The 108,978-nt window shown below is 67.0% G+C and carries 119 protein-coding genes and 3 tRNA genes (2 of these 122 cut by a window edge); 67 read left to right on the top strand and 55 right to left on the bottom strand.

All coding sequences use genetic code 11. The annotated features are described in order from the left end of the window. The 4 genes in view from tldD to DF286_RS06460 are tightly spaced (at most 2 nt apart) and all read left to right on the top strand, a layout consistent with a single transcriptional unit that may run on beyond the window. Positions 1-552, top strand: partial view of a metalloprotease TldD gene (gene tldD, locus DF286_RS06475; protein WP_109270689.1) — the 3' end only. Its footprint begins 879 nt before the window's first position; 552 of the gene's 1,431 nt are visible here — the last part of the coding sequence; its start codon lies off the left edge, out of view; the stop codon is at positions 550-552. Further along, positions 549-1,505: a PLP-dependent cysteine synthase family protein gene (locus DF286_RS06470; RefSeq protein ID WP_109270688.1), complete on the top strand. Its 957-nt coding sequence runs from the start codon at positions 549-551 to the stop codon at positions 1,503-1,505. Before tldD ends, DF286_RS06470 begins: the two co-directional genes overlap by 4 nt. A gap of 2 nt (positions 1,506-1,507) precedes the next feature. Further along, the gene (locus tag DF286_RS06465) at positions 1,508-2,041 is read left to right on the top strand and encodes a DUF924 family protein (protein WP_109270687.1); all 534 of its coding nucleotides are present in this window, start codon (positions 1,508-1,510) and stop codon (positions 2,039-2,041) included. Continuing rightward, on the top strand, positions 2,041-2,250 hold the full coding sequence (locus DF286_RS06460) for a putative signal transducing protein (protein ID WP_109270686.1): 210 nt from the start codon (positions 2,041-2,043) through the stop codon (positions 2,248-2,250). The genes DF286_RS06465 and DF286_RS06460 overlap by 1 nt, the downstream gene beginning before the upstream one ends. On the opposite strand, the gene DF286_RS06455 is transcribed toward DF286_RS06460, so the two are convergent. The 3 genes from DF286_RS06455 to DF286_RS06440 all read right to left on the bottom strand — a co-directional run bounded on the left by DF286_RS06455 (position 2,222) and on the right by DF286_RS06440 (position 6,439). Then, positions 2,222-2,635, bottom strand: coding sequence for a protein tyrosine phosphatase family protein (locus DF286_RS06455; protein ID WP_109270685.1), 414 nt, complete (start codon positions 2,633-2,635; stop codon positions 2,222-2,224). The two genes, DF286_RS06460 and DF286_RS06455, sit on opposite strands and share 29 nt — an antisense overlap. 15 nt (positions 2,636-2,650) lie before the next feature. Beyond that, positions 2,651-4,417, bottom strand: coding sequence for a DNA helicase RecQ (gene recQ / locus DF286_RS06450; protein WP_109270684.1), 1,767 nt, complete (start codon positions 4,415-4,417; stop codon positions 2,651-2,653). A gap of 204 nt (positions 4,418-4,621) precedes the next feature. Continuing rightward, positions 4,622-6,439 (bottom strand): ABCB family ABC transporter ATP-binding protein/permease, encoded by a 1,818-nt coding sequence (locus DF286_RS06440; RefSeq protein WP_109270682.1) that lies wholly within the window; start codon positions 6,437-6,439, stop codon positions 4,622-4,624. Between the two features lie 65 nt (positions 6,440-6,504). Between DF286_RS06440 and DF286_RS06435 the strand changes: the two genes are divergently transcribed. Beyond that, a complete protein-coding gene (locus tag DF286_RS06435; protein WP_146193572.1) occupies positions 6,505-6,843 on the top strand; it encodes a hypothetical protein in 339 nt (112 codons plus the stop codon). A gap of 27 nt (positions 6,844-6,870) precedes the next feature. Here DF286_RS06435 and DF286_RS06430 read toward each other — a convergent pair whose 3' ends face one another. Next, entirely contained in the window at positions 6,871-8,913 is a 2,043-nt protein-coding gene (locus DF286_RS06430; protein ID WP_109270680.1) for a TonB-dependent receptor plug domain-containing protein, read from the bottom strand. Positions 8,914-9,151: 238 nt separating this feature from the next. Here DF286_RS06430 and DF286_RS06425 point away from each other — a divergent pair, with 238 nt between their 5' ends. From DF286_RS06425 to DF286_RS06410, 4 genes are all read left to right on the top strand, one after another. Further along, positions 9,152-10,009: an SDR family oxidoreductase gene (locus DF286_RS06425; RefSeq protein ID WP_109270679.1), complete on the top strand. Its 858-nt coding sequence runs from the start codon at positions 9,152-9,154 to the stop codon at positions 10,007-10,009. Between the two features lie 61 nt (positions 10,010-10,070). Further along, complete coding sequence (locus DF286_RS06420; RefSeq protein ID WP_109270678.1) at positions 10,071-10,487, top strand: hypothetical protein; 417 nt, start codon at positions 10,071-10,073, stop codon at positions 10,485-10,487. After that, complete coding sequence (locus DF286_RS06415) at positions 10,474-10,824, top strand: Mpo1-like protein (RefSeq protein WP_109270677.1); 351 nt, start codon at positions 10,474-10,476, stop codon at positions 10,822-10,824. The genes DF286_RS06420 and DF286_RS06415 overlap by 14 nt, the downstream gene beginning before the upstream one ends. 65 nt (positions 10,825-10,889) lie before the next feature. Next, entirely contained in the window at positions 10,890-11,567 is a 678-nt protein-coding gene (locus tag DF286_RS06410) for a Crp/Fnr family transcriptional regulator (protein ID WP_109270676.1), read from the top strand. Positions 11,568-11,571: 4 nt separating this feature from the next. Here DF286_RS06410 and DF286_RS06405 read toward each other — a convergent pair whose 3' ends face one another. Further along, positions 11,572-12,012, bottom strand: a complete 441-nt coding sequence (locus DF286_RS06405) for a DUF488 domain-containing protein (protein WP_109270675.1) — start codon at positions 12,010-12,012, stop codon at positions 11,572-11,574. A 55-nt stretch (positions 12,013-12,067) separates the two neighbouring features. Continuing rightward, the gene (locus DF286_RS06400) at positions 12,068-12,355 is read right to left on the bottom strand and encodes a TFIIB-type zinc ribbon-containing protein (protein WP_243444745.1); all 288 of its coding nucleotides are present in this window, start codon (positions 12,353-12,355) and stop codon (positions 12,068-12,070) included. A gap of 444 nt (positions 12,356-12,799) precedes the next feature. On the opposite strand from DF286_RS06400, the gene DF286_RS06395 reads away from it, so the two are divergent. Beyond that, entirely contained in the window at positions 12,800-12,985 is a 186-nt protein-coding gene (locus tag DF286_RS06395; protein ID WP_109270674.1) for a PspC domain-containing protein, read from the top strand. Positions 12,986-12,991: 6 nt separating this feature from the next. Here DF286_RS06395 and gltX read toward each other — a convergent pair whose 3' ends face one another. Continuing rightward, complete coding sequence (gene gltX / locus DF286_RS06390) at positions 12,992-14,326, bottom strand: glutamate--tRNA ligase (protein WP_109270673.1); 1,335 nt, start codon at positions 14,324-14,326, stop codon at positions 12,992-12,994. Positions 14,327-14,430: 104 nt separating this feature from the next. Here gltX and DF286_RS06385 point away from each other — a divergent pair, with 104 nt between their 5' ends. From DF286_RS06385 to rplT, 4 genes are all read left to right on the top strand, one after another. Then, complete coding sequence (locus DF286_RS06385; protein WP_109270672.1) at positions 14,431-15,369, top strand: ribose-phosphate pyrophosphokinase; 939 nt, start codon at positions 14,431-14,433, stop codon at positions 15,367-15,369. Between the two features lie 13 nt (positions 15,370-15,382). After that, the gene (locus tag DF286_RS06380; RefSeq protein WP_109270671.1) at positions 15,383-16,045 is read left to right on the top strand and encodes an SDR family oxidoreductase; all 663 of its coding nucleotides are present in this window, start codon (positions 15,383-15,385) and stop codon (positions 16,043-16,045) included. A 151-nt stretch (positions 16,046-16,196) separates the two neighbouring features. After that, a complete protein-coding gene (gene rpmI, locus DF286_RS06375; RefSeq protein ID WP_109270670.1) occupies positions 16,197-16,400 on the top strand; it encodes a 50S ribosomal protein L35 in 204 nt (67 codons plus the stop codon). Between the two features lie 14 nt (positions 16,401-16,414). Further along, positions 16,415-16,780 carry a 50S ribosomal protein L20 gene (gene rplT, locus DF286_RS06370; RefSeq protein WP_109270669.1) on the top strand — a complete coding sequence of 122 codons (366 nt, stop codon included), beginning with the start codon at positions 16,415-16,417 and terminating at the stop codon, positions 16,778-16,780. Between the two features lie 204 nt (positions 16,781-16,984). On the opposite strand, the gene DF286_RS06365 is transcribed toward rplT, so the two are convergent. Both DF286_RS06365 and aceA read right to left on the bottom strand, forming a co-directional pair. Then, positions 16,985-17,185, bottom strand: a complete 201-nt coding sequence (locus tag DF286_RS06365) for a DUF4170 domain-containing protein (RefSeq protein WP_109270668.1) — start codon at positions 17,183-17,185, stop codon at positions 16,985-16,987. An 11-nt stretch (positions 17,186-17,196) separates the two neighbouring features. Next, positions 17,197-18,483: an isocitrate lyase gene (gene aceA / locus DF286_RS06360; RefSeq protein WP_109270667.1), complete on the bottom strand. Its 1,287-nt coding sequence runs from the start codon at positions 18,481-18,483 to the stop codon at positions 17,197-17,199. 131 nt (positions 18,484-18,614) lie between these two features. Between aceA and DF286_RS06355 the strand changes: the two genes are divergently transcribed. Continuing rightward, positions 18,615-20,018: a helix-turn-helix domain-containing protein gene (locus DF286_RS06355; RefSeq protein ID WP_109270666.1), complete on the top strand. Its 1,404-nt coding sequence runs from the start codon at positions 18,615-18,617 to the stop codon at positions 20,016-20,018. On the opposite strand, the gene DF286_RS06350 is transcribed toward DF286_RS06355, so the two are convergent. Further along, complete coding sequence (locus DF286_RS06350; RefSeq protein WP_109270665.1) at positions 19,997-20,950, bottom strand: DUF5996 family protein; 954 nt, start codon at positions 20,948-20,950, stop codon at positions 19,997-19,999. The genes DF286_RS06355 and DF286_RS06350 overlap by 22 nt on opposite strands. An 83-nt stretch (positions 20,951-21,033) precedes the next feature. On the opposite strand from DF286_RS06350, the gene pheS reads away from it, so the two are divergent. Continuing rightward, the gene (gene pheS / locus DF286_RS06345) at positions 21,034-22,116 is read left to right on the top strand and encodes a phenylalanine--tRNA ligase subunit alpha (RefSeq protein WP_109270664.1); all 1,083 of its coding nucleotides are present in this window, start codon (positions 21,034-21,036) and stop codon (positions 22,114-22,116) included. A gap of 115 nt (positions 22,117-22,231) precedes the next feature. Next, entirely contained in the window at positions 22,232-24,610 is a 2,379-nt protein-coding gene (gene pheT / locus DF286_RS06340) for a phenylalanine--tRNA ligase subunit beta (RefSeq protein WP_109270663.1), read from the top strand. On the opposite strand, the gene DF286_RS06335 is transcribed toward pheT, so the two are convergent. The 4 genes from DF286_RS06335 to ftsE are packed head-to-tail and all read right to left on the bottom strand — an operon-like array spanning position 24,607 to position 27,468. Then, positions 24,607-25,293, bottom strand: coding sequence for a lysophospholipid acyltransferase family protein (locus DF286_RS06335; RefSeq protein WP_109270662.1), 687 nt, complete (start codon positions 25,291-25,293; stop codon positions 24,607-24,609). The two genes, pheT and DF286_RS06335, sit on opposite strands and share 4 nt — an antisense overlap. Then, a complete protein-coding gene (locus DF286_RS06330) occupies positions 25,293-25,823 on the bottom strand; it encodes a YdcF family protein (protein ID WP_109270661.1) in 531 nt (176 codons plus the stop codon). The genes DF286_RS06335 and DF286_RS06330 overlap by 1 nt, the downstream gene beginning before the upstream one ends. Further along, positions 25,820-26,716, bottom strand: a complete 897-nt coding sequence (locus DF286_RS06325; protein WP_109270660.1) for a cell division protein FtsX — start codon at positions 26,714-26,716, stop codon at positions 25,820-25,822. Before DF286_RS06325 ends, DF286_RS06330 begins: the two co-directional genes overlap by 4 nt. After that, entirely contained in the window at positions 26,713-27,468 is a 756-nt protein-coding gene (ftsE, locus tag DF286_RS06320; RefSeq protein WP_109270659.1) for a cell division ATP-binding protein FtsE, read from the bottom strand. The genes DF286_RS06325 and ftsE overlap by 4 nt, the downstream gene beginning before the upstream one ends. Positions 27,469-27,573: 105 nt before the next feature. On the opposite strand from ftsE, the gene DF286_RS06315 reads away from it, so the two are divergent. From DF286_RS06315 to DF286_RS06290, 6 genes are all read left to right on the top strand, one after another. Then, on the top strand, positions 27,574-28,254 hold the full coding sequence (locus DF286_RS06315) for a zinc-ribbon domain-containing protein (protein ID WP_109270658.1): 681 nt from the start codon (positions 27,574-27,576) through the stop codon (positions 28,252-28,254). A 67-nt stretch (positions 28,255-28,321) separates the two neighbouring features. Next, entirely contained in the window at positions 28,322-29,422 is a 1,101-nt protein-coding gene (locus tag DF286_RS06310; protein ID WP_109270657.1) for a 6-phosphofructokinase, read from the top strand. 82 nt (positions 29,423-29,504) lie between these two features. Then, positions 29,505-29,591, top strand: a tRNA-Leu gene (locus tag DF286_RS06305). A 126-nt stretch (positions 29,592-29,717) separates the two neighbouring features. Further along, complete coding sequence (locus DF286_RS15380; protein WP_243444744.1) at positions 29,718-30,563, top strand: DNA/RNA non-specific endonuclease; 846 nt, start codon at positions 29,718-29,720, stop codon at positions 30,561-30,563. Further along, positions 30,553-30,969 carry a hypothetical protein gene (locus DF286_RS06295; RefSeq protein WP_109270656.1) on the top strand — a complete coding sequence of 139 codons (417 nt, stop codon included), beginning with the start codon at positions 30,553-30,555 and terminating at the stop codon, positions 30,967-30,969. The genes DF286_RS15380 and DF286_RS06295 overlap by 11 nt, the downstream gene beginning before the upstream one ends. Before the next feature lie 91 nt (positions 30,970-31,060). Next, positions 31,061-33,196 (top strand): transglycosylase domain-containing protein, encoded by a 2,136-nt coding sequence (locus tag DF286_RS06290; protein ID WP_109270655.1) that lies wholly within the window; start codon positions 31,061-31,063, stop codon positions 33,194-33,196. Here the strand turns inward: DF286_RS06290 and DF286_RS06285 are convergent. The 3 genes from DF286_RS06285 to DF286_RS06275 are packed head-to-tail and all read right to left on the bottom strand — an operon-like array spanning position 33,143 to position 34,870. Then, the gene (locus DF286_RS06285; RefSeq protein WP_243444743.1) at positions 33,143-33,850 is read right to left on the bottom strand and encodes a M48 family metallopeptidase; all 708 of its coding nucleotides are present in this window, start codon (positions 33,848-33,850) and stop codon (positions 33,143-33,145) included. The two genes, DF286_RS06290 and DF286_RS06285, sit on opposite strands and share 54 nt — an antisense overlap. After that, the gene (locus DF286_RS06280; protein ID WP_109270654.1) at positions 33,840-34,271 is read right to left on the bottom strand and encodes a YcgN family cysteine cluster protein; all 432 of its coding nucleotides are present in this window, start codon (positions 34,269-34,271) and stop codon (positions 33,840-33,842) included. The genes DF286_RS06285 and DF286_RS06280 overlap by 11 nt, the downstream gene beginning before the upstream one ends. Next, positions 34,268-34,870 (bottom strand): SCO family protein, encoded by a 603-nt coding sequence (locus tag DF286_RS06275; protein ID WP_109270653.1) that lies wholly within the window; start codon positions 34,868-34,870, stop codon positions 34,268-34,270. The genes DF286_RS06280 and DF286_RS06275 overlap by 4 nt, the downstream gene beginning before the upstream one ends. 66 nt (positions 34,871-34,936) lie before the next feature. Here DF286_RS06275 and DF286_RS06270 point away from each other — a divergent pair, with 66 nt between their 5' ends. Next, on the top strand, positions 34,937-35,539 hold the full coding sequence (locus DF286_RS06270; RefSeq protein ID WP_243444742.1) for an ankyrin repeat domain-containing protein: 603 nt from the start codon (positions 34,937-34,939) through the stop codon (positions 35,537-35,539). Here DF286_RS06270 and DF286_RS06265 read toward each other — a convergent pair. From DF286_RS06265 to DF286_RS06215, 11 genes are all read right to left on the bottom strand, one after another. Next, a complete protein-coding gene (locus DF286_RS06265) occupies positions 35,536-36,027 on the bottom strand; it encodes an MmcB family DNA repair protein (protein WP_109270652.1) in 492 nt (163 codons plus the stop codon). The two genes, DF286_RS06270 and DF286_RS06265, sit on opposite strands and share 4 nt — an antisense overlap. Positions 36,028-36,175: 148 nt before the next feature. Beyond that, the gene (locus tag DF286_RS06260; protein WP_109270651.1) at positions 36,176-36,874 is read right to left on the bottom strand and encodes a cell wall hydrolase; all 699 of its coding nucleotides are present in this window, start codon (positions 36,872-36,874) and stop codon (positions 36,176-36,178) included. A gap of 168 nt (positions 36,875-37,042) precedes the next feature. Then, a complete protein-coding gene (locus DF286_RS06255) occupies positions 37,043-37,381 on the bottom strand; it encodes a DUF1491 family protein (RefSeq protein WP_109270650.1) in 339 nt (112 codons plus the stop codon). Further along, the gene (locus tag DF286_RS06250) at positions 37,381-37,851 is read right to left on the bottom strand and encodes a PaaI family thioesterase (RefSeq protein WP_109270649.1); all 471 of its coding nucleotides are present in this window, start codon (positions 37,849-37,851) and stop codon (positions 37,381-37,383) included. Before DF286_RS06250 ends, DF286_RS06255 begins: the two co-directional genes overlap by 1 nt. Further along, positions 37,838-38,305 (bottom strand): PTS sugar transporter subunit IIA, encoded by a 468-nt coding sequence (locus DF286_RS06245; protein WP_109272050.1) that lies wholly within the window; start codon positions 38,303-38,305, stop codon positions 37,838-37,840. The genes DF286_RS06250 and DF286_RS06245 overlap by 14 nt, the downstream gene beginning before the upstream one ends. A 78-nt stretch (positions 38,306-38,383) precedes the next feature. Further along, positions 38,384-38,962, bottom strand: coding sequence for a ribosome hibernation-promoting factor, HPF/YfiA family (gene hpf, locus DF286_RS06240; protein WP_109270648.1), 579 nt, complete (start codon positions 38,960-38,962; stop codon positions 38,384-38,386). Positions 38,963-39,017: 55 nt separating this feature from the next. Next, positions 39,018-39,731, bottom strand: coding sequence for a DNA polymerase III subunit epsilon (gene dnaQ, locus DF286_RS06235; protein ID WP_109270647.1), 714 nt, complete (start codon positions 39,729-39,731; stop codon positions 39,018-39,020). A 7-nt stretch (positions 39,732-39,738) separates the two neighbouring features. Next, a complete protein-coding gene (gene coaE / locus DF286_RS06230) occupies positions 39,739-40,332 on the bottom strand; it encodes a dephospho-CoA kinase (protein ID WP_109270646.1) in 594 nt (197 codons plus the stop codon). Beyond that, a complete protein-coding gene (locus DF286_RS06225) occupies positions 40,329-41,162 on the bottom strand; it encodes a shikimate dehydrogenase family protein (RefSeq protein ID WP_109270645.1) in 834 nt (277 codons plus the stop codon). Before DF286_RS06225 ends, coaE begins: the two co-directional genes overlap by 4 nt. A gap of 22 nt (positions 41,163-41,184) precedes the next feature. Beyond that, positions 41,185-41,775 carry a Maf family protein gene (locus DF286_RS06220; protein WP_109270644.1) on the bottom strand — a complete coding sequence of 197 codons (591 nt, stop codon included), beginning with the start codon at positions 41,773-41,775 and terminating at the stop codon, positions 41,185-41,187. Continuing rightward, positions 41,772-42,590 (bottom strand): pyruvate, water dikinase regulatory protein, encoded by an 819-nt coding sequence (locus DF286_RS06215; RefSeq protein ID WP_109270643.1) that lies wholly within the window; start codon positions 42,588-42,590, stop codon positions 41,772-41,774. The genes DF286_RS06220 and DF286_RS06215 overlap by 4 nt, the downstream gene beginning before the upstream one ends. Positions 42,591-42,937: 347 nt before the next feature. On the opposite strand from DF286_RS06215, the gene hemE reads away from it, so the two are divergent. The 4 genes from hemE to DF286_RS06195 all read left to right on the top strand — a co-directional run bounded on the left by hemE (position 42,938) and on the right by DF286_RS06195 (position 46,589). Beyond that, positions 42,938-43,963 (top strand): uroporphyrinogen decarboxylase, encoded by a 1,026-nt coding sequence (gene hemE / locus DF286_RS06210; RefSeq protein WP_109270642.1) that lies wholly within the window; start codon positions 42,938-42,940, stop codon positions 43,961-43,963. Continuing rightward, positions 43,960-44,421, top strand: a complete 462-nt coding sequence (locus DF286_RS06205) for a CopD family protein (RefSeq protein ID WP_109270641.1) — start codon at positions 43,960-43,962, stop codon at positions 44,419-44,421. Before hemE ends, DF286_RS06205 begins: the two co-directional genes overlap by 4 nt. Positions 44,422-44,588: 167 nt before the next feature. Beyond that, positions 44,589-45,845: a transcription termination factor Rho gene (rho, locus tag DF286_RS06200; RefSeq protein ID WP_109270640.1), complete on the top strand. Its 1,257-nt coding sequence runs from the start codon at positions 44,589-44,591 to the stop codon at positions 45,843-45,845. Between the two features lie 24 nt (positions 45,846-45,869). After that, positions 45,870-46,589 (top strand): TerC family protein, encoded by a 720-nt coding sequence (locus DF286_RS06195; protein WP_109270639.1) that lies wholly within the window; start codon positions 45,870-45,872, stop codon positions 46,587-46,589. A 1-nt stretch (position 46,590) separates the two neighbouring features. On the opposite strand, the gene DF286_RS06190 is transcribed toward DF286_RS06195, so the two are convergent. From DF286_RS06190 to DF286_RS06180, 3 genes are all read right to left on the bottom strand, one after another. Continuing rightward, entirely contained in the window at positions 46,591-46,863 is a 273-nt protein-coding gene (locus tag DF286_RS06190) for a hypothetical protein (RefSeq protein WP_109270638.1), read from the bottom strand. 93 nt (positions 46,864-46,956) lie between these two features. Continuing rightward, a complete protein-coding gene (locus tag DF286_RS06185) occupies positions 46,957-47,937 on the bottom strand; it encodes a quinone oxidoreductase family protein (protein WP_109270637.1) in 981 nt (326 codons plus the stop codon). After that, positions 47,934-48,632: a dienelactone hydrolase family protein gene (locus tag DF286_RS06180; protein WP_109270636.1), complete on the bottom strand. Its 699-nt coding sequence runs from the start codon at positions 48,630-48,632 to the stop codon at positions 47,934-47,936. The genes DF286_RS06185 and DF286_RS06180 overlap by 4 nt, the downstream gene beginning before the upstream one ends. An 82-nt stretch (positions 48,633-48,714) precedes the next feature. On the opposite strand from DF286_RS06180, the gene DF286_RS06175 reads away from it, so the two are divergent. From DF286_RS06175 to DF286_RS06150, 6 genes are all read left to right on the top strand, one after another. Further along, complete coding sequence (locus DF286_RS06175) at positions 48,715-48,945, top strand: DUF6489 family protein (RefSeq protein WP_109270635.1); 231 nt, start codon at positions 48,715-48,717, stop codon at positions 48,943-48,945. Continuing rightward, on the top strand, positions 48,942-50,234 hold the full coding sequence (gene mnmE / locus DF286_RS06170; RefSeq protein WP_109270634.1) for a tRNA uridine-5-carboxymethylaminomethyl(34) synthesis GTPase MnmE: 1,293 nt from the start codon (positions 48,942-48,944) through the stop codon (positions 50,232-50,234). The genes DF286_RS06175 and mnmE overlap by 4 nt, the downstream gene beginning before the upstream one ends. 64 nt (positions 50,235-50,298) lie before the next feature. Continuing rightward, complete coding sequence (mnmG, locus tag DF286_RS06165; RefSeq protein WP_109270633.1) at positions 50,299-52,164, top strand: tRNA uridine-5-carboxymethylaminomethyl(34) synthesis enzyme MnmG; 1,866 nt, start codon at positions 50,299-50,301, stop codon at positions 52,162-52,164. Beyond that, entirely contained in the window at positions 52,164-52,811 is a 648-nt protein-coding gene (rsmG, locus tag DF286_RS06160) for a 16S rRNA (guanine(527)-N(7))-methyltransferase RsmG (protein ID WP_109270632.1), read from the top strand. Before mnmG ends, rsmG begins: the two co-directional genes overlap by 1 nt. Continuing rightward, positions 52,808-53,590: a ParA family protein gene (locus DF286_RS06155; protein ID WP_109270631.1), complete on the top strand. Its 783-nt coding sequence runs from the start codon at positions 52,808-52,810 to the stop codon at positions 53,588-53,590. Before rsmG ends, DF286_RS06155 begins: the two co-directional genes overlap by 4 nt. Continuing rightward, positions 53,587-54,477: a ParB/RepB/Spo0J family partition protein gene (locus DF286_RS06150; protein ID WP_109270630.1), complete on the top strand. Its 891-nt coding sequence runs from the start codon at positions 53,587-53,589 to the stop codon at positions 54,475-54,477. Before DF286_RS06155 ends, DF286_RS06150 begins: the two co-directional genes overlap by 4 nt. Positions 54,478-54,490: 13 nt before the next feature. On the opposite strand, the gene holA is transcribed toward DF286_RS06150, so the two are convergent. From holA to DF286_RS06130, 4 genes are read right to left on the bottom strand one after another with little or no spacing between them, the layout of a single operon-like run. Further along, positions 54,491-55,516, bottom strand: coding sequence for a DNA polymerase III subunit delta (gene holA / locus DF286_RS06145; protein ID WP_109270629.1), 1,026 nt, complete (start codon positions 55,514-55,516; stop codon positions 54,491-54,493). Next, a complete protein-coding gene (gene lptE / locus DF286_RS06140; protein WP_109270628.1) occupies positions 55,513-56,004 on the bottom strand; it encodes an LPS assembly lipoprotein LptE in 492 nt (163 codons plus the stop codon). The genes holA and lptE overlap by 4 nt, the downstream gene beginning before the upstream one ends. Continuing rightward, a complete protein-coding gene (gene leuS / locus DF286_RS06135) occupies positions 56,001-58,535 on the bottom strand; it encodes a leucine--tRNA ligase (protein WP_109270627.1) in 2,535 nt (844 codons plus the stop codon). The genes lptE and leuS overlap by 4 nt, the downstream gene beginning before the upstream one ends. 22 nt (positions 58,536-58,557) lie before the next feature. Next, the gene (locus tag DF286_RS06130; protein WP_109270626.1) at positions 58,558-58,992 is read right to left on the bottom strand and encodes a DUF3576 domain-containing protein; all 435 of its coding nucleotides are present in this window, start codon (positions 58,990-58,992) and stop codon (positions 58,558-58,560) included. A 223-nt stretch (positions 58,993-59,215) separates the two neighbouring features. Between DF286_RS06130 and DF286_RS06125 the strand changes: the two genes are divergently transcribed. After that, positions 59,216-59,926, top strand: a complete 711-nt coding sequence (locus DF286_RS06125) for a hypothetical protein (RefSeq protein WP_341533231.1) — start codon at positions 59,216-59,218, stop codon at positions 59,924-59,926. A gap of 8 nt (positions 59,927-59,934) precedes the next feature. Here the strand turns inward: DF286_RS06125 and DF286_RS06120 are convergent, their stop codons facing one another. Then, positions 59,935-60,477 (bottom strand): thiamine phosphate synthase, encoded by a 543-nt coding sequence (locus DF286_RS06120; RefSeq protein ID WP_109270625.1) that lies wholly within the window; start codon positions 60,475-60,477, stop codon positions 59,935-59,937. A gap of 22 nt (positions 60,478-60,499) precedes the next feature. On the opposite strand from DF286_RS06120, the gene DF286_RS06115 reads away from it, so the two are divergent. Both DF286_RS06115 and DF286_RS06110 read left to right on the top strand, forming a co-directional pair. Next, positions 60,500-61,168 carry a YggS family pyridoxal phosphate-dependent enzyme gene (locus DF286_RS06115; protein ID WP_109270624.1) on the top strand — a complete coding sequence of 223 codons (669 nt, stop codon included), beginning with the start codon at positions 60,500-60,502 and terminating at the stop codon, positions 61,166-61,168. Beyond that, the gene (locus tag DF286_RS06110) at positions 61,165-61,860 is read left to right on the top strand and encodes an HAD family hydrolase (RefSeq protein ID WP_109270623.1); all 696 of its coding nucleotides are present in this window, start codon (positions 61,165-61,167) and stop codon (positions 61,858-61,860) included. Before DF286_RS06115 ends, DF286_RS06110 begins: the two co-directional genes overlap by 4 nt. Positions 61,861-61,882: 22 nt before the next feature. On the opposite strand, the gene ribA is transcribed toward DF286_RS06110, so the two are convergent. From ribA to DF286_RS06090, 4 genes are all read right to left on the bottom strand, one after another. Next, positions 61,883-62,941, bottom strand: a complete 1,059-nt coding sequence (gene ribA, locus DF286_RS15375) for a GTP cyclohydrolase II (protein WP_243444741.1) — start codon at positions 62,939-62,941, stop codon at positions 61,883-61,885. Further along, positions 62,938-63,732, bottom strand: a complete 795-nt coding sequence (locus DF286_RS06100; protein WP_109270621.1) for an exodeoxyribonuclease III — start codon at positions 63,730-63,732, stop codon at positions 62,938-62,940. The genes ribA and DF286_RS06100 overlap by 4 nt, the downstream gene beginning before the upstream one ends. 241 nt (positions 63,733-63,973) lie before the next feature. After that, positions 63,974-64,591 carry a LolA family protein gene (locus DF286_RS06095; protein ID WP_109272048.1) on the bottom strand — a complete coding sequence of 206 codons (618 nt, stop codon included), beginning with the start codon at positions 64,589-64,591 and terminating at the stop codon, positions 63,974-63,976. A 91-nt stretch (positions 64,592-64,682) separates the two neighbouring features. Further along, positions 64,683-67,007: an FtsK/SpoIIIE family DNA translocase gene (locus tag DF286_RS06090; protein ID WP_279379318.1), complete on the bottom strand. Its 2,325-nt coding sequence runs from the start codon at positions 67,005-67,007 to the stop codon at positions 64,683-64,685. 97 nt (positions 67,008-67,104) lie between these two features. Here DF286_RS06090 and DF286_RS06085 point away from each other — a divergent pair, with 97 nt between their 5' ends. Further along, entirely contained in the window at positions 67,105-68,313 is a 1,209-nt protein-coding gene (locus DF286_RS06085) for an FAD-dependent monooxygenase (protein WP_109270620.1), read from the top strand. Here DF286_RS06085 and DF286_RS06080 read toward each other — a convergent pair. From DF286_RS06080 to DF286_RS06070, 3 genes are read right to left on the bottom strand one after another with little or no spacing between them, the layout of a single operon-like run. After that, positions 68,293-68,475 carry a Trm112 family protein gene (locus DF286_RS06080; RefSeq protein WP_109270619.1) on the bottom strand — a complete coding sequence of 61 codons (183 nt, stop codon included), beginning with the start codon at positions 68,473-68,475 and terminating at the stop codon, positions 68,293-68,295. The two genes, DF286_RS06085 and DF286_RS06080, sit on opposite strands and share 21 nt — an antisense overlap. Then, on the bottom strand, positions 68,472-69,107 hold the full coding sequence (locus tag DF286_RS06075; RefSeq protein WP_109270618.1) for an LON peptidase substrate-binding domain-containing protein: 636 nt from the start codon (positions 69,105-69,107) through the stop codon (positions 68,472-68,474). Before DF286_RS06075 ends, DF286_RS06080 begins: the two co-directional genes overlap by 4 nt. Beyond that, a complete protein-coding gene (locus DF286_RS06070; protein ID WP_243444740.1) occupies positions 69,107-70,015 on the bottom strand; it encodes a tetratricopeptide repeat protein in 909 nt (302 codons plus the stop codon). The genes DF286_RS06075 and DF286_RS06070 overlap by 1 nt, the downstream gene beginning before the upstream one ends. Before the next feature lie 154 nt (positions 70,016-70,169). Between DF286_RS06070 and DF286_RS06065 the strand changes: the two genes are divergently transcribed. Then, a tRNA-Gly gene (locus tag DF286_RS06065) sits at positions 70,170-70,244 on the top strand. 4 nt (positions 70,245-70,248) lie between these two features. Here DF286_RS06065 and DF286_RS06060 read toward each other — a convergent pair. From DF286_RS06060 to hemC, 3 genes are read right to left on the bottom strand one after another with little or no spacing between them, the layout of a single operon-like run. Then, positions 70,249-71,154, bottom strand: a complete 906-nt coding sequence (locus DF286_RS06060; protein WP_109270616.1) for a hypothetical protein — start codon at positions 71,152-71,154, stop codon at positions 70,249-70,251. Positions 71,155-71,157: 3 nt separating this feature from the next. Beyond that, positions 71,158-71,859: a uroporphyrinogen-III synthase gene (locus DF286_RS06055; RefSeq protein ID WP_109270615.1), complete on the bottom strand. Its 702-nt coding sequence runs from the start codon at positions 71,857-71,859 to the stop codon at positions 71,158-71,160. Beyond that, positions 71,856-72,767, bottom strand: a complete 912-nt coding sequence (hemC, locus tag DF286_RS06050) for a hydroxymethylbilane synthase (RefSeq protein WP_109270614.1) — start codon at positions 72,765-72,767, stop codon at positions 71,856-71,858. The genes DF286_RS06055 and hemC overlap by 4 nt, the downstream gene beginning before the upstream one ends. A gap of 42 nt (positions 72,768-72,809) precedes the next feature. On the opposite strand from hemC, the gene tsaD reads away from it, so the two are divergent. Both tsaD and DF286_RS06040 read left to right on the top strand, forming a co-directional pair. Beyond that, on the top strand, positions 72,810-73,844 hold the full coding sequence (gene tsaD / locus DF286_RS06045; protein WP_109270613.1) for a tRNA (adenosine(37)-N6)-threonylcarbamoyltransferase complex transferase subunit TsaD: 1,035 nt from the start codon (positions 72,810-72,812) through the stop codon (positions 73,842-73,844). Beyond that, entirely contained in the window at positions 73,841-74,827 is a 987-nt protein-coding gene (locus DF286_RS06040) for an NAD(P)H-dependent glycerol-3-phosphate dehydrogenase (RefSeq protein WP_109270612.1), read from the top strand. The genes tsaD and DF286_RS06040 overlap by 4 nt, the downstream gene beginning before the upstream one ends. Here DF286_RS06040 and DF286_RS15565 read toward each other — a convergent pair. Further along, a complete protein-coding gene (locus tag DF286_RS15565) occupies positions 74,824-74,934 on the bottom strand; it encodes a DUF1674 domain-containing protein (protein WP_424141238.1) in 111 nt (36 codons plus the stop codon). The two genes, DF286_RS06040 and DF286_RS15565, sit on opposite strands and share 4 nt — an antisense overlap. A 126-nt stretch (positions 74,935-75,060) precedes the next feature. On the opposite strand from DF286_RS15565, the gene htpX reads away from it, so the two are divergent. From htpX to DF286_RS05995, 8 genes are all read left to right on the top strand, one after another. Beyond that, the gene (gene htpX / locus DF286_RS06030; protein WP_109270610.1) at positions 75,061-76,005 is read left to right on the top strand and encodes a zinc metalloprotease HtpX; all 945 of its coding nucleotides are present in this window, start codon (positions 75,061-75,063) and stop codon (positions 76,003-76,005) included. Then, complete coding sequence (locus DF286_RS06025; protein ID WP_109270609.1) at positions 76,002-77,258, top strand: RsmB/NOP family class I SAM-dependent RNA methyltransferase; 1,257 nt, start codon at positions 76,002-76,004, stop codon at positions 77,256-77,258. Before htpX ends, DF286_RS06025 begins: the two co-directional genes overlap by 4 nt. Positions 77,259-77,317: 59 nt before the next feature. Next, a complete protein-coding gene (rpe, locus tag DF286_RS06020; protein WP_109270608.1) occupies positions 77,318-77,980 on the top strand; it encodes a ribulose-phosphate 3-epimerase in 663 nt (220 codons plus the stop codon). Continuing rightward, the gene (locus DF286_RS06015) at positions 77,977-79,719 is read left to right on the top strand and encodes a heparinase II/III family protein (protein ID WP_243444738.1); all 1,743 of its coding nucleotides are present in this window, start codon (positions 77,977-77,979) and stop codon (positions 79,717-79,719) included. The genes rpe and DF286_RS06015 overlap by 4 nt, the downstream gene beginning before the upstream one ends. An 85-nt stretch (positions 79,720-79,804) precedes the next feature. Further along, entirely contained in the window at positions 79,805-81,394 is a 1,590-nt protein-coding gene (purH, locus tag DF286_RS06010; RefSeq protein WP_109270607.1) for a bifunctional phosphoribosylaminoimidazolecarboxamide formyltransferase/IMP cyclohydrolase, read from the top strand. Between the two features lie 60 nt (positions 81,395-81,454). After that, entirely contained in the window at positions 81,455-82,729 is a 1,275-nt protein-coding gene (gene nhaA, locus DF286_RS06005) for a Na+/H+ antiporter NhaA (RefSeq protein ID WP_279379317.1), read from the top strand. Then, positions 82,726-84,012: a hypothetical protein gene (locus DF286_RS06000; RefSeq protein ID WP_109270606.1), complete on the top strand. Its 1,287-nt coding sequence runs from the start codon at positions 82,726-82,728 to the stop codon at positions 84,010-84,012. The genes nhaA and DF286_RS06000 overlap by 4 nt, the downstream gene beginning before the upstream one ends. A 62-nt stretch (positions 84,013-84,074) precedes the next feature. Beyond that, positions 84,075-85,079: a histone deacetylase family protein gene (locus tag DF286_RS05995; protein WP_109270605.1), complete on the top strand. Its 1,005-nt coding sequence runs from the start codon at positions 84,075-84,077 to the stop codon at positions 85,077-85,079. Between the two features lie 2 nt (positions 85,080-85,081). Here DF286_RS05995 and DF286_RS05990 read toward each other — a convergent pair whose 3' ends face one another. Then, positions 85,082-85,396 carry an ArsR/SmtB family transcription factor gene (locus DF286_RS05990; protein ID WP_109270604.1) on the bottom strand — a complete coding sequence of 105 codons (315 nt, stop codon included), beginning with the start codon at positions 85,394-85,396 and terminating at the stop codon, positions 85,082-85,084. 116 nt (positions 85,397-85,512) lie between these two features. Here DF286_RS05990 and DF286_RS05985 point away from each other — a divergent pair, with 116 nt between their 5' ends. Then, the gene (locus tag DF286_RS05985) at positions 85,513-86,607 is read left to right on the top strand and encodes an alkene reductase (protein ID WP_109270603.1); all 1,095 of its coding nucleotides are present in this window, start codon (positions 85,513-85,515) and stop codon (positions 86,605-86,607) included. A 4-nt stretch (positions 86,608-86,611) separates the two neighbouring features. Here the strand turns inward: DF286_RS05985 and DF286_RS05980 are convergent, their stop codons facing one another. The 3 genes from DF286_RS05980 to sucC form a co-directional block, all read right to left on the bottom strand. Next, on the bottom strand, positions 86,612-87,541 hold the full coding sequence (locus tag DF286_RS05980) for an electron transfer flavoprotein subunit alpha/FixB family protein (protein WP_109270602.1): 930 nt from the start codon (positions 87,539-87,541) through the stop codon (positions 86,612-86,614). Further along, positions 87,538-88,287, bottom strand: a complete 750-nt coding sequence (locus DF286_RS05975; RefSeq protein ID WP_109270601.1) for an electron transfer flavoprotein subunit beta/FixA family protein — start codon at positions 88,285-88,287, stop codon at positions 87,538-87,540. The genes DF286_RS05980 and DF286_RS05975 overlap by 4 nt, the downstream gene beginning before the upstream one ends. A gap of 106 nt (positions 88,288-88,393) precedes the next feature. Next, positions 88,394-89,599 (bottom strand): ADP-forming succinate--CoA ligase subunit beta, encoded by a 1,206-nt coding sequence (sucC, locus tag DF286_RS05970; protein ID WP_109270600.1) that lies wholly within the window; start codon positions 89,597-89,599, stop codon positions 88,394-88,396. Positions 89,600-89,725: 126 nt separating this feature from the next. Here sucC and DF286_RS05965 point away from each other — a divergent pair, with 126 nt between their 5' ends. Continuing rightward, complete coding sequence (locus tag DF286_RS05965) at positions 89,726-90,148, top strand: hypothetical protein (protein ID WP_109270599.1); 423 nt, start codon at positions 89,726-89,728, stop codon at positions 90,146-90,148. On the opposite strand, the gene crtY is transcribed toward DF286_RS05965, so the two are convergent. Continuing rightward, complete coding sequence (gene crtY, locus DF286_RS05960) at positions 90,149-91,252, bottom strand: lycopene beta-cyclase CrtY (RefSeq protein WP_109270598.1); 1,104 nt, start codon at positions 91,250-91,252, stop codon at positions 90,149-90,151. Positions 91,253-91,444: 192 nt separating this feature from the next. On the opposite strand from crtY, the gene DF286_RS05955 reads away from it, so the two are divergent. The 14 genes from DF286_RS05955 to DF286_RS05890 all read left to right on the top strand — a co-directional run bounded on the left by DF286_RS05955 (position 91,445) and on the right by DF286_RS05890 (position 104,213). Next, positions 91,445-91,849, top strand: coding sequence for a hypothetical protein (locus DF286_RS05955; RefSeq protein ID WP_109270597.1), 405 nt, complete (start codon positions 91,445-91,447; stop codon positions 91,847-91,849). 60 nt (positions 91,850-91,909) lie between these two features. Beyond that, a complete protein-coding gene (locus DF286_RS05950) occupies positions 91,910-93,385 on the top strand; it encodes an ArnT family glycosyltransferase (RefSeq protein WP_109270596.1) in 1,476 nt (491 codons plus the stop codon). 45 nt (positions 93,386-93,430) lie between these two features. Further along, the gene (dinB, locus tag DF286_RS05945; RefSeq protein WP_279379316.1) at positions 93,431-94,510 is read left to right on the top strand and encodes a DNA polymerase IV; all 1,080 of its coding nucleotides are present in this window, start codon (positions 93,431-93,433) and stop codon (positions 94,508-94,510) included. A 149-nt stretch (positions 94,511-94,659) separates the two neighbouring features. Then, positions 94,660-95,307 carry an energy transducer TonB gene (locus tag DF286_RS15470; protein WP_109270595.1) on the top strand — a complete coding sequence of 216 codons (648 nt, stop codon included), beginning with the start codon at positions 94,660-94,662 and terminating at the stop codon, positions 95,305-95,307. A 73-nt stretch (positions 95,308-95,380) separates the two neighbouring features. After that, a complete protein-coding gene (locus DF286_RS05935) occupies positions 95,381-95,698 on the top strand; it encodes a hypothetical protein (RefSeq protein ID WP_146193571.1) in 318 nt (105 codons plus the stop codon). 13 nt (positions 95,699-95,711) lie between these two features. Beyond that, entirely contained in the window at positions 95,712-96,662 is a 951-nt protein-coding gene (gene ribD, locus DF286_RS05930; RefSeq protein WP_109270593.1) for a bifunctional diaminohydroxyphosphoribosylaminopyrimidine deaminase/5-amino-6-(5-phosphoribosylamino)uracil reductase RibD, read from the top strand. Further along, entirely contained in the window at positions 96,662-97,273 is a 612-nt protein-coding gene (locus DF286_RS05925; RefSeq protein WP_109270592.1) for a riboflavin synthase, read from the top strand. Before ribD ends, DF286_RS05925 begins: the two co-directional genes overlap by 1 nt. A gap of 43 nt (positions 97,274-97,316) precedes the next feature. Continuing rightward, positions 97,317-98,603 carry a 3,4-dihydroxy-2-butanone-4-phosphate synthase gene (ribB, locus tag DF286_RS05920; RefSeq protein ID WP_109270591.1) on the top strand — a complete coding sequence of 429 codons (1,287 nt, stop codon included), beginning with the start codon at positions 97,317-97,319 and terminating at the stop codon, positions 98,601-98,603. A 2-nt stretch (positions 98,604-98,605) separates the two neighbouring features. Next, the gene (gene ribH / locus DF286_RS05915) at positions 98,606-99,028 is read left to right on the top strand and encodes a 6,7-dimethyl-8-ribityllumazine synthase (protein ID WP_109270590.1); all 423 of its coding nucleotides are present in this window, start codon (positions 98,606-98,608) and stop codon (positions 99,026-99,028) included. Between the two features lie 38 nt (positions 99,029-99,066). Then, positions 99,067-99,963: a DMT family transporter gene (locus tag DF286_RS05910; protein ID WP_109270589.1), complete on the top strand. Its 897-nt coding sequence runs from the start codon at positions 99,067-99,069 to the stop codon at positions 99,961-99,963. 52 nt (positions 99,964-100,015) lie between these two features. Then, positions 100,016-100,687, top strand: coding sequence for a COQ9 family protein (locus DF286_RS05905; protein ID WP_109270588.1), 672 nt, complete (start codon positions 100,016-100,018; stop codon positions 100,685-100,687). A gap of 76 nt (positions 100,688-100,763) precedes the next feature. After that, positions 100,764-100,840 (top strand) — tRNA-Pro (locus tag DF286_RS05900). A 170-nt stretch (positions 100,841-101,010) separates the two neighbouring features. Then, positions 101,011-101,946 carry a right-handed parallel beta-helix repeat-containing protein gene (locus tag DF286_RS05895; RefSeq protein WP_109270587.1) on the top strand — a complete coding sequence of 312 codons (936 nt, stop codon included), beginning with the start codon at positions 101,011-101,013 and terminating at the stop codon, positions 101,944-101,946. 200 nt (positions 101,947-102,146) lie between these two features. Beyond that, entirely contained in the window at positions 102,147-104,213 is a 2,067-nt protein-coding gene (locus DF286_RS05890) for a protein-disulfide reductase DsbD family protein (protein WP_243444737.1), read from the top strand. A 16-nt stretch (positions 104,214-104,229) separates the two neighbouring features. Here DF286_RS05890 and DF286_RS05885 read toward each other — a convergent pair whose 3' ends face one another. After that, positions 104,230-105,873, bottom strand: coding sequence for an amidohydrolase (locus DF286_RS05885; protein ID WP_109270586.1), 1,644 nt, complete (start codon positions 105,871-105,873; stop codon positions 104,230-104,232). After that, the gene (locus DF286_RS05880) at positions 105,870-106,736 is read right to left on the bottom strand and encodes an NAD(P)-dependent oxidoreductase (protein ID WP_109270585.1); all 867 of its coding nucleotides are present in this window, start codon (positions 106,734-106,736) and stop codon (positions 105,870-105,872) included. The genes DF286_RS05885 and DF286_RS05880 overlap by 4 nt, the downstream gene beginning before the upstream one ends. A gap of 56 nt (positions 106,737-106,792) precedes the next feature. On the opposite strand from DF286_RS05880, the gene DF286_RS05875 reads away from it, so the two are divergent. Then, positions 106,793-108,031, top strand: coding sequence for a threonine ammonia-lyase (locus DF286_RS05875; protein WP_109270584.1), 1,239 nt, complete (start codon positions 106,793-106,795; stop codon positions 108,029-108,031). A 127-nt stretch (positions 108,032-108,158) separates the two neighbouring features. Beyond that, positions 108,159-108,920, top strand: coding sequence for an arginyltransferase (locus tag DF286_RS05870; RefSeq protein ID WP_109270583.1), 762 nt, complete (start codon positions 108,159-108,161; stop codon positions 108,918-108,920). Between the two features lie 12 nt (positions 108,921-108,932). Here DF286_RS05870 and DF286_RS05865 read toward each other — a convergent pair whose 3' ends face one another. Next, positions 108,933-108,978 carry the 3' end of a proteasome-type protease gene (locus tag DF286_RS05865; protein WP_109270582.1) on the bottom strand. The gene runs 740 nt beyond the window's last position, so 46 of the gene's 786 nt are visible here — the last part of the coding sequence; its start codon lies off the right edge, out of view; the stop codon is at positions 108,933-108,935.

The following is a 108,978-nucleotide window of genomic DNA, read 5'->3' as shown; positions in this document are numbered from 1 at the left end:
GGCTCGATCGGCCAGCGCCGCGGCTCCCTCACGATCGACGACGAGGGCACGCCCACCCAGTGCAACACGCTCATCGAGGACGGCATCCTCAAGGGCTACATCCATGATCGCCTGAACGCGCGCCTGATGGGCGTAGACCCGACCGGCAACGGCCGCCGCGAGAGCTTCGCTCACGCGCCGATGCCGCGCATGACCAACACCTTCATGCTCGGCGGTCGGGACGATCCTGCCGAGATTCTCGCCCGCGCGAAGAACGGCATCTACGCCAAGAGCTTCGGCGGCGGGCAGGTCGATATCACCAGCGGCAAGTTCGTCTTCTCCTGCACCGAAGCCTACCGAATCGAGAACGGCAAGCTCGGCGCGCCGATCAAGGGCGCGACCCTGATCGGCGACGGCCCGTCGGTCCTCACCAAGGTCAAGGCGATCGGCAACGACATGGCGCTGGACGAAGGCATCGGCATCTGCGGCAAGGGCGGCCAGTCCGTTCCCGCCGGCGTCGGCCAGCCGACCCTGCTGATCGACGGCCTCACCGTCGGCGGCACGGCGGCGTGAGCCAACCGGCCGCGACTATTCTCGGCCGGATCGGCAACACTTCCCTTCTGCCACTTCGTAACGTCGTCCCGACGAACGGCGCGCGCATCCTGCTGAAGCTTGAAAGCGAGAACCCTACCGGAAGCATGAAGGACCGCCAGGCGCTCGCCATGATCGAGGCGGCACAAGCCGACGGTCGGCTGCGGCCCGGTGGATCGGTCGTCGAATATACGGGCGGCAGCACGGGCGTGTCGCTGGCGCTGGTCTGCGCGGTGAAAGGCTATCCGCTCCACATCGTCACCTCCGATGCCTTTGCGCGCGAGAAGCTGGATCATATGCGGCTGCTGGGCGCGAAGCTCACCGTCATCCCCAGCGAGGGCGGAGGCATGACCGGCAAGCTGACGCACGACATGATCGCGGCCGCGCGCGCGCTTGCGCAGGAGACCGGCGCCTATTGGACCGACCAGCTCAACAATGAGGACCAGATCTCCGCCTATCGCCGCATGGGCGAGGAGATATGGACCCAGACGGGCGGCCGCATCGACGGCTTCGTCCAGAGCGTCGGCACCGCTGCCTCCCTGCGCGGCATCGCCGAGACGCTGCGGCGCCATGATGACGGCATCATCATCGTCGCCGTGGAACCCTCGGAGTCACCGGTCCTCTCCGGCGGAGATTCGGGGGCGCACAAGATCGATGGCGTCGGCGCCGGATTCGTCGTGCCGCTGTGGCGCGACGACGTGGCCGACCGGATCGAGCGCGTCTCGACCGACGAAGCCATCGCCATGGCATTCCGCCTGGCCCGGGAAGAGGGGCTGTTCGCGGGCACATCGACCGGCGCCAATGTCGCCGGGGCCCTGAGGTTGGCCGAGACCCTGGCGCCGGACGCGACGGTCGTCACCATCATGTGCGACACGGGGATGAAGTATCTGCAGGGCTATGGGGCTCGGCTGGAGCAAGGAGGCGCGGCGGCGTGACGATGCAAAGCTGGACGGACGAAGTCCTCGATTTCTGGTTCGGCCTGACGCCGGAGCAATGGTGGCGCGACGACGACCTCGATTCGGTGATCCGCGAGAGGTTCGGCGAGCTATGGGAGGAGCAGCGGACGCAGCCCGCGTCGAGCTTCCTCGGCTCGCCGCGCGAGGCGCTGGCGGCGGTGATCCTGTTCGACCAGTTCCCGCGCAACATGTTTCGCGATCATGCCGACAGCTTCGCGACCGATCATCTGGGCCTGGCGATCGCCAAGGCGGCGATCGAGCGGGGTTATGACGAGGCGATGAGCGAGGCGGAGCGGGGATTACTCTACATGCCGTTCCAGCATAGCGAAGACCTGGACGACCAGCGGCGCTCGTTGGGCCTGTTCACCGCCTTGGGGGATGAGGATCAGCTTCGCTACGCCAAGCTGCACCATGACGTCATCGAGCGGTTCGGCCGCTTCCCCCACCGCAATGCCACACTCGGCCGGGCGCCGAGGCCCGCCGAGGTCGCGGCGGGCGAGGTCGTGCCCTGGTAATGGCGCTGGTCGAGGTCGCCCGATTCCATAGCGACATCGAGGCCGATCTTGCCCGCGCTTGGCTCGCGGCCGAAGGTGTCGACAGCGTGCTGTTCGACACCGGCATGTCCTGGGTGGGCGCGGCGATTCCGGTCCGCCTGATGGTCGACGAAGCGGACGAGGATGAGGCGCGCCGGCTGCTCAGCCGAGATAGGGGCGAATGGGCGTAAGGTCGTAGCCGGCCTCGGCCGCCTTCCCGACGATCTCGCCCGGATCGTCTCCCTTGCGCACGCGCGCCAGCGCCCAGAGATAGGTAGAGCGCGTGCCGGAGCGGCAGAAAGCGAGCATTTTCCCCGGGGCCTCGTCGACCGCCTCGACCATCGCCTGGACCTGATTGGCGGACAGGCCGGAGCTTCCCACCGGAATGTGGCGATAAGCGATACCGGCGGCCCGCGCAGCCGCCTCGATCTCCGCGGCGGACGGCTGGCCCGGCTCCTCGTCGTCCGGCCGGTTGTTGACGATCATCGTCACGCCTTCGGCCTTCACTTCCTCAAGATTGGAGGGGTGGATCTGGCCGCTGACCAGCATGCGTTCGTCAAGGGTGCGCAGTAGCATCCCTCCTTTTTACGTTCAGGTTTCGTGCGCGGCAATGACGTCCACGAAGGCTTGTCCATAACGCTCCAGCTTGGCCGCGCCGACGCCGGAGACGTTGGCGAGGGCGCCGAGCGTGGTCGGCTTCAGCCCCGCCATGTCGCGCAGCGTGCTGTCGTGGAAGACGACATAGGGCGGCACGCCGGCTTCCCGGGCAATATCGCGCCGGCAGGCGCGCAGCGCCTCGAACAGCGGATCGCCGTCGGGATTGACCGCCCGCTCGCCCCGTCGGCGGCGCTGACGCTTCGGCGGGAGAACCAGCTCGACCGATTCCTCGCCCTTGAGGATGGGCCGAGCCGCGGGGCCGAATGACAGGCCGCCATATTCGTCCGCCCGCAGCGCGTCGCGCGCGAGCAGCGCCCGCGCCACCGGCTTCATCAGCGCCAGCTCCGCCTCGTCGGCGATGCCGAACACCGACAGGCGGTGATGGCCGAAACCGTGGATCTTGTCGGTTTCCTTTCCCGCCAGCACGTCGACGAGATGCGTGATCCCGAACCGCATCTCGGTCCGGAAAGCGGCCGAGAGCAGCTTGCGCGCCGCCTCGGTCGCATCGACCGTGGCCGGCGGCGACAGGCAATTGTCGCAATTGCCGCAGCGCTCCGGCGGCGCCTCGCCGAAGTGGCGGAGGAGGAGCGCGCGGCGGCAGCTCGCGGTCTCGACGACGGCGGCAAGCGCGTTCAGCCGATCCCGCTCCCCCTGCCTGCGCTCCTCCGGCACTTCCGTCTCGATCCGGCGGCGGGCGCGGGAAAAATCCTCCGCGCCCCAGAAGAGATGCGCCTCGGCCGGATCGCCGTCACGGCCGGCGCGGCCGGTCTCCTGATAATAGGCCTCAATCGACTTCGGGATGCCGGCATGGGCGACGAAGCGCACGTCCGGCTTGTCGATGCCCATGCCGAAGGCGATGGTGGCGACGATCACCATGTCTTCGGACCCGACGAACGCCGCCTGGTTGCGGGCGCGAACGCGGGGATCGAGACCGGCGTGATAGGGAAGCACCTTGCGCCCCGCGGAACCAAGCTGCTCCGCCAGCTTCTCCGTCTTGTCGCGGCTAGTCGTGTAGATGATGCCCGGACCCGGCTGTTCGTCGAGCAGCGCCTTGAGCTGTTTCGCGACGCCGTCACGCGGGCGGACATGATAGCGGATGTTGGGCCGATCGAAGCCGGCGACGATCAGCCCGTCGTTCGGAATGCCGAGCTGGACGAGTATGTCCTCGCGCGTCTGCTTGTCCGCCGTCGCGGTGAGGGCGAGGCGCGGCACGTCCGGGAAGCCGTCGAGCAGCGGCCGCAACAGCCTGTAGTCCGGCCGAAAGTCATGGCCCCACTCGGAGACGCAATGCGCCTCGTCGATGGCAATGAGGGACAGCGGGATGCGGCTGAGGAGGTTGCGGAAGCCCTCGCCGGACGCGCGCTCGGGCGCGACATAGAGCAGGTCGAGGTCGCCCTGGCGGAGGCGCGCCACCGTCTCCTGCCGATTGTCGTCGGCCGAGGTCAGCGCCGCCGCACTGATGCCGAACCCGTCCGCCGAACGGATCTGATCGTGCATCAGCGCGATCAGCGGCGAGATGACGAGCGCCGTCCCCTCCCGCGCCAACGCCGGCACTTGGTAGCAGAGCGACTTCCCCGCCCCCGTCGGCATGACGGCGAGCGTGTGCTTCCCCGCCATCACCCGCCCGATCACATCGGCTTGCACGCCGCGAAAGTCGGTGAAGCCAAAGGTACCGCGCAGTATGGAAAGGGGAGACGTCACCCCCGAACCCTAGTCGTTCGTCCCGAGCGAAGTCGAGGGGCGCGTGTGATGAGTCGGTGCCGACGCCCCTCGACTTCGCTCGGGACGAACGGATGCCGCAGCTGCTCCGCACCAGCCGTCATTGCGAGGGGCGAAAGCGACGAAGCAATCCAGCTGCGGCGGAGCTGGATTGCTTCGCTCCGCTCGCAATAACGAACCGGGGCGCTACTCCGCCGCCTCGGCCTGTTCCTCGCGCTCGCTCTGCTGCCTCAGCCACATCTCCGTGTAGAGGCCGCGCTTGACGAGGAGTTGGCGGTGGGTGCCGCGTTCGACGATGCGGCCCTGGTCCAGCACGACGATCTGGTCGGCGTCCACGACCGTCGAAAGCCGGTGGGCGATGACGATGCTGGTGCGGCCGTGCTCGATGCTTCTGAGCGTCTCCTGGATCGCGGCTTCCGTGCGGCTGTCGAGGGCGCTGGTCGCCTCGTCGAGGATCAGGATGGGCGGGTCCTTCAAAAGCGTGCGGGCGATGGCGACGCGCTGCTTCTCGCCGCCGGAGAGCTTGAGGCCGCGCTCGCCGACCTTGCTGTCATAGCCCTCCGGCAGGCCCATGATGAAATCATGGATGGCGGCGCCGCGCGCCGCCTCCTCGATCGCCGCCTGGCTCGCGCCCTCACGGCCGTAGCCGATATTGTAGCCGACCGTATCGTTGAAGAGCACGCTGTCCTGCGGGACGATGCCGATGGCGGCGCGAAGGCTCGTTTGCGTGACCCCGGTGATGTCGTGCCCGTCGATGGTGATGCGGCCGCCGGTCGGCTCATAGAAGCGGAAAAGGAGGCGCGACAGAGTCGACTTGCCCGCGCCGGAGGGGCCGACCACCGCGACCATGCTCCCCGGTCGTATGTCGAGGTCGATGCCCTTCAGGATCGGCCGCTCGGGATCGTAGCCGAACTCAACATTTTCAAAGCGAACGTGGCCGGCCGAGACATGGAGAGCGGGCGCGGCGTCACGATCCTTCACTTCGGCCCTTGTGTCGATGATGCCGAACATCTGCTCCATATCGATGAGGCCCTGGCGAATGTTGCGATAGACCCAGCCGAGCATGTCCAGGGGCCGGAAGAGCTGGGCGAGCAAAGTGTTCACCAGCACCACATCGCCGGTGGTGAAGCGGCCGGTGGACCAGCCCCAGACTGTGTAGCCCATCGCACCGGCCATCATCAGGTTGGTGATCAGCGACTGGCCGATATTGAGCCAGGCGAGCGAGCTCTCATTCTTGACCGCGCTGTCGGCATAGGCCTGCATCGCCTTGCCGTAGCGCCGCGCCTCCCGCTCCTCGGCGTTGAAATATTTGACCGTCTCATAGTTGAGGAGGGAATCGACGGCGCGGGCGATCGCCTGGTTGTCGATCTCGTTCATCTCGCGCCGGAGCTTGGTCCGCCACTCGGTCACCACCCGCGTGAAGACGATGTAGAGGGCGACCATGACCAGAGTCGCGATCACCAGGCCGGAGCCGAACTTGACGCCGAAGATGATGCAGATGGCGCCGAGCTCGATGATGGTCGGGGCGATGTTGAAGAGGAGGAAATAGAGCATCATGTCGATGCTCTTCGTCCCCCGCTCGACGATCTTGGTGAGCGCCCCCGTCCGCCGCTCGAGGTGGAAGCGGAGCGAGAGGGCGTGGACGTGGCGGAACACATTTTCCGACAGCTGCCGCGCCGCCTGCTGCCCGACGCGTTCGAAAATGGCGTTGCGGAGGTTGTCGAAGAGGACGCCGGCGAAGCGGGCGCCAGCGTAGGCGACGACTAGCGCGACGGCGAGCGCGACCGCCGCTTCCATGCCCGCCGCCATGCGGTCGATCGCCGCCTTGTAGGCGAAGGGCATGGTCAAGGTCGCGCCCTTGGCGAGCAGCACCAGGATCACGGCCAGGATGACGCGGGACTTCAGCGCCCGGTCGCCGGCGGGCCACAAATAGGGAAGGAAGCGCCGCATCGCCGCCCAGCCCGCCTGCGGGCGCTCAGTCTCGTTCGTCGTCTCGGGCGGCATGTTCGTCTAAATAGGCATGCCCCACGCGCCGACCAAGTTATGGAGGCGAAACATCAGGAACCGCGATGTCCTCCAAAGGTTGGTCAGCCGATGGAGCGGAGGCGATGATGGGCCCGGCATTTTACGTGATGGCGATACTTGGCTGCGGCGAAGCCGACGCCGCCTGCGAGCCCGTCGGCGTGACCGAGCAGATGTATGAGAGCATCGAGGCCTGCACCGAAGCCACCCCGGATGCCGTCAACCACCACAGCGATCTGGCCTATCCGGTCGTCGTCGCCCAGTGCCAGCCGGGCGACCAGGCGGTCTCCTACAAGATTCTGCCCCAAGAGGTGGACCTGCCCGAACCGCAGCGCGAGCCCGATTTCCGGCGCGCCACGCTCCGCAAAGGCCCCGTGCAAATCTAACGCACGCGGTGCCGTTACGATGCGCCGCTAAATATTCCCGCTGATCGCGACGGTGAAGACGGGACCATAGAAGCGGTCGCGGCTTTCTGTGAACAACAGCCCATTGGTCCGCCGACCGTCGTAGAAGCTGCGATCGAATGCCTCGTTGGTGCCGAGGATGTTGTCGACGCTGCCCCGCACCGTCAGGCCCATCACGTCCTTATTCTCGACGAAGACGCCCACATTGCCGGGCGTATTGGAGAACTGGAACTTCTGGTCGAGCCGGAAGCCGGGCGTCTGCGCGAAATGATCGATGCCCCAGCCATAGGCCCAATCGGTCTGCGGCACGTCGTGGCGGAAATTGATCGCGATCTGGCGATAGGCGTTCTCGTTGATCTGGCGGAAGAGGCCGGTCAGCGGGTCCTCCAGCCGGGTCTTCTCGAACTGAAGGTCGAGATCGATCTTCGCGCCCTTCCAGCCGATCGGGTCGAAATTGAACGTGCTTGTCCACTGCACGCCGTATCGAGTGGCGCTGTCGAGATTGCCCGGCGCCTGTCCGGTCTCGCCGATCGGAACGATGTCGACGATATCGGTGATGCGGCTGCCGTAGAGCCTTGCCGTCGCCGTTCCCCAGGCCGCGAGGTTGCGCGTCGCCTCCAGCTCCACGGTCCAGCTCTGCTGCGGGACCAGGTTGACGTTGCCGGCATTGGTGGTGCCGCCGCTGACATTGGCCGAAGCGACGAAGTCGAAGAAGTTGAGCTGCCCCACCTCGCGCTCCAGCTTGGCGCTGACATCGAGCAGCGGAGACGCCTTCCAGGCCAGGGAGACGAAGCCCTTGGGGCGGACGAACTTGCGGGTAAGGCCCGCCTCGCCCGACTGGCTGAGGATCGAATATTCGGCTCCAACCGATGTCTGGAGCGTAAGGTTCGGGCTCAGCGGACGGCCGTAGCTGAGCGCCGCCTCGGCCCGCTTCTCCTTCACCGTGGCGACGGAGTTGGGGAAAGCCACGGCAACCCAGTCCCCCGCCGGGTTCAGGGCGAAGAGCCTGTTCTCGATGTCGAGGATGTTGAGTGCGCCCTCGCCGGAGACCTGCCAGTCGGCGCCGCCAGCATTCCAGCGATATTCGCCGCGTCCGATCGTCTCGGCCTCGTCGGCGATCTGCTCGAACCGGTCGCCCTGGCGCGGGCGTCCGTCGGCGAAGTCGATCAGCAGCTCCTGCTCGAAGGGGCTATGCTCGAAGCGGCGAAGGCCGATCAGCTTCAGGCGGCCGTCGCCGAGATCGAACTCATAATCGCCGCCCAGCTCGTAATTCCACTCCCGCTCCTGCTCGTGCAGGCGCCGGTCGCGGTCGGGTTGGCCGAGGCCGCTGCGCAGCGATTTCTCGTCGATATCCTGGTAGAAGAGCCCGGCGGCGGCATTGAGGTTCAGGATCGAGCCGCCATCCGTCTCGCGCTTGAGACTGCCGCTGATCCGCGGCTGCTCGCCATAGGCGTAGAGCACCTCGTCGCGCCGGTCGATGATCGTGCGGTCCGGGGTGAACACGATCTCGGGACCGGCATTGCCGTTGCGGAAGCTGTCGTTGGCGAAGCTTGCCGTATAGTCCCAGCCGCCCGCTTTGCCGCTGACCGAGAACTCGCCATTGGTGAGGCGCGCCTCCGTCCGGCGCGCGCGGATCTGCGGCCGCCAGGCGAACGAACCGCTGACGCCCGTCGAGGCGGTGATGATGTTGGCGACCTGGCCGGAGAGGCCGGGAACGCTCAAGGTGGCGCCGTCGACGATGTCGATCCGGGTGACGTTCGCCGCCGAGATGCGGCCGAGTTCCGTCACCACGTCGTTCGATTTGCCCGAAAAACGCTGGCCGTTGATCAGCACGTTCCCCGTCGCCTGGCCGAGGCCGCGGCGCTCCTGGTCCTGCGCCTGGATGGTAAAGCCCGGCACCTGGCGCAGCATGTCGAGCGCGGTCCGCGGCGAGAAGCGGGCGAAGTCCTGGGGCGTATAGCTCCGCGCGCCCTGGGTCGTAGCGGGCGCGCTGGCGACTGGCGGAGGCGCATCGCCGCTTTCCTGCTGCGCGAGTGCAGGCGCTGCGGCCATCGCAACGCTCGTGACGAGCCAAGTCCCCCGATGCCGCACGCGTCACCCCCACTCCTGAACATGCTGTGTTAGGGCTGCAAAGCACGCAAGGCCCCGGATGTCTACCGCCACACCGGATTTTTCGACAAATGATCGGGGCCGTTAGACGAAGGACGGCACGACTCCGCCGCCATGTGAGGAACCACCGCCGAACGCGCCTGTTTCTCTCCCGAGCGCCCATTCGCGAAGGAGCAGCACCATGTCCGACGGCAACACGATCGACATGATCCACGAAGACCAGCTTCCGGGCCACGAAAGCGAGCTGGAGCCGAAGCCGGATTGGGAGCCGCGCTATCCCGGCTCGGGGCGCCTTCAGGACAAGGTCGCCCTCATCACCGGCGCCGATAGCGGCATTGGCCGCGCCGTGGCGGCGCTCTTCGCGCGAGAAGGGGCGGACATCGCCATCCTTTACCTGTGCGAACATGACGATGCGGCCAAGACGAAGGAGATCGTCGAGAAGGAAGGCAGAAAGGCCATCACTATCGCCGGCGATATCGGCGAAAAGGATTTTTGCGACCGCGCCGTCGCCGAGGCGGTAGAGACGCTCGGCGGCCTCGACATCCTCGTCAACAATGCCGGCGAGCAGCATCCGGACGATGACATCACCGACATCACCGAGCAGCAGCTGCGCCGCACCTTCCAGACCAACATCTTCGGCATGTTCTTCATGACGCAGGCGGCGCGGCCGCATCTCAAGAAAGGCGCGGCGATCATCAACTGCACGTCGATCACCATGTATCAGGGCTCGAAGCAGCTGCTCGACTATTCGAGCACCAAGGGCGCGATCACCGCCTTCACCCGCTCGCTGTCGGAGAATCTCGTCGGCGACGGCATTCGCGTGAACGCGGTCGCGCCGGGGCCGATCTGGACTCCGCTCAACCCGTTCGGCGGCCAGAAGCCGGAGAAGATGAAGGATTTCGGCAAGAACACGCCGATGGGCCGCCCCGGCCAGCCCAACGAGGTCGCGCCGAGCTTCCTGTTCCTGGCCTGCGAGGATGCGAGCTATATGTCGGGCCAGGTGCTCCACCCGAACGGCGGCACCGTCGTCGGCGGCTGAAGGTTCGTTCCGGCCTCGATTGTGCTATAGGGCTCCGGTCGCAACAGCGCAGGGGCGTTTAATGGTGCGGATCATCGGCGGCATCGTCGCGGGCGCTGCGGCCGCCGTTGCCGTCATCATGCTGATCGAGACGGTCGGCCATCTGGCCTTCGCTCTTCCCGACGACCTCGCCTTGCGGGATCCGGAGAGCGTCGGCCAGCCGGTCCAGGTCATGCCCGTCGCCGCCAAGCTCATCGTCGTGTTCGCCTGGTTTAGCGGGGCGCTGGCCGGCGGCTACGTCGCCAAGCGCATCTGCGGCCGCTGGTGGGCGGCCTGGCTGATTGCCGCGCTGGTCGCCGTTGCCGGAATCGTCAACGTCATGATGATCCCGCATCCGGTGTGGATGCAGATCGCGGCCGTGATCGCACCCCTCGTCGGCGGGCTGCTCGCCGGGCATCTCATTCCCGCTCGCACGGAGAGGATCAATGCGCGTTCATAAGAGCTTCGCCGAATTCTGGCCCTTCTACCTGCAGGAGCATTCGAAGCCCCGCACGCGCGCCTTTCATTATGTGGGAACATCCCTGGTCGTCCTGCTGGCGATCGCGGCGCTGCTGACTGGCCGATGGTGGCTGCTCCTGGCCATGCCCCTCGCCGGCTATGCCTTCGCCTGGGCCAGCCACGCCGCGATCGAGCGGAACCGGCCGGCGACGTTCACCTACCCGCTCTGGTCGCTGCGAGCGGATTTCAGGATGTGGTGGCTTTGGCTTACCGGGCGGATCGGAGCAGAGCTGGCGGCTGCCGGCATAGCGACGGCCCGCACCGGTGAGAGGCGGTGAGCATCCCGACCGACCCCAAAGACGCTATCCAAGGTCTGGTTCGAAAGCTCCGCGCGAGGGACGTTATGTCCGACGAGGAGACAGAGACGCTCGCCGGCACGGTCGCAGAGGTGAAGGAGGTCGGTGCCGGCCAGATCATCGTCCGCCAGGGCGTGTCGCTCAGCGAGTGCAACCTTCTCGTGGCCGGCATGGTCTGCCGCTACAAGGACCTGCATGGCGGGCAGCGGCAGATACTGGAGCTGCATCTTGCCGGCGACTTCGTCGACCTGCACAGCTTCCCATTGAAGCGCCTCGAACATAATATCCGATCCTTGACGCGGGTCCGCATCGCGATCGTTCCGCACGACCGGCTGAAGCGGGTGACGGAGGAGCATCCGCATCTGGCGCGCCTGCTCTGGTTCTCGACCCTGCTGGACGCCGCCATCCACCGGGAATGGATATTGTCGATCGGGCGGCGATCGGCGCTCGGCCGCGTCGCCCATCTTCTATGCGAGCTGTTCGTGCGGATGGACGTCATCGGAGCCGTCCATGACGGCCGCTATCCGCTGCCCATCACCCAGATGGACCTCGCCGATGCGACGGGCCTCACCGCCGTTCACGTCAATCGAATGCTGAAGAAGCTCCGCGACGACAAGCTGCTGACCTTCAGGAACGGCGAGGTATCGGTCCACGACTGGGACGGGCTGAGCCGGGTGGCCGATTTCGATCCGGCCTATCTCTATCTCGAACGGCGCCCTCGCTGAAGCGTCAGAGGTTTCGTACCTCGAAGCCGCCTCGCTCCACCAGCCGCTCGGCGACCAGGGTGCGATGGCAGCCGGCGGCGTCCGCCTCGTAGCACAGCAGCGCCGCGCGGCGCGCTTCCGCCTCGCCAAGCGCCTGCTCCATGGCCAGCGCCGCCTCAGGCGTCGCCAGCTGCTCTTCGTAGATGGCGCGCATCTCGGCGATACGCCCCTTGCGGGCCGCCTCCCGCCCCGCCCTCGGGGTGCCGAGCGGGCGAAGATGCAGATAGTCGATGCCCTGTTCGCGCAGCCCGGCGGCGAGCGCGGTCTTGGAAAAGCCCGGCCGCCTGGATGCCGCCACCGCGCGGACGTCGATCACCAGCTCCACGTCCGCGGATCGCAAGGCATCCATGAATTCGGCGATCGTCCTGCCTTCATAGCCGATCGTCGAGAGCGCGGGCTTTGTCATCGCTCCAAGCTATGGCATGGCGGCCGCCCATCCGCATCGGCGGCGGCGAGCACCATCAATCGAAAAGCTCTTCGAGGAAGCTCTTCTTGCGCTTGCGGTAGGGCTGATCGTAGCCGGAGCCATAGCCCCCGCCGAAGCCCGGCCGCGGCGCCTGGCCGTGATGCGGCGGGTCAGAGGCGCGGGGCGGAGCGCTGCTTGCGGCGCTTCGTTCGATGATCTTGTCGAGTTCGCCCCGGTCCAGCCAGACGCCACGGCAGGTGGGACAATAGTCGATCTCGATATTCTGCCGCTCGCTCATCACCAGCGGCGTGCGATCGACAGGGCACAGCATGGGTTCGGCCATCGGGTCGTCCTTTCTTTTGGCTGAAAGCTAAGCAGGCCCTGGCCGCGCCGCAACCCACGAGCGGACAATCGCCGCGCCCATCGTCCGGAAACGAACAGCCCTGCGCAGAGCCTCCATTTTGAATTCTGCTAATGATTGGCGAAAAATGCCGAACTTAAGGGCTCAAGCGCGACTGCAGCGGTAGCTTTAAAAGGAATTTTCCAGCCATTCCGCAGAAAATAGCGTTTGGCACGCTCCATGCACTTGAGTTGGCATGATCGCCGGATGGTCCGGGATCAGGTTCAGGAGACACGAAATGACCCACGCCAACCTTCAGCAGTTCGCCGCTTCCATCATCGGCGCGCTCTTCGCCACCACCCTTTTCGTCACCGCCGCCGTCGGCCCGGTCGGTCAGTTCATCTGACCGACCGACCGCCTCGAAAAAAGGATTTAAAGGACCCTCGCATGAACAGCCGCTATGCCCTCGACAAAAGCAATGCGACGTGGCTGGGCGTCTGCGCCGGCTTCGCAAAGTGGGTGGATGTCGATCCGCTTCTCGTCCGTGTGACGCTGGTCCTCATCACCCTTTTGCTCGGGCCGATGGCGATCCTCGCCTATCTGCTGACGGCCCTGCTCGCCGCCCCGCGCTAAGGCGCCTCAGGCGGCCGCCGCCCGCAAACGGGCGACGCTCTGCTCCTTGCCGATCAGCGCCAGCAGAGGCGCCATCTCCGGTCCGCTGTCGCGCCCCGTCAGAGCCTGGCGCAACGGCAGGAACAGCGCCTTTCCGGAACGGCCGCTGCGCTGCTTGAGGGCGCCGGTCAGGGCCTTCCAGGGCGCCTCGCTCCAGTCGATTCCCCCGGCGATCTCCGCCGCGAGGGCCAGAAACGCCCGGTCGTCCTCCGCGGCACGATGGGTCACCGGGCCCTCGACGATATGCCACCAGTCGGCCGCCTCGGCGAGGCGCTGGAGATTGGGGCGGATGACCGCCCACGCCTCCTCGCCCATGCCCGGCGGGATGCGATCCTTCACCGCGCCATGATCGAGCTGATGGACGATGCGCGCGTTGAGCGCGGCGAGCTCCTCCATGTCGAACCGGGCCGGCGCACGGCCGAAACTTGCGAAGTCGAAGCTCTCGATCAGCGGCGCGATCGTGGTCACCGGCTCGACCGGGAGGCTGGTGCCGATCCGCGCCAGCTTGGAGACCAGCGCCGCGGGCTCGATCCCCGCCTCGCGCATCGCCTCCACGCCGAGCGAGCCCAGCCGCTTGGAAAGCTTGCCCTCCGAGCCGACCAGCAGCGCCTCATGCGCGAAGGCGGGCGGCGCGGCGCCCAGCGCCTCGAACATCTGGATCTGCAGCGCCGTGTTGGTGACATGGTCCTCGCCGCGCACGACATGGGTCACGCCCATCTCGATATCGTCGACGGTGCTCGGCAGCATGTAGAGCCAGCGTCCGTCCTCGCGCCGGATGACGGGGTCGGAGAGCAGCGCCGGATCGAACTGCTGCGGGCCCCGGATGAGGTCGTGCCATTCGATGGCGGCGTCATGATCGAGCTTGAAGCGCCAATGCGGCCGCCGCCCTTCCGCCTCGAGCTTTGCGACATGATCGGCCGTCAGGCTTAGCGCCGCGCGATCGTAGACCGGCGGCTTGCCCCGTCCCAACAGCACCTTGCGCTTGAGATCCAGTTCCTGCGCTGTCTCGTAGGCCGGATAGACGCGCCCGGCGGACAGCAGCCGCTCCAGCGCCGCGTCATAGCGGTCGAACCGATCCGACTGTCGAAACGTCTCGTCGGGCGCGAGGCCGAGCCAGGCCAGATCCGCGACGATGGCCTCGGCATTTTCCACCGTGGACCGCTCGGCATCCGTGTCGTCGAGGCGAAGGATGAACCGGCCGCCATTCTTCCGCGCCCAGAGCCAATTGTGGAGCGCCGTCCGGATATTGCCGACATGAAGGCGGCCGGTCGGAGCCGGGGCAAAGCGGGTGGTGACGGTCATGGTTCCGCCTCTATTGAAGGCGGTCCTGCGCGGCAACGCCCCTTGCCATCAAGGCATCCCGCTTTATGGGGAGGGTCGGCGGCTGCTTACGGGGAACCTTCGCAATGAAATTGATGTCGGGCAATTCGAACCTTCCGCTGGTGAAGGACATCGCCTCCTATCTCGAACTGCCGATCACCGACGCGGCCGTGCGCCGCTTCGCCGACGAGGAAGTGTTCGTCGAAATCCATGAGAATGTGCGCGGCGAGGACGTGTTCGTCGTCCAGTCGACCTCGTATCCGGCGAACGATAATCTGATGGAGCTCCTGATCTGCATCGACGCGCTGAAGCGTGCGTCGGCGAAGCGGATCACGGCCGTCATTCCCTATTTCGGCTACGCGCGGCAGGACCGGAAGCCCGGCCCGCGCACCCCGATCTCGGCCAAGCTGGTTGCCAACCTCATCGCCAAGGCCGGGGCGGACCGAGTCCTGTCGATCGATCTCCATGCCGGGCAGATCCAGGGCTTCTTCGATATCCCGACCGACAATCTCTACGCGGCGCCGGTCATGTCGGCCGACATACAGGCGCGCTTCGCCGGCAAGCCGATCACGGTCGTGTCGCCGGACGTCGGCGGCGTGGTTCGCGCCCGGGCGCTGGCCAAGCGCCTCGACAATGCTCCGCTCGCCATCGTCGACAAGCGCCGCGAGCGGCCCGGCGAATCGGAAGTCATGAACATCATCGGCGAGGTTTCCGGACGTTTCTGCATCCTGGTCGACGACATCGTCGATTCGGCTGGCACCCTCTGCAACGCCGCCGGCGCCCTGAAGGAAGCGGGTGCGGAGGACGTCGTCGCCTATTGCACCCACGGCGTCCTTTCGGGCGCCGCGGTGCCGCGGGTCGAGAAATCGGCGCTGAAGGAGCTGGTCATCACCGACTCCATCGGCGCGACTCAGGAAGCCGCCCAGGCGACGGACAAGATCCGCGTCCTCACCATAGCCCCGCTGCTGGCCGAAGCGATTCGCCGCATCGCCGACGAGAGCTCGGTCTCCAGCCTCTTCGACTAGGAGGAGACCTGCCATGCCGACCGTCCTGCTGACCGGCGCCAATCGCGGCCTCGGTCTCGAATTCGCGCGCCAATATGCCGGCGATGGTTGGAGTGTGATCGCCACCTGTCGCAACCCGGACGCCGCCCGGGAACTCGCCGCCATCGAGGGAGACGTCCGCATCCAGCGGCTTGACGTCACCGACTGGAAGGCGGTCGAGGCGTTCGCCGATGGGCTGGGTGCGGAGACGCTCGACCTCCTCATCTGCAACGCCGGCGTGGGCGACTGGGGAGAGCCGGACCCGCAGCGATGGCTCCACAGCTTCGCGGTGAACTGCATAGCGCCGACCTGGCTGGCCCGGATCCTGGTCGACCGCGTCGAGCGCGCGGGCGGCAAGATCGTCGCCCTCACCAGCAAGATGGGAAGCATCGCCGACAACACGTCCGGCGGCTCTATCGTCTATCGATCGTCCAAGGCGGCGCTGAATGCCGCGTGGCGGAGCCTTGCCATCGACTGGAAGGGCCGCGTCCCCGTCGCCGTGCTCCACCCGGGCTGGGTGCAGACCGACATGGGCGGACCCAACGCGCTGATCACGCCGGAGGAAAGCGTGGCGGGCCTGCGCCAAGTGATCGAGGCGCTGGGGCCCGACCGGAGCGGCGCCTTCCTCGACTATCGGGGCGAGACGATTCCGTGGTAAGTCGCGGTCGCCGGCCTCCGACCTGCTTGCCTTGGGCGCGCTGCCGCTCTATAGGCCGCGCTCTTTCCAGCTTTGGAAGAAACGAACTGCCCGGCTGATCAAGGGCTGCCGTGGCCGTTCTTAAACGTCGCGAAAGCGCAAAGGAGACAAAATGCCCAAGCTCAAGACCAAGAGCGGTGTGAAGAAGCGCTTCAAGCTCACCGCCACCGGCAAGGTGAAGCACGGCGTCGCCGGCAAGCGTCACCGCCTCATCAGCCACAACGCCAAATATATCCGCCAGAACCGCGGCACCACCGTGCTCAGCGACGCCGACTCCAAGACGGTGAAACTCTGGGCGCCGTACGGCCTGAACTAAGGAGTATTTGAGCCATGGCACGCATCAAGCGCGGCACGACCACGCGCACCAAGCATAAGAGGCTTCTGGATCAGGCGAAGGGCTATTACGGCCGTCGCAAGAACACGATCCGCATCGCCCGCCAGGCCGTCGAGAAGGCTGGCCAGTACGCCTATCGCGACCGCAAGGTGAAGAAGCGGAGCTTCCGCGCCCTTTGGATCCAGCGCATCAATGCCGCGGTCCGCGCCGAGGGTCTCACCTACGGCCAGTTCATGCACGGCCTCAAGCTCGCCGGCGTCGATCTCGACCGCAAGGTCCTGGCCGACATCGCGATGCACGAGGGCGAGGCCTTCAAGGGCATCGTCGCCCAGGCCCGCAAGGCGCTTCCGGCCCAGGCCTGATCGCGCCTGCGACCGATATCAGAAAGGCGCGGAGGGGAAACTCTCCGCGCCTTTTTTTGTAGAGTCACCAACCGCTCATCCTGAGGGGCGCTGAGCCTGTCGAAGCGGTGTCTCGAAGGATTTGGTGTGCTTCGAGACGGGTCCTCGACAAGCTCGGCCCCTCCTCAGCATGAGCGGGGATCATCCGGCGGCCGAGGTGACGGATCAGTGCAGCGTCTCGGCCGCGATCGAATAGCGGATCGTGGCGCAGCGGCTCTTTTCCGGGCAGCAGCTGAGGCGGGTCCATTCGGTGCGGGCCTTGTGCTCGTCGTCGAACGGGCCGGACATCGTCTCCGTGCCTGGGATGAGATGGCCGAAGGCCGCATCCTCATATTCGCCCCCGATCACCCAATAGCGTTTGATCATGGCGGGTCTCCTCATTCGGCCGCGACGGCGGTGATGAACTGTTCGGCCTCGGTCGATTCGGCGAGCGCGGTGGTCGAGGCGGTGCCGCCCGCCACCGTCTGGGCGACGAGATCGAAATAGCCGGTGCCGACCTCGCGCTGGTGGCGGGTCGCGGTATAGCCCGCCGCCTCGCTGGCGAATTCCGCCTGCTGGAGTTCTGAGTAAGCGGCCATGCCGCGGTCCTTGTAGCCGCGCGCCAACTCGAACATGCCGTGATTGAGCTGATGGAAACCGGCGAGGGTCACGAACTGGAACTTGTAGCCCATCGCACCGAGCTCCCGCTGGAACCTGGCGATTGTATCCTTGTCGAGCTTCGCTTCCCAGTTGAAACTCGGCGAGCAATTATAGGCCATCATCTTGCCGGGATGCGCCTTCTGGACGGCCTCGGCGAAGCGCCTGGCGTCCTCGAGATTCGGGTGGCTGGTCTCCCACCAGAGGAGATCGGCATAGGGCGCGAAGGCGATGCCGCGCTTGATGCAATGATCGACGCCGGTCCCTTCCTTGAGGCGGAAGAAGCCTTCCGGCGTGCGCTCCCCGGTCAGGAACTCGTGATCGCGCGCGTCGACGTCGGACGTGATGAGCTTCGCGCTCTCGGCGTCGGTGCGGGCGATAAGAACGGTGGGGACTCCGCAGACGTCGGCGGCGAGGCGGGCGGCGCTCAAGTTGCGGATATGGGCCTGGGTCGGGATCAGCACCTTGCCGCCCAGATGGCCGCACTTCTTCTCGCTGGCGAGCTGGTCCTCGAAATGAACGCCCGCGGCGCCGGCTTCGATATAGGCCTTCATGATCTCGAAGCAGTTCAAGGGCCCGCCGAAGCCGGCCTCGGCGTCCGCGACGATCGGGGCGAACCAGTCGTGCTTGGTGCCGCCTTCCATATGTTCGATCTGGTCGGCGCGCTGCAGGGTGCGGTTGATGCGGCGGCAGAGCTCGGGCCCGGCATTGGCGGGATAGAGCGACTGATCGGGATACATGGCGCCGGCGGTGTTGGCGTCGGCGGCGACCTGCCAGCCCGAGAGATAAATGGCCTTGAGACCCGCGCGGACCATCTGCATCGCTTGGTTGCCGGAGAGGGCGCCCAGCGCCTGCACATAATCCTCGGTCTTCAGCAGCTGCCAGAGGCGGATCGCGCCGAGGCGGGCGAGCGTGTGCTCGATCGGCAGCGACCCGCGGAGGCGTTCGACATCGGCAGTCGTGTAGGGCCTTTCGATGCCAGCGAATCGGCCGGCGGGGGCGGGGACGAAGTCGGCGAAGTCGGTCATCGGCGCTTCCAAGAGTCAGGATAAGGTCAGGCCAAGGAACACCAGAACGCCGCCGGCTGCAGCAGGAAAAGGGTCGCTCTGTCACGATGCGTCTTGCGACTGCTGTATAGATTTGACAATGTTTCTACCGAATGGCGACGCAGGGCAAACTCTATCTCGGAGGACGACTCCGCCGCCTGCGACGGGAGCTGGGGCTCAACCAGAGCGCGATGGCGGCCGAGCTCTCGATCAGCCCGAGCTACCTCAATCATCTGGAACGCAACCAGCGGCCGCTGACCGCCGGCGTGCTGCTGAAGCTGGCCGAAGCCTATGACGTCGACCTCAAGGGCTTCACCGCCGAGGGCGAAGGCACCAGCGTGGACGCGCTGGCCGAGATCTTCGCCGACCCGATGTTCGCCGACATCGGCATTCCGCGCTACGAATTGCTCGAAGTCGCCGACAACGCACCTTCGGTCGCCGACGCCATCGCCCGCCTTTACGCCGCCCTCGCGCAGCGGCGGCAGGCGCCGCGGGAGGATGAGGAGCGAGCGCCGCTGATCGCGCCTGAGGGCTGGGTGCGCGACTATATCCAGGCCCAGCGCAACTATTTTCCCTATCTGGAGGAAGCGGCGGAGACGCTGGCCGGCGCGCTCGGCGGCCCGGCCGACATCTTCGACGGCCTTCGCCGGCGACTCCGCGAGGGGTTCGGCATCGACAGCCGCATCGTTCCGCCCGAACTGCTCGACGCCGCCAGCCAGCATTATGACCATCACCGCAAGCGCCTGATGCTCTCGGCGCTGCTGAGGCCGGAGAGCCGGACCTTCGGCATCGCCTATCAGGTGGCGCTGTTCGAGTTCAGGCCGCTGCTGGCGAAGATGCTCGACAGCGCCGCGCCCCCGGACGCGCCGACGCGGCGCCTGCTCCACATGAGCCTCGCCAATTATGCGGCGGGCGCGATCATGATGCCCTACGAGCCCTTCCTCGCCGCCGCCGAACGGCACCGCTACGACGTCGACAGGCTCTGCGCCGAGTTCGGCGCCAGCGTCGAGCAGGTCGCCCACCGCCTCACTACCCTCGGCCACAGCGGCGCGCGGGGGGTTCCTTTCTTCATGCTCAGGGTCGATGCCGCCGGCAACATCTCCAAGCGCTTCGCCGGCGAGAGTTTCCCCTTCTCCCGCTTCGGCGGCACCTGCCCGCGCTGGAACCTCCACGCCGTCTTCCAGACGCCGGGCCGCGTCGCAACCCAGGTGGTGGAGACGCCGGACGGGCAGCGATTCTTCACCATCAGCCGTACGGTGGACCGGGCCGTGCGGCTGGACCCGCGGGAATCGAGCCAGCTCGCGATCGGCCTCGGCTGCGACCTCAAATATGCGCGGCGGATCGCCTATTCGGACGGCCTCGACCTTGGCGCCCCCTGCGTGACGCCGATTGGCCCCGCCTGCGCGATCTGCCCTCGCATCCGCTGCCCCCAGCGCGCCGCCGCGCCGGCGGGGCGGACCCTGGCGGTGAGCGAAATGCAGAAGACGATCTCTCCCTATCCGTTCCTCGGCGGCTGAACGGCGCGGGGAATGCCGGGCTGACCCTGCTCGCACTCCAGCGCCTCCCTGTCCCAGGCGCCGAGATCCGCAGCGGCGGCATAGCTGCTTTCAAGAAAGGCCAGCAGCACCTCATCGGGCTCCCTGCCGGTCCGAACCGCTTCATAAGGGAGGACGAATTCGCCCAGCGCCTTGTCGTAATGAGCCGCTTCAGGCCGAATCCGCGCCTCGGCGAAGCCGTCGGGTGCCGGATAGGCATAGGAATAGAAGAAGGGACCGCCCGCCGCGCCGGCACCGCCCGGCCAGAAGCCGGCGCTCGACACTTCATGGCTGTAGGCCTCGCGAGTCACGTCGTCGGGAAGGTTCGGTATGCCGCCAGGGTGAAGCGGCGCTCGCCGGCCCGAGAAGCGCGTGACGGCGAGATCGAAGCTGCCCCAGAAGAGGTGCACCGGGCTGACCTTGCCGAGGAAAGCCGACCGGAACAGCCGCAGCACCCGATCCGCCGAGACCAGCGCCCGCCGCAACCGATCGACGCTGTCGCGGTCGTAGGGGCGGGCCGCACGATCGGCCATGAAGGGAGTGGCGGGGTCCACTTCGTTGGGCGCGGCATGGATGGGGATGATATGGCCGGCCTCGCTCAGCAGGCTGAGAACGCGTTCGTAGAAGGCGGCCACCGTCATCGGCTCCAGCGCGAAGCCGGCCCGATCCCGGTCCGGCATGTTCATTAGGAAACGGTGGCCGACGAGGTCGAATTCCAGCTCGAACGGGCCGGCGGCGGCGTGGATCGGCTCGGTGCGATATCCACGCGGGCCGACGTGGAGGGTGACGTGCCAGCCATGATTGCGCCAGGGCAGCACGGCCGTTGCGACCTTGCCCGCAATCTGGGCGTAGAGGTGGAGGGCCTTGATCGTCGGTCCGTCCCGTTCCTCGCTCAGCTCCGGCCAGTCGCTCATGCTTACCCTCACCTCATGGTCGGGAGACGCGGAGATAGCGCCGGGGGTTCCATTTCGGCTTCATTCTCCTCTAAGGGCGGCGCATGTCCGACTTTGACTCCCTGACCGGCGAATGGCGGGCCCGAATCGCGGCCGCGCCCGACCTAGCGAGCCTTGAGGCTGAGCGCGTCGCGGCGCTCGGCAAGCAGGGGGCGGTGACCGGGCTCCTCAAGACTCTGGGCGGCATGACGCCCGAGGAACGGCAGAGCGAGGGTCCGCGCATCCACGCGCTGCGCGAAGCGGTGACCGAGGCGATCGGCGCGCGCAAGGCGGCGCTGGAGGCGGCGGAGCTGGAGCGCAAGCTCGCCACCGAGACGCTCGACATGACCTTGCCTATGCCGACGGGCGAACAGGGCAGCGTCCATCCGGTCAGTCAGGTGATGGACGAGCTGGCCGAAATCTTCGCCGATCTCGGCTTCTCGGTCGCCACCGGGCCGGAGATCGAGGACGACTGGCACAATTTCACTGCGCTCAACATCCCCGAGAGCCATCCGGCTCGGGCGATGCACGACACCTTCTACTTCGGCGCCGACAAGGACCGGGACGGCAAGCGGATGCTGCTCCGGACCCACACCTCGCCCGTCCAGATCAGGACGATGCAGGCGGAAAAGCCACCGCTGCGCATCATCGCGCCCGGGCGCACCTATCGCTCCGACAGCGATGCCACACACACGCCGATGTTCCACCAAGTGGAGGGACTCGTCATCGACCGGGGCACTCACCTCGGCCATCTCAAATGGACGTTGGAGACCTTCCTCAAGGCTTTTTTCGAACGCGACGACATCGTGCTCCGCCTACGTCCCAGCTATTTCCCCTTCACCGAGCCGTCGGCCGAGGTCGATGTCGGCTACACCGTCCAGAATGGACGGCGCGTCGTCGGAGGGTCCGACGGCTGGATGGAAGTGCTGGGGTCCGGCATGGTCCATCCGCGCGTGATCGCGGCCTGCGGGCTCGACCCCGATGAGTGGCAGGGCTTCGCCTTCGGCTGCGGCATCGACCGGCTCGCCATGCTCAAATATGGCATGGACGACCTTCGCGCCTTCTTCGACGGCGACCTCAGATGGCTCCGGCACTACGGCTTTTCGAGCCTCGACGTGCCCACCTTGAGCGGAGGCGTAGGGGCGTGAGCGCGATCTCATACCTGAACCACTCCGGCGTTCGTCTCGCGCGTAGTCGAGGGGCGCTGGCACGGACTCATCACACACGCCCCTCGACTTCGCTCGGGACGAACGGGTTCGGATTATGAAATTTACCTTAAGCTGGCTGAAGGAGCATCTTGAGACGGATGCGAGCCTCGCGGATATCGTCGAGACGCTGACCCGTATCGGTCTCGAGGTCGAGGGGGTGGAGAATCCGGCCGAAAAGCTGGCGCCGTTCGTCGTCGCCGAAGTGCTGACGGCGGAGCGCCATCCGCAGGCGGACAAGCTGCAGGTGCTGACCGTCAACACGGGCAGCGGCGAGCCGGTGCAGGTCGTCTGCGGCGCGCCCAATGCGCGCGCGGGCCTGAAGGGTGTGTTCGGCGGCCCCGGCGCCTATGTGCCGGGGAGCGACCTCACCTTGAAGGTCGCCGCCATTCGCGGCGTCGAATCGCGCGGCATGATGTGCTCGGTGCGCGAGCTGGAGCTGGGCGAGGAGCATGACGGCATCATCGAGCTGCCGGCCGACGCGCCGGTCGGCGCCGGCTTCGCCGAGTGGCGCGGGCTCGACGATCCGGTGATCGACGTCGCGATCACGCCCAACCGCCAGGACTGCATGGGCGTCCATGGCATCGCCCGCGACCTCGCCGCCGCCGGCCTCGGCACGCTGAAACCCGTCGAGGCGAAGGCGATCGCGGGGAGTTTCCCCTGCCCGATCGAAATCCGCACCGACGATCCCGAGGGCTGCCCCGCCTTCTACGGACGCGTCATTCGGGGCGTCAAAAACGGCCCCTCGCCCGAGTGGCTGCAGCAAAGGCTGAAGGCGGTCGGCCAGCGACCGATCAGCGGGCTGGTCGACATGACCAACTATATCATGCTGAGCTACGGCCGCCCCCTGCACGTCTACGATCTCGCCAAGCTCAAAGGGCCGATCGTCGCCCGCAAGGCGAAGGACGGCGAGACCATGCTGGCGCTCAACGGCAAGACCTATCGGCTCGACAGCTCGATGACGGTGATCGCCGACGATGCCGGCGTCCACGATATCGGCGGCATCATGGGCGGCGAGGATACCGGCGCGACCGACGACACCACCGACGTCGTCATCGAATGCGCCTATTTCGACCCGGAGGGCATCGCCCGCACCGGCCAGCAGCTCGCGCTCACCTCGGACGCCCGCACCCGCTTCGAACGGGGAGTCGATCCAGCCTTCCTCGATGCGGGGCTCGAGCTCGCGACGCGGATGGCGCTCGACCTGGTCGGGGGCGAGGCGTCGGACGTCGTCCGCGCCGGTTCGCCGCCGACCGAGCAGCGGGTCGTCGAATATCGCCCCGAACATTGCGGGGAACTGGGCGGCCTCGACGTGCCCCAGGAGCGCCAGAAGGACATTCTGCTCGGCCTCGGCTTCACGTTCGAGCATGGCGATCCGTGGGAGATCGACGTGCCGTCATGGCGTCGTGACGTCATCGGATCGGCCGATATCGTCGAGGAGATCATCCGCATCGAAGGCATCGACCGGGTGCCGTCGACGCCGCTGCCGCGCGTGCCGGGCGTGGCCAGGCCGACCGCCACGCCCGAGCAGCTGGTCGAGCGCCGCGTCCGCCGCGCCGCGGCCGCGCGCGGGCTCAACGAGGCCGTCACCTGGAGCTTCGTCAGCGAAGCGGAGGCCGAGCCGTTCGGCGGCAGCGCCTGCATCCTCGACAATCCGATCAGCGAGGAGCTGAAGGCGATGCGGCCGTCGCTGCTCCCTGGCCTGCTCGCCGCCGCGCGGCGCAATCTCGACCGGGGACAGACGAGCGTGCGCCTGTTCGAGGTCGGTCGTCGCTATCTGGGCAATCGTGAGCACCCGACCGTCGGCGTCGTTCTCGCCGGAGAGCGGGCGCCGCGTCACTGGAGCCGCGGCAAGGCGGAGCCTTTCACCGCCTATGACGCCAAGGCCGAGGCGCTGGCCCTGCTCGCCGCCGCGGGAGCGCCCGTCGACAATCTCCAGGCACTGGACGGCGCCGCCGCCGTCTATCACCCGGGCCGCTCCGCCCGCCTCTGCCTTGGGCCGAAGACTGCGCTGGCCGAGTTTGGCGAGCTGCATCCGGCGACGCTCAAGGCGTTCGATCTCGACGGTCCGATCGTCGCCGCGGAAATCTACCTTGACGCCATCCCACAAAGGCGCGGCGGCAGCGGCCGCATGCGGCCAGCCTATGCGCCGCCGCCGCTCCAGGCGGTGAAGCGCGACTTCGCCTTCCTGGTGCCGTCGGAGACCAAGGCGGATGCGCTGCTCCGCGCGATTCGCGGCGCCGACAAGGCGACGATCACCGATGTCAGCCTTTTCGACGTCTTCACCGGGCAAGGCGTGCCGGATGGACAGAAGTCGCTCGCCGTCGAGGTCGTGCTCCAGCCGGGCGACAAGAGCTTCAGTCATGAAGAGCTGGAGGCAATCTCCGGCCGCATCGTCGCGGCGGCGGAGAAAGCGGGGGCTCGGCTCCGCGACTAGCGGTCGAGCTCGTTGATCGCGGCGTGGACCGCCCCTTCTATTTCCGGACGCGATAGGCCGGGCGAGATGGGCTTGAGGAAACGGACGGTGACCGTCCCCGATCGCTTGATGAAGCGATGCTTCGGCCAGATGCGGCCGCTGTCGAGGGCCACCGGCACGACCGGCAAGCCGAGCGAGCGGTAGAGGCCGGCGAATCCCGGCTGGAGCGGCGGTTGCTCGCCAGGGGCGACGCGCGTGCCCTCGGGGAAGATCAGGATCGGGCGGCCTTCGGCGATCGCCGCCTGGGCCGCCTTTAGCATGCGCCTCAGCGCCGCCGCGCCGCCCGCGCGGTCGACGGGGATGACGCCATAGCGCCGTGCCACCCAGCCCCAGCCGGGCAGGTCGGCGAGCTCGCGCTTCAGCACGACGGCGGGCCGGTCCAGCCAGAGCAGCATCTCGATGGTCTCGAACATCGACTGGTGCTTGGCCGCGACGAGAGCGGCGCCGCGCGGCGGCCTGCCCTCGATACGGACGCGGACGCCGAGCAGCCAGGCGGCGCACCAGCGATGCCACCGCGCCCAGCCATAGGTGACGCGAATAACCGCCTCGCGTCCGAGCAGGGCGGCTGGGAAAGCCAGGAACACGGCGCCGGCCGTCCCCGGATAGAAGAAGAGCGCGAACAGCGCCGACCGCAGCGCGCTCATCAGAGCCCGACGAACACCGCCGCGCGGCGCAGCAGATATTTGTTATATTCGGTGAAGAGCTGGTGGAAGCTGGGGTTGCTCTCCACAGCGTCGCCGATCAGGTCGACGCCGTCCGGCACCTGCCGCGACAGCTCGAACCCGGCGCGCGGCAAGTGCCAGTCGGTCGTCACCAGCCGCACCGTCTTGAAGCCGTGCTTTTCGAGCCAGCGGCCGGTTTCCGAGGCGTTGGACCGGGTGTCGACGGATTCGCGGCCGAGATCGATGCAGCAATCGAACAGCGCCTCGTCGGCTTCATATTGGACGGCGAGCTCGATCGGCCGCACCGTGCGGGCGACGCCGGAGATCAGCATCCGTTTCGCACGGCCCCGCTCCAGCAGGTCGAGGCCACGCTCGATGCGCTTGGGCCCGCCGGTCAGGACGACGATGGCGTCGGTCTGCCGGTCGTCCGCTGGACGCGGCAGCAGCACGACGAACAGCGCATAACCCAAAAGATAGAGCAGCAGGGCGGCGGAAAAGAGACGGCTGATCATAGAAGCCGGCCCAATGCCCGCAAGATCGTGGCCCGCGCAACCAACATGGCGAGAAAAACCCCGGCGACCGGGAGTGCCGCGAGGATAAGCCAGCTGACCAGCGGCAGGCCGGCCGAGCCGAGCAGCTCCGAGCCGATCGCGCCCACCTTGCGGCCAATGGCGAGCAACACCGCCGCCGCCGCCGCCAGGCCGACCAGCCCTCCGAACAGCGCATCGAGCGCGATCCGCCGCTGGAACAGGCGGGCGACCTGCACGTCGGTCGCGCCCATCAGGTGAAGCACCTCGATCGTGCTCCGGTGGGTATCGAGCGAGGCCCTCGCCGCCAGCACGACCGTCGCTGCCGTTGCGCCGACCATCAGAAGCACCAGCGCCGCCGCCAGCAGCCTCAAGGCGTCGATCAGCTGGGCGAGCGGCGCGAGCCATTGGGCGTTGTCGTCGACGCGGGCCGAGGGCGCGACCTCGGCTATCGCCGCGCGGAGATCGGCGAGACGCGGGCCACCGCCGGGAGCCAGCGCGACGTCGATCATCGCCGGGACCGGCAGGTCCGCATCGAGCCCGCCTTCGCCGAGCCAAGGTTCGAGCAGCGCCTCCATCTCCTCCTGGCCGAGACGGCGAACAGAGGCGATGCCGGGGAAACGCTCAAGGAGCGCCGTTACACGCGCCGCCTCTTCCTCGCGCCGTTCGGGATTGGCCTCGACGATCTGGACAGTGAGCCGGCTGCCGGCATTCTCCCCCAAGGTCTCCGCGGCGTGGCGGAGGCCCAGCCCGGCGGCGGCGGCGAGCACCGTCAGGAACATCATGATCGCGATCACCCAGGGCATCGGCCCCGACAGCCGGCCCTCGGGCAGCAGGCGCCGGTCCGCCGTGCCGAACTGGCGCACGCCCCCCTTCATGCGTCCACCGCCCGCGGCGGGTGTCGCAGCGCGCCGGTCGGGTCGGCGATCTGGCCGCGATCGATGCGCAAAATCTCGGCGCGGGCGACGCGCGAGATGAGATGCACGTCGTGGGTTGCAACCACGACGGTCGTGCCGAGCTTGTTGAGCGCGTCGAACAGATGGAGCAGCCGATTCGCCATATCGGGATCGACGTTGCCGGTCGGCTCGTCGGCGACCAGCAGCTCGGGTCGGGCAATGACAGCGCGGGCGATGGCAACGCGCTGCTGCTCCCCGCCCGAAAGGGTCGCAGGCCGGGCCGTGGCGCGGTGGCCGAGGCCCACCCAAGCGAGCATCTCGCTCACCGGATTTTGCAGGTCGCCTTCCTCGACCCCCGCCACCCTCAGCGGCAGCGCGACATTGTCGAAGGCGGAAAGGTGCGGGACGAGGCGGAAATCCTGGAACACGACGCCGATCCGTCGGCGAAAGCCCGGCAGGCGCTTCCTCGCCATGGTGACGATGTCCTCGCCGAACAGCCTGATCAGGCCCCGGCTTGGCCGCTGCGCGAGGTAGAGGAGCTTCAGCAGCGAGGTCTTGCCGGCGCCCGAAGGTCCGGTGAGAAAATAGAAGCCGCCCGGCTTCAAGGTGAAGCTGAGATCGGACAGCGTCTCGGCGCCCGTGCCGTAACGCAGGCCGACATTTTCGAACTGGACGATGGTCCCCGCCGCGCTCAGACCCGCCTCCGCTGTTCCGCGCCTCTCTTCCCGAGCCATCGCATGTCGGATAGGGGCCCGTAAACACGGCATTTACTTGCGCGAAGCCGGGCGAACGTGCTTAGAATCGACGGCGCATCAGAGCCGGGGGCCTTAGACGAGACGATGATCCTTACCTGTCCCGCCTGCGATACCCGCTATGTCGTCCCGGACAGCGCGGTCGGGCCCACGGGTCGGCAGGTTCGCTGTGCCGCCTGCAAGCATAGCTGGTTCCAGGAACCCGCCTCCCCGCCGCCCGAACCGCTGACGGCGGCCGCGCCGCCGCCCGTCGCTCGCGCCGCCGCGCCCGCCCCCTCTCCGGCCGTGACGCCTCCGCCCGACTTTATCGGCGAACCCATCGAGCAGCCGGTCGAGGCTCCCCCGCGGCGCAACCCGGCGCGGATGTGGACTGTGGTTGCCATCATTGCGGCGATCCTGATGCTCTCGGCGGTCGCCGCCATATCCTATTTCGGCCTCCCCGGCATCGGCGGCAGCCAGGCCAGCGCCCGGGCAGGCGGAACGCCGCTGCGGCTGGAAGTCACCGGAAAGCCCGAGAGACGGCTGCTGGATAGCGGCAATGAGCTGCTCGCCGTCTCCGGCCGCATCGTCAACCCGACCGACGCGGTCCAACCGGTGCCGCGCATCCAGGCCGAGCTGCGGGACGACCAAGGCCGCGTCGTCTACAGCTGGGCGATTTCGGCGCCGGTGCCGGAGCTTCAGCCCCGGCAGAGCGCCACCTTCAATAGCGCCGAGGTCGACGTGCCGCGCGGCGCCAAGGCGCTGAACCTCAGCTTCCAGCCCCGCTGAAGCCCCGCTCCTTGCGGTTGTCGACCGCGCCGGCCGCCGATAGACGGTCCGGAGCAAGGAGGCGTGCATGCGGATCGGAATATTGACCGGAGGCGGCGATGTGCCGGGGCTCAATCCCTGCATCCGTTCGATCACTCTCAACGCCGACGATCTCGGCTGGGACGTGGTCGGCTTCCGGCGCGGCTGGGAAGGCGTGCTCGCCATCGATCCCGCCGATCCCGCGTCGGTCGCCGCCAACAGCTTCGCCCTGACCCGCGAAGGCGTGCGGGGCATCGACCGGATGGGCGGCACCATCCTCCACACGTCTCGCGTCGACCCTCGCACCGTCTCCCAGGGCGACAGCACCGCCCATGTCCTCGATGTGCTGGATGCGCTGGGAATCGACGCCATGGTGACTTTGGGCGGCGACGGGACCTTGCGCTTCTCCGCCCATCTTGCCGCACAGGGCATGTCGGTCATCTCGGTTCCGAAGACGATGGACAATGACGTGTTCGGCACCGACTATTGCATCGGCTTTTCCACCGCCGTCAGCCGCTCGGTCGAGGCGATCAACGCACTTCGCACCACCGTGGAGAGCCATGAGCGGATCGGCATCGTCGAGCTGTTCGGGCGGCGCAGCGGCGAGACCGCCTTGCTGGCCGGCTTCCTCGCCCAGGTGGATCGGACGGTCATCGCCGAAGTTCCGGCCGATCTCGACATCCTCATCCCTCTCCTCGCTGAGGACAAGGCGTCGAACCCTGCCCATTATGCGATGTGCGTGATCTCTGAAGGCGCCTCGATCAAGGGTGAGGAAGATGACGATGGCGCGCTTTCCAAATCGGCGATCGAGCGGGACGATGTCGGTGTCGGCCACCGCCTCGGTCGCGCCGTGACCGCCCGCCTCGGCAGCGGCGTCGTCAACCAGGAGCTCGCCTATCTGATGCGCGCCGGCGAGCCCGACGCGATGGACCGGATGGTCGGATTCGCCTTCGGTGGCCTCGCCGTCCAGCTTCTTGCCAAGGGGGAGAAGGCGCGCATGGTGGCTTTAAAAGACGGCAATTACTGCCATGTGCCCGTCGATACCCTGCTCCACGGGACCAAATCCGTGGACGTCTCGGGCCTCTACGATCGCGAAACCTACCGCGCCAAGCTGATGCGGGTCGAAGGCATGCCGATGTTCCTCTACTGACGCATTGCGTCGGGCGAACGGCTTTGCTAGAGGCGCGGGCCTACCGGCCGCCGGGCACGATTCCGGCGGGTTTTTCAAATGTGCGGTCGTGGCGGAACTGGTAGACGCGCAACGTTGAGGTCGTTGTGTCCGAAAGGACGTGGAAGTTCGAGTCTTCTCGACCGCACCATTTGCCTGAAATCGAACGAGCTGCAGATGCACGCTTGCTCCGAGGAGCGGGCCCGGGGGCGGAGCCGCTTGACTTGTAGGAGAATGTTGCTGATATGTTCTCACCGCTGATAGCGGGAGCGGCAATATGGACACCTCTGCGGAAGAGCAGCGACGGGCTTTCTCCGTTTGGCTTCGCACAGGGCGTTGGCCTTCGCCTCTGAGAAGCGTCGAACTTAAGTTCAACCCTTGGCATGATCCAGAAAACGGGCGGTTTACCTTTGCCGGGACGGGCCGCTATTTCGGCCGCGGAGATCATCACCCTTCCAATAGCAGTGACGGACGTCCAGGACCTGACGACAGGCGCTTTCGTGGAGGTGGCGGAAGCTTCGGCGGCGGCGGTGCAACCGGAAGCTGGGCCGTCCCTGCGGAGCGCCGGCCGCAGCCGCCGCGCGGTGCGATTCGCCAACCTGTTCGCCAATCCGCGCATCCGGGCAGACCGGCCGCCGCCACTCCGGTCAAACGGGAGACAGGTGACGGAGCGCCCGAGCTCCCGCCGGGTTGGCGGCGCGTCGTTCGTAATGGATATGAATATCTGATCGACGCCCAGCAGCGCACCCGGCGTGTCTCCGGCGCTCTGACGCTCAATGACGAGCAGCGGCGGTCGCGGACGGCGCAGGCGCAAGCGGGGGGACAGGATCGCCGGTCAAGCGACGACGGCGGACACTATATCGCGCGCCGCTTCGATGGCCCAACCGAAGCGTTCAATCACTTCGCCCAAGACTCGAGATTCAATCGCGGTCGATATCGCGCAGTCGAAGAGCAATGGGCGCGGGCGAAGCGAGCTGGCAAGCATGTCACGGTGAAGATAGTGCCGGTTTATAATGGACGATCTCTGCGGCCGGCAGCCATCAACGTCTGGTTTTGGATCGATGGTGAACAACGAAGTTTGAAGTTCCCCAACGAACGTCAGGAGGCGGACCGTGCCGAGTGATAAGACCGAGCGTCTGCTGAACAAGATCGGCCAATTGCTTGCGGAAGATACAGAATATCCGCTCGACGGGACACTGCTATACGCGGAACTGGACAGGAACTTTGTTGCACCGTCCATCTTCAAGGACCGGGGGAACCATGTCTTGTACCGAGACCCCGATTTGGACCGTCTCAGCGATGCCCTGCTCGACCTGTGGGAAGCGGAGACGCCGGACAAGCGTTGGGCGGAGATCGAATATGTGATCCGCGACGGCAGGTTCGATGTCGCGTTCACCTATCCGGAAGAGATCGACCCGGGCGAGGAGCCGATGGATCGCCGCAAGCGGGTCGTGGCGCGACATTTTGGCGATAAGCCGATCGTCTACCCTCCCCCGCCCGAGGACGACGACCAGCTCTTCGATCTTTGAGATGGTGGTTCGGCGGGCCTCCGGCCCTCGCCGCCGCTCCGTCGCCTTTTGCTTGTGAGGCTGCGGCTGCCGGCCTATCTCCTGCAAACCAATGGCCAGTAAAGCTTCCTCGCCGCTCAAGCGGACCTTCGTCACCATCGTCAAAATCGGTCTTTACGCGGGCGTAATGGCGCTCGTCGCGTTGCTCGTCGCCGTGGGCATCGCGATGAGCCAGCTGCCGAGCTACAGCGAACTGGTTCGCCGCGACGATCTCGGCCAGATGATCCGCGTCCGCGCCAATGACGGCACCGTCATCGTCTCGCTGGGGCCGAGCTTCGGCGAATGGCTGAGCTACGATGAAATTCCGCCGATCATGCGCCAGGCGATGATCGCAGTGGAAGACCGCCGCTTCGGCTCCCACCCCGGCGTCGATCCGATCGGCATCGCCCGCGCCCTCAAGGTGCGGCTCGACCGGGGCAGCTGGGTGCAGGGCGGCTCGACCATCACCCAGCAGCTCGCCCGCAACATCTTCCTCACCAACAACCGCACCTTTGGCCGCAAGGTGAAAGAGGCCATATTGGCGCTGGCGCTCGAGCAGCGCTTCACCAAGGACCAGATTCTCGAGCTCTACCTCAACCGCGTCTATTTCGGCGGCGGCGCCTACGGCATCGACGCGGCCTCCCGCCGCTTCTTCGGCCACAGCGCGACCGACCTCAGCCTCTCCGAGGCCGCGATCATCGCCGGTCTCGTCAAGGCGCCGTCCAACTATTCGCCGACCGCCGACGCCGAAGCCGCACGCGATCGCGCCGGCGTCGTCCTCGACCTGATGCTGGAGACCGGCGACATCACCCCCGCCCAGGCGGCCAGCGCCGAGCCGGCCGAGGTCAAGATCGTGCCGACCCCCAAATCCAACAGCGTCCGCTACTTCAGCGACTGGGCGCTGCCCCAGCTCGACATGATGATCGACGAGACGGTGGAGCCGATCGACGTCTGGACGACGCTCGATCTCGACATGCAGCGCGCCGCCGACGCCGCGATCAACGCCAACACGCCCGCCGGTGCGCAGGGCGCGCTGGTGGCGCTGGACCGGGGCGGCGCCGTGCGCGCCATGATCGGCGGCCGCGACTATGTCGATTCGCTCTACAACCGCGCCACCCAGGCGGTCCGCCAGCCGGGCTCCTCCTTCAAGCTGTTCGTCTATCTCACCGCGCTCGAGTCCGGCTATTCGCCCACCAGCGTGGTCGTCGACGAGCCCGTCAACATTAACGGCTGGCAGCCGCGCAACAGCAGCCGCAATTATTCGGGCCCGGTCACCCTGCGCGAGGCCTTCGCCCGGTCGATCAACACTATCGCCGCCAAGATCGGCCAGGAAGTAGGCGTGCGCAACATCGCCGACATGGCGCAGCGATTCGGCATCACCACCGACATCAACACCCATCCTTCGATGGTGCTCGGCACGTCCGACGTCCGCCTGCTCGACATGACGCGGGCTTTCGCCTCGGTGGGGCAGAAGGGGGTCGCCGTGGTGCCCTACGGCATCCGCCGCGTCACCACCGCCGACGGCGAGTTGCTCTATGAGCATCGGGTCGACGAATCGCGGGTGCTGGTGGCGCCGTGGGTCGCGGCGCAGATGACCGACCTGCTACAGGCGGCGGTGATGACCGGCACCGGCCGCGCCGCCCAGATCGGCCGGCCCGTCGCCGGCAAGACCGGCACGACCAGCTCCAACAAGGACGGTTGGTTCATCGGCTTTTCGAGCGGGATCACCACCGGTGTCTGGATGGGCAGGGACGATGCCAAGGCCCTGCCCGGCCTCCAGGGCGGCCGCGCACCCGCCCGCGCCTTCCACGATTTCATGGTGAAGGCGGTCGCGGACCGGCCGGTCCAGCCCTTCGACGTCGAGGTGACGCTCCCCGACTGGCAGGTCGAGCCGGACCAGGAGGTCTGGTTCGAGGAACCCGACGATTTCATGATGGTCGACCCCGACGGCAATCCGATCGACCCGGCGACGGGCCTGCCGCCTCTGCCGGGCCAAGGGCTGCCCGGCGGCGCCCCTGTCCCCGGGCAGCCATTGCCGCCGCCCGGCGAGCAGCTCGACCAGGATTGGTTGGACCGGGCGATAGGCCGGGACCAGACGCCGCGCGAGGCACCGCCCGCGCGTAGGCCGGACACCGCCCCGCCCAATCAGCGACCCTTACAGCCTCCGCCCGATCCGGTGGAGCCCCGCACCGTGCCGCCTCAGCCATAGCCGCGCCGGAGTCGGATCGGCCTCGAACAGCCGTTCCACCAGGGCATGGAAGTCCGGCCCATGGTTCATGTGGACGCGATGGGCGACTTCGTGCGCGACCGTCGCGCGGCGGACCCAGTCGGGCGCGAGGATTAGCCGCCAGCTGTAGCGGATCGTCCCCGATTCGGAGCAGCTTCCCCAGCGCGAGAGCGGGTCGCCGACGCCGACCCGGCTGACGGTCACGCCGGCCTTGGCGGCATAATGCCGCGTTTCGTCATCCAGAATGGCGCGCGCGTGCTGCCTCAGCCAGCGCAGCAGCCGCGGCTCGACCATATCGGCCGGCCCGCCGGTCAGGATCCGCCCATCCTCGACCCCCACGGCACGGGGATGATCCGGCTGCCAGTCGATGCGGTGGGGCACGCCGTACAGCGATAGCTCGCCTCCGGGTGCAATGGCGACGGTCGGGGGTATGTCGGCAAGGGCTGTCTCGATCCATTCCCGCTGTCCCGAAGCCCAGGCGAGCGCCCGGCGGCGGGAGACGCCGCGCGGCACGGTCAGCACCACGCCTCCGGTTCTCGGATCGACGCGCAGTCGCAGCACGCGGGCGCGCGGCGACGGCTTGACGACCAGCGTGACGCTGAGCTTGCCGGCCTCGAAGCTCAGTTCAGAGGTCACGGTCGACGAGATGATGCTCGATATCGCCCGCCTCGTCCTCGGCCACGGTCCAGCCGCGCACCGACATGCCTGCCGCGTGGACAGATTCGCGGTCGCCGCTGATCAGATAATGCCAGTCGGGGAGCGGCTTGCCCGCCGCACGAAGACGGTAGGCACAGGTCGAAGGCAGCCAGGACAACGCCCCGACTTTGTCAGCCGTCAGCCTCACGCAATCCGGCACGAAGGCCTTGCGGCCGCGATAATGGGAGCAGCGGCAGCTATGCCGGTCGAGCAGCTTGCAGGCGATATTGGTGGGATAGATCTCGCCGCTGTCGGCATCCTCGACCTTGTGCAGGCAGCATTTGCCGCAGCCGTCGCACAGTGCCTCCCACTCAGCGCGGGTGAGCGCCGCCAGCGGCTTCTCCCAGAAACGATCGCTCATTTCACCCAGCGTTTTAGCTCCTCGGCGATGGCGGCGGCTCCCTGGTCGTGCGGGATGATGGCGATCGGCTCGCCCTTGGGCCCGAACAGCATCGCGATCCGCGAATGGTTGACCAGATACTCGCTGGCGCCTTCCGTCTGCTCCTTCATATAGTAGACGCCGAAGTTCTTGGCGACGGCAGCGATCTCCTCCGGGGTGCCGGTGAGGCCGATCAGGCGGGGATGGAAGGCGGCGACATATTCCTTCAGCACCGCCGGCGTGTCGCGCTCCGGATCGACGCTGATGAAGATCGGCTGCACCTTGGCGGCGACCTCCGGATCGCTCGCCTCCAGCTGACGCAGACCCTGCCCGATCAGCTGCAGGTCGACCGGGCAGACGTCGGGGCAGTATGTGAACCCGAAATAGACGAGGCGGTAACGGCCCGCGAAATCGCTGTCGCTCACCCGCTCGCCATCCTGATTGGTGAGGGTGAAGGGGCCGCCGATCGAGGCTCCCGCGAGCGGAGGGGCTTCGCTCGCTTCGTTTGCTCCGGGGGAGCAGCCCGCGATAAGCAGCGAAAGGAGCAGCGCGAAAAGGGTCAGATAATTGCGTTCGTTCATGGCGGGAGCAGCCTTGCTTTGCTATGGCCCTGCAATCAAGCCGGGATAAGAGCAGGGAAGACAATCGTGATCCGCAGAACCATCGTCCTATTCGGGGCCGTCGCTCTCGGCCTCATGGCCGCGCCCGCCGCGGCGCAGTTCAACACGGAGAGCCATAAGTTCCTGGAAGCGGTGAAGAAGCGCGACGGCGCGACGGTGACGCAACTCGTCTCGGTCCCGGGTTCGATCGTGATCAATGCCACGGGCGGCGAATTTGGCGACGGGGCGCTGCACACCGTGGTCCGCCGCCGCGATTATGCCTGGCTGAGCTTCCTGCTCGGCAAGGGCGCCGACGCCAATATCCGCAACGATGAGGGCAACACGCCACTGGCGCTTGCCTCCCAGGTCGGCTGGGTCGAGGGCGCGCGGCTGCTGGCGAGTATCGGCGCGAAGGTCGATGCGCCCAACAGCCGGGGCGAGACCCCGCTGATCCTCGCGGTCCATCGGCGCAACCTGCCGATGGTGCGGCTGCTGCTCGAAAGCGGCGCCAATCCGAAGCACACCGACAGCATCGCCGGCTATTCCGCCCTCGATTATGCCAAGCGTGACCAACGGGCGGCCAACATTCTCCACGCGCTGGAGCAAGGTCCTTCCAAGCCGACCAAGGCAGTCGCTGGGCCGGTTCTCTAATCGAGTCCCGCCAGTCCGGGATCGAGCTGGCCGGCTAAGCGCTGGGCGGCGCGGCGCGCGAATCGCAGCGTCTCCGCCTTGCGCCGCGCACCGGCGAGCCGGCGCAGAGGCGCGTCCCTGAGCACGGCGGCGTCGTAGCGATCGGCGACGATCAGGCCCGCCACGTCGGGACCCAGCGCCTCCGCCTCGAATGGATCGAGACTGAAGCCCGGCGGCACCGCCCAGAAGAAGCGGTCGCAATAGTCGAGATAGTCCGGCCATTTCTGATCGCCGAGCAGATCCGCGCGCGATACCTTGATCTCGACGATGGTGAGCAGCCCTTTGGGACAGAGCGCCATCATGTCGGCCCGCCGCCCGTTAGGCAGCGGCACCTCGCAGATTCCGAACAGGTCCTGGCGAAAGAAGAGCCGAGCGATGCCGCGCGCAACATCCTGCGCCGCCAGCGGCTCGTCGGCTAAGCAGCGCCCGGGACTCGGAAGGGTGGCCATGCCCGACCCTAGAATGAAAAGGGAACGGATGAAAGGCGGGCAGGGTCGCGCTGTCGCTACGAGCAGGGCGAAGCAATCCAGAACGTCGCCTGCATTGCTTCGTCACTCCACTCCTCGCAATGAGGAGGCAGCGAACTAGCTTGGTTCCTTATCGATAGAAGATGTGGTTGCCGACCGAAGCGACCCTGGTGAGCCCCCGCCAGGATGGCCGGACATAGTTGGCGTGGAAGAACATCGCCGTCGAAACGGCGCTATCGGCGAGGTCCTGCTTGGCGATGTGGGCGATCGCCACCGCCTTGCGCCAGGCGCTGCTGGACGTGGGCACGGATGGGATCCGCCCGCCGCGAACGAAGGAGAATTGGTTCCTCTGCTTCACCACGCCGCAAATCGTGTCGGGGAATTTGGGTGACTCCACGCGATTGAGGATCACCTCGGCGACGGCGAGCTGGCCCTCGAGCGGCTCACCCTTGGATTCGAAATAGACAGCGCTGGCGAGGCATTCGAGCTCTTCGTTGGCGGCCTCGGCGGCGGCGTAATCGTCGACCAGCTCGTGGAGCGGCTGCGCATCGCCCATCTCGGCAACGTCGATACCGCCCCCGGCAACGGCGGCGACGGCATGAGTGGCGACAGGAGTGGAGAAATCGACGTCGTGCGCAAGACGGGCCGGGCCCTGCGGATTGGTAGCCAGCGCGCTGCCGTCAAGATCGGCCGACGCGTGATCGATATAACGTGAAGTTATCGGCGCCGATTCAATGTCCCAAGCCATGGAGGGATCGGCGAAGGCCACCGACGCGGCCAAGCTGACAAAGGCCACCGCATAAGCGGCGGCGCGAGTGATGGAGAACATTCAGCATCTGACAATGGCGGTTGGTCGATCGCCGCAATGCCTTAAACACTGGCAATGCTGATCTTCCCCCCGACTTGCGTGGCTGCCGCTTGAACTTCCAAGCGTTTGCGCAGCCCCCCGCTCCCGAGAAAAAATGCTCGGGCGGTCTGATTGTGCAGCGCAGCGCGGTCAACGAAAATCGTTCATTCCGTCGGCGAACCGTTCGCTGGATGCGATATCCAGTTCCAGAACCCACAGATCGGGATCGAATTTCCGCCGACGATCGAGGAACCTTTGAAGCTCCTCTTCGTTGCCGGCCGCCTCGCGTGCCGGATGCCAGGCATAGCGTCCGTCGGGTTGGAGGATGCGCTCCAAAATCTGCCGTTTTCTGCCGCGTTCCGCCAATATCACCAGCAGCGCGCCGGCGGTGGCGTCGCCCCTGGCCAGCACCGAGGCGAACCCGCCTTGCGATTCCGAGAGTCGGATCAGCGCCGTGACAAGGACAGAGGTCGAGAGGCGCGGCTCCATCAGCCCTGGTAGCCGGCGAGGCTGGTGAGCGGGATGTGGGAGCGCATGAAGGTGCCCGTCCCCCTCGCAGCTTCCTCTCCCGTCCCGTCGATCAATCGCGCTTCGGCGACGAAGACCCGCCGCCGCCCGCTCACCCAGCGTCCCTCGGCAACCACTTCCCCGGCCTTCAGCGGTCGGGTGAAGTTGAGGTTGAAGGCGGTGGTGAGGAGGAAACGATCCGTCACCAGGCTGTTGCACGCGTAGAAGGCCGCATCGTCCATCATCTTGAAGTAGAGCGTGCCATGGGCGGCGCCGGCGGCGTGATAGTGGCACTCGTCGACCTGGAAGCGAATGCGCGCGAAGCCTTCCTCGACTATCTCCAGCGAGGAGTCGAACAGGCCGTTGACGGGCGCCTGCCTGTAAAGGGATTCGAGCGCCCGATAATGGGCATCGGCACCGGCATGCTTCGGCTCGGCCTTAGGCCGCGTCACGGGTTTCCGCCCCCGCCAGGAGCGCGAACAGAGCGTCGCGCGACCGCGCCCCCCTTAGCTTGGCCGCCGTCGTCCGGTCCCGCAGAGTCCGGCTGACGCTGGCCAGTGCCTTCAGATGGTCGGCGCCGGCATCGACCGGTGAAAGCAGCAGGAAGACGAGGTCGACCGGCAGTTCGTCCACCGCCTGGAACTCGATCGGTGTGCTGAGGCGGGCGAAGTAGCCGAACATCCGGTCCAGCCCCTCGATCTTGCTGTGCGGGATGGCGGTTCCGCCGCCGAAGCCGGTGCTGCCGAGCCGCTCACGATCGTTCAAGGCGGCGACGATCGTCTTGGTGGGAAGGCCGGTCTGGCGGGCAGCCGCCGCCCCCAGTTGCTGGAACAGCCCCTTCTTGTTGCTTACGGTCATCGCCGCGTCGACACTGTCCGCAGCCAGAAATTGTGAGAGATCGTTCATCATGCACCGCTAGGAGCCGCCGGGGCTCCCATTTTCGATTTGGTTTGGCACGGGCGCCCCCACCCGCGGGACACTGGTCTAGTCGTGTTTCGGTTCGACCCAGCCGATCGTCCCGTCGCCGCGGCGGTAGACCATGTTGAATTTGCCGGTGCCGCTGTTGCGGAAGAGGAGGGCATTGGTGTTGCGAAGATCGAGCAGCATCACGGCGTCCGAAACACTAGCATCGGGGATGTCGACCTTGGTCTCGGCGACCACGGGTGGACTGCCGATTGGCTCCGCTTCCTCGTCCGCCGCGGCGAAGACCGTGTAGGCCGCGTCGGCCGAAATCTCGGCCAGCGCCTCGGCAACGGTCGCGCCCTGTCGGTCCTTGAGGCGGCGCGTGTAGCGACGCAACTGCTTGTCGATCCGCTCCGCGGCCTGGTCGAAGGCGGGATGCGCGGCGGCCGCCTGGCCGGAGCCCTTGAGGATCACGCCCTGCATCACATGCGCGACGATGTCGCAGGTAAAGGCATTGTCGTGCGGGCCCTTGCCGAACGTCACGGTGGCTGACATCGCCCGTTCGAAATATTTGTCGACCATGGCGCTCAGCCGTTCGCGGACATGCTGCTTGAGAGCCTCGCCGGTATCGACCTGATGACCAGAGACCCGGATTTCCATCATACTCTCCAGTTCTAATTTTGGGCTGCCGGATAGGCCGCCCGTCGGCTTCCCGTCAACCGCGCCCCTCCACCCGATTCCATATGGGGTCGACGAGCCCGGCTACAAATGCGGCATGCCGCGCGAGCTCCTCATCCGACGGCGCGTGCGGCCGCGGCGGGCGGATCTTGACGATGATTGGAGCGAGGCCGCCCTGCGCCGCCGGCGCGTCCGCGCGGGAGGCGGTTTCGGTTTCGACCGGAAGGGTGAAGCCGATCTGCCGCCCGCCGGTGAGTTCGACATAGACTTGAGCCAGAAGCTGGGCATCGATGAGCGCGCCGTGCTTGATGCGAAGGCTGCGATCGACACCGTAGCGGGTGCAGAGCGCGTCGAGACTGTGCTTGGCGCCCGGATGCCGCTGCCGTGCCAACACCAGCGTATCGACCATCCGCGTCATGCAGATGAGCGAGCGGCCGCAGACACCGAGCTCATGATTCAGGAAGCCGAAATCGAAGCTGGCGTTATGGGCCACCAGCGGACTGTCGCCGACAAATTCGAGCAGATCCTCGCACAGGTCGGAAAAGCCAGGCTTGTCGGCGAGGAAGGCGTCGCTGAGGCCGTGGACCGCCTGCGCTTCGCTCGGCATTGAGCGGCCTGGATTAAAGTAGGCGTGGAAGGTGCGGCCGGTCTCGACCCGGTTCACGAGCTCCACACAGCCGATCTCGACCATGCGGTCGCCAGCGAGCGGGTTGAGGCCCGTCGTCTCGGTATCAAACACGATTTCGCGCATGGCTTCCTTATCCGACGGACGGGCGTGTGAGACAAGCGATGATCGCGCGCACCTGAGTGCGAGTCTCGTCGAACGAGCCGCCGGTCTCGATCACGAAGTCGGCCCGCGCGCGCTTTTCCGCGTCCGGCGTCTGCAGGGCTAGAATCGCGTCCAGTCTCTCTTCGGTCATGCCGGGGCGGGCGAGCACGCGGACCCGTTGGATTTCGGCGGGAGCGGACACGACGACGATTTTGTCGACGGACCTCCAGCCGCCCTTTTCGAACAGCAGAGGGATATCGAGGACGACAAGCGGCGCCTCGGCATGGGCAGCGAGGAATGCCTCCTTTTCCTGGGCGACCGCCGGGTGAACCAGCGCCTCCAGGCGCCTGAGCTGCGCCGGCTCCCCCAGCACCGCTTCGGCCAGTGCCGTGCGATTGACCCCGCCACTGCCGGTTGTGCCGGGGAAATGCGCCTCGACCTCGGCCACCAGCGCCCCTTCCGGACCCTGTAGCCGATGCACCACGGCGTCCGCATCGAACAGCGGCACGCCCTCTTCGGCGAACATCGCGCCGACCGTCGACTTGCCCATGCCGATAGAGCCGGTGAGACCAAGGACGATCATCGCGTCAGCCGCTCGCGAAGCTCGGCGTCGTGCTCGCGCGGGGCGGGCGCGCCGAAGAACAGCTCGAAGGCTGGCGCCGCCTGGCCGATCAGCATCGGGAGCCCGTTGACGGTGTGCAGTCCGATATTCCTCGCCTTGGACAGCAGCTCGGTCTCCGGCGGCGCATAAAGAGTGTCGAATATAGTCGCATCAGGATCAGCCCCAGCGAGCCCATTGATGACGTCTGCCACCATGGGCGGCTTGCCAGTCATTCCGAGGGGCGTCGCGTTGACGATGATCGACGCGTTGCCGAAAGCGGCCCGGGCGTCGTCCATGCCGATCACTTCGAACACACCATCGAATCCCTCGACAAGCTTTGCCGCCTTTTCGACGTTACGCGCCAGGATGCGCACCCGCGCCACCGGCTTTCCTTGAAAATGGCAGAGAACAGACCGCGCCGCCCCGCCCGATCCGATCAGGCAAACGATCGCTCCGTCGAGCTTGGTATTCCGCAGCGCTTCCGCCACGCCCAACATGTCGGTGTTGGTGCCGTACAGGCAGGCCATCGGTGTCCGCACGATGCAGTTGACGGCGCCGACGAAGCGGCAGAGCCCGGCCGGCGAACCCACAAGATCGGCCGCGACCTCCTTGAGGGGTGCCGTGACGTTGCAACCGCGCCACCAAATGTCGGTGCGCCTTCCCTCGAGATAGTCGGATAGCTCAGTCGGACGAATGCGGGTCGCGCGATACTCGCCTTCAATCCCGAGCTTCTCGAGCCAGAAATTGTGGATCAGCGGTGACAGGCTGTGATCGATCGGATCACCGATCACCTCGGCATAGGGGACGCCCATCAGCCTTCCCCTTTTAGTCCGATCATGACCCCAGGATACCCCGACTCCTCAGATAATCGAGCAGCGGCAGCAGTGGCATGCCCAGGATGGTGAAATAATTGCCTTCCATCCACTCGAACAGCTGCACGCCGCGCCCTTCGATCTGGTACCCGCCGACGCTGTTGCGGATATTGTCGAACTCGAGATCGAGATAATCGTCGATGAATTCGTCGCTGAGCGGGCGCATCGTCAGGCGCGCCGTATCGACCTGCCGCCAGACGATCTTGCCATTTTCCGCCGCCACCACGGCCGAGTGAAGGAAGTGGCTCTTGCCGCGAAGCATCTTCAGCTGCGAACGCGCATCCGCCCGGGACGCCGGCTTGTCGAGCATACCAAAATCGCCGAACTCGAGCGTCTGGTCGGAGCCGAGGACCAGCGCCTTGGGCGCCTCGATGCTGAGCGCTTTCATCTCGGCCAGCCCCTTGGCGATGGCATGAGCGGCGAGCCCGTCGCTCTTCAGCTCGGCCTTGGCCCTTTCCTCATTGACGAGCGCCGAGCGCGCTTCGAACCGCACACCGGCGGATTCCAGCATGTTCCGGCGCGTCTCGCTCAAGGAGGCGAGGATCACTTTCATGTCTGACTATACTCCCGCTGCTCGCACAGTTTCACAATCGCAAAGGCGGTTTCCTCGATGGACCGGCGCGTGACGTCTATTACCGGCCAACCACTATCCGCGAAAATCCGCCGCGCAAAGGCGAGCTCTGCATTGACCGCGTCGAGATCGACATAATCCGTCTCGGCCGCCTGGTTCAACGAAAGCAGCCGGTTGCGGCGGATCTGGATCAGCCGGTCCGTGCCGGCCGTCAAACCCACGATCAGCGGGTGCTTGAGCCCGAAGAGCGACGGCGGCGGCGGCGATTCCGGCACGAGCGGTATGTTGGCGACCTTGTAGCCGCGATTGGCGAGATAGATTGAGGTCGGCGTCTTCGACGTACGGGAGACGCCTGCCAGGACGATGTCGGCCTCCTCCCAATTCTCGACGCCGAGCCCGTCGTCATGGGCGATGCTGAACTGAATGGCGTCGACGCGGGCGAAATAGGCGGCGTCGAGCGCGTGCTGCCGACCAGGCCTCGCCTTGGCCTGCTGCCCCAGGACCGCCGATAGCGCGTCGATCACCGGGTCCAGCGCCGAGACGGCATGAATCCCCCGCCGCCGGCACTGGCGTTCGAGCTCGCGGCGGATGTTGCTGTTGACCAGAGTATAAAGGACGAGCCCCGGCCGCCGCTCGACATCGTCGAGCACCCGGTCGAGATGGCCTTCGGATCGAACCATCGGCCAGAAATGGCGAAGCACGTCGACGCCGTCGAACTGAGCGAGGCAGGCCTTCGCGACTACCTCGAGCGTTTCGCCGGTCGAATCCGACAGAAGATGGAGATGGAGCTGACTCATGTCGGAATGCCTTCAGCCACCAACCGTTTAGAAACGACCCTATAGCCCTGTGGAAAAACTTGGGGAAAGCGCTAGCGGAAGCCTTGGGATGCTTTCAAGAAATGCTTTGATCCCCATCATCCGGATTCCGCCCACAGTTTTACGAAGAGCGGAAAAGTTCCGTGATTTCCCTGTGGATAGCGGGGATAAGGAACGCGAATCCGCGAGGGTCGGCGGGGCGACAGGAGTCAAGCTGTTTGCAAAATCGGTGGGAAGCAATAAACCCCAGCTTCCCTCGCCCAACAACCTTCATCAGACTCTTCTATTAGAGTCTCTATAGATTAAGAGCGGGAGCCGATCGCCTTCTCATGTCCGGTTCGACCAAACCCCTCCTCACGGTCCTAAATGGCAGAAATACTGGGAAAAAGCCGATTTGGCTGATGCGCCAGGCCGGCCGGTACCTCCCTGAGTACCGCGCGCTTAGAGCCGAGAAGGGTGGGTTCCTGGAACTCGTCTACGACAGCGACGCCGCGGCCGAGGTGACGCTTCAGCCGATCCGCCGGTTCGGCTTCGACGGGGCCATTTTATTCTCCGATATCCTGATCGTGCCCTATGCGTTGGGCCAGGACCTGCGTTTCGAGGCCGGCGAGGGGCCGCGCCTGTCGCCGCCGTTGGTCGACGCCTCGCTTGCCGCGTTCGAGGCCGTGCCGGGCCGCCTGGAGCCGGTTTACAGGACTGTGGAGAAAGTGAAGGCGGTCCTCCCCGCCGAGACCACATTCCTGGGCTTTGCGGGCAGCCCCTGGACCGTGGCGACCTATATGGTGGCCGGTCAGGGCAGCCGGGAACAGGCCGAAGCCAGGCGCTATGCTTATCGTGACCCCGAAGCCTTCGCCGCCATCATTGACGCGGTGGCGGATATGACGGTCGATTATCTGTCGGGACAGGTGAATGCCGGCGTCGAAGCCGTGCAGCTTTTCGACAGCTGGGCCGGCAGCCTCTCGCCCGACCAGTTCGAGCAATGGGTGATCGCGCCCACCGCCCGCATCGTGTCGGATTTCAAGAAACGCCACCCTGAGGTGCCGGTGATCGGCTTTCCGAAGGGCGCGGGCGGAAAGATCGCGGGCTATGCGCGCGAGACCGGCGTGGATGTGATCGGCCTCGACGAGACGGTGGATCCCGAATGGGCGGCGCGGAGCCTGCCCGCCGGTCTTCCGGTCCAGGGCAACCTTGATCCGCTGGCGCTGATCGCCGGCGGCAAATCGCTTGAAAAGGCGGTGCGGCGTATCATATCAGCGTTCGAAGACCGTCCGCACATCTTCAACCTGGGGCATGGCATCCTGCCGGACACACCGATCGCGCACGTGGAAAAGCTGCTCGAATTGGTCCGCCAATGAACGGCTCCCTCGATCTTGGGACAGCTCTCGATTTGACCTATCTCTGGATCAAGGCCGCTCACATCATCTTCGTGATCTTCTGGATCGCGGGCATGTTCATGCTGCCGCGCTTCTATATCTACCATCAGGAATCGACGCCCGGCTCGGTTGAGGAGCAGCGCTGGATCGAGCGCGAGAAGAAGCTCAGGAACATCATCATCACGCCGTCGATCGTCCTGGTGTGGGTGCTCGGCCTTACCCTCGCCTACATCACCGAGGCTTGGACGCAGGGCTGGTTCCACGCCAAGTTCGCGCTGGTCTTCCTGCTGTCGGGCTATCATGGCTACATGGTCGGCTACGGCAAGAAGCTGGCGAAGGGCGAGCGCAAGGCCAGCGGCAAGGCGTTGCGCATCATGAACGAAGTGCCCGGCATCGCCACCGCGATTATCGTCATCCTCGTCGTCGTGCGGCCGTTTTGATCGTTGCCGTGCAGCGAACCAAAAGCTGCTTTTCCGTCCGCTTGACTTGATTTAGGGTGGAGCCTAACGCCGCCCCAAGTCGTTGGCCTGCCGTCCGCGCAGACACTCCCACCTAAAGCCGTTCCTCCGAGCTTTGAACGACCGACTCTAGATTTTCCGAGAAACCTATGCATCTCAAAGACTTGAAGCAAAAGACCCCGGCCGAGCTGGTCGCCATGGCCGAAGAGCTCGGCGTCGAGGGCGCGTCCACGCTCCGCAAGCAGGAGCTCATGTTCTCCATTTTGAAGGTCCAGGCCGAGAAGGGCCAGGAAATCATGGGCATGGGCACGATCGAGGTGCTGCCAGACGGCTTCGGCTTCCTGCGCAGCCCTGACGCCAACTATCTGGCCGGTCCGGACGACATCTATGTGTCGCCGAACCAGGTCCGCAAATTCGGCCTTCGCACCGGCGACACCGTGGAAGGCGAGATCCGCGGCCCCAAGGACGGGGAGCGTTATTTCGCGCTCGTCCGCCTCACTCAGGTCAATTACGATGACCCGGAGGCAGTTCGCCACCGCGTCAATTTCGACAATCTGACGCCGCTCTATCCCGACGAGAAGCTGACGCTCGACAGCGCCGACCCCACGGTTAAGGACAAGTCCGCCCGCGTCATCGACATCGTCTCGCCCCAAGGCAAGGGCCAGCGCGCGCTGATCGTCGCGCCGCCGCGCGTCGGCAAGACGGTGCTCCTGCAGAATATCGCCAAGGCGATCACCGACAACCATCCGGAAGTCTATCTCCTGGTCCTGCTTATCGACGAGCGGCCGGAAGAAGTGACCGACATGCAGCGCTCGGTGCAGGGCGAGGTCATCTCCTCGACATTCGACGAGCCCGCCAGCCGCCACGTCCAGGTCGCCGAGATGGTGATCGAGAAGGCCAAGCGCCTCGTCGAGCACAAGAAGGACGTCGTCATCCTCCTCGACTCGATCACTCGCCTCGGCCGCGCCTACAATACGGTGGTGCCGAGCTCCGGCAAGGTGCTGACCGGCGGCGTCGACGCCAATGCCCTGCAGCGGCCGAAGCGCTTCTTCGGCGCCGCGCGCAATATCGAGGAAGGCGGTTCGCTCTCGATCATCGCGACCGCGCTCATCGATACCGGCTCCAAGATGGACGAGGTCATCTTCGAGGAGTTCAAGGGTACCGGCAACTCCGAGATCGTGCTCGACCGCAAGGTCGCCGACAAGCGCATCTTCCCGGCACTCGACGTCGGTAAGTCCGGCACCCGCAAGGAAGAGCTGCTGGTCGATCCGGCCACTCTCTCCAAGATGTGGGTCCTGCGCCGCATCCTCATGCAGATGGGCACGGTCGATGCGATGCAGTTCCTGCTCGACAAGATGAAGGACGCGAAGTCCAACGAGGATTTCTTTGCTTCAATGAACCAGTAAGCGGCCGGGGGCGTTCGCCAAGACATGCTCGATATTCTTCTGAACCTCTCAGCCCTTTCGGGGGTCGATGGCCTCGGCGGCCTCTGGAACGCGATCGTCACCGATTTCTCGAATCTCGACCAGGCATCCGCCTGGGTCGCGTTCGGCCAGGTGTTGATGATCGACATCATGCTGGCCGGCGACAATGCCATCATCGTCGGCGCGCTCGCGGCTGGCCTTCCGGCGGACCAGCGCCGCAAGGTGATCCTGATCGGCATCGGCGCGGCCCTGGTGCTGCGCATCCTGTTCGCGCTGATCGTCACGCAGCTCATGCAGATCGTCGGCCTGATCTTCGCCGGCGGTATCCTGCTGCTTTGGGTCGCCTGGAAGATGTATCGCGAGCTGCACCATAGCGGCGAATCCGCCGGCTCCCCGGAGATCTCGGGCGATGAGCATGCCGGGCTGAGGCCCGCCAAGAGCTTCGCCGGCGCAGCCTGGGCCGTGGCGGTCGCCGACGTGTCGATGAGCCTCGACAATGTGCTGGCCGTGGCCGGCGCGGCGCGCGAGCACCCGGGTATCCTGGTGATCGGCCTCATCCTGTCGGTTGCCCTGATGGGCGTCGCGGCGAACATCCTCGCCAAATATATCGAGCGCTACCGCTGGATCGCCTGGATCGGCCTCGTCATCATCCTCTGGGTGGCCGGCAAGATGATCTACGACGGCTATGTCGATCCGCAGGTGGGGCTCACCACCCTGTTCGGCTGAGCTAGGAGCGGCCTCGGGTCAGGAAGAGCGAGCTCTCTTCCATCCCGCTGCGCCGCCCCGCCTCCCGAGCGGAATCCTGGATGGTGAGCTGAAAGCCGGTCACGATCACGTCGCCCTTTTCGACGTGAAAGGCGGTTTTCATCTGCACGCTGCGGTCGAAGCCGGGCTCCGGCGGGCCCAGCGCCTCTTCGGCATTCTCCGCCAGGAGCGCCCGAACATCCTCCAGGTCATAGTCGACCGTGGTCACCTTGCTGGTCCTGACGGAACGAGTCATCAGCCAAATCCTTCGCCTGCCGAGACGAAACGACAAGGATAACGCTCGGGAAGGCAAATAGGGAGTCCCGCCGGCGTCGCGGCGATCCGGACATCAGGGGATGAGGATGGTAGAGCCCGTTGTCCGGCGAGCCTCGAGGTCGCGATGCGCCGCGGCGGCCTCACTCAAGGGATAGCGGGCGCCGATCCTGACGGGCACATGACCGGCGGCGATCATCTCGAACAGGCGCCGCGCCGAGGCCCGCATCTCTTCCGGTGTGGAGACATAGTCGGCGAGGGTCGGACGCGTGACGAATATCGAGCCGGCCCGGGTGAGATCCAGCGCGCGGAACGGCGGGACCGGCCCCGATGCATTGCCATAAGTGACGAGCAGGCCCCGCCTCGTGACCGAGGCCAGCGAGGCGGGCCAGCTTGCTGCGCCGACGCCGTCGAACACGACGGCCACGCCCTCGCCGTTCGTCAGCGACCGCACCTCGGAAGCCAGCGTGTCCATCGGGCCGGACAGCGCATGATCGGCGCCAAGCTCGCGCGCCGTCTCCGCCTTCTCGGCGCTGCCGGCATGGGCGATGACCAAGGCGCCGATTGCCTTCAGCCAGGGAACGAGGATCGATCCGACACCGCCCGCCGCGGCGTGGACGAGGACGGCATCGCCGGCCTTTACCCTGGCGCAGCGTTCGATGAGGAATTCGGCCGTGCAGCCTTTCAGCATGATGGCGGCGGCCGTGTCGCAGCTGATCGACTCCGGCAGTTTGATCGCCCGATCGGCGCGAATGACGCGGTGCGTCGCATAGGCGCCCAAGGGACCGGAGAAACTGCCGACCCGATCGCCTATGCTGAAATCTCGAACCCCCTCGCCGACAGCCTCGACGATGCCCGCGCCTTCATTGCCGAGGCCGGACGGCAGCGGCACTTCGTAGAGGCCGGAGCGGTGATAGGTGTCGATGAAGTTGAGGCCGATCGCCTCCTGCCGAACCAGTATCTCACCGGACGCTGGGCTGAGGTCCCCAAGCGGTTCGCGGACGATGACGTCAGGTCCGCCGGTCTCGCGGATGAGGAGCCGATAGCGGTCGCTCATGCGAGATGCCGGGCGAAGAATTCCTCCGTCCTCTGGTCCGCCAGCCTGGCGGCTTCCTCACTGCGACGCTTGCCCATCTCGGCGGCGAAGCCGTGATCCTCGCCCGGATAGTCGTGCAGCGTGACTTTCGGGTGGTCGTCGAGCCCCTCGTGCATCTTACGCTGGGTGGCCTGATCGACGAAATGGTCGGCCCCGGCGATGTGGAGCATCAGCGGACGCGAGATCGCGTTCTTCTCGCGGAGGAGATTGTCGATGCCGACGCCATAATAGCCGACGCTGGCGTCGATGTCGGTGCGGGCTGACGTCATGAAGGCAAGCCGGCCGCCCAGGCAGTAGCCGACGCAGCCCACTTTTCCGTTTTCTGGCAAGTGCTTACGGGATTCTCGGATGGTGGCCTCGATATCGCGAATGCCCTGATCCTGGTTGAACTTGCCCATGAGGTCCAGCGCCTCTTTGAACTCGCTCTCGACATCCGGGTCGAGCTCGACCCCGGGCCGGAGCCGCCAGAAAAGGTCGGGCGCGAGGGCGAGATAGCCGAGGCTCGCCCAATGATCGCATTTGCGGCGAATGCCCTCGTTAACGCCGAAAATCTCCTGGATGACGATGATGGCGGCGCGTGGCGCTCCGGAGGGCTGGGCCTTATAGGCTTGAAAGCGGTCCTCCCCCCCCAGCGTTTCGATGTCGATCATGGCCATCGGCGTCCTCCTTCTTGCGTAAGGGCGGAGACTATACACATAAGGCGCGGCCTGCGGACAATGGCCCAAGGAGACTAGTCCCATGAAAGTCACGGTCGACGTCGATTGCACGCCGGAAGAAGCGCGCCGGTTCCTCGGCTTGCCGGACCTGACGCCGGTCCATGACGCTTATGTCGAGACAATGCGCAAGATGATGGCGGATGGGATCACAGCCGATTCGATGACCGATATGATGAAGAGTTGGGGGCCGATGAGCGAAGCAGGGCTCGGCTTTTGGAAGCAGATGTTCGAGCAGGCGAGCGGCAAGAAGTGAGCGCCGACCGCGGCGCCACCATCTACGCCCTATCATCCGGAACGCCGCCCGCCGCCATTGCCGTCATCAGGGTCAGCGGCCCCCGCGCCGATGCCGCGGTGGAAGCGCTGGCCGGGCGCCTGCCTGAGGCGCGGCGGCCGAGCTTGGCGGTGCTTCGCCGCCCCGGTGGTGGCGATGTGCTCGATCGCGCCCTCGTCCTGCGGTTTCCGGGGCCGACCAGCTCGACGGGCGAGGATCTGGCCGAATTTCATGTTCACGGCGGCCGCTCCGTCGTCGCCGCGGTGCTGGCCGCCTTGGCGCAGGTCGGCGGGCTGAGACCGGCCGAGCCCGGCGAGTTCACCCGCCGCGCCTTCGAGAACGGCCGCATCGACCTCTCCGAAGCCGAGGGTCTCGCCGACCTGTTGATGGCCGAGACCGAGGCGCAGCGCCGGATGGCGCTTCAGCTCGCCGGCGGCGCCTTGAGCCGCCGGGTCGAGGATTGGCAGCGAACACTGCTGGCACTGAGCGCCCAACTGGAGGCGGTGTTCGACTTCGCCGACGAGGCCGATGTCGGCTCCGATCTCCCGTCGGGCTGGAGCGAGTCCCTGAGGGCCTTGGCTACCGAAGTGGGGGCGGCGCTGGCAAGGCCGTCGATCGAACGGCTGCGCGATGGCGTCCGAACCGTCATCGCGGGTCCGCCCAACGCGGGTAAATCAAGCCTTCTCAATGTGTTGGTTGGGCGAGAGGCGGCGATCACGTCGGCCATACCGGGGACGACTCGGGATCTGGTGGAAGCGCCGACGGCGATCGGCGGCGCGCCCTTTCTGTTGATCGACACGGCGGGGCTGCGGGAAACCGGCGACGTGATCGAGACGATCGGCGTCGAGCGTGCCCGCGCCAGCCTCGAAGCCGCCGACATCATCCTCTGGCTGGGCGATCCGGAGGCCTCCCCCGATCCGGGGCGCTCGATCCGCGTCCAGTCCAAGGCCGACATAAACGACGCCGATCCAAAAGCCGACTGCCGCGTGTCGGTCGTGACCGGGGCCGGGATCGACGACCTGATTGCCTTGCTCCGCGAGCGCTCGGCCGGGCTTCTTCCGCGCGAGGGCGAGCTGGCGATCAACGCCCGCCACCAGGCGATTCTGCGCGACGTGCTTGAGCATCTTCGGGAGGCTCAATCGCCGCATGATCCGATTCTCGCCGCAGAGTCGCTCCGGGTGGCGCGGGGATCGCTCGATCGGATCACCGGCCGCGCTGGAGTCGAGGACATGCTGGACGCGCTGTTCGGGACCTTCTGCATTGGTAAATAAACTGTTCCACGTGGAACAGCGGCGGTCATGACAAATTGCGGCGCTTCCGCTAACAGCCCACGCCATGCCCAGCAGCTTTGACATCATCGTCGTTGGCGGAGGCCATGCCGGCACCGAAGCCGCCGCCGCCGCGGCGCGGATGGGCGCGTCGGTAGCGCTGGTCAGCTTCTCGCACGAGGCGATCGGCGCCATGTCCTGCAATCCGGCGATTGGCGGTCTCGGCAAGGGGCACCTGGTCCGCGAGGTCGATGCCTTCGACGGCCTGATCGCACGCGCGGCCGACCATGCCGCGATCCACTATAGGATGCTGAACGCCAGCAAAGGCGCTGCAGTGCGCGGCCCGCGCGTCCAGGCCGACCGGCGACGCTACAAGGCCGCGATCCAGCGGCTCTTGGCGGTGCAGGAGAATCTCACCATCGTCGAAGGCGAGGCGACCGCGCTCCTGATTGACGAGGCAGGGTCGCGCCGGGTGGCCGGCTTGGTGCTGGGCGATGGCCGCGAGGTGCGCTCCGCGGCCGTCATCCTGGCCACGGGAACCTTCCTCGGCGGCAAGCTGCATTTCGGCATGAACCAATGCGCCGGCGGGCGGGTCGGTGAACGCGCGGCCACGGCGCTGGCGGACCAGCTCCGCGCGCTCGACCTGCCGTTGGCGCGTCTCAAGACGGGGACGCCGCCAAGGCTCGACGGCCGCACCATCGATTGGGCTAGCTTGGAGCGGCAGCCCTCGGACGATGAGCGCTGGACACTTTCATCGATGAGTGATGGTCGGCCGGCTCCACAGCTCTTTTGCGCGATCACGCGTACCAACCGCCGGACGCACGAGATCATCCGCGCCAACCTCGACCGCTCGCCGCTGTTTGCGGGAGAGATCACCGGCGTGGGCCCTCGGTACTGTCCATCGATCGAGGACAAGGTTCACCGCTTTGCCGACCGCGAGAGTCACCAGGTTTTCCTCGAGCCCGAGGGTCTGGACGATCCCCTGATTTATCCGAACGGCATTTCGACCTCCCTCCCCGTCGACGTGCAGAAGATATTGGTGCGGTCCATGCCGGGGCTCGAGCGGGCCGAGATCGCGCAGCCTGGCTACGCCGTCGAATATGATTATATCGACCCCCGCATCCTCACGCCGACTTTGGCGGTCCGTCCGGACTGGATCGAGGGACTTTATCTCGCCGGCCAGATCAATGGCACGACCGGTTATGAGGAGGCGGCGGCGCAGGGGCTTGTCGCGGGGGTCAATGCCGCTGCAGCGGTGGCGGGACAGGCCCCGGTGCTGTTCGATCGCAGCGAAAGCTATATCGGCGTTATGGTGGACGATCTTGTGCTGCAGGGGGTCACGGAACCCTATCGCATGCTCACCGCCCGCGCGGAATATCGACTGCGCCTGCGCGCCGACAATGCCGACGCCCGTCTCACCCCGCAGGCGATTGCCGCCGGTTGCGTCTCCGCCGAGCGACGCCGCGCCTTTGCCGAGTCCCGGGAGCGGCGCGCGGCCGTCGAAGCGCATCTGGCCCCGCACTTCAGCGGGCGCCAACTCAACGACGGCGGCGTCGCGGTCCGGGACGACGGCGTCAAGCGGAGCCTGGCGGAATGGCTCCGCTTTCCCGAGCTGGATCGCGACGGCCTGATTCGAGTCGCCCCTGCCCTCGCCCCTTGCGATTCGGCTGCGCTCGACGAAGCCATTCAGGATCATCGCTACGCTCCCTATGTCGCGCGGCAGCAGGCGGAGATCGCCAAGCTACGAGCGGACGAGGCCGTCCGCATTCCCGAGGATTTCGATTATCGCAGCGTTCCCGGCCTCTCGACCGAAATGGTGGAACGTCTTTCGACGACGCGGCCGCCCAGCCTGGGCGCGGCCAGTCGCGTGCGGGGCGTGACTCCCGCGGCCTTGGCTGCGATTCTCGTGCACGCCCGACGCAAGGCCGCCTGATGAACGAGGGGGAGGCGCGGCAGTGGCTGGTCGACCATTGCGATGTTTCACGTGAAACACTGGGCCGGCTGCAAGAATTTGTTAACTTTTTGAAAGACGAGAACGAACGCCAGAATCTCGTCTCACGCACCAGTCTCGACCATGTCTGGGAGCGGCATATCGTTGATTCGGCGCAACTCCTCCGGCTCGCGCCAGACTGTGCCGACTCTCGATGGCTGGATCTCGGCACGGGCGCGGGTTTTCCAGGACTGATCGTGGCGCTGCTCCATCATGGCCCAGTGACGATGGTCGAAGAGCGCAAAAAGCGGGTGGAGTTTCTGCACCAAGCCACGGCGGTGCTGGGTATCGCCGGGCGCTGCGAGATCGAGCCGGTCAAGGTCGAGCGGATGGAAGCTCGGACGTTCGACGTGATCAGCGCCCGCGCCTTTGCGCCGCTCGACAAATTATTGGCTCTCGGGGAGCGATTCGCCACGCCTGAGACACGCTGGGTCCTTCCCAAGGGCCGAAATGCGCAGTCGGAACTGGAAGCGGCCGAATCTTCATGGCAGGGTGCGTTCCGGATCGAACCCAGTATCACCGACGCTGAGGCCGGAATCATCGTCGCGGAGCAGGTTCGTCGTCGGGGCAAGGGGAAGCGCGCGCGATGATAAGAATTGCAGTGGCCAACCAGAAGGGGGGCGTCGGCAAGACCACGACCGCCATCAATCTCGCGACAGCCCTGGCGGCAACCGGTTGGAAGGTGCTGCTCGTCGATCTGGATCCACAGGGCAATGCGTCGACGGGGCTCGGCGTCGACCATGCCCATCGCGAGCGATCGAGCTACGAGCTGCTGAGGGGCGATTGCGCGCTGGAAGAGGCGGTGACGACGACTCGCGTGCCCCGGCTCGATCTGGTACCGGCCACGGTCGATCTATCCGGTGCGGAGATCGAGCTCATCGACTATCAGCGGCGGACCCACCGGCTCGAGGAGGCGCTCGACGGCGCGCCGCCGGGCCGCTGGGACATCTGCCTCATCGATTGCCCGCCCTCGCTCGGCTTGCTCACCGTCAACGCGCTCGTCGCTTCGCACTCCATTCTCGTGCCGCTCCAGGCAGAATTCTTTGCGCTGGAAGGGCTTAGCCAGCTTTTGAAGACGGTGGAGCGGGTCCGCTCGGGCTTCAACCGGGGGCTTTCCATCCTCGGCGTGGCGCTCACCATGTACGACCGCCGCAACAATCTCTCCTCCCAGGTTGCCGACGATGTCCGCGCCGTTCTGGGCAAGGTGGTGTTCGAGACGGTCATCCCGCGCAATGTGCGCTTGTCCGAAGCACCGAGCCACGGCCTCCCCGCGCTCATCTACGACCATCGCTGTCCGGGATCGGAAGCCTATATGTCCCTCGCCCGCGAGCTGATCGGCCGCCTGCCCAAGCCGGCGGAGGCCGCATGAACGACGAAGCTCCCCTCCGCAAGCGCCACACCGGGCTCGGCCGCGGCCTCTCGTCGCTCCTGGGCGAGGTCGAACAGGAAGCGTCGGTATCTGGTGCCAGCCCACGCGGCGGCATCCAGATGCTGCCCGTGGCCGCCATTGCCCCTCACCCCGATCAGCCGCGGCGCCATTTCGACGAGGAGGCGCTGGCGGAGCTGGGGGAATCGATCCGATCCCGCGGGCTGATCCAGCCGATCGTCGTTCGGCCGCTGGGCGATGGCTATCAGATTGTCGCCGGCGAGCGGCGCTGGCGGGCGGCCCAGAAGGCGCGGCTGCACGAAGTCCCGGCGGTGGTGCGCGATTTCGACGATGTCGAGACCCTTGAAGTCGCGATCGTCGAGAATATCCAGCGTCAGGACCTCAACGCGATCGAGGAGGCCGAGGCTTATAAGCGGCTGATCGACGAGTTCGGCCATACCCAGGAAGCGCTTGGCCGGCTCGTCCACAAGTCACGCAGTCACGTGGCTAACCTATTGAGATTGCTCGATCTTCCCCAGAAGGTCCGAGCCTATGTCGCCTCCGGCGAGCTGAGTATGGGCCACGCCCGAGCGCTCATTCCAGCAGACGATCCGGAAAGCCTCGCGCTGGAGGTGATCAACCGCGATCTCTCGGTGCGCGAAACGGAGAAGCTCGTCAGGGCGGACAAGCCCCGCAAGGCGCGCCTCGGCAAGATGGAGTTCAAGGGCGCCAGCGCCGACATCGAGGCGTTGGAGCGGCAACTGGGCGACATGCTCGGCCTTAAGGTCAAGATCAGCCACCGGCCCGACGGCGGCACCGTCGCGCTCGGCTACTCCTCGCTCGATCAGCTCGACATGATCTGCCAGCGCCTCAGCGGCGAGAAGATATAGGGCACTCGCGGGTTTAGCGCAGCCGAGCGGCCTGCCGGCAAATCGCGAACAGCTCCTCGTCGGCGGCTATCGGTCCGAGCCCGCCCGAGGCCTTCACTTGCCGCTCCGCGTCCAGCAGGCGGGTCATGCCCTTGGCGATCAGGTCCGATCGCCAGCGCGACAGCTGCGCCGCGACCGCGTCCCTTTCCTTCCAGAATATGGCTTTGCCTTGCGATCCCATCACGGCCGCGACGCTGTTGCCGCGCTCGACCTCGGCGCGGAGCCGGGCCAGCAGCGTCATTCGCCGCAGCACCGCGCGGATCAGCGATATGCCTTCCACCCCTTCGCTCTTCAGCCGCAGCAACTCGGCCTGCAGAGTCGCCGCATCGCCGCCGCTGACGCTGTCGACGAGGCGGCTCAGATCGCCCCCTTCCCCCGCGGCGCCCACGGCGTCGATTGCGTCGTGATCGAGCGGCTGTGGCCGCTCCGGCGCGGCGTCGAGGTAGAGGGCGAACTTGGCCAGCTCCTGGGCGATGAGCGCCCGGTTGCCGCCGGTCCCCTCGGCGATCCGCCGCGCCACGTCCGGCCGGGCGGTGAGGCCCTGCTCGCGCCCCATCTCGATCACCAGCCGATCTGCATCGCGACCCTCGGGCGCGTAGCTGGCGAAGGCGAGCGCCGATCGTTGCGCCAGCGCCAGCTTCAGCAGCTTCGACGACGGCTTGAGCGCTCCCGCGACGATGACGACCGGATTGCCCGCCGTTGGCGCCTCGATCAGCGCCTCCACGGCGGCGAGCACTTCGTCCCCGGTTGCCTCCACGACGATGTAGCGGGCGCCGCCGAACAGGGAGATGGCGGCCGCTTCGTCCGCCAGCCTCGCCGGATCCGCCTTGAGTTCAGCGCCGCTGAGGTCGATGCGTTCCGCCTCTTCGCCCATTGCCGCCGCGAGGCGCTTCGCCAATGCTCGGGAGCCCGCCTCATCCGGCCCGTGCAGCAGGAACAGGCGTGTTTCGGCGGTCGGCGCCTTCAGCGCCCGCTCGATCTCCGCTTTGTTGGCCTTCACTGCCCCTCGCCGGTGCGCGCCACGTAGAGGCCGATGCGGGAGACGATCTGGTCGGCAACTTGTTCGGACAGACGCTCGAGCGCCGTCTGCTCGGCGGCGACGGTCGCATATTCCGAGCCGACGACGTCGACCCCGGCGTCCGATCCGGCGGTGGCGTCGACCAGCACCGTACCCAGCGAGGCATCGACCAGCTGGTAGCGGGCCCGCAACGTCCGCCGCTCGCGAGTCACGGCATTGTCGGCGCGGATGCCGAAGCCGGTTATGTCATCGTCGAGCTCGATCTGGAGGCGGTAGCGCGGCGTTCCCCCGTTGTGCCCCAGTCGCTCCTCGAGCGCGGTCCTGACGAGCCAGCCGGCGCGGCCCTCGATCGGCGCGACCTCGATCGAGCGCAAGGTGCTGGCAACCGCGCCGTCCCCGCCCCCGCTATAAAGCGGCCTCAGCGTGCACCCGCCAAGCAGCAGCAGAGCCAGGAGGGCGAGTCGCGTCATGCGACGAGGTTCACCAGCCGGTCGGGCACGACGATCACCTTGCGCGGCGCCTTGCCTTCGAGAACGCGCACGATCTTTTCCGAGGTGAGGGCCATTTCCTCGACTGTTTCGCGCGGTGCACCCTTGGGTGCGGTGATCGTGTCGCGAAGCTTACCGTTCACCTGGACGGCGATCGTCACCTGATCCTCGACGAGCAGGGCCGGGTTGGCTTCGGGCCAGGCCTGGTCGGCGATCAGGCCCTCGCGTCCCAGCGCGGCCCAGGCTTCCTCCGCCAGATGCGGCACCATCGGTGCGACGAGCAGCAGCAGCGTCTCGAGCGCGGCCGAGCGGGAGGCCGAGGGTGGCGCCTTCTCGATCGCGTTGGCGAGGGCGTAGATATTCGCCACGGCCTTGTTGAAGGCTAGTGATTCAATGTTGACGGCGACGCTGGCGATGGTCTGGTGGAGCTTGCGATCGAGCGCAATGTCCTCGCCGCCGCCGAGCCAGGTGGAGGAGGAGCCGCCTTCTTCGCTCATCCGCCACAGCCGCTGCACGAAGCGCCAGGCGCCCTCGATGCCGGCCTCGCTCCAGGCAAGGTCGCGTTCGGGCGGGCTGTCGGACAGCATGAACCAGCGCACGGCGTCGGCGCCATATTGTTCGACGATCGGCTCCGGATCGACGGTGTTCTTCTTCGACTTGGACATCTTCTCGATGCGCCCGGTCTCGACCGGCTGTCCGGTCTCCGTCTCGACGAGCCCACCATCCCGCTCTTCGACCTCGTCCGGGCTCAGCCAGCGGCCGTCCGCAGCCCGATAGGTCTCGTGCGTGACCATGCCCTGGGTGAAGAGGCCCTTGAACGGCTCGTCGATGTCGAGGCGGCCGATCCGCTTCAGCGCACGCGTCCAGAAGCGGGCGTAGAGGAGGTGGAGGATCGCATGCTCGACGCCGCCGATATACTGGCCGACCGGCAGCCAGCTCTCGGCCACCGCCTTGTCGAAGGGCTCATCGTCCGGCTGGCTGGCGAAACGGATGAAATACCAGCTCGAATCGACGAAGGTATCGAGCGTGTCGGTTTCCCGGCGCGCCGGGCCGCCGCAGCTCGGGCAAGAGGCCTTCGCCCAGCTCGGGTGGCGATCGAGCGGGTTGCCGGGGATGTCGAAGCTCACATCTTCGGGAAGCACGACCGGCAGCTGGTCGCGCGGCACCGGCACCGGTCCGCAGGCTTCGCAGTGGATGATCGGGATCGGCGTGCCCCAGTAGCGCTGGCGCGACACGCCCCAGTCGCGCAGGCGCCATACGGTCGTGCCCTCGCCCCAGCCCTCTTCCTCGGCGCGATGGATGACCTCCCTGATGCCGTCGGCGGCCGGAAGCCCGTCGAGAAAGCGCGAATTTACCAGCAGGCCGGGGCCGGAATAGGCCTCTTCCCCGATCGCCTCATCCGCCTCGTCGACTGTGGCAGCGACCACCCGCGTCACCGGCAGGCCATATTTGCGGGCGAAATCCAGATCGCGCTGGTCGTGAGCCGGGCAGCCGAAGACGGCGCCGGTGCCATAGTCCATCAGCACGAAATTGGCGACGTAGAGCGGCAGCCGCCACTCGGGATCGAAGGGATGCACGACGGTCGCGCCAGTGTCGAAGCCCTTCTTCTCCGCCGTCTCGAGCGCCGCGGCCGTGGTGCCGCCGGCCTTGCACTCCTTGATGAAGGCGGCGAGCGCCTCATTCCCTTCCGCCAGTGCCGCGGCGATCGGGTGGTCCGGCGAGATCGCGGCGAAGCTGGCGCCGAAGATCGTGTCCGGTCGCGTCGTGAAGACCTCGAACTCCTCCGCGCCGGCCACGGGCTCGCCGAGGCGGAAGCGGAATCGCAGGCCCTGGCTCTTGCCGATCCAGTTTTCCTGCATCAGCCGGACCTTGTCCGGCCACTGTTCGAGATCGTCGAGACCGTCGAGCAGCTCCTCGGCGAAGTCGGTGATCTTGAGGAACCACTGGCTCAATTTGCGCCGTTCGACCAAGGCACCCGAACGCCAGCCGCGGCCGTCGATCACCTGCTCGTTGGCAAGGACGGTCATGTCGACCGGATCCCAGTTCACCTCGCTCTGCTTGCGGTAGACGAGTCCGGCTTCATAGAGATCGAGAAACAGCGCCTGCTCATGGCCGTAATAATCGGGCTCGCAGGTGGCGAGTTCGCGGCTCCAGTCGAGCGCGAATCCGAGCCGCTTCAGCTGCGCCCGCATCGTCGCGATATTGGATCTCGTCCACTCGCCGGGATGGACCTTCTTTTCCATCGCGGCATTTTCGGCCGGCATGCCGAAGGCGTCCCACCCCATCGGATGGAGCACTTCGAACCCCTTCATCCGCCGGTAGCGGGCGAGCACGTCTCCCATCGTGTAGTTGCGGACATGGCCCATATGGATGCGCCCCGAGGGATAGGGGAACATCTCGAGCACGTAGGATTTGGGCTTTGCGCTGTCGTCGGAGGCGTGGAAGGAGCCCCGCTCCTCCCAGATTTTCTGCCAGTGCGCATCGGCCTTGAGCGGATTGAAGCGCGATGCCATCGCTTTGATTTACCTTGTGAAATTAGCCTGAGACGGCGTTCCGGCGGAGCTCGCGCGCCTTGGTGAGGATAATCTCCTCGAGCTTCTGGACGGTGGCGGCGGCGACCGGCGCTTCCACCCACTGACCGCCCTGGTTGACCTGTCGCGAGGCGGCCACGCGCAGCGCGTCGGCACGAAGGTCGCTGTCGAGGATGGTGGCGGTGATCTTCACCCGCTCGTTGGGCGAGCTCGGATTGGTGTACCAGTCGGTGACGATGACGCCGCCGGCCGAATCGACCTGCGCCGTAGGCGCGAAGGAGAGCGTGTCCAGCGCGGCTCGCCACAAATAGGAGTTGACGCCGATCGTGGTCGTCTGGGCGGCGGCCAGATCGGATCGGGGAATCTCCCTGTTCCCGGCGCAGGCCGTCAGCGTTGCGGCGCAGACGATCGCCAAGCCTAAAGAAACAGCGCGGGCCATGGGCATTTCCTTGAAAAACGGTACCGGTCGCCGGCCGTTATAGATATCGTCGCGCGGGCGGCAAGCTGTCTCTGGTGGGCCGCCGCCGGTCGCTTCATCGTCCAGCAAGCCCGGTTTGTGGAAAAGATGCAACAATCGTGACGGATTCGTAGACGGGGGCGGCGCTTCGCTGGTTTGCCGGGGCAAGACCGACTACATAGAGTCGATACGGGAGTCGAACGACGTGAAGACGCTGGGTGGGATCACTGCTGTCGGAGGGGTATCGCTTGTCGCGATATCGCTGCTGCTGGCGCCTGCCCTCGCCGCAACCAGCCAGAATCAGAGCGAAAACAAGATTTCGTCCGGTCCGTCCCTGCGAGTCGGCGGCTTCACGCCCGCGGTCGCGGATCCGCGACTCGCGGCCGAACTCGCCAGGCGGGGCCTTCCGTCCGGCAGCTTCCGCTTCACGCCGACCGCCGGTTCGCGCGACAAGAGCAAGGACGTCAAGGTCGCCGTCCGCGCCCGCGCGTCGACGACCGCCGAGGCGGTGCGCAACATCGGCGGCGCGCCGGTGACCGCCATCACGCCCACCGCCTATAATCTCGGCGTCTCGGTCGGCTGGAAGCGCTTCGCCATCTCCGGCGACATCGCCAAGGTCGATGGCGGGGTGCTGCCGGGCGGCAGCGAAGCGGCCGAAGTTGCCGTCAGCTACACCGGCAAGAAATTCGCCGGGCGCGTCATGGTCGGTGCCCAGCGCAACGACGGGCCGACGCAGCGCATCCTTTCGCCCGAGGAAAGCTATTCGCTCGACGTCGGCGGCTCCTATTCCATCACCCAGAATCTCGATCTGACCGGCGGCGTCCGCTACAAGGTCGAGCGCGACCGGATCGAGCCGCTCGCCGACGAGCGCCGCGACAGCCAGGCCGTCTATATCGGCACCGCCTTCCGCTTCTAAACTGGCGCCTAGGCGCTCCAGGCGTCGATCGCCGCCCATCCATGGATTCCAAAAGCCGCCAAGGAGCGGGCGCGTTTCGCGTCCATTCCGCCGAGCGCGATCACGGGTAGGCCCGTCTGCCCGGCGAGGAGGCCGAAGCGCACTCGGCCAAGCGGCGCCGCGCCGGGGTGAGAGCGGGTGGAAAAGACCGGCGACAGGAAGATCAAGGACGCCCCACTTCGCTCGGCGGCCCTGATCTCGCGCGCATCATGGGCGGATGCGCTGCGCAGGTTGCCGCGGGCGGGTTTCGATCCAGATCGGCCGTGACTGCCATCGGCGCCCCACGCCCGAGCCTCGTGAGGCGACCCGGCAAGGAGCAGGAGCAACCGCCTCTTGTCCGCGATCGCCTTCACCCGGCGAAACAGCCGGCGGCGGTCCTTCGGTTGCAGACGATAGTGACGAAATACGACGCCGGACCCGCGCGGCAGCCGCTCCAGCGCCCGCCACAGCGTTTCGCCCTGTCGTTCGTCCGTCATCAACCAGAGGCGCGGCAAAGGCTGGCGGCGATGCATGGCCGTTCCTATAGCAGCACCCATGACCGACGCATCACCCGCCGATCGGCTCGCAGCCGTCCATGCCGCTATCGCCGGCGCGGCCAAGCTCGCCCGCCGGAGCCCCGAAGACGTCACGCTGATCGCGGTTTCCAAGACCCATGGACCCGAGGCGATCGAGCCGCTGCTGGGGGCGGGCCACCGCGTCTTCGGCGAGAACAGGGTGCAGGAGGCCGCGGCCAAGTGGCCGGTTCTTCGCGACCGATTTGCGGACGTCGAGCTGCACCTCGTCGGGCGGCTCCAGTCCAACAAGGCCGAGGAGGCGGTGGCGCTGTTCGACTTCATTCAGTCCGTCGACCGCCCGTCCCTCGCCGCCGCGATCGCCCGCGCCATGGAAAAGACCGGCCGGCGCCCGGGATGCTTCGTCCAGGTCAATATCGGCGACGAGCCTCAGAAGGGCGGCTGCTCCGTTGCCGGGTTGCCCGCCCTGCTGGAACAGTGCCGGGGCGCTGGCCTTCCGCTCAAGGGCCTGATGTGCATCCCGCCCGCGGAGATCGAGCCGGCACCTTATTTCGCGCTACTGTCGAAGCTCGCCGATCGCCATGGTCTCGCCGGCCTCAGCATGGGCATGTCGGCGGATTATGAGGCGGCAGTGACGATCGGCGCCACCCATGTGCGCGTCGGCACCGCCTTGTTCGGAGCGCGCGCTTGAGTGGGCTCGGCTACGACGCCATCATCTTCGACTTCGACGGCGTCCTGATCGACAGCGAATATGTGGGCAACCTCCACTTGGCCGAGTATCTGACAGCTGCCGGGAGCCCGATCAGCATAGAGGAAACGCTGCACCGCTTCATGGGGTTGAGCGGACAGGCGTTCATCGACGCCATCGAGGCGTGGCGCGAAAGCCCCCTTCCCGCCGACTTTGCCGCCGTTCGGGCGCAGGAGGACGAACGGCTGCTGAAGGAAGGCATTGCGGCGCTGGCCGGCGCCGTCGACTTCGTGAGAGCACTCCCCGAAGCCTTGCCCAAGGCGATTGCCTCGTCGAGCCGTTCGCGCTGGATCCGTGCCCATCTCGACCATCTCGGCCTGCGCGCGCGCTTCGAGCCGATGATCTTCAGCGGCCACGAGCATGTCGCCCGGGGAAAGCCCGCTCCAGACCTATATCTGCATGCCGCCGGAGAGTTGGGTGTCGATATAGAGCGAACGGTCATCCTGGAGGATTCGCCGGTCGGCATCACCGGCGCGCTCGCCTCCGGAGCGACCGTTATCGGCCTCTGCCTCGGCACCCATTGCGCCCCCGACCACGCCGAACGGCTGCGGGCGCTTGGCGCGCGGCACGTCGCGGCCAGCTTCGACGAGGTGGCCCGTCTGGTCGGGATGGACAGGACGCGAACTGGCGGCTGAGATAGAGCCCGCTTCGCCGTCGCTAGAGCTGGTGGCCGGACCGGTCGCGCTTGGTGGCGAGATAGCGCTGGTTGTGCGGGTTCGCCACCATCCGGTGGGGCACGCGTTCGACGACCTCGATGCCCTCGGCCTGTAGCGCCGCGACCTTGCGCGGATTGTTGGTAAGCAGGCGCACCCGGCGCTGCCCGAGCCGCTCCAGCATGCGCGCGGCCGGCGCGAAGTCGCGCTCGTCGTCCTGGAAGCCGAGACGCAGGTTCGCGTCGACCGTGTCGAAGCCCTGGTCCTGCAGCTCGTAGGCGCGCAGCTTGTTGACGAGGCCGATGCTGCGCCCTTCCTGGCGCAGATAGAGCAGGATGCCCCAGCCGGCCTGGTCGATCGATTGGAGGGCGGCAGCCAGCTGCGGGCCGCAGTCGCATTTGAGGCTTCCGAAGACGTCGCCCGTCAGGCATTCGCTGTGCAGCCGCACGAGCGGGGGCCGTCCATCCGGGGCTCCAATCAACAGCGCCACATGTTCGCCCGTATCGTCGTCCCCCCGGAAGGCTACGATCTCCGACCGCTCAATTCCTTCCAGCGGCAATCGCGCCCGCGCGGCGATGCGCAAGTCTCGGGCGTGGCCTGCCGCCATGACGTCAGGCGCGGCCAGATGCGCGGCAAAGTCGCCGCTGCCTCCGACGAAATAGGCGGGCAGGAGCCCGGCGAGGCGAGCCAGCCGCAGCGCCGCCTCCGCGACCGGCCCATTGGAGAGCGGGAGCGTCTTGAAGGGTCCCTTGAGGGGCGTGGCGAGATCCAGCGCCGGATCGGCCAAGGCGGTGGCTGCGGCGAGATCGAGCCAAGGCGAACGCTCGATCCGCACCGGGGCCGTCGGCACGGCTTCGATCTGGTTGACGAGCTTCAGCGTCGCCGCCCGATTGCCGGACAGGAGGATATCGGAGAGGCCGCCGGAATCGAAGTCGGCCAGCCGCGCCTCATCGGAAGTCTCGATGGCGAGGAGGCCAATACTATCGATGCTGATCGGCCAGCCCCGCCTTAGCGCGTCGATGGCCCGGGCGACATCCCGGGCATCTGGGCGCCCGCCGCTCAAATGGCGAACTCGGTCACGAGCGGCACATGATCGGAGGGCCGCACCCAGCCGCGGCAGGGTTCGTGGACATCATGCCGGATCGCCAGCTTCGCGACGTCCGGCGTCGCCCACATATGATCAAGCCGACGGCCGCGATCCGACTTCGCCCAATCCTGCGCGCGGTAGCTCCACCAGGTGTAGAGGCGTCCGGGCGCGGGATGGAATTGGCGGCCGAGATCGACCCACTCGTTGCTCTGCTGGAGCCGGTCGAGCGATTCCACCTCGATCGGCGTATGGCTGACGACATTGAGCAGCTGCTTGTGGCTCCACACGTCGCATTCCAGCGGGGCGACGTTGAAGTCTCCGACCAGCAGCGTCGGCTGGTCGCACTTTTCGGACCAGCGGGTCATGCGTTCTATATAGTCGAGCTTCTGGCCGAATTTGGGATTGAGTTCGCGGTCCGGAATGTCGCCGCCGGCGGGCACATAGACATTCTCGAGCCGGATGCCGCAATCGAGCTGCACGCCGACATGGCGCGCTTCGCCATTGTCCTGCCAATCGTGGCGACGATCCTCGCGGATCGGAATGCGGCTGAGAATGGCGACGCCATGGTGCATGCGCTGGCCGCACAGTACCAGATGATTGTAGCCGAGGCGGCGAAACACGCCTTCCGGAAAGTCGCCGTCGATGACCTTCGTTTCCTGCAGGCAAAGGATGTCGGGCGACTCTTCGGTCAGGAACTTCTCGACGATGTCGATGCGGGCACGGACGGAATTGATATTCCAAGAGGCGATCTTGAGAATGGAGGACATGGGCCGGCTGTAACGGTAGCTAAGTTGGCTGTCGACATGGCGGCGCGGGCGCCTGGCAATGAAAGACCCCCGCTCCGGGGGCGTGGAGCGGGGGTCAACCAAGCGCTTTGCTACGCGAGGTCAATTGCGACTTTCCGTTTCGGGCAACAGGGGGAAAACCCGAAGGGATTCGCAATTGCAGTCTTTCTTTTAAACCTGTTTTCCTTGCGCCCCGATGAATGGCGTTAACCTTATCAGAATCTTAGCCGCGCGGACTGCGACGGCGCGGGTCGGTCCACCGAAACGCGCTATCGGCCACCTGAACATTGTAGCGCTGGCCCGACAACTTGATCGTCGTCCGATTGTTCTGGGCGTCGAGCGCGGTCCAGCCCTCCAGCATCAAGCCGGCCGGCGCGCTCGGCACCTTAGCGAACGCGATGGTGATGGTGCCGAATTCCGGCTTCTTGGGATCGCGGGCCTCGATCAGCAGCACCTGGCCGTCGTTCCGCGTTACCTTGGCGATGCCGGACAAGTCCTTGTTGGGGTTGAGCAGCACGGACAGCGGTGAATCGCCGATCGGCCAGCGCGAGACCTGGTCGACTTCATAGTCGATCATGGTGAGCGCCTTGCCGTCGCCGACGATCAGCATCGGCACGCCTTTCTGATACTGGAAACGCACCTTGCCCGGTCGCTTCATGGTGAGCTTGCCGTTCAGGGTCTGACCGGTGCGGCCGGTTTGGCTGAAATTGGCGGTCATCGTGTCGACCGTCTTCATGTGCGCCTGCACCTGCGACAAGGGCGAGGAAGATTGGGCCACGACCATCGCCGGCGCGGCGAGCGCAAGCGGCAGAGTGGCGACGGCGAGCGTCTTCAAACGCATCATCAAATGATCTCCATCCTATTTTGGAAAGGGATATGGATGTCGGCCCTTGAATGCCTACTGAACCCGGCGGTTCCCTGGCGTTCAGTGTTCAGATCGCGTGACCTTCGGGATCGATCAGCACTTCGCGGCGGCCGACATGGTCGGGCGGGCTGACTTTGCCCTCGCGTTCCATCCTCTCGATCAGGCGCGCGGCGTTGTTGTAGCCGATGCGGAGCTGGCGCTGGATATAGCTGGTCGACGCCTTCTGGCTCTCCGCCACGGTCTGTACCGCCTTCTTGTAGAGCTGGGTCTCGGCGTCGTCCTCGGCGAGCGGCTGGCCGTCGAAGACATAGTCCCCGTCCTCGGGCTCCTCGGTGACGGCCTGGACATATTCGGGCGTGCCCTGGGTGCGCCAATGCTCCGCGACCGCGCGCACCTCCTCGTCCGAGACGAAGGGGCCGTGGACGCGGGCGATCTGCTTGCCGCCGGGCATGTAGAGCATGTCGCCCTTTCCGAGCAGCTGCTCGGCCCCCTGCTCGCCAAGGATGGTGCGGCTGTCAATCTTGGAGGTGACCGAGAAGGAGATGCGCGTCGGAAGGTTCGCCTTGATGACGCCGGTGATGACGTCGACCGACGGGCGCTGGGTCGCCATGATGAGGTGGATGCCGGCCGCGCGCGCCTTCTGCGCCAGCCGCTGGATCAGGAACTCAACTTCCTTGCCCGCCGTCATCATCAGGTCGGCGAGCTCGTCCACCACCACGACGATCTGGGGGAGCACGTCATAGTCGAGCTCCTCCATCTCATATTGAGGCTGGCCCGTTTCCGGATCGTAGCCGGTTTGCACCCGCCGCCCGAGGGGCTGATCCTTGGCCTTGGCTTCGCGCACCTTGGCGTTGAAGCTGGAGAGCTGGCGGACGCCCACCGACGCCATCATGCGATAGCGCTCCTCCATCTGCTCGACGGTCCACTTCAGCGCGCGGATCGCCTTGGCAGGCTCGGTGACCACGGGCGAGAGGAGATGCGGGATGTCGTCGTAAATGCTGAGTTCCAGCATCTTGGGATCGATCATGATCATCCGGCACTGCTCGGGTGTCAGACGATAGAGCAGCGAGAGGATCATGCAGTTGAGGCCGACCGACTTGCCCGATCCGGTCGTGCCGGCGACGAGCAGGTGCGGCATCGGCGCGAGATCGGCGATGACGGGATCGCCCGCGATATTCTTGCCGAGGATCAGCGGGAGCTGCGCGACCTGGTCCTCGAAGGCTTCGCTGGCGATCAGCTCGGACAGAGTCACCATCTCGCGCTTGGCGTTGGGCAGCTCGATGCCGATGACGCTGCGGCCGGGAATGGTCGCGACGCGGGCCGAAAGGGCCGACATGTTGCGGGCGATGTCGTCGGCGAGCTGGATGACGCGGCTCGCCTTGATGCCGCTCGCCGGTTCCAGCTCGTACATGGTGACCACCGGCCCGGGGCGGACCTCGACGATCTCGCCCTTGACCGAGAAATCCTCGAGCACCGATTCGAGCAGGCGGGCGTTGCGCTCGAGGCTGGCCTTGTCGAGCGCCGCGTTGGCGGGCGGCGGCGGCGGGTTGAGCAGGTCTAGCGTCGGCAACACATAGCTGTCGCCCAGCGCCAGCGATGCCTGCCGCTCGCGCTTCGGGCGACGCCCGGCATCCGGTGCTTTCGCCCGATCGGCGATGACGGTGCGTGGCGGTTCGGGAGCGGTGATCACCGGCGCCCGCGTACGGCGAACGACCGGTTCGCCGCCGTCGTCGGCGTCGACGATATCCTGCACCTCCTTCGGTGCCCGCCTCCGGCGAGCGAAGAGCCAGCCCCGCTCCTCCGGGCGAAGGCCGAGGCCGAGATACCAGAGCAGCAGGCCGGCAAGGGCGAACAGGGACACGGCGACGATCCGGAACGGCTCGGCCACCGCGGGCTTGCCGATCATGGCGATCCCGAACTCGGCCACCGACGCCAGCGACAGGCCGAAGGCGCCGCCCCAGCCGGCGGGAAGGCCGTTCACCGCCCCGCCGAACAGCAGTGCCAGGCCGGTGCCGATCAGGATGATGCCGACGATGCTGAGCAACGCGGCCCGCAGCCACCGACCCACCTCGGCCCCGCGCAGAAGGCGCAGACCGAGGATCAGCATGAGCGGCAACAGAAGGGCGGCGGGCGGGCCCCACAGCGTAAGGAAGGCGTCCGAGGCATAGGCGCCGATCTGCCCCGCCCAATTTCCGGCCGGGCCCGCCGCCGAGGTGTTGAAGGAAGGATCGCTCGCTCGATAGCTGGCGAGCGCCACGGCGAGCAGCAGCATGGCCGCGATCAGCGTCAATCCGCCGATCAGCGCCGTCGATCTCTTTGCCCCGCGCTTGAGGCTGTCCTGCCACTCTGCCAGCCGTCCCGGACGGCCGCTTCGCGCCGCTGATGTCGCCACGATCGTGCCCCGTATGTTCCGCCGGACCTTAATGCGCTCTTGGCGAGTCCGGGGTCAAGCGCTTGGCGTTGCCCTCATGCATCGCTAAGGCGGGAAAATGGACCGCGCGGACGTGATCATTCTCGGCGGGGGCCTGGTCGGCCTCACTCTCGCCATCGCGCTCGACCGCCATGGCCTCTCCAGCATCGTCGTGGATCCCGCCGATCCCGAAAAGACGCTGACGCCGCAATATGATGGCCGTACCACCGCCGTCGCCAGCGCCTCCTGGCGCATGCTGGAGGCGATCGGGGTCGGCGAGCGTCTGGCGGGGAAAGGCTGTCCGATCGAGTCGATCCGGGTCAGCGACGGATTGGAGCCGGGCGGCCTCGTCTTCGATCCGCCCGAGGGCGACGATCCGCTCGGCCGCATGTTCGAGAATCGCCTGCTGCGCGCCGCCTTGCGCGAGGCAGCCCTGGCCGCCGAGAGCGTAAGCCTGGCCATGCCGGCGAGGCCAGTGAACGTCGTGCGCGATAGCGCCGGCGTGCGCGTGACGCTGGACGATGGCAGGCTGCTGGGCGCGCCGCTGCTGATCGGCGCGGAGGGGCGCGCCTCGCCCACGCGCGAGGCGGCCCAGATCCCGATCGCTCGCTGGAGCTACGATCACACGGCAATCATCGCTACGGTCACCCATGCCAAAGGCCATGGCAACGTCGCCTATGAAATCTTCTATCCGGCCGGTCCCTTCGCGATCCTGCCGATGCTGCCGGGCAACCGCTCCGCCATCGTCTGGTCGGTGAAGGCCGAGGACGGGCCCGCCATACTCGAGCTTCCCGATCGAGCCCTCGCCGCGGAAATCGAGAAGCGAATGGGCGGCTTCCTGGGGCCGATCGAGATCGCCGGACCGCGCGGCAGCTATCGGCTGGGCTTCCATCATGCCGCCACCATTACGGGCGAGCGACTGGCGCTCGTCGGCGACGCCGCCCACGGCATCCATCCCATCGCCGGGCAGGGGCTGAATCTCGGCTTCCGCGACGCGGCGGCGCTGACACAGGTCCTGGTGGAGGGCGCGCGACTCGGACTCGACCTCGGCGACGCGCAGCTGCTCGGGCGCTATGAACGCTGGCGCAGCCTCGACACCTTCATGGTCGCCGCCGCGACGGATGGTCTCACCCGCCTCTATGGCATTCCCGGCAAGACCGCGTCGGCCGTACGCCGCTTCGGCATGAGCGCCGTTCAGCGTATCCGGCCGTTGAAGGACCGGCTGATGGCCGAAGCGCGGGGCGAAAGCGGCGAGATGCCGTTGCTATTACGCGGATTGCCCATCTAGCGGGCTTGCTTCCTCCACAAGCATCACCGGGACGCCCTGACGCACCGGATAGGCAAGGCCCGCCGCTTCCGAGATCAGCTCATTCGACTCCGGGTCGTAGCGAAGCGGCGTGCGCGTCACCGGGCAGACAAGTTTTTCGAGCAGCGCGGGATCGAGGCTCATTGCAACGTCTCCGGCCCGTCGGCGCCGCCGGGCGCCATGCGCTGGAACTGCATGAACTGGACGACGAGGTCGGCGCGGCTGGCGAGATCGCCCGCTTCGAGCAGCGCCTGCTTGGAGCCGATATCGAGCGGCGCGATCTGGGCGATGCCGTTGACCAGCATCTCGTCGTCGAGCCGGCCGACCGCGTCCCAGTCGACGACATAGCCGAGCGCCTCGGCATAGCGCTTGGCCTCGCGCTCCACCTCCGCCCGCTGAATGCTGGGCAGCGGATCGGGCTCGGCATCGTCGTCAAAACCGGCCACGTCCGCATCGACCTGTCGATAGGGTGTCTCGACCTCCGCCTCGCGCGCGACACGAAAGCGGCCGATGCCTTCGAGGACGATGTTGTAGCGCCCGTCGGCCAGCTCCTCCGAACCGACGATGCGGCCGAGGCAGCCGATCTCGAACAGGCCGGGCGGGTCGCGTTCATCCTTCGGCTGGATCATGGCGATCACCGAGTCGCTGGCCAGCGCGTCTCGTACCATGGCGCGGTAGCGCGGCTCGAAGATGTGGAGCGGCAATTGCGTCCGCGGGAAGAGCAGCGCCCCCGCGAGAGGGAAGATCGGAACCCGGAAAAGGGTCGAGCCTTCCATCAGGTGAAGAGTATCGCGGAAAGCCGGCGCCGCTGCTGGGAAACCCAGGGGTCCTCCAGCCCGACCACCTCCAGCAGCTGGAGCAGCCGCTTGCGCGCCGCGCCTTCGTTCCATTCGCGGTCGCGGCCGATGATCTCGAAAAGCTGGTCGGCGGCGGCATCGCGATCTCGGCCCATCAGCGCGCCGGCGAGCTCATAGCGAGCCTCGAGGTCGTCGGGGTTGGCTTCGATTCGGCCCGTCAGTCCGCGAGTGTCGACGTCCGGCTCAGCCGCGCCGGCCAGATCCAGGGCGGATCGGGCGCGGGCGATCGCCGGATCGTTGGCGACCGATTCGGGCGCCCCATCGAGAAGCGCCCGCGCCTCGTCCATCTGGCCGGCGGCGACATAAGCGCGGGCGAGGCCGGAAATCACCTCGGCATGATCCGGTGCCATGTCCAGCAATTGCTGGAAAATGGAGATGGCGCGAGGCGCGTCTCCCTCGCCGAGCACCTGCTCGCCCATGGCGATGAGCGGCGCGAGCTCGGCCTCGGCTTGCTGCGCCTCCCCCTGGATCGGAAGCTGGGCGAGAAGCTGGTCGAGCGCGCCGGAAAGCTGTCCTTCCGTCCGTGCCGGCGTCAGGTCAGCGACGAGCTGGCCCTGGAAAATCGCGTAGACGGTGGGAATCGACTGCACCCGGAACTGGGCGGCGATGACTTTCTGCTCCTCGACGTTGATCTTGACGAGCTTGACGCCCTTGGCCGCATAGTCGGCGGCCGCCTTCTCGAGGACCGGGGTGAGCTGCTTGCAGGGCCCGCACCATTCGGCCCAGAAATCGACGATGACGAGGTTGGTCATCGAGGGCTCGACCACGTCGCGCCTGAATGTCTCCAGCGCTTCCTTCTCGGCCGCGCTCATGCCCAAAGTGGCCACCTATATTCTCCCGTTTGGCTTGGGTCCCTATGTGGGATGTGGGCGGGGTCTGCCAACCCTCGTCCTGGTTGTCGATTCAGGGCTTGCGGGGTCCGATACCCCATGCTAACCGCCGCGCCTCGATTGCCCGCATCGAAGCGAGGCGATCCGCCGAGCGGGCGTAGCTCAGGGGTAGAGCACAACCTTGCCAAGGTTGGGGTCGAGGGTTCGAATCCCTTCGCCCGCTCCAGATTTCACTCAGATTGTTCCGGACGGACCGGCTCCGGCGGCGGAGCCGGAGCGGGCATCGCTGGCGGCGCGGGTGGATTGCGCGGGTCGAGCAGGGCGGCCGTCTCGATCGTGTCCAGCGCCCGGCGCGCGGCGACATAGCGGCGGGCGTCGTTGATCCAGCTTTGCGCATGTTCATGCCCCGGCATGCGCAGCACTTCGGCGAGCGCGACATCGACCTGTCCGGCCTCCAGGCGGCGGGTGGCGCGGCGCAGCCGTTCGGCCGGCAAGGTCGAAGGCGTGTTGGCCTTGCGGATTGTGACCAGGCTGGAAAGCTCGGCCTTGAGCGCGTCCCACCAATTCTGGTCCGGACCGGCGCCGGTCAGCGCCTCGCCGGCGTCCTGGAGTCCCTCCTGAAGGTCTTCCAACGTGACGGGTTGGCGCGCGGCCGTGATGATCGTCGCCACCGCCTGGCGCTGGGTGTCGCCGAACCGTTGCCGCAGCAGGCCTTCTATATAGCCGAGCGCCACGCCGCGATCGAGCGCGCGGCGGGCGGCGAAGGCGACGAGCAGGCCTTCGGCGCGGTCGGCATTGCCGACCGCCTGGCGGGACTGGCTGTCGATGGCGGCGATGCGCTGCTCGATTTGAACGACGCGGCGGGTGATCTCCGGGTCGATGACGAGGCGTTCGGGTTCGCCGGTCGTCGTCGCCGGGGCCGTTATCGGCGCGACCGGGGCCGGGGTGACTTGCGCGATAGTCGGCGGCTCGGCCGGCCGGATGCCCAGGAACTCGGCGGCAGCGTCCCAATGGACGAGCAGCCAGCCCATCGCCGCGAGGCCGGCGATGAAGGCGATCAGCGGCAGGAGCAGGATGCCGAGCAGCGATCGCTTGGCAGTGCCGGCACCGTCGACCCGCTCATAATCCATCCGCATGTCCTATCCCTGCCCGACATGTTCAGTCTTGCACAGCTTTTCGGCAAGCTCCAGCAATGCGGCGTCTCGTGGCGCCTTCGCCACCGCGATGTCCCGCCATCCCTCCCCGGCGGCGACGGCGGCGGCCTGACTGATCGCCGCGAGCGCGATCGATCCGCGGTCCAGGCCTGCTGCGTCGACCAGGGCTGCGAAATGGGCGGCCGCGCGCGGCGAGTGAAGCGCCACAAGGGCTCGGCTGCGAAGGGCAGCGACGACGGACAAGGGGAGCGGGCTCACCGGCTCGGCCGCATATACGACCCGCCGCACCATGGAGACCGAAGGGTGATGCAGCGGGATATGGTCACGCCCGCAAAGATGGAGCGCGCGGGCGACACCCGATTCGGCCATGATGCCGAGGAGCGCCGCGCCGTCGCTCGGGCCGGTCTGGATGTGGCTGAAGCCGGCGACGCGGGCTGCCTCCGCCGTCGTCTCGCCGACAACGTAACAGGGGAGATGCGTGAACGCGGCCAGCGCCATGCCGGCGTGCCGCGCGGCGTTGGCGCTGGTCAGCATCACCGCATCCACCGTCTCCGGCCCGGGCGGATCCCATTTCAGCGGTCGGATCGAGAAGAGCGGTGTCGCCAGCGCCTCGAGCCCCATCGACCGTGCCCGGACGACGGTCTCGGAAGCGCCCGGCTCCGGCCTCAGGATCAGCAGGCAAGTCATCCCGAAAAATGGGCCCGCAATTTCGGGCTGGATTCGTCGAGCAGGCGCCGTGCCAGGGCCAGCGGCGCCTCGCGATCGCCTGGGGCGAAGCGCACCTCTCCCCGCGAGACTTCGGTACCGTCCCCGGTCAATATCTCGGCCCGCAGCCGCACCGCTTCATCTTCGCACTCGGCGAGCGCCGCCACCGGCGCGTGACAGTCGCCGCCCAGCCCTTCCAGCAGCCGCCGTTCCGCCGCCACGCAGACTTCCGTCGGGCGATGGCCGATGGCGGCGACCAGCCCGGCGACGGCATTATTGTCGGCCAGCACCTCTATGCCGATGGCGCCTTGCGACGGGGCGGCGAGCATGCCGTCGAGCACGACGCCGATTTCGGGATGGCCGAGCCGCTCGAGACCGGCCGAAGCGAGCAGGGTCGCGTCGGCCTCGCCCAATTCAAGCTTGCGAAGGCGGGTGGCGACATTGCCGCGGATGGGCACGATGTTGAGATCCGGGCGCCGCGACAGTAGCTGAGCCGCCCGCCGGGGCGATGACGTGCCGACCCGCGCGCCCTTCGGGAGTGCTTCCAGGCTTGGCGCGCCGATCAGCCGGTCGCGGACGTCGGCCCGGGGTAGCATCGCCGCGATCCGGAACGCGTCCGGGCGGAAGGTCTCGACATCCTTCATCGAGTGAACCGACAGGTCGGTGCGCCCTTCGGCGAGGCTGCGGTCGAGCTCCTTGGTCCAGAGCGCCTTGCCGCCGACCTCGGCGAGCGGACGGTCCTGAATCATGTCGCCCGTCGTGGTGATGGGGACGATCTCGATCTGCTCCGGCCCGAGGTCGAGCGTGTCGCGCAGCGCGTCCGCCACCAGCCTGGCCTGGGCGAGCGCCAGCGGCGATCCGCGGGTTCCGATGCGAAAGAGGCGTGGCATGGGCGCTTGTGCTAGCGGCTTCCCCGGTGGCAGGGAAGCGGGATGAGCCTGATCCTTGGTATTGAATCGAGCTGCGACGAGACCGCGGCGGCGCTGGTGACGTCCGATCGGCGCATCCTCGCCCACCGGCTGGCGGGGCAGGAGGCGGAGCATCGCCCTTATGGCGGTGTTGTCCCGGAGATCGCCGCGCGCGCCCATGTCGAGATATTGCCGGCGCTCGTCGAGGATGTGTTGCGGGAGGCGGACGTGGCACTGGGCGAGGTCGACGCGATCGCCGCGACGGCGGGCCCCGGCCTGATCGGCGGCGTGATGGTGGGGCTGGTGACCGCCAAGGGCCTCGCCCTCGCCTGCGGCAAGCCGCTGATCGCGCTCAATCATCTGGAGGGCCACGCACTCTCGCCGATGTTGTCGCAGCCGAGCCTTGCCTTCCCCTATCTGCTGCTGCTGGTCTCGGGCGGCCATTGCCAGCTGCTTTTCGTCGAGGGCGTCGGCCGTTATCGGCGCCTCGCCACCACCATCGACGACGCCGCGGGCGAAGCTTTCGACAAGAGCGCCAAGCTGCTCGGCCTTGGCTTTCCCGGCGGCCCGGCCGTCGAACGGGCGGCGGCTGAAGGCGACGCACAGGCGGTTCCGCTGCCGCGCCCCCTCGTCGGGTCGGAGGAGCCCCATTTCTCCTTCGCGGGGCTGAAGAGCGCCGTTCTGAGGGCCCGCGATTCGGGCCGCTACGGCCCCGAAGACATCGTCGCCTCTTTTCAGCAGGCCGTGGTCGACTGTCTGGTGGATCGCACCCGGCGCGCCCTCGAACGATCGGAAGGCGCGACTGCCCTCGTCGTGGCCGGCGGGGTCGCTGCCAACCAGGCCATCCGCGCTGCGCTGACCGATCTAGCGGCGGTGTACGGGCTTCCCTTTGTCGCTCCGCCGCTCTGGCTTTGCACCGACAATGCCGCGATGATCGCCTGGGCGGGGGCGCTGCGGTTCGAGGCGGGGCTGACGGATGGTCTCGACGCGCCGGCACGGGCGCGTTGGCCGCTCGACCCCACTGCGGAGAAAGCGCGCGGCGCTGGAGTGAAGGCATGATCCGAAGACTGGGGGTGATCGGCGGCGGTGCCTGGGGCACGGCGCTCGCGCAGGTCGCGGCCGGAGGCGGCGAGGAAACCCTGCTTTGGGCCCGCGAGCCCGAGGTCGTCGGCAGCATCAACGAGGCGCACGAGAACGCGGCCTTCCTCGCCGGCTACCCGCTCAACCCGGCCATTCGGGCCACCGGCGATCTTGCCGATCTCGGCGCTTGCGATGCCCTGCTGGTGGTGACGCCCGCGCAGCATATGCGGGCCGTGCTGGGCGGCCTCGATGGCTGGGCCAGGCCGCTCATCCTCTGCGCCAAGGGCATGGAGGAGGCGTCGATGAAGCTGATGCACGACGTCGCCCATGAAGCGCAGCCCAATGCCGCCATCGCCGTCCTCTCCGGGCCGACCTTCGCCCATGAAGTGGCGATCGGCAAGCCGGCGGCGGTGACCTTGGCGGTCGAGGATCGCGCCTTGGGCGAAGCGCTCAGCGCCCGCCTCGCCCGCCCGAACTTCCGGCCCTATCTTTCGGACGACGTGGTCGGCGCCGAGATTGGCGGGGCGGTGAAGAACGTCCTCGCCATCGCCTGCGGCGTTGTCGAGGGTCGCCGCCTCGGCCAGAACGCCCGCGCGGCGCTCATCTCGCGCGGCTTCGCCGAGATGACCCGATTCGGACTGGCGCGGGGAGCTCGGGCGGAGACGCTCGCCGGCCTGTCGGGCCTTGGCGATCTCGTTCTCACTTGCTCGTCGGAAAGCTCGCGCAATTTCAGCCTCGGCAAGGGCCTGGGCGAAGGCCGCGCCGCCGCCGAGCTGCTGGCCGACCGGCGCACGGTCGCCGAAGGCGCGCACACGGCGCCTGTCCTCAAACGGGCTGCCGAAGCTATGGGCGTGGACATGCCGATCGTTGCGGCCGTCTGTGCCTTGCTCCGGAGCGAAGCCTCGGTCGACGAGGTCGTCGAGGCGCTGCTGTCGCGGCCGCTCAGGGCCGAGGGCTTCTAGAAATCCCAGCAGATGCCTTTGTTTTCCCAGTCGCCATAGCGGGTGGGTTCTTCGCCTTTCGGGCCGCCATGCTCCGCCTGCCGCGGGGTCGCTTCCGGCTTCGGCACCGGCGGACTCTTGGAGAGGTGCCTGGGCGGCTTCAAATGGGGTGGGCGCGTTCCGGCCATGAGGCTTCCGATTGAACTGAGGGACGTTTCATCCCACATTTCGGGCCTGGAGGATGAAGAGGCAAGATGAACGGTTTCAAGACGGTCCTGCTCCTGGCGGCGATGACCGCCCTGTTCATGGGGCTTGGCTATACGCTCGGCGGATCGGGCGGCGCAGTGATCGCGCTGATCGCCGCCGCGGCGATGAACCTCTTCACCTTCTGGAATGCCGACAAGATCGTCCTCAAGATGCACAAGGCGCGCGAGGTCGATGGCCGCACCGCGCCCGAATTCGTCGGCATCGTCCAGCAGCTTGCCTCCCGCGCGGGCCTGCCGATGCCTAAAGTCTATATCGTCGACTCCCCCCATCCCAACGCCTTCGCGACCGGGCGCAATCCGGAGAATGCCGCGGTCGCTGCCACCACCGGGCTACTCGATATCCTCAGCCGCGATGAGATCGCCGGCGTGATGGCGCATGAGCTGGCGCATGTGAAGAATCGCGACACGCTGATCATGACCATGACGGCGACCATCGCCGGCGCCATTTCCTTCCTCGCCAATTTCGGCCTGTTCTTCCGGGGCGGCGGCGACAATCGCGGCAACATGCTGGCGATGATCGCGGCCGTCATCATCGCGCCCTTCGCCGCGATGATCGTGCAGATGGCGATCAGCCGCACCCGCGAATATAGTGCCGATCGCGGCGCCGCCGAGATCAGCCGCAACCCGCGCGCGCTGGCATCCGCCCTCGCCAAGCTGGCGCAGGGCGCCGCGCGCATTCCCAATCCGGTGAGCCTGCGCAATCCGGCCGCGGCCTCCCTCTACATCGTGCCCAGCGGCACCGGGCGCGACAATCTCTTCTCGACCCATCCCGACACCGGCAACCGCATCGCCGCGCTCCACGCCATAGCGGACGAAATGGGGCTCGCCTCGCCTCCGCCGGTTACGGACGCTACGCTGCCGCCCGCCAGGGCTTCGGTGCCCAGGAGCCGCCGGCCGAGGAGCGCTTTGGATCCGCTGGGGCGCGACGACTGAGCGACAATCTTCCTCCCGGCACGGCGTCGCGCCGTGCCGCGCTGCGTCTGCTCGACGCGGTGCTTCGCAAGGGCCTGCCGCTCGAGGCGGCGCTCGACGGAGCCGCGCGCGATCTCGACCGCGGCGACGATCGAGCCTTCGCCCACGCGATGGCCGCCGAGACGCTCCGCCGCCTGGCCGATCTCGATGCTCTGATCGATAGCGCCACTAAGAAGCGGTTGCCGGACGATGCCAAGGCGCGGTTCGCGCTCCGCATCGCCCTGGTCCAGGCGCTGGCGATGGCGACGCCGCATCATGCCGCCATCTCGACCGTGCTGTCGCTGGTCGACGGCGGCCCGCGTCGCCTTGTCCATGGCGTCTTCAGCGCGCTCATGCGGCGCAAGGCGACGCTCCCTGAAACGCCGACGCTCCCGCCGGCGGTGGAGGCGCGTTGGGAACAGGCTTGGGGCAGCGCCGTCGCCCGCGCCGCCGCTCGTTCCCTTGCCGTGCCGCCGCCGCTCGACCTCATCTTCGCCGCCGATCGGATTCCCGAAGGCCTGGAGGGCGTCGGCCTGATGCCGCGCCATCTCCGGCTGGCGCGGGGCACGGCGGTGGCCGGCCTTACCGGCTATGGCGAAGGCGAATGGTGGGTTCAGGATATTTCCGCCTCCATGCCCGCGCGCCTGCTCGGAGAGGGCAAAGGCCGCACCGCGCTCGACCTCTGCGCCGCGCCCGGCGGCAAGACGATGCAGCTCGCCTCCGCCGGGTTCGACGTGACGGCCGTCGATGCCTCCGAAAGTCGTCTGGCACGACTTCGCGAGAATCTGGACCGGACCCGCCTCAAGTCGGAGGTCGAGGTCGCCGACGTCATGCAGTGGCAGCCACCCGCTCCGGTCGAGGCGATCCTGCTGGATGCCCCCTGCTCCGCGACCGGCATCTTCCGTCGCCACCCCGACGTCCTCCACCGCGTCCGCCCGCGCGCCATCGCTGAGCTGGCGGAGGGGCAGAAGGCGATGCTCGCCCGGGCCGCCGACTGGCTGAAGCTTGGCGGCACCCTCGTCTATTCGGTCTGCTCGCTGGAGCCGGAGGAAGGCGAGCAGGTCGCCCGCGCCTTCCTGGCCAGCCGGACCGATTTCGCGCTCGACCCCGTCACCCTGGACGAACTCCCCGCCGGCGTCCGCCCCAATGACGGCATCCTCCGCATCCTCCCGGGCGCGTTTGAGGAGCAGGGCGGTGCCGACGGATTCTTCGTCGCTCGGTTCAGGCGCAAATAACCGGGGATAAGTCGGCCCGCTTCCTTGCCCCGGCGAATCGCGAGCGTTAAGATTCGGTCGTGCCGCAGCCTGTCCGTATCTCGCCCTCCATCCTTTCCGCCGATTTCTCGCGCCTGGGCGAGGAGGTGCGCGCCATCGACGCGGCCGGCGCGGACTGGATCCATGTCGATGTGATGGACGGTCATTTCGTCCCGAACATCACGATCGGCCCCGCCGTCGTGAAGGCGCTCCGCCCGCACACGACCAAGCCGTTCGATGTCCATCTGATGATCTCGCCGGTCGACAATTTCCTCGATGCCTTCGCCGAGGCCGGCGCCGATATCATCACCGTTCATCCCGAGGCCGGGCCGCATCTTCACCGCACTATCCAGCGCATCAAGGCGCTGGGCAAGAAGGCGGGGGTGTCGCTCAATCCGGCGACGCCGGCCAAGATGCTCGACTATGTGTTGGAAGAGGTCGACCTCGTCCTCGTCATGAGCGTCAATCCTGGCTTCGGCGGCCAAAGCTTTATCGACAGCCAGCTGCGCAAGATCGAAGCCATCCGCAAGCAGATCGACAAGCTCGGCAAGCCGATCGACCTGGAGGTGGACGGCGGCGTCGACCAGAATAATTGCCGGCGCGTGATCGAAGCGGGTGCCGACGCCCTCGTGGCCGGCACCGCTACCTTCAAGGGCGGGCCCGCGCGCTACGCCGAGAATATAAAGGGGCTGCGCGGATCGTGAGCCTGCTCGAACGCATCGATCACTCCCAGGGGGAACAGGAGATCGGTGAGGGCAAGCGGCTGATCCGGGTCGGCGACGACCGCGGGGTATCTCTCTCCGAGCGGCTCGCCTACCGCCTCCACCGGCTCGCCTGGCGCACGCCCTTCCACGCCTTCCGGCTCCGCGGACGTTTCCCGCTGAAGCTGCTCGCCGTGCCCAAGGATCCGATCGCGGGCGACAAGGCGGCAGGCGAGGCCTTGCTCGCCGGCCAGATGACGTTCGGCGGCAAGAGCGTGCCGATCGCCAAGCTCGACTTCGCCGATCCGACGCTGGCACCGGACTTGTCCGACCATCTGCAAAGCTTCGCCTGGCTGCGCGACCTCGCCGCCGCGGCGACCCGGGAACGGGGGGCCAAGCTCGCCCAGTCGATGGTCCGGCGATGGCTGGACAGCTATGCCGACCAAGTCTGCGAACGGGCCTGGCGGGCCGATCTTTGGGGCCGGCGGATACTCTTCTGGGCGGCCTATGCGCCTTATATCCTCTCCTCCAATGATCTCGTCTACCGATCGGCGGTGCTGAACACGCTGGCGCGCGGCGCCCGCCACCTGGAGAAGGGCGCCGACAAGGCCCCTGCCGGGCTGCCGCGGATCACAGCCTGGATCGGGGTCATCGTCTCGGCGCTGGTCGTGCAGGGCGGCTCGGCGCGGCTTGGCGCCGGCGAGCGTGGTCTCGCCCGGGCTCTCGCCGGAGCCATGCACGAGGATGGTGGCCTGGTCAGCCGGTCGCCGGTGGAGCAGCTTGAGCTGGTCGAGCTGATGAGCCAGCTCCGCGCCGCTTATTATGCCGGGCGGCGCGACGTTCCTGAAGCGATCGTCGAGGCGCTGGAGGGCTCGGTTTCGGCCTTGCTGTCGGCCACTTTGGGGGACGAGGCGCTGTCGAGCTGGCAGGGCGGCAACATGACGTCAAGACGTCGGGTTTCCGCCGCCCTCGAGGGATCGGCGATTGACACGCGCGCCCTCCGGCAATCGCGGGGTTGGGGCTATCAGCGCCTGGCGGCGAGGAAGAGCGTTGCCATATTCGACGCTGCGCCGCCGCCTCCCGGCCGCGCGCTGAGCGGTGGCTGCGCGTCCACGCTCGCCTTCGAGTTCAGTGACGGCGCCGACCGGATCGTCGTCAATTGCGGCGGCGTCGGGCGCGATCGCACGACCTTGCCTCCCGATCTTCTGCAGGGGCTGAGGACCAGCGCTGCCCATTCGACCCTGATTCTCGACGACCGCAACTCCACCGCGATCCACGAGGATGGCAGCCTCGGCAAGGGCGTAAGCCAGGTGGAGCTTTCGCGGAACGACAATGCCGGCGCGGTGACGGTGGAGGCCAGCCATGACGGCTATGTTCGCCGCCTCGGCCTGGTCCATCAACGCCAGCTGAGCCTCAGCGCCGACGGCGCCGAGCTGACGGGCGAGGACAGGCTGTTGCCGCAAGGCCGCCGCCGGCGGCGCGATCCCATTCCCTTCGCCGTGCGATTCCATCTGGCACCGGCCGTTGAGGTGACCACCACCGCGGACGGTCAGGGCGCGCTGCTTCGCATCAAGGGCGGCGGCGTCTGGCAGTTCCGCTGTCGCGGCGGGCGGCTGGGGACGGAGGACAGCCTTTGGATCGACGGCGAGGCGCGGCCCCATTCGAGCTTGCAGCTCGTCGTCTCCGGAGAGACGCCGCCGGACGGCATGGCGATCAGCTGGATGTTCAAGCGCGCCAAATAACTCGATGTGGGGGCGGGGTGACGCTGCCCGGCGATGCCGCTATGGGGTGCGCAATCCCTCCCGAACACACCTTCAGGAAACCCCGATGTCCGACGTGAAAATCACCCGCGCGCTGCTCTCCCTGTCCGACAAGAACGGCCTGGTCGAGCTGGGCGAGGCGCTTGCCCGCCACGGCGTGGAGCTGGTCTCGACCGGCGGAACGGCCAAGGCGCTGCGCGATGCAGGGCTGGAGGTGCGGGATATTTCCGATCTCACCGGCTTTCCCGAGATGATGGACGGCCGCGTCAAGACGCTCCACCCCAAGGTTCACGGCGGCCTCCTCGCCGTTCGCGACAATCCCGAGCATGTCGCCGCGATGGAGGCGCACGAAATCGGTGCGATCGACCTCGTCGTCGTCAACCTCTATCCGTTCGCCCAGACCGTCGCGAAGGGCGCGGGGCGCGACGAGATCATCGAGAATATCGACATTGGCGGCCCGTCGATGGTCCGCTCGGCCGCCAAGAACCATGTCCACGTGGCCATCGTCACCGATCCGTCGGACTATGCGGAGCTGATCGCCGCCCTCGACGGGAGCGGCGGCATGACGTCACTCGCTTTCCGCAAGCGGCTGGCCGCCAAGGCTTTTTCTGCGACGGCAGCCTATGATTCGATGATTTCCTCCTGGTTCGCCTTCGCCGATCAGCAGCAATTCTTCCCCGACATGCTCCCTGCCATCATGAACAAGCGGGAGGAGCTGCGTTACGGCGAGAACCCGCACCAGAAGGCGGCGCTCTACATTCCCGCTGGCCCGCACGCGCGCGGCATCGCCCAGGCAAGCCAAGTCCAGGGCAAGGAACTCAGCTACAATAATTACAATGACGCCGACGCGGCGCTGGAGCTGGTCGCCGAGTTCCGCGGTTCCGGTCCTGCCTGCGTCATCGTCAAGCACGCCAATCCCTGCGGCGTCGCCACCGCTCCCACGCTGCTCAAGGCTTATGAGGAGGCCTTAGCCTGCGACACCGTCTCGGCCTTCGGCGGCATCATCGCGGTGAACGAAAAGCTCACCCGCGAGACCGCCGAGGCGATGACCCAGATTTTCACCGAGGTCGTCATCGCCCCCGATGCCGACGAGGACGCCCGCGCCGTCTTCGCCAAGAAGAAGAACCTTCGCCTTCTCCTCACCGGAGAGTTGCCCGATCCGGCGCGCGCCGGCTTGACGCTGAAGTCCATCGCCGGGGGTTATCTCGTCCAATCGCGCGACAATGGACGGATCGGCCGTAACGATCTCAAGGTCGTGACCAAAAGGGCGCCCACGGATCAGGAACTCTCCGACTGCCTGTTCGCCTGGACGGTGGCCAAGCATGTGAAGTCGAACGCCATCGTCTATGCCAAGGGCGGCGCCACCGCCGGCGTCGGCGCGGGACAGATGAACCGACTCGAATCCGCGCGCATCGCCGCCTGGAAGGCGAAGGACGCGGCGGAGAAGGCGGGCTGGGCCGAGCCGCGCACCCTCGGCTCGGCGGTCGCCTCGGACGCCTTCTTCCCCTTCGCCGACGGCCTCCTCGCCGCCGTCGAGGCGGGCGCCACGGCCGTGATCCAGCCGGGCGGCTCGATCCGCGACGAGGAAGTAATTGCCGCCGCCGACGAGGCCGGCCTTGCCATGGTCTTCACCGGCATGCGCCACTTCCGGCACTAACCGCCTTGGCGCGCCCGCTATCCGGCGGTTAGGACGCTCCTGCAATCGGAAGGAGACATAGTGGTCCAGCGGAGCGGTGCGCCATCGGCCTTGAGGCAGTTCCTCGCGAGCGAAGCGGCGGGGGGCCTGCTGCTGATGGGCGCGACGGCGCTGGCCATGATCGTCGCCAACAGCCCGCTCTACGATCTTTACCATCACGCCCTGCACGATCCGATCGGCCCGGCCCTGACGCCGAAGCTCGGGCCGATGACGCTGCACCTCTGGATCAACGACGGGCTGATGGCCATCTTCTTCCTGCTCGTCGGGCTGGAGATAAAGCGCGAATTCGTCGACGGCCGCCTCGCCACCTGGAGCCAGCGCCGCCTCCCCTTCATCGCCGCCGGCTCGGGCATGATCGTGCCCGCCGCCGTCTATCTGATGCTGACCGCCGGCACGCCGGAGCTGGTCAGGGGCTGGGCGATCCCCGCGGCGACCGACATCGCCTTCGCCATCGGAGTGCTGGCGCTGCTCGGCAAGCGCGCGCCCACGTCGCTGAAGCTGTTCCTCACCACCGTGGCCATCGTCGACGACATGGGGGCGGTGGCGATCATCGCCCTCGCCTATACGGACTCGCTCAACACCCTCGCGCTCGGCGCCGGGGCGGCGATCCTGTTCGTGATGTATCTCCTCAACAAGAGCGGCGTCAGGGCGCTTTGGGTCTACATGCTGCTGGCGCTTGGCCTCTGGTACGCGGTTCTCCTCTCCGGCGTTCATGCCACCATCGCCGGCGTGCTCGCCGCGGCCATGATCCCGATCGTCAAGACGCCCGGCGCGCCGGATGCGGTTCATTCGCCGCTTCACCGGCTGGAGCATGCGATCACGCCGCTCGTCGCCTTCTTCATCGTGCCGCTGTTCGGCTTCGCCAATGCCGGCGTCTCGCTCGCGGGGATGGGGGTGGACCAGATCTTCGCGCCCTTGCCGCTCGGCATTGCCGCCGGCCTCTTCGTCGGCAAGCAGGTCGGCATCTTCGGCGCGGTCTGGCTCTGCTGTCGCCTGGGCTTCGCTCAGCGCCTGCGCGGCGCGACCTGGCTCCAGATCTACGGCGTCGCGCTTCTCTGCGGCATCGGCTTCACCATGAGCCTCTTCATCGGCGCGCTCGCCTTCCCCGGCCGGCCGGACCTGATCGAGGAGGCGAAGATCGGCGTGCTGCTCGGCTCCCTCGTGTCGGCGCTGGCCGGCTATCTGCTGCTCCGCCTCGCGCCGCAACATCTGCGGCACGAGGAAACGCAGGCCGAGCAGGAGCGGGAGATACGGATTGACGGCGATGTGGTTTCGCTTGAGGAACGGAGGCCATGAAATGGCCTCACGCGTTTTTGGGACTGCTGCTCCTCGCCGGTTGCGTCTCCGGCAAGGTTGAGGGCGACAGCCTCGATGAGATCGCCGCCGACTATGTCCAGATGACGCTGGAGATAGGCGAGCGCGAACCCGGCTATGTCGATGCCTATTACGGCCCGGCCGAGTGGCGCGATGCCGCCAAGGCGGCGCCGCGCTCGCTCGAGAGTCTCGCGGCGGAGGCGGCGGCGCTGACGGCGCGCGTCAACGCCATCGATCCCGCGACCTTGGAGACGATGGAACAGCGCCGCCGGACCTTCCTATTGGCGCAGCTCAGGGCCGCCTCGACGCGGCTGCGCATGCTTAGAGGCGAGAGGCTGAGCTTCGCCGAGGAGGCCGAGGGACTGTTCGGTGTCAGCCCCGACATTCAGCCGCTCTCGACCTTTGATCCCGTGTTGGCGCGGATTGACGCCCTCGTTCCGGGCGAGGGTCCGCTGTGGCAGCGGGTCGATGCCTTCCAGGAGCGCTTCACCATCCCCGCCGACCGGCTGAAGCCGGTGTTCGACGCCGCCATCGCCGAGTGCAAAAGGCGCACCGCCGCGCATGTCGGCCTGCCGGCCGGCGAAACCTTCACCCTGGAGTTCGTCACCGGCAAGAGCTGGTCGGGCTACAACTATTATCAGGGCGGTTATAACAGCCTGATCCAGGTCAACACCGATCTGCCGATCCGCATCAGCCGCGCCGTCGATCTCGGTTGCCACGAAGGCTATCCGGGGCACCACGTCCTGAATGCCTTGCTGGAGCAGCGGCTGACGCAGCAGCGCGGCTGGATCGAGTTCAGCGTCTACCCGCTCTATTCGCCCCAGTCGCTGATCGCCGAAGGCTCGGCCAATTACGGGATCGACCTCGCCTTTCCGGGCGAGGAGCGGCTTCGCTACGAAACGTCCGTCCTCTACCCGCTGGCCGGACTGCCGACGGACCAGGCCGATGAATATCTCGCTTTGCTCGAGGCGATGGAGGCTCTGCAGGGAGCCCGCTTCACCATCGCCCGCGATTATCTGGAAGGCCGCACCAATCGCGACCGCGCCGTCGAGCTCACGCAAAAATATCAGCTCGTCTCCAAGAAGCGGGCAGAACAGTCGGTCGACTTCATCGACGAATATCGCAGCTACGTGATCAACTACGGCCTCGGCGAGGACATGGTCGAAGCCTATGTCGAAGCCGCCGGCAACACGTCCGAGGCGCGCTGGGCGGTGATGGAACGGGTGATCTCCGAACCGACCCTGCCGAGCGATCTGCTCAGATAGCCGCCGTACCGGCGAAGGCTGGCATGCAAACGGAGTCGCTGGGGTGGCGGAGTAAAAGTCTGATGCGCAAGATATGGGATGCCCGCCAGCTGGAGCATGCGCCGGCCCTCGAGCTTCACAATGGCGCGTTCGTGCCCCACGCCGAACATCCCGGCCGGGCGGAGTCGATCCTCGCGGCGATCGGCGAGACCGAGCCAGCCCACGACCATGGCGAAGCGCCGATCCTTCGCGTCCACCGCCAGGACTATGTCGACTTTCTGAAACGTGCCCATGCCGACTGGAAGGCGGCGGGACGCACCGGCGATGCGGCTGGCTACACCTGGCCCGTCGTTCGCCGCCGTCCGCTCGACCTCGAGCGGATCGATGCCCGCCTCGGCCAATATAGCTATGACGCCGGCACGCCGATCGCCGAAGGCACCTGGACCGGAGCCTATTGGTCCGCGCAGACCGCGCTGACCGCCCTCGACATCGTGCTGGCCGGGGAGCGATCCGCCTTCGCCTTCTGCCGCCCACCCGGCCACCATGCCGGCGCGGACTATCTCGGCGGCTATTGCTATCTCAATAACGCCGCCATCGCCGCCCAGGCCGCGATCGACGGCGGGGCCGGCCGCATCGCCATCCTCGACATCGACTATCATCATGGCAACGGCACGCAGGACATCTTCTACGACCGGGAAGATGTCCTGTTCGTCTCGATCCACGCCGATCCCAAAACCGACTATCCCTTTTATTGGGGCCATGCCGACGAAGCCGGCGAAGGGCCGGGAGAAGGCGCCAACCTCAATATTCCGCTCGCGCGCGGCACCGCTCGACCGAAATTCCAGGCGGCGCTCGACACCGCGATGGACCGTATCCGTCAATTCTCGCCGGACCTACTGGTCCTGTCCTTCGGAGCCGACACGTTCAGCGGCGATCCGATCAGCCATTTTCGCCTGGAGACGGAGGATTATCCAGCCCTCGCCCGCAGCATTGCCTCGGCGGCCTGGCCGACCCTGGTCGTCATGGAAGGCGGCTATGCGGTAGATGACCTTGGCGTGAATGTCGCTGCTTTCCTCGGCGGCTTCTGAACTCAGTCCCGCGGCTGGCGGAGCACGGTATCGAGCAGTCCGGGAAATCGGGCATCGAACTCCTCGCGGCGGAGCGAGCTCAGATATTCACGGCCGGCGGCGCGGGTGCGGATCAACCCGGCTCCGCGCAGGATTTTGAAATGGTTGCTGAGGGTGCTCTTGGGCACCTCTCCGGCCTGGGCCGCCGATTGGCAGGAAAGCTCGCCGGTCTGGCTGTCGAGGCGCCTCACGATGCCGAGGCGGCACGAATCGGCAAGCGCATGCAGCGCTGTCTCCAGCGAGACGTCATCCAGCCGAGGATGCGGGTAAAGAGCCATAAGTCATATTTAGAGTTGGCGCGGTCAATTTAATAGTTCCGAAATGTTGAACTATCTCGCTTACCCCCTAATTGCGGGTGACGCGGCATGGCCGCCGCGGTCAGGGAGACTGTTTGATGGCAAATCTGTTCGATCCGATCCGCTTTGGCGCAATCGATGCGCCCAACCGGGTGGTGATGGCGCCTCTCACCCGTGCCCGCGCCACGCGCGAAGCTGTGCCCACGCCGATCATGGCCGAATATTACGCGCAACGTGCCGGCGCCGGCCTGATCATCAGCGAGGCGACTGGCATCAGCCGCGAAGGGCTGGGCTGGCCTTTCGCACCCGGCTTGTGGAATGAGGCGCAGGTCGAGGGATGGAAGCCGGTGATCGACGCGGTGCACCGCGCGGGCGGGCGGATCGTCGCACAGCTCTGGCATATGGGGCGGATCGTCCATCCCGATTTTCTCGGCGGGGCGGCGCCGGTCTCCTCGTCGGCCACCACTGCGCCGGCCCTGGCCCATACTTATGAAGGCAAGAAGCCGTACGAGGCGGCGCGCGCCGCCACTCGCGATGACATCGCCCGCATCCTCGACGATTATGAAGTGGCGACCGTGAACGCGCTCGCCGCCGGATTCGACGGCGTTCAGATCCACGGCGCGAACGGATATCTGATCGACCAGTTTCTAAGGGCCAGCGCCAATTTCCGCGTCGACGAATATGGCGGCGCGCCCGAAAACCGGACCCGCTTCTTGGTGGAAGTGACGGAGCGGGTGGCGAGCGTCGCCGGGCCGGAGCGGGTCGCTGTGCGCCTGTCGCCCAACGGAGAGAGCCAGGGCGTTTCCGACCCGGACCCCGCTTCCGTATTCGTTCCGGCCGCGGCGGCGCTCGACCAGATCGGGATCGCCTTTCTCGAGCTGAGAGAGCAGGGGCCCGACGGGACGTTCGGCCGAAGCGACCAGCCCAAGGTCTCGCCGCAAATCCGGTCCGTGTTCCGCGGCCCGCTGGTGCTGAACCAGGACTATGGGTTCGATTCCGCCCAGGTCGCGGTCGCCTCTGGCGAGGCCGACGCCGTAAGCTTCGGCCGCCCGTTCATCTCCAATCCGGACCTGGTCGAACGGCTCCGCGCCGCCGCACCGCTCACGCCGGACGACGCCGCTACCTGGTACACCCAAGGCAGCGAGGGCTATCTCGACTATCCCGCCGCCCAGCAGGTGCTGGCGGCGGAATAAGGAGTCACAGCTTCTCGGTCAGTTCCGGCACGACTTTGAACAGGTCGCCGACGAGGCCGATGTCGGCGACCTGGAAGATGGGCGCGTCCTCGTCCTTGTTGATGGCGACGATGGTCTTGCTATCCTTCATGCCGGCAAGGTGCTGGATGGCGCCCGAAATGCCGATGGCGACATAGAGCTCCGGGGCGACGATCTTGCCGGTCTGGCCGACCTGATAGTCGTTGGGAACATAGCCCGCATCGACCGCGGCGCGGCTGGCGCCGACGGCGGCGCCCAATTTGTCGGCGAGCGGCTCGATATATTGATGGAAGGCCTCGCCGCTGCCCAGCGCGCGGCCGCCCGAGACGATGATCTTGGCGCTGGTCAGCTCGGGGCGCTCGGAGGCGGCGATCTCGGCGCCGACGAAGCTGGAGAGGCCCACGTCACCCGCGCCGCTCACCGGCTCGAGCGCCGCCGAGCCGCCCTCTCTTGCGGCCTTCTCGAAGGCGGTGCCGCGCACGGTGATCACCTTCTTGGCGTCGGACGACTTCACCGTCGCGATGGCGTTGCCGGCGTAGATGGGCCGGGTGAAGGTGTCTTCGCTCTCGACCGAGAGGATGTCCGAGATCTGCATCACGTCGAGCAGGGCGGCGACGCGCGGGGCGATGTTCTTGCCGGTGGTGGTCGACGGCGCCAGGAAGGCGTCGTGATCGGCCATCAGCCCGGCGACCAGCGGCGCGACATTCTCCGCCAGGCCATGGGCGTAAGCGGCATCGTCGGCGACATGGACCTTGCCGACGCCCGCGATCTTGGCGGCCTCGTTGGCGACGGAGCCGACGCCCTCGCCGGCAACGATCAAATGGACTTCGCCGAGCTTGGAAGCGGCGGTGACGGCCGACAAGGTCGCGTCCTTCAATTCCCCGCCTTCATGTTCAACCCAGACGAGCGTCTTCATGCGATCACTCCCGTTTCCTTGATCTTGGCGATGAGTTCGTCGACCGAGCCGACCTTGACGCCCGCCTGGCGCTTGGCCGGCTCCGTCACCTTCACCGTCGCGAGGCGCGGCGCGATGTCGACGCCATAATCCTCGGGCCTCTTCTGGGCGAGCGGCTTCGACTTGGCCTTCATGATGTTGGGCAGCGAGGCGTAGCGCGGCTCGTTCAAGCGAAGGTCGGTGGTGACGATGGCGGGAAGCTTCAGCTTCACCGTCTCGAGGCCGCCGTCCACCTCGCGGGTGACGCTCACATGATCGCCCTCCACCTCGACCTTGGAGGCAAAGGTGCCCTGCGCCCAGCCGAGCAGGGCGGCGAGCATCTGGCCGGTCTGGTTCGAATCGTCGTCGATCGCCTGCTTGCCCATGACCACCAGGCCGGGCTGCTCTTCGTCGGCGACCTTCTTCAGGAGTTTGGCGACGGCCAGCGGCTCGACCTCGGCGTCGGTCTGGATGAGGATCGCCCTGTCCGCACCCATGGCGAGCGCGGTGCGCAGCGTCTCCTGCGCCTTGGCCGGGCCGATCGACACGGCGACGATCTCGGTCGCCACGTCCTTTTCCTTGAGGCGGATGGCTTCCTCGACGGCGATCTCGTCGAACGGGTTCATGCTCATCTTGACGTTGGCGAGATCGACGCCCGACCCGTCGGCCTTCACCCGCGGCTTCACGTTGAAATCGATGACCCGCTTCACGGGGACCAGAAGCTTCATATGCCTTCTCCCTCGTCATTCCGGCGGAAGCCGGAACCCAAGAACTTGGCCTTGGCGTTCTTGGGTCGCGGCTTTCGCCGGGATGACCCTGCTTCGTTGCGACGGCTTACGCCGCCTCCAATTCCTTGACCTGCTCGACGATCTTCTTGGCGGCATCGCCCAGATCGTTGGCCGGGACGATCGGCAGGCCGCTCTCGGCGAGGATGGCCTTGCCCTGCTCGACATTGGTGCCTTCGAGGCGGACGACCAGCGGCACCGCAAGGTGCACTTCGCGGGCGGCCTCGACAATGCCTTCGGCGATGATGTCGCAGCGCATGATGCCGCCGAAGATGTTGACCAGGATGCCCTGCACGGCCGGGTCGGAGAGGATGATCTTGAACGCGGCCGTCACCTTCTCCTTGGAAGCGCCGCCGCCGACGTCGAGGAAGTTGGCCGGGAAGGCGCCGTTCAGCTTGATGATGTCCATCGTCGCCATGGCGAGGCCGGCGCCGTTCACCATGCAGCCGATGTTGCCGTCGAGCTTGATGTAGGCGAGGTCGTGCTTGGAGGCCTCGATCTCCATCGGGTCCTCTTCGCTGAGGTCGCGAAGTTCGGCCAGGTCCGGATGGCGGAACATGGCGTTGGAATCGAAGCCGACTTTGGCGTCGAGCACCAGCAGCTTGTCGTCCTTGGTGACGGCGAGCGGATTGATCTCGATCTGGCTGGCATCGGTGCCGAGGAAGGCGTCGTAGAGCTTGCCGAGCATCCTTTGCGCCTGCTTGGCGAGGTCGCCGGTCAGCTCTAGCGCCGCCGCCACCGAGCGGCCGTGATGCGGCATCAGGCCCGTCGCCGGATCGATGGTGATGGTGTGGATCTTCTCGGGGGTCGAATGGGCGACCTCTTCGATGTCCATGCCCCCTTCGGTCGAGGCGACGACCGCGATGCGGCCGGTGGAGCGATCGACGAGGAGAGCGAGGTAGAATTCCCTGGCGATGTCGACGCCGTCGGTGACGTAGAGGCGGTTGACCTCCTTGCCCTCGGGACCGGTCTGGATCGTCACCAGCGTGTTGCCGAGCATGTCCTGGGCGGCGGCGCGCACTTCCTCTTCGCTGCGGGCGAGGCGGACGCCGCCCTTGGCGTCAGGCCCCAATTCCTTGAACTTGCCCTTGCCGCGCCCGCCGGCATGGATCTGCGCCTTGACGACGTAGAGCGGCCCGGGAAGCTTGCCGACGGCGGCGACCGCCTCCTCGACGCTCATCGCGGGGATGCCGGCCGGAACCGCCACGCCGAATTTCGAGAGCAGCTCCTTGGCCTGATATTCGTGGATATTCATGGATCGAGGAATCCTTGGAAGTGGGCGAATTTGTCGCGGTCTTAAGCACAGCAGCGCCGCGAATGGAAGCCGGTCCCCCATGGAGCTATTCGCATCCATCTCGATCGGCGGCGCGTTTGCTACCATATGACCCGTGGCTTTCTCGACTGGTTGGGCCGCATCCTCATGCTGGCGCTCGCCGGCCTGGTGACGCTGTCCATAATCGGCTCGATCGCGGCCATTCCGTCCGAAAGCATCGAAACGCGCATGGGGCTGGAGACCCAGCCGCCGACGGCCGACCGCCCGCCGCTGCCGGAATCCGAGCCGGAAGCGGCCGCACCTCAGCCGGAACCGACCCGGCAGCCAGCGGCACCAAGGGGCGTGCTCTCCGATCCCGGCGCTCCTGCGGCATCCGCCCCGTCGGAAGCGGCGCGATGGCTGGAAGCGATCACCTATGCGCTGCTCGCGCTGGTCGGGCTGGCCGCGCTCGCGAGTCTGTTCCTGTGGCGCGGCCTTCGCGAGCAAAGGCGTATCGCCGATGCTCTGGAGGCGTTGGCGGCGCGGTCCTGATCAGAGTCGGGCGATACGGCGGCGATCGAGCAGGGTCGAACGGCCGCCGTGGAGGCGGGCCATCACGCCTGGATCGAGGCTGTTCAATCGTTCGAAATAGCCGAGGCGATCGGCCGGAGCCGTCTCGAACATCGTCTTGCTGATGCCGCGATAGAAGTCGCGCTTGCGCCAGAGCGCAGTGGCGAGGCTCTCGAACAAATCGTGGAGCGCGGCGCCGGTAAAATCCTGCTGCTGGGTGAGCAGGGTCGCCGTCGCGAGCGCATCCGGCAGCGAGTGGCCGGTCGCAGGGTGGAAGAAGCCGCCGCGAAGGCCGAGCTTCGCCACCCGGGCGCCGCCGACTCGCCAGAATGAGGGAAAGTCCCCGCCGATCGCCAGCGGAAGCGTGGCCACGGTCTCCCGCTCCCGCTTCGCCTTGGCCCAGCCGCGGCGGCCGAGATAGGCGTCGATCCGCTTGCCGGCTTCTTCCTCGTCGAGGCCGGGGAGCTCCGAAAGTTGGACGTCTTCGATCAGCATCCGATCCTCGCCGATCGGCCAGCAGCGCATGAAGCGGGCGGCCGCGGCGCCCTCGGTGGCATCGACGAGCAGGGGACGGTCCAGGCCGTGCGGCTGCTTCAGGCGATATTCGCGGGCAAGGGACTTCGCCCAGCCCAGTTCCAGCATCGACAGATTGGCAGCGCCGCGTGCGTCGATCGCGCCGTCGGCCGCGATCTTTTCGCCGCCCTGCAGGATCAGCCCATTCTCCCGCACGGCGACGATGCGAGCGCCGAGCCGATACTGGTCCGGTCGCAGCATCTCCAGCACCGCCTTGTGGATGGCGTCGGGTGCTATGCAGGCGAGGTCGGCCTTCACCTTGCGGGTGCGGCCGGGGAAGGCGAGATAATAGCCCGGCCAGCGTTTGCCGATCAGCGGCTCGGCCAGCCAGCGGTCGGGCTCGTCTATGTCGCTCTCGAAGAAGGCCAGGTTGTGCTCGCCGCCGAACGCCTCGCCTTCCTCGACCAGCAGGATCGGCACATCAGGACGTGCGCGCGCCATGGCCAGCGCTGCCAGGCCGCCCGCCAAGCCCCCACCTGCGATCAGCAGACCGTCCCGCTTGCCCGTAGCCATAATGGTCCACTCCTACAGGAGCGCGTCGTCAGGCGCCATGGCCGCGCGGGTCCGGCCGCCGATGAGCCTCATTTTGGGACTGTCGCGAGTAAAGCCCGATTGAAGCCGCCAGTCTTCACGTCGTTCGTGGAACTTCTTCTTCGGTCCAGCGCTGTATTGTCAAAGAGAAACAGGGAATCTGGTGAGTGCAGCATGAATAGGCGCCACGTGGCCGCGGCGCTTCTCCTGCCGCTCGTCTTCACGACGCCTTCCAAGGCGCAAGGACCGGCCGGCGTTCGCGGCGATGACCGGGCCATGGTCGGCCCATCCTATCTACCGTCTCGCGAGAGCAGGACCTCCTACCTCCCGCTTCGGAGCGGCAGCGCCGGCATCAGTATTTCGACGACTCCCATCGTCCAGCAGGACGGATCCGCCGTCTATCGAAAGGCTTTGGTCGGCAGCCTACCGCTCGCCCGCGACGTCAGTCTCGGCGTCGGCCTCATCGAAGTCACGCGCACCTCCCACAAGGAGCGGTCGCTCGACCGGATTCGGCCGCTCAGCGACACCGGCGGGCGGAGCGACCGCATCGCGGCGGTGGGCCTCAGCGTCCGCTTCTGATCCGGTTCCTCGCTCGCTGGAGCGAACGGCCTGTTAAGCCTCTTTGTGGCAAGGGAGCCTATGGCTTCCGTTCACCCTCAAGCGCCGACGGGAAATTCACGCACCGCTGCGGCGGCGGACCCTTGGCGCTGGGCCGGGCTGCTATCGGTCGTGGCGCTTGGCGCCGCGGCGGCTGCGATCGGCTGGACGGGCTATATCGCCTCGGACGATGCGAGCTACTATGGCGGCGCGGCCGAGTGGCTGCGAAGCGCCCCGTTCGCCGGCGACAGCCACTGGACGACCCGCTTCCCTCTGATACTCTCGCTGGCCGCGGCGATGCTGATTGTGGGCGTCGGTCCGGCCGCGCTCACGGTCACCTCGCTTTTCTGGTTCATCGCCTTTGTCGCGACCGGCGCTGGCCTGGCGACCCGGATAGGCGGGCGGAAAGTCGGTTGGCTGACGGCGGTGCTGCTCGCGACCTTGCCGCTCAGCGCCGTCGCCGCCTCGGTCGTCAATTGCGACCTGCCGGAAGCGACCTTCCTCATGCTGGGGCTGTGGTGGCTCGCGGGAGTCGTGGGGCAGGATGGCCAAGAGCGATCGGCGGCCGCGGCCGGCATTTGCTTCGGCCTGGCGGTTCTCTGCCGTGAAACCGCGGTGCTGGCTCTCGCCGGGTTCGCCCCGCTCTTCCTGCTGGGCCGTCCTCTTCCCCGCCGTATCTTGATGGTCGCGGCGGCCGGGGCCGCGGTCGTGCTGGCGCTGGAGATGCTGTTCCAGTTCGCCCTCACCGGCGATCCGCTCCACCGCTACATGCTCGCCTTCAATCATAGCGATACGCTGAGCCGCGCCGCCAATCTGGAAGGCAACCTTCTGCTGCACCCGCTCATCGATCCGCTGCTGGTGCTGCTCGTCAACAACGAGTTCGGCCTGCTCTTCTGGGTGATGGCCCTTGCCCTGGCCACGGGCGCGGTCCGCGGACTTGGACCTCGCCGGAAAAATGCCCTGATCCTTTGCATCGCCCTCGGCCTGGCATCGGCTTTGCTCATTGCGCTTCTGTCGGCCAAGCTCGTCCTCAACCCACGCTACTTCACGATCACGACCGTCGCCGCCGCGATCATCGCTGCGCTCTGGCTGTCGCGGTTGAAGATGCCACTGGCGGCGCTGGTCTTGACGGGGATGGTCGGGCTCAATCTGCTGCTGCTGAGTGCGCAGAACAACAATCCGCAATGGCCGGCCTATGCGCTGGTGGAGGCGGCGCTCGACCATCCCGGCCAAATGGTGGCTGCGGACGAGGAACTCATCCGTCGCGCGGAGCTTCCGCTGGGCTGGAGCAGGGTCGATAATGTCGTCCCGGCCGGAGCGCCCGCATCGCTGCGTCTCATCGAGCAGTCCGCCGATGCCCCGCCTGCAATCGCTTTCTATCCCTCGCCGCCCACGCCGCTCGGATCGCTCCTGCGGCGGCTGGGCCTGTCCGACAGCCTTCCCGCTGCCGCCGAGACCCGGTTGATGAACCTCAATCCCACCATGATCGTCGTGGAAGCGCCGGCCGCGCCGAAGTGAGGCTGTCGCCTTCCCCCGGAAGGCGCGGCGCGATACAGACAAAGGGTGAACGACGAGCAGCCAACGGTTCGTAAGATCATCCATGTCGACATGGACGCCTTCTATGCGTCGGTGGAGCAGCGCGACGACCCGGCACTCAGAGGGAAGCCGGTCGCGGTCGGCGGCATGCACCGCGGCGTCGTCGCGGCGGCGAGCTACGAGGCGCGCGTCTTCGGCGTCCGCTCGGCCATGCCCTCGGCGACGGCGAAGCGACGCTGCCCCGACCTCATTTTCGTCAAGCCGCGCTTCGACGTCTATCGCGAGGTTTCGCGCCAGATCCGGGGCATCTTCGCCGACTATACGCCGCATATCGAGCCGCTGTCGCTCGACGAGGCCTATCTTGACGTGACGGAGGATCTGCGCGGCATCGGCGTCGCCACCACCATTGCCGAGGAGATCCGGGCCCGCATCCGCTCGGAGACCGGCCTCACCGCGTCGGCCGGCGTCTCCTACAACAAGTTCCTCGCCAAGCTCGCCAGCGACCAGAACAAGCCCGATGGCCTGTGCGTGGTGACCCCGCGCCAGGGCCCGGCCTTCGTCGCCGCCCTGCCGGTCAGGCGCTTTCACGGCGTCGGCCCCGTCACCGCCGCGAAGATGACCAGGCTCGGAATCGAAACGGGCGCCGATCTCCGCGCCCAGAGCCTGGCTTGGCTCGAGGCGAATTTTGGCCGTTCGGGCGCTTATTATTATCGCGCGGCGCGCGGCGAGGACGACCGTCCGGTGCGGGCCAATCGCCCCTACAAGTCGGTCGGCGCCGAACGCACCTTCGATAGCGACCTTGTCGCGGAGGAGGACCTCACGGCGGAGCTCGCGCGCATCGCCGGCTATGCCTGGACGCGCGTCGAGCGCGCCGAGGTCCGCGGCCGCACCGTGACGTTGAAAGCCAGATTCCAGGATTTCCGCACCGTCACCCGCGCGCATTCGGTCGCTGGCGGCGTTGAAGATCAGGCGCAATTCCTCGCCATCGGCACCAGCCTCCTGGGCATGCTGCTCCCCGCCGAGAAAGGTATCCGTCTGCTCGGCCTCACTCTGTCCGGCCTCGAGGAGCGGGAGGCGGCCCCACCCCAACTCGGCCTGCCGATCTGAACGGGCGGGCACCGAACAGTCGCGTTCCCAGCTTCATCCCGGGCTCAGGCCGATCCTTCTCGCCGCGTCATGGCGGTATGGTATAACATGACGAGATGCTGTAACATCTCTCCAGCCGCCGTAGAGCGGCGCCTGAATGGAGAGTGGATATGGCTGACACTGGGTTCCTCAATCAGACACCGAGAAGCCCGACCGGGCTCATAATCGTCATCGCCCTTCACGCGGTCGCTCTGACGGCGCTCGCCTTGTCGAAGACGCCCATCGAGCGGAGGCCGCCGGACATCATCGACATCTTTCGGGTGGCGCCGCAAAAGGAGCCGCCGCCGCCCGATCCCGAGCCCCTGCCGGAGCCGCCCAAGGCGCCGCCGAGCACCGTCGACATTGTGCCGCCGCCGATGCCCCTGCCACCCCTTTCCGACAATCTATTGCCCCCACCGCCGATGCCCCGTCCCGTCCCGCCCGGTCCGGTCGCTGGCATCAACCCGCCCAGCCTTCCCGTGCCTCCGGCACCGCCGGTCCGCAAGGAGGCCCAAATCGATCGGCGGAGCGAGTTGCAGCCGGCCTATCCTGCCTCGGAGCGCCGGTTGGATCGCGAAGGCTCCGTCACCATCAGCCTGCTGATCGGCGCGGACGGGCGGGTGAAGTCGGCGGAGAAGGTCAGCGCGACCAGCGACGCCTTCTATCGCGCGACCGAGCGCCACGCGCTTGCCCATTGGCGCTTCGAGCCGGCGACGGTCGACGGGCGGCCGATCGAAAGCCGCAAGACGATGACGGTTCACTTTCGGCTCAACGGCTGAACGCCGATCCCTTCGCGGAGGCGCTGCATGGCAGGGCTGGCGCTTCGGCGGCGCCGGCCCTATCTTGGCGGCCATGTCGCTCCCGCGTCCTGCCTCCCCACGCGTCCTCTGGGCGGACCTGCGCGCCTTCGCGAAGGAACGCAGCAAGGTGCAGTGGATCGCCGCCGTCCTGGCGATCGTCATGCCGGGGGTGATCCTGGTCGGCTTCTATTATGACGCGCAAACCAACATCGCGCCCGGCGAGCAGCTCATCTATGTCGAAAGCTGGAGCGCCAACCGCACCGACGCCGAGATCATCGAGGCGCAGAAGGAGCGGCAGGCGCAGGAGGATGCGATTGCCGCCGAACGGCAGCGGCAGTTCAAAGAGCTTGAGCGCCAGCTCGGCATCTGACGACAGGCGCTGGATGGCCGCGGCTGTCTCGCTCGGCGAGCGCGGCCGGGGCCGGACCGCGCCCAATCCTCATGTCGGCTGCCTGCTGGTGAAGGACGGGCGTATTGTCGGGCGCGGCTGGACCCAGCCGGGCGGGCGCCCCCATGCCGAGGCGGTCGCCCTGGCCGAGGCCGGAGCGGAAGCGCGGGGCGCGACCGCCTATGTCACCCTCGAGCCCTGCGCCCATAAGAGCCAGCGCGGCCCCGCCTGCGCCGACTCCCTGGCGGAAGCAGGCATAGCTCGCGCGGTCGTGGCGGTCGGCGATCCGGACCGCCGCACGAACGGGCGAGGTCTCGAACGGCTGCGGTCGGCCGGAATCCCGGTGACTGCGGGCGTGGAGGAGACGACGGCAGGGCGCTCGCTGGAAGGGTTCCTCATGCGGCAGCGGCAGGGCCGTCCCTTCATTACCTTGAAGCTGGCCCTGTCGATTGACGGCAAGATCGCGCTGGCCTCGGGCGAAAGCCGCTGGATCACCGCCGAGGACGCCCGCGCCCATGTCCACGGCCTTCGCGCCCGCTCCGACATGATCCTGGTCGGTCGCGGCACCTATGAAGCGGACAAGCCGCGTCTCGACGTCCGTCTGCCGGGACTGGAGGACCGCTCCCCCCGCCGCGCCATCCTGACGCGCGGCGAGACCATCGAAGGCTGGACCCGCCTTCAGAGCCCGGAGGACGTCTACACTCTTAGCGACGTCAACGACCTGCTGGTCGAGGGCGGCTCCGGTGCGGCCTCGGCCTTCCTCACCGCCGACCTCATCGACCGCATGCTCATCTACCGCGCGCCGCTGTTGATCGGCGAGGGCAAGTCGGCGCTCGGCTATATCGGCCTCGACAGTCTCGCCGCCGCCCACCGCCGATGGACCCTTTCGGACACGCGCCCGCTTGGCATCGACCGCCTCGAAGTCTACGAGCGGCAGCGCGACTGATGTTTACCGGGATCATCACCGATATCGGCCGGATCGAGGCCGTCGAGACGCGCGGCGATCTGCGCGCCCGGATCGGCTGCGGCTATGACATGGCGGACGTCGATCTCGGCGCGTCCATCGCCTGTTCGGGCGTCTGCCTGACGGTGGTCGACAAGGGCGAGAATTGGTTCGCGGTCGACATTTCCGGCGAGACGCTGAGCCGGACGGTGCCCGACATGTGGGCGGAAGGGCGGCCGCTCAATCTCGAGCGGGCGCTGAAGGTCGGCGACGAACTGGGCGGCCATATCGTCACCGGCCATGTCGATGGCCTCGGCGAGGTCGACTCGGTCATGGAGGCGGGCGGCTCCACCCGAATCACTTTCATCGCCGGCGATGAAGTCGCGCCCTACCTCGCGGCCAAGGGTTCGGTGTCGATCGACGGCGTGTCGCTGACGGTCAACGAAGTCGAGAATCTCTCCAACGGGGCGCGCTTCACCGTCAACATCATTCCTCACACAGCCGCGCAGACCACGCTGGGTGGCCTGCGCGAAGGCGCCAAGGTCAATATCGAGATCGACATCCTCGCCCGTTATCTCGGCAGGATGATGGAGCTCCGCGCCAGCCGGATGTGATTTTCCGTTGGCGTCTCACATTTCGGTGTGATAGCGGCGCGCCATGAGCACGATATTGATCGATCGGCTGAGCGAACTGGTGACATCCGGCGAGATGTCGCGCGCCGGCCTCGCCCGCGCCGCCGGCCTTCATCCCAACTCGCTGAGGAAGCTTGGCGATATCGACTGGAACCCCACCGCCGACACGCTGGTGAAGCTGGAGAAGTTCCTCGCCAGCGGCAGCCGGGGCGTGATGGCGACTCCGGAGCAGATCATCGATGAGGCGCGCAACGGCCGCATGTTCATCCTGGTCGACGACGACGACCGGGAGAATGAAGGCGACCTCGTCATCCCCGCGCAAATGGCGACTCCGGACGCCATCAACTTCATGGCCAAGCATGGGCGCGGTCTCATCTGCCTGGCGCTGTCGAAGGCGCGGGTCGAGCAACTCGGCCTCGGGCTGATGAGCCGTCACAACGGCACGCGGCACGAAACCGCTTTCACGACGTCGATCGAAGCGCGCGACGGTGTCACCACCGGCATCTCCGCCGCCGACCGCGCGCGCACCATCTCGGTGGCCATCGATGCCTCCAAGGGTCCGGAGCATATCGTCACGCCCGGCCACGTCTTCCCGCTGGTGGCGAAGGAGGGCGGCGTGCTGATCCGCGCCGGCCATACCGAGGCTGCGGTGGATGTGGCGCGGCTCGCCGGGCTGAACCCGTCCGGCGTGATCTGCGAGATCATGCGCGAGGACGGCACCATGGCCCGCATGGACGACCTTATCGCCTTCGCCCAGCTTCACGGCCTCAAGATCGGCACGATCCGCGATCTCATCGCCTATCGCCTGAAGAAGGACCATCTCGTCGAGCAGACTGCCGAGGCGCGGTTCGAGAGCCGCTGGGGCGGGACCTGGACGGCGAAGAGCTTCCTCAACAAGGCGCTCGGCAATGAGCAGGTGGCGTTGGTCAAGGGCCATATCGACCCCGACACGCCGACTTTGGTCCGCATGCACGCGCTCAGCCTCTTCTCCGACGCCTTTGCCGAGGCGGGACAGCGCGGCGGCCTGCTCGAAGGCGCGATGAAGATCATCGGGGAGGAAGGCTCGGGCGTGATCGTCGTCATCAACCGCCCGATGCCGAACGCCCTTTCCACCGCCCTCAACCACCGCGCGGGAAAGAGCGCCGGCGGCGCCGAGCAGCTCCGCGACTATGGCGTCGGCGCCCAGATCCTGTCGGCGCTGGGGGTGCAGGAGATGATTCTCCTCACCAACACCCACCATACGCCGGTGGCGCTTGACGGCTACGGCCTGTCGATCGTCGGCGAGCGGCCGATCCCGTCGGGCGAGGCCTGAGCATGGCCCGGATCCTTATCGTCGAGGCGCGCTTCTACGATCATCTGAACGACTTCCTGCTCGAGGGTGCCCGCGCGGCGCTGAGGGGCCATGAGGTCGAGGTGATGACGGTGCCAGGCGCGCTCGAAGTGCCGGGCGCGATCGCGCGCGCCGCCGAGACGGGCCGCTATGACGGCTATGTCGCCCTTGGGGTGGTCATTCGCGGCGAGACATATCATTTCGAGATCGTCGCCGGCGAAAGCGCGCGCGGACTGATGGCGCTCAGCCTCGACGGCCTCGCCATCGGCAACGGCATCTTGACGGTCGAGGATGAGGCCCAGGCGCTGGCCCGCGCCCGCCCCGACGACAAGGACAAGGGCGGGGAGGCCGCCCGCGCCGCGCTGGTGATGATCAACGTCGGCGCCCATTTCCGAGCCATTGCTTGACGGCGACGAGGGGCGGGGCCTAGCGGCCCCTGATCGCCATGCCCCACCCGACCGACTCCTCCGCCAGCCGTGCCGGGCGCCATGCCTTTGCGGCACTGATCGTCGCCAACCTGTTCCTGGCGCTGGGGCCCTGGATGGTCCGGCTCGCCGACGTCGGCCCTGTGGCGGCGGGGTTCTGGAGGCTGGCGCTCGCCGTTCCGCTGCTGCTCGTGCTGGCGTGGCACGGCCCCGGACGCCGCGCCCGCCCGGAATGGGGCATCGTCGTGATGGTCATCCTCGGCGGCCTGTTCTTCGCCGCCGATCTCGCCGCCTGGCATTACGGGATCCTGCGCACCAAGCTCGCCAACGCCACCCTGTTCGGCAATTCGTCCAGCTTCCTCTTCGCCCTCTACGGGTTCATCATGATGCGGACGCTGCCGAAGGCGATGCAGGCGGGCGCCTTCGCACTCGCCGTCGTCGGAACCGCCCTCATGCTGGGCAACAGCTACGAGCTTTCGCCGCGCCATTTTGCCGGAGACCTGTTCGCGATCCTCGCCGGCTTCTTCTATTTCCTCTACCTGGTGGTGATCGATCGGGCGCGAAAGCGGCTGGGGCCGATGCAGGTACTCGCCCTGGCGACGACGACGGCCGCACTGCCCATGCTCCTCTTCGCCCTGGCGCTGGGAGAGACGGTGATGCCGGAAAACTGGGCGCCGCTGGTCTTCCTGTCGATCAGCAGCCAAGTGATCGGCCAGGGCCTGCTCGTCTACGCCATGGGTCACCTCAGCCCCGTTATCGTCGGCATTGCCCTGCTCACCCAGCCGGCGGTGACGGCGCTGATCGGCTGGCTCGCCTATGACGAGCGCCTCAGCGCCACCGACCTGTTCGGCGCTCTGCTCATCTGCGTCGCCCTGGTGCTGATCCGGCTGCCGGCGCGCGAGTCGAAGGCGGAATGAACTTGTATCGCAGCGTCCCGAGACACATGTAGGGCGCGATCGGAGACGCCGGATGACCCAAGCCCCCATTCCCCCGGGCGAGATGACCCTGGACGAGCTGCGCGCCGCCCTGGCGCCTCTGATACCCGCTCATGCCGCCTTCGACGGCTGGAGCGACCAGGCGCTGGCCATGGCCGCCGCCGAGCTTGGCATTCCGGCCGAGCGGGCGAAGCTCTGCTTCCCCGGCGGCGCGGTGGAGATGATCGATGCCTGGTTCGATGCGATCGACCGCGCCATGGCCAAGGCCTGGCCGCTGGAGCGCATCTCGAAGCTCAAGATTCGCGAGCGGATCCGCGATCTCGTGACCTACCGCATCGAGGTCGTCCATCCGCACAAGGAGGCGCTGCGCCGCGCCTTTGCCATTCTCGCCCAGCCTCAAAACGCGATGACGGCCGCGAAGCTCGCCTGGCGCGCAGCCGATCGGATGTGGCGCATCGCGGGCGACACCTCGACCGACTTCAACCATTATAGCAAGCGCGGCATCCTTTCGGCCCTCTATACGTCGACCATGCTCGTCTATTTGGACGACGACAGCGAGAATCTGCGCGAGACTCGCGGCTTTCTCGACCGCCGCATCGACGACGTGATGCGTTTCGAGAAGTTCAAGGCGAGCTGGCGCGGCAGCCGCGAGCGCCTCCCCAGCCTCAGCCGCTTCCTCGGTCGCCTACGCTATCCCGCGATCTGATCGGCAGCGGTCGTGCCGGTGAGCGTCGGCGGCGCTTGCCATGGACGCCGCGGCATCCTAGATGCGCCCCTCTGGTCGGGGCGTAGCGCAGCCTGGTAGCGCATCACACTGGGGGTGTGGGGGTCGCTGGTTCGAATCCAGTCGCCCCGACCATCATTCGAGCAAATCGATCCAGGGGATCGATTTGCTCGAACGATCCGCCGGGTGGCGCTCCGAGACGGGCTCCGCATAACCTTTGCCCTATCCGTCCCGCCTTGGGGCAGCGCCGTCATTTACCTTCATTCGCCATCGACTCCCGTGCTCGCGTGAGTCACCCGAGACGAATGAGACATGTCCTCGCTCCGATCGCCCTCGCCCTTCTGGCCGGCACGGCCGTCGCCCAACCCGCCACGGCGTCGTTCGTCGTGCAGGAGCAGGGACGCGGCTATCCAAGTCTCCAGGACGCGGTTGATTCGATCGCCGGCGGCAGCGGGACGATCCTGATCGCGCCCGGCACCTATCGCGAATGCGCGGTGCAGGCGGCAGGAACGGTCGCCTATGTGGCGCGCGAGCCGGGCACCGTCGTGTTCGACGGCGGCATCTGCGAGGGCAAGGCGGCCCTGGTGCTGGGCGGCCGGGCTGCGCGGGTCGAGGGGCTCACTTTCCAGAACATGCGTGTCGCCGACCGCAACGGTGCCGGCATCCGTATCGAGCGAGGCGATCTCAGCGTCTCCGAGACGCTGTTCCGCAACAGCGAGCAGGGCATCTTGTCCGCCAGCGACCCGTCCGGAGCGATCCGCATCGATCGATCGACCTTCTCGGGCCTGGGCGGGTGCGAGGACGGGCACGGCTGCTCCCATTCCATCTATATCGGCGATTATGGCCGGCTGATCGTCACCCGATCGCGCTTCGAACGCGGCACCGGCGGCCATTATGTGAAGAGCCGGGCGCCAAGCGTCGAGATCATGGATTCCAGCTTCGACGACACGCGCGGGCGCTCGACCAACTACATGATCGACCTGCCGAATGGTGCCACGGGCAGGATCGCCGGCAACACCTTCGTCCAGGGCCAGGACAAGGAGAATTACAGCGCCTTCATCATGGTCGCGCCGGAAGGCGCCGGGAACAGCTCCGACGGTCTCTCCATCACCGGCAACATCGCCTCGATCGCGCCGGGCATCGACCGCCGCACCAGCTTCGTCGCCGACAAAAGCGGCGATTCGATCCAGGTCGAGGGGAATCGCCTGGGACCGGACATTAAGCGGTTCGACGCGCGGTAACGCCACGTCATCCCGGCGAAAGCCGGGACCCAAGAACACGGCTTGCAAATAGAAGCGCCGACCCGGCCGAGTTGCTTAGCCCTCGAGCTTCGATGTTCTTGGGTCCCGGCTTTCGCCGGGATGACGGGGGCGGGGAAGTGCGTCATCGCGAGATTTCCGCAAGACATGATGAAACGGCGCGGCGATGCTATAGGCGCAGCATGAATCGGCAAGCGGCTTCTCTGCGATCCCTGGGTCTCATGCTGGCGGCATGGGTGGCGGTGCTGATCGGCTCGGGGGCCGCGGCCCAGTTGCCGGCGGGCGAGAATGCCATCGCGGTGCGGCTGGTGGCGGAAGATTCCACGCCGGCGGCGGGCGAGACCGTGACGCTCGCCTTCGTGATGACGCCGAAGGAGGGCTGGCACGGCTATTGGCAGAATCCGGGCGATGCCGGCGTTCCGCCGAGTGCCGAATGGACCTTGCCCCAGGGCGTGACGGCGGGGCCGCTCCAGTTCCCGGTGCCGGAGCGGCTGACGATCGCGGGCCTCATGAACTATGTCTATGAAGGACCCTATGCCCAGCTGGTCGAGCTGGATGTGCCGGAGGGGCTGACGCCCGGCACGCCGCTGCCGCTCCGCGCCCGCCTCGACTATCTCGCCTGCACCGATGAGATCTGCGTACCGCAAAGGGCGAACGTCGCGCTCGATCTGACGGTCGGCGAAGCGGGCGGGGTGCCGGAGCGGCGCGCCGAATTCGACGCCTATCGCGAGGCCCTGCCGCGCCCGCTCGGCAGCGAGGCCCGGTTCGAGCGGGCGGACGGCCGCTTCCGGCTGGCCGTGCCGATTCCGGCCTCGATGGAGGTGGGCGACGCCTATTTCTATCCGGCCACCGAAGGCGCGGTCGATTATGCCGCCCCGCAAAGCGTCAGCCGCAGCGGCGATACGCTCATCGTCGAGACTGCGGCGGGACGCGAGGACGCACTCGGCGCCGTCGAAGGCGTGCTCGCGCTGGGCGGCGGACAGGGGCTGGCGCTTACCGCCACGCCCGGCACCGTCCCGCCGGCGGGCGTGGCGCTCGATGCGGAAGCACAGAGTTTCGGCGGCGGAGCGCTGCTCGCGGCGCTGGCGGGCGCGTTGATCGGCGGGCTGCTGCTCAACATCATGCCCTGCGTGTTTCCGATCCTCAGCCTCAAGGCGCTGAGCCTCGCCAAGATCGGCGGCGACGAGAGGGCGGCGCGCCACGAGGCGCTCGCTTATGCCGCCGGCGCGGTGCTGACCTGCCTGCTGCTGGGCGGAGCGCTGCTCGGACTGCGGGCCGGCGGCGCCGCGGTGGGCTGGGCCTTCCAGCTCCAGGACCCGCGTGTCATCCTCTTCCTGCTGCTGCTGGTGACCGGCATTTCGCTCAACCTGGCCGGCCTTTTCGAACTGCCCTCGCTCGCCATCGGCAACCGGCTGGCGAAGAGCGGCGGCAATGCCGGCGCCTTCTGGACGGGGGCGCTGGCGGCATTCGTCGCGACTCCCTGCACCGGGCCCTTCATGGGCGCGGCGCTTGGGGCGGCGTTGGTTCTGCCGACCTTGGCGGCCCTGGCCGTCTTCGCCGGACTGGGGCTGGGGCTCGCTTTGCCCTTCATCCTCATCGGCTTCATTCCGGCGCTGCGCCGGAAGCTGCCGAAGCCGGGGCCGTGGATGGGGCACTTACGGCGCATCCTGTCGCTGCCGATGTTCCTCACCGCGTTGGGGCTGGCCTGGATATTGGGGCGACAGTCGGGCGTCGACGGGATGGCGCTGGGGCTGGCGGCAACGCTGGTGCTGGGCCTGGGTCTGTGGTGGGTCGGGCGGCGCCAGGGCGGCGGCCGTGCCTGGCTCCCGCTCGCGCCCGCCGCCGCGGCGGCCCTCGCAGCCGTGATTTTCGTGCCGAGCGCCCATGCGCCCGCCGTCGCCCGCGCCGAAACCACGCTGGAGGCCGAGCCGTTCAGCGAAGCGCGGCTGGAGGCGCTGAGGGCCGGTGACCAGCCGGTGTTCGTCTATTTCACGGCCGACTGGTGCGTGACCTGCAAGGTGAACGAGAAGGTGGCGCTGGAGCGGCAGGAGGTGGCGGAGGCGTTCGAAGCGCGCGACGTCGCCGTCCTCGTTGGCGACTGGACGAGGAACGACCCGGCGATCGGGCGCTTCCTTGCCAAGCATGGCCGTAGCGGCGTGCCGCTCTACCTTTATTATGCGCCGGGCGAGGCGCCCGAGATGCTGCCGCAGATACTGACGCCCGACCGGCTGATCGAGACGGTCGGCTGATCCGCCCCCGCTTCCTCTAGTCCCGCTCCCACATCTTGCGCCCGCCGATCCAGGTTTCGAGCACCTGGGTGTCGCGGATCTGCTCAGGGGTGGAGCGGAAGATGTCGCGGTCGAGGAAGATGAAGTCGGCGAGCTTGCCCTTCTCAAGGCTGCCGAGCCGGTCCTCGGCGAAGCCGGCATAGGCGGCACCCGTGGTGAAGGCGGCGAGCGCCTCCGACAGGATCAGCGTCTGCTCGGGCATCCAGCCGCCGGGCGGCTGGCCCTGGGCGTCCTCGCGCGTGATGGCGACGGCGAGGCCGGGGAAAGGATTGGGCGATTCGACCGGGAAGTCAGAGCCGAAGGCGAGCGGCACGCCCTTTTCCAGCATGCTCCGCCAGGCATAGGCGCCCTTCAGCCGGTCGACGCCCATGCGCGCTTCGGCCATGCGCCAGTCGGACGCCTCGTGGACCGGCTGCATCGAGGCGATGATGCCGTGCTCGGCGAAGCGGGGCAGGTCGGCGGGATCGACGATCTGGGCATGCTCGACGCGCCAGCGGCGGTCGCCTTCATAGGTGTCGGCCAGCTCCTCGATCGCGCCCAGCAGCTGGGCGTTGGCGGCGTCGCCGATCGCGTGGACCGCGACCTGGAAGCCGTCCATGGCGGCGCGGCTCATCAGGTTGCGCAGCATCGTGTCGGAGAGAAAGCCGAGGCCACTTTCGGCCGGCGCGTCGGCATAAGGCTGCTTGAGCCAGGCCCCGCGCGAGCCCAGCGCGCCGTCGCTGTAGAGCTTGACCCCGACCATCCTGAGCTTGCTCTCGTAGAGCCAGGGCGTCGGTTCGGTGCCCGCCACGGCGAGCAGCGGCTCCAGCCCGGACGAATAGGAAAGGATGCGCATGCGCAGGCGGCCATGGTCGCCGGCACGGCGAATCACCGCCCAGTCCTCGGCGCTCGTGCCCATGTCGGCGACGGCGGTGATGCCGACGGAGAGGAGAGCCTCCTGCGCCGCCAGGAATGCACGGTCCCGGACGATCGGCAGCGGCGGCGGCACGACCTTGGCGACCAGCTCGGACGCGGCGTCGACGAAGATGCCCGAGGGCTTGCCGTCGACCTTCTCGACGATGCCGCCCGGCGGCGATTCCGTCTCGGCGGTGATGCCGGCTTCCGTCATGGCGGCCGTGTTCGCCCAGCCGGCGTGGCCGTCCACGCGCTCCAGCCAGACCGGCCGGTCGGAGACGACGGCGTCGATGTCGGCGGCGGTGGGAAAGCCGCCGAGGCCCCATTTCTCCTGGTTCCAGCCGCGCCCGACGATCCAGCGAGGGCGGGGATTGGCCGCGGCATAAGCGGCGATCTTCGCCTGCGCTTCCTGCAGCGAGTTGGTGTCCGAGAGATCGAGGGTGAGGGCCGCGACGCCCAGGCCCATGACATGGCCATGCGCGTCGATGATGCCGGGGATCAGCGTCCGCCCCTCGCCGTCGAGCCGAAAGTCGACGCCCTTCGGATCCTTGTCGCGGCCGGAGAGAAGGTCCTTCACCCGGCCATCGTCGCCGATCAGCATGGCGCGGAAACGGACGACCTTGTTGTCTTCGTCCAGCGTATAGCCGTTGACGTTGTCGATGAGCGTATCGGCGGACGCCGCCTGAGCCAGGAACAGGGCCGCGAGCGCGGCCAGAAGCGTCTTCATTCGGTCAGCCTTCTGATAAGCGAAGAGGTGTCCTGCCGGCTGCCACCCATCGCCTGGACGTCGGCGTAGAATTGATCGACGAGCGCCGCGACCGGCAGCCGCGCGCCATTGGCCCGCGCCTCCTCCAGCGCGAGGCCGAGGTCCTTGCGCATCCAATCGACGGCGAAACCGAAATCGAACTCGCCCGCGTCCATCGTCTTCCAGCGATTGACCATCTGCCAACTCTGCGCCGCGCCGCCCGACACGGCCTCGAACGCCTTTTCCGTGTCGAGCCCGGCCGCCTTGGCGAAATGGAGCGCCTCGGACAGGCCCTGGACGACGCCGGCGATGGCGATCTGGTTGACCATCTTGGTGAGCTGCCCCGCCCCCGCCGGCCCGACATGGACGATGCGGCCGGCATATGCCTGCATCAGCGGCTGGGCGGCGGCGACGGCGGCTTCGGTGCCGCCGCACATGATCGACAACTGGCCGTTCTCCGCCCCGGCCTGGCCGCCGGACACCGGCGCGTCGACCGAGGCGATGCCGCGCTTGCGGCCTTCGTCGGCGACGCGGCGGGCGATCTTCGCCGAGACGGTGGTATGATCGATGAAGAGGGCGCCGTCCCTCATGTTCTTGAAGGCGCCGTTGGGACCGAGGGTGATGGCCTCCACGTCCGTGTCGGTGCCGACGCATGAGATGACGGCATCGACCCCGGCCGCGGCCGCGGCGGGCGTGGCGGCGGCGCTGCCGCCGTGCCGGCTCACCCAGTCGCGCGCCTTTTCGGGGCTGCGGTTGTAGACGGTGAGCATATGCCCCTTGGCCGCGAGGTGGCGGGCCATGGGCGCGCCCATCACGCCCAATCCGATGAAAGCGATCCTTGCCATGGATGAGGACGCATAAGGCGTGTTTGCCTGCCGCGCCAGATGGTCTACTCGGAGCCATGGCCGCGCGCGCAGAAACCGAACACCGTCCCGTCACCCTGGAAGACATCAAGGCCGCCGCCGCGCGCATCGAAGGCGCGGTGGTGCGCACCCCGACGATGCTGAGCCGCACCCTCTCCGAGGCGACCGGCGCCACGGTCTATGTGAAGTTCGAAAATCTCCAGTTCACGGCCGCCTACAAGGAGCGCGGGGCGCTCAACAAGCTGCTGCTGATGGACGAGGAGAAGCGCGCGCGCGGCGTCATCGCCGCCTCGGCCGGCAATCATGCCCAGGCGGTCGCCTATCATGGCGCGCGGCTCGGCGTCCCCGTCACCATCGTCATGCCGAGGCCGACGCCCACCATCAAGGTGATGCAGACGGAAGGGCATGGCGCCACCATCGTTCTGCACGGCGAGCTGTTCGACGAAGCTTATGCCCATGCGCTGAAGCTCGCCGAAGAGCGGGGGCTGACCTTCGTCCATCCTTTCGACGATCCTGAGATCATCGCCGGCCAAGGCACCGTGGCGCTGGAGATGATCGAGGACGCGCCGGAGATCGACACGCTGGTCGTCCCGATCGGAGGCGGCGGCCTCATCTCGGGCGTCGGAACGGCGGCCAAGGCGATGAAGCCGGACATCCAACTCATCGGCGTCGAGGCCCAGCTATATCCTTCCATGTATTGCAAGGTGACCGGCTGCGATCTTCCGACCGCGGGCGACACGATCGCCGAAGGGATCGCGGTGAAGGCGCCGGGCAAGCTCACCGCGGGCATCGTCAAAACCCTCGTCGACGAAATCCTCCTCGTTCCCGAGCGTGACATCGAGACGGCCGTCAGCCTGCTCCTCCAGATCGAGAAGACCGTCGCCGAAGGCGCCGGTGCGGCCGGGCTGGCGGCGCTGCTTACCCATAAGGCGCGCTTCGAGGGCCGCACCGTCGGCCTCATCCTCACCGGCGGCAATATCGACACGCGGCTGCTTGCCACGGTGCTGCTGCGCGATCTCGCCCGCTCCGGCCGCATGGCCCGCCTCCGGATTGAGCTTCAGGACCGCCCCGGCGCGCTCTTCTCGGTGGTGAAACTGTTCGAGCAGCATCAGATCAACATCGTCGAGATCTACCACCAGCGCGTGTTTACCTCGCTCCCGGCCAAGGACGCCTTCATCGACATCGAGTGCGAAGCGCGGGACGCCGCGCACCTCGAGGGTCTCGTCACCAGCTTGCGCGAGGCGGGCTTCACGCTGCATCCCGTTGAGATTCACTAAACCGCACGTCCCGGAGTGAAACGGGAGTCGATTAACTTAGATTCCGACGAGTCCCGCTCTTTCCAACGGAACCGGGAATGCGCATAAAGATTCCAGTTACCATTGATCTCTTCCTAGTGGAGCGTCAGTGAGCGCACCGTTTCGCTTTCCCCGTTTCTTCGTGACGACGCCGTCGCCATGCCCCTATTTGCCGGGCAAGACCGAGCGGAAGGTATTCACGGAGCTGAGCGGCCAGCATGCCGCCGAGTTGAACGACGCGCTCGGCCGGATCGGCTTCCGCCGCAGCCAGGGCGTCGCCTATCGGCCGAGCTGCGCCGACTGCTCGGCCTGCGTCTCGGTTCGCGTCATCGCCGGCGAGTTCCAGCCGAGCGCGACCCAGCGCAAGATGCTGCGCCGTCATGCCGATCTCGAGGTCACCGCCTGCAAGCCTTGGACGACCGAGGAGCAGTATGAGTTGCTCCGCCGCTATTTGAAGGCGCGCCACCCCGGCGGCGGCATGGCCGACATGGACGAGAGCGATTTTTCCGACATGGTCGAGCAGAGTCCGGTCAAGACCTACGTCGTGGAATATCGCGAACCGTCGGTGGGCGGCCGCCCCGGCCGGCTCGTCGGCGCCTGCCTCACCGACCAGCAGGCCGACGGACTGTCGATGATCTACAGCTTCTTCGAGCCCGAGGATCACGAACGGCACGGCCTCGGCACCTACATCATCCTCGACCACATCACCCGCGCCGCCCGCGCCGGGCTTCCCTATGTCTATCTCGGCTATTGGGTCGAGGATGCCAAGCGCATGGCCTACAAGGCCAATTTCCGCCCGCTGGAGCGGCTCGGCCCCGACGGCTGGCGCCGCTTCGAACCCGACCAGAAGGAACTGCCGCTCAGCCGGTAAGGCGTTCCCGGCTCACGCGGCCCCTCTGCCTCTTTGCTGTTCCTCGCCGCCATAGCCC

The organism is Sphingosinicella humi (assembly GCF_003129465.1).
Classification (GTDB): domain Bacteria; phylum Pseudomonadota; class Alphaproteobacteria; order Sphingomonadales; family Sphingomonadaceae; genus Allosphingosinicella; species Allosphingosinicella humi.
The sequence above is the reverse complement of the archived record's forward strand: the minus strand, read 5'-3'. Positions and strand labels throughout refer to the sequence as shown.

What these genes read in the sequence shown, in the direction of transcription:
- DF286_RS06465 (WP_109270687.1), top strand. Translation starts at nt 1,508, where the DNA reads ATGCAAAGCTGGACGGACGAAGTCCTCGATTTCTGGTTCGGCCTGACG.
- DF286_RS06460 (WP_109270686.1), top strand. Translation starts at nt 2,041, where the DNA reads ATGGCGCTGGTCGAGGTCGCCCGATTCCATAGCGACATCGAGGCCGAT.
- DF286_RS06455 (WP_109270685.1), bottom strand. Translation starts at nt 2,635, where the DNA reads ATGCTACTGCGCACCCTTGACGAACGCATGCTGGTCAGCGGCCAGATC.
- DF286_RS06440 (WP_109270682.1), bottom strand. Translation starts at nt 6,439, where the DNA reads ATGCCGCCCGAGACGACGAACGAGACTGAGCGCCCGCAGGCGGGCTGG.
- DF286_RS06435 (WP_146193572.1), top strand. Translation starts at nt 6,505, where the DNA reads ATGTCCTCCAAAGGTTGGTCAGCCGATGGAGCGGAGGCGATGATGGGC.
- DF286_RS06430 (WP_109270680.1), bottom strand. Translation starts at nt 8,913, where the DNA reads ATGGCCGCAGCGCCTGCACTCGCGCAGCAGGAAAGCGGCGATGCGCCT.
- DF286_RS06425 (WP_109270679.1), top strand. Translation starts at nt 9,152, where the DNA reads ATGTCCGACGGCAACACGATCGACATGATCCACGAAGACCAGCTTCCG.
- DF286_RS06420 (WP_109270678.1), top strand. Translation starts at nt 10,071, where the DNA reads ATGGTGCGGATCATCGGCGGCATCGTCGCGGGCGCTGCGGCCGCCGTT.
- DF286_RS06415 (WP_109270677.1), top strand. Translation starts at nt 10,474, where the DNA reads ATGCGCGTTCATAAGAGCTTCGCCGAATTCTGGCCCTTCTACCTGCAG.
- DF286_RS06410 (WP_109270676.1), top strand. Translation starts at nt 10,890, where the DNA reads ATGTCCGACGAGGAGACAGAGACGCTCGCCGGCACGGTCGCAGAGGTG.
- DF286_RS06405 (WP_109270675.1), bottom strand. Translation starts at nt 12,012, where the DNA reads ATGACAAAGCCCGCGCTCTCGACGATCGGCTATGAAGGCAGGACGATC.
- DF286_RS06400 (WP_243444745.1), bottom strand. Translation starts at nt 12,355, where the DNA reads ATGGCCGAACCCATGCTGTGCCCTGTCGATCGCACGCCGCTGGTGATG.
- DF286_RS06395 (WP_109270674.1), top strand. Translation starts at nt 12,800, where the DNA reads ATGAACAGCCGCTATGCCCTCGACAAAAGCAATGCGACGTGGCTGGGC.
- gltX (WP_109270673.1), bottom strand. Translation starts at nt 14,326, where the DNA reads ATGACCGTCACCACCCGCTTTGCCCCGGCTCCGACCGGCCGCCTTCAT.
- DF286_RS06385 (WP_109270672.1), top strand. Translation starts at nt 14,431, where the DNA reads ATGAAATTGATGTCGGGCAATTCGAACCTTCCGCTGGTGAAGGACATC.
- DF286_RS06380 (WP_109270671.1), top strand. Translation starts at nt 15,383, where the DNA reads ATGCCGACCGTCCTGCTGACCGGCGCCAATCGCGGCCTCGGTCTCGAA.
- rpmI (WP_109270670.1), top strand. Translation starts at nt 16,197, where the DNA reads ATGCCCAAGCTCAAGACCAAGAGCGGTGTGAAGAAGCGCTTCAAGCTC.
- rplT (WP_109270669.1), top strand. Translation starts at nt 16,415, where the DNA reads ATGGCACGCATCAAGCGCGGCACGACCACGCGCACCAAGCATAAGAGG.
- DF286_RS06365 (WP_109270668.1), bottom strand. Translation starts at nt 17,185, where the DNA reads ATGATCAAACGCTATTGGGTGATCGGGGGCGAATATGAGGATGCGGCC.
- aceA (WP_109270667.1), bottom strand. Translation starts at nt 18,483, where the DNA reads ATGACCGACTTCGCCGACTTCGTCCCCGCCCCCGCCGGCCGATTCGCT.
- DF286_RS06355 (WP_109270666.1), top strand. Translation starts at nt 18,615, where the DNA reads ATGGCGACGCAGGGCAAACTCTATCTCGGAGGACGACTCCGCCGCCTG.
- DF286_RS06350 (WP_109270665.1), bottom strand. Translation starts at nt 20,950, where the DNA reads ATGAGCGACTGGCCGGAGCTGAGCGAGGAACGGGACGGACCGACGATC.
- pheS (WP_109270664.1), top strand. Translation starts at nt 21,034, where the DNA reads ATGTCCGACTTTGACTCCCTGACCGGCGAATGGCGGGCCCGAATCGCG.
- pheT (WP_109270663.1), top strand. Translation starts at nt 22,232, where the DNA reads ATGAAATTTACCTTAAGCTGGCTGAAGGAGCATCTTGAGACGGATGCG.
- DF286_RS06335 (WP_109270662.1), bottom strand. Translation starts at nt 25,293, where the DNA reads ATGAGCGCGCTGCGGTCGGCGCTGTTCGCGCTCTTCTTCTATCCGGGG.
- DF286_RS06330 (WP_109270661.1), bottom strand. Translation starts at nt 25,823, where the DNA reads ATGATCAGCCGTCTCTTTTCCGCCGCCCTGCTGCTCTATCTTTTGGGT.
- DF286_RS06325 (WP_109270660.1), bottom strand. Translation starts at nt 26,716, where the DNA reads ATGAAGGGGGGCGTGCGCCAGTTCGGCACGGCGGACCGGCGCCTGCTG.
- ftsE (WP_109270659.1), bottom strand. Translation starts at nt 27,468, where the DNA reads ATGGCTCGGGAAGAGAGGCGCGGAACAGCGGAGGCGGGTCTGAGCGCG.
- DF286_RS06315 (WP_109270658.1), top strand. Translation starts at nt 27,574, where the DNA reads ATGATCCTTACCTGTCCCGCCTGCGATACCCGCTATGTCGTCCCGGAC.
- DF286_RS06310 (WP_109270657.1), top strand. Translation starts at nt 28,322, where the DNA reads ATGCGGATCGGAATATTGACCGGAGGCGGCGATGTGCCGGGGCTCAAT.
- DF286_RS15380 (WP_243444744.1), top strand. Translation starts at nt 29,718, where the DNA reads ATGGACACCTCTGCGGAAGAGCAGCGACGGGCTTTCTCCGTTTGGCTT.
- DF286_RS06290 (WP_109270655.1), top strand. Translation starts at nt 31,061, where the DNA reads ATGGCCAGTAAAGCTTCCTCGCCGCTCAAGCGGACCTTCGTCACCATC.
- DF286_RS06280 (WP_109270654.1), bottom strand. Translation starts at nt 34,271, where the DNA reads ATGAGCGATCGTTTCTGGGAGAAGCCGCTGGCGGCGCTCACCCGCGCT.
- DF286_RS06275 (WP_109270653.1), bottom strand. Translation starts at nt 34,870, where the DNA reads ATGAACGAACGCAATTATCTGACCCTTTTCGCGCTGCTCCTTTCGCTG.
- DF286_RS06265 (WP_109270652.1), bottom strand. Translation starts at nt 36,027, where the DNA reads ATGGCCACCCTTCCGAGTCCCGGGCGCTGCTTAGCCGACGAGCCGCTG.
- DF286_RS06260 (WP_109270651.1), bottom strand. Translation starts at nt 36,874, where the DNA reads ATGTTCTCCATCACTCGCGCCGCCGCTTATGCGGTGGCCTTTGTCAGC.
- DF286_RS06255 (WP_109270650.1), bottom strand. Translation starts at nt 37,381, where the DNA reads ATGGAGCCGCGCCTCTCGACCTCTGTCCTTGTCACGGCGCTGATCCGA.
- DF286_RS06245 (WP_109272050.1), bottom strand. Translation starts at nt 38,305, where the DNA reads ATGAACGATCTCTCACAATTTCTGGCTGCGGACAGTGTCGACGCGGCG.
- hpf (WP_109270648.1), bottom strand. Translation starts at nt 38,962, where the DNA reads ATGGAAATCCGGGTCTCTGGTCATCAGGTCGATACCGGCGAGGCTCTC.
- dnaQ (WP_109270647.1), bottom strand. Translation starts at nt 39,731, where the DNA reads ATGCGCGAAATCGTGTTTGATACCGAGACGACGGGCCTCAACCCGCTC.
- coaE (WP_109270646.1), bottom strand. Translation starts at nt 40,332, where the DNA reads ATGATCGTCCTTGGTCTCACCGGCTCTATCGGCATGGGCAAGTCGACG.
- DF286_RS06225 (WP_109270645.1), bottom strand. Translation starts at nt 41,162, where the DNA reads ATGGGCGTCCCCTATGCCGAGGTGATCGGTGATCCGATCGATCACAGC.
- DF286_RS06220 (WP_109270644.1), bottom strand. Translation starts at nt 41,775, where the DNA reads ATGAAAGTGATCCTCGCCTCCTTGAGCGAGACGCGCCGGAACATGCTG.
- DF286_RS06215 (WP_109270643.1), bottom strand. Translation starts at nt 42,590, where the DNA reads ATGAGTCAGCTCCATCTCCATCTTCTGTCGGATTCGACCGGCGAAACG.
- hemE (WP_109270642.1), top strand. Translation starts at nt 42,938, where the DNA reads ATGTCCGGTTCGACCAAACCCCTCCTCACGGTCCTAAATGGCAGAAAT.
- DF286_RS06205 (WP_109270641.1), top strand. Translation starts at nt 43,960, where the DNA reads ATGAACGGCTCCCTCGATCTTGGGACAGCTCTCGATTTGACCTATCTC.
- rho (WP_109270640.1), top strand. Translation starts at nt 44,589, where the DNA reads ATGCATCTCAAAGACTTGAAGCAAAAGACCCCGGCCGAGCTGGTCGCC.
- DF286_RS06195 (WP_109270639.1), top strand. Translation starts at nt 45,870, where the DNA reads ATGCTCGATATTCTTCTGAACCTCTCAGCCCTTTCGGGGGTCGATGGC.
- DF286_RS06190 (WP_109270638.1), bottom strand. Translation starts at nt 46,863, where the DNA reads ATGACTCGTTCCGTCAGGACCAGCAAGGTGACCACGGTCGACTATGAC.
- DF286_RS06185 (WP_109270637.1), bottom strand. Translation starts at nt 47,937, where the DNA reads ATGAGCGACCGCTATCGGCTCCTCATCCGCGAGACCGGCGGACCTGAC.
- DF286_RS06180 (WP_109270636.1), bottom strand. Translation starts at nt 48,632, where the DNA reads ATGGCCATGATCGACATCGAAACGCTGGGGGGGGAGGACCGCTTTCAA.
- DF286_RS06175 (WP_109270635.1), top strand. Translation starts at nt 48,715, where the DNA reads ATGAAAGTCACGGTCGACGTCGATTGCACGCCGGAAGAAGCGCGCCGG.
- mnmG (WP_109270633.1), top strand. Translation starts at nt 50,299, where the DNA reads ATGCCCAGCAGCTTTGACATCATCGTCGTTGGCGGAGGCCATGCCGGC.
- rsmG (WP_109270632.1), top strand. Translation starts at nt 52,164, where the DNA reads ATGAACGAGGGGGAGGCGCGGCAGTGGCTGGTCGACCATTGCGATGTT.
- DF286_RS06155 (WP_109270631.1), top strand. Translation starts at nt 52,808, where the DNA reads ATGATAAGAATTGCAGTGGCCAACCAGAAGGGGGGCGTCGGCAAGACC.
- DF286_RS06150 (WP_109270630.1), top strand. Translation starts at nt 53,587, where the DNA reads ATGAACGACGAAGCTCCCCTCCGCAAGCGCCACACCGGGCTCGGCCGC.
- lptE (WP_109270628.1), bottom strand. Translation starts at nt 56,004, where the DNA reads ATGACGCGACTCGCCCTCCTGGCTCTGCTGCTGCTTGGCGGGTGCACG.
- leuS (WP_109270627.1), bottom strand. Translation starts at nt 58,535, where the DNA reads ATGGCATCGCGCTTCAATCCGCTCAAGGCCGATGCGCACTGGCAGAAA.
- DF286_RS06130 (WP_109270626.1), bottom strand. Translation starts at nt 58,992, where the DNA reads ATGGCCCGCGCTGTTTCTTTAGGCTTGGCGATCGTCTGCGCCGCAACG.
- DF286_RS06120 (WP_109270625.1), bottom strand. Translation starts at nt 60,477, where the DNA reads ATGCATCGCCGCCAGCCTTTGCCGCGCCTCTGGTTGATGACGGACGAA.
- DF286_RS06115 (WP_109270624.1), top strand. Translation starts at nt 60,500, where the DNA reads ATGACCGACGCATCACCCGCCGATCGGCTCGCAGCCGTCCATGCCGCT.
- DF286_RS06100 (WP_109270621.1), bottom strand. Translation starts at nt 63,732, where the DNA reads ATGTCCTCCATTCTCAAGATCGCCTCTTGGAATATCAATTCCGTCCGT.
- DF286_RS06095 (WP_109272048.1), bottom strand. Translation starts at nt 64,591, where the DNA reads ATGCGTTTGAAGACGCTCGCCGTCGCCACTCTGCCGCTTGCGCTCGCC.
- DF286_RS06085 (WP_109270620.1), top strand. Translation starts at nt 67,105, where the DNA reads ATGGACCGCGCGGACGTGATCATTCTCGGCGGGGGCCTGGTCGGCCTC.
- DF286_RS06080 (WP_109270619.1), bottom strand. Translation starts at nt 68,475, where the DNA reads ATGAGCCTCGATCCCGCGCTGCTCGAAAAACTTGTCTGCCCGGTGACG.
- DF286_RS06075 (WP_109270618.1), bottom strand. Translation starts at nt 69,107, where the DNA reads ATGGAAGGCTCGACCCTTTTCCGGGTTCCGATCTTCCCTCTCGCGGGG.
- DF286_RS06060 (WP_109270616.1), bottom strand. Translation starts at nt 71,154, where the DNA reads ATGCGGATGGATTATGAGCGGGTCGACGGTGCCGGCACTGCCAAGCGA.
- DF286_RS06055 (WP_109270615.1), bottom strand. Translation starts at nt 71,859, where the DNA reads ATGACTTGCCTGCTGATCCTGAGGCCGGAGCCGGGCGCTTCCGAGACC.
- hemC (WP_109270614.1), bottom strand. Translation starts at nt 72,767, where the DNA reads ATGCCACGCCTCTTTCGCATCGGAACCCGCGGATCGCCGCTGGCGCTC.
- tsaD (WP_109270613.1), top strand. Translation starts at nt 72,810, where the DNA reads ATGAGCCTGATCCTTGGTATTGAATCGAGCTGCGACGAGACCGCGGCG.
- DF286_RS06040 (WP_109270612.1), top strand. Translation starts at nt 73,841, where the DNA reads ATGATCCGAAGACTGGGGGTGATCGGCGGCGGTGCCTGGGGCACGGCG.
- htpX (WP_109270610.1), top strand. Translation starts at nt 75,061, where the DNA reads ATGAACGGTTTCAAGACGGTCCTGCTCCTGGCGGCGATGACCGCCCTG.
- purH (WP_109270607.1), top strand. Translation starts at nt 79,805, where the DNA reads ATGTCCGACGTGAAAATCACCCGCGCGCTGCTCTCCCTGTCCGACAAG.
- DF286_RS06000 (WP_109270606.1), top strand. Translation starts at nt 82,726, where the DNA reads ATGAAATGGCCTCACGCGTTTTTGGGACTGCTGCTCCTCGCCGGTTGC.
- DF286_RS05995 (WP_109270605.1), top strand. Translation starts at nt 84,075, where the DNA reads ATGCGCAAGATATGGGATGCCCGCCAGCTGGAGCATGCGCCGGCCCTC.
- DF286_RS05990 (WP_109270604.1), bottom strand. Translation starts at nt 85,396, where the DNA reads ATGGCTCTTTACCCGCATCCTCGGCTGGATGACGTCTCGCTGGAGACA.
- DF286_RS05985 (WP_109270603.1), top strand. Translation starts at nt 85,513, where the DNA reads ATGGCAAATCTGTTCGATCCGATCCGCTTTGGCGCAATCGATGCGCCC.
- DF286_RS05980 (WP_109270602.1), bottom strand. Translation starts at nt 87,541, where the DNA reads ATGAAGACGCTCGTCTGGGTTGAACATGAAGGCGGGGAATTGAAGGAC.
- DF286_RS05975 (WP_109270601.1), bottom strand. Translation starts at nt 88,287, where the DNA reads ATGAAGCTTCTGGTCCCCGTGAAGCGGGTCATCGATTTCAACGTGAAG.
- sucC (WP_109270600.1), bottom strand. Translation starts at nt 89,599, where the DNA reads ATGAATATCCACGAATATCAGGCCAAGGAGCTGCTCTCGAAATTCGGC.
- DF286_RS05965 (WP_109270599.1), top strand. Translation starts at nt 89,726, where the DNA reads ATGACCCGTGGCTTTCTCGACTGGTTGGGCCGCATCCTCATGCTGGCG.
- crtY (WP_109270598.1), bottom strand. Translation starts at nt 91,252, where the DNA reads ATGGCTACGGGCAAGCGGGACGGTCTGCTGATCGCAGGTGGGGGCTTG.
- DF286_RS05955 (WP_109270597.1), top strand. Translation starts at nt 91,445, where the DNA reads ATGAATAGGCGCCACGTGGCCGCGGCGCTTCTCCTGCCGCTCGTCTTC.
- DF286_RS05950 (WP_109270596.1), top strand. Translation starts at nt 91,910, where the DNA reads ATGGCTTCCGTTCACCCTCAAGCGCCGACGGGAAATTCACGCACCGCT.
- DF286_RS15470 (WP_109270595.1), top strand. Translation starts at nt 94,660, where the DNA reads ATGGCTGACACTGGGTTCCTCAATCAGACACCGAGAAGCCCGACCGGG.
- DF286_RS05935 (WP_146193571.1), top strand. Translation starts at nt 95,381, where the DNA reads ATGTCGCTCCCGCGTCCTGCCTCCCCACGCGTCCTCTGGGCGGACCTG.
- ribD (WP_109270593.1), top strand. Translation starts at nt 95,712, where the DNA reads ATGGCCGCGGCTGTCTCGCTCGGCGAGCGCGGCCGGGGCCGGACCGCG.
- DF286_RS05925 (WP_109270592.1), top strand. Translation starts at nt 96,662, where the DNA reads ATGTTTACCGGGATCATCACCGATATCGGCCGGATCGAGGCCGTCGAG.
- ribB (WP_109270591.1), top strand. Translation starts at nt 97,317, where the DNA reads ATGAGCACGATATTGATCGATCGGCTGAGCGAACTGGTGACATCCGGC.
- ribH (WP_109270590.1), top strand. Translation starts at nt 98,606, where the DNA reads ATGGCCCGGATCCTTATCGTCGAGGCGCGCTTCTACGATCATCTGAAC.
- DF286_RS05910 (WP_109270589.1), top strand. Translation starts at nt 99,067, where the DNA reads ATGCCCCACCCGACCGACTCCTCCGCCAGCCGTGCCGGGCGCCATGCC.
- DF286_RS05905 (WP_109270588.1), top strand. Translation starts at nt 100,016, where the DNA reads ATGACCCAAGCCCCCATTCCCCCGGGCGAGATGACCCTGGACGAGCTG.
- DF286_RS05895 (WP_109270587.1), top strand. Translation starts at nt 101,011, where the DNA reads ATGAGACATGTCCTCGCTCCGATCGCCCTCGCCCTTCTGGCCGGCACG.
- DF286_RS05890 (WP_243444737.1), top strand. Translation starts at nt 102,147, where the DNA reads ATGAATCGGCAAGCGGCTTCTCTGCGATCCCTGGGTCTCATGCTGGCG.
- DF286_RS05885 (WP_109270586.1), bottom strand. Translation starts at nt 105,873, where the DNA reads ATGAAGACGCTTCTGGCCGCGCTCGCGGCCCTGTTCCTGGCTCAGGCG.
- DF286_RS05880 (WP_109270585.1), bottom strand. Translation starts at nt 106,736, where the DNA reads ATGGCAAGGATCGCTTTCATCGGATTGGGCGTGATGGGCGCGCCCATG.
- DF286_RS05875 (WP_109270584.1), top strand. Translation starts at nt 106,793, where the DNA reads ATGGCCGCGCGCGCAGAAACCGAACACCGTCCCGTCACCCTGGAAGAC.